Origin of the sequence: Micromonospora thermarum (genome assembly GCF_012034245.1) — a bacterium.
GTDB lineage: Bacteria > Actinomycetota > Actinomycetes > Mycobacteriales > Micromonosporaceae > Micromonospora > Micromonospora thermarum.
The window spans coordinates 55,970-139,078 of sequence record NZ_JAATEO010000017.1 but is presented as its reverse complement, the minus strand read 5'-3'; the positions used below and the strand labels follow the sequence as shown (position 1 = coordinate 139,078).

The window sequence follows — 83,109 nt, the reverse complement described above, 5'->3', positions numbered from 1 at the left end:
GCAGGGCGGACTGCTGCGGCGCCACGACGGGCTCGGAGGGGGCGACCGGGGACGGGCCGCCGGCGGGCAGGGCGGCCGGCTCCCGCAGCGGGTCGCGGGCGAACGCGGCCACGCCCTCGGCGAAGCCGACCCGGGCGGTGTAACCGAGGAGGTCGGCGGCGCGGCGCGGGTCGGCGACGACGTGGCGGACGTCCGCGGCGCGGGCACCGCCGACCACGAGGGGCGCCGGACCGCCCATCGCCGCGGCGAGGGTGGTCGCGAGCTCGCCGACGGTGTGCGGCTCGCCGGAGCAGACGTTCACCGGCACCAGGCCCTCCGGCGCCGGGGCCGCCAACGCCAGCAGGTTGGCCCGCGCCACGTCGGTGACGTGCACGAAGTCGCGGCGCTGGCGGCCGTCCTCCAGCACGCGGGGCGCCCGCCCGGACTGCAGCGCCGAGCGGAAGATCGAGGCCACCCCCGCGTACGGGGTGTCGCGGGGCATCCGGGGACCGTAGACGTTGTGGTACCGCAGCGCCCACACACCACCGCCGGTCTGCCGGGCCCAGGCGGCGGCCAGGTGCTCCTGCGCCAGCTTCGTGGCCGCGTACGTGCTGCGGGGCTCCAGGGGCGCGTCCTCGGGCACCAGGGCCGGGGTGAGGGGGCGGCGGCAGGTGGGGCAGGTCGGGTCGTACCGGCCGGCGGCCAGGTCGGCGGGGCGACGCGGAGCGGGGCGGACGCCGCCGTGGGCGACGCAGCGGTACGCCCCCTCCCCGTAGACGACCATGGAACTGGCCAGCACGAGCCGGGTCACGCCGGCCCGGTGCATGGCGGCCAGCAGCACCGCGGTGCCGTAGTCGTTGTGACTGGCGTACGCCGGGGCGTCGGACGGGTCGAGACCGTGCCCGACCATGGCGGCCTGGTGGCAGACGGCGTCGACCTCGCGCAGCAGCCGGTCCAGCAGCGCCCCGTCCCGGACGTCGCCGACCACCGGCCGGTGCGTCCGCGACCAGACCGGCAGCCCGGCCCCGTGCGCCTGCGGGAGCAGCGCGTCCAGGCCGACCACATCGTGCCCCTCGGCGACCGCCAGGTCGACGACGTGCGACCCGACGAAGCCGGCCGCGCCGGTGACGAGTATGCGCATTCCGGTCACGCTAGGCCGGCCGGGCGGGGAGTCCGGGGCGTTCGGCCGGACCGTCACGGGTTCGTAAGACCAACCCACCGGACGTGGGACCCCGCGCCGGTGCGGTAAGCGGCTCGTAATGCCGCAACCGGGACCGGTCCGCCCGGGACCGGTCTAGCGTCGCGGTGGAGACCCGGCGACAGGAGGAGCCCATGCCCGGGGACGGCACCGGCAAGCCCGCTGGCGAGCGGGAGTACGGCTTTCCCGCGCCGCTGTGGCGTGCGCTCGCCCGGCACCGACCGCCCGGCGCCGGGGCCGCAACGCGGGGCTGGCGCAGCCCGGTGCGCGGGCCGTGGCTGACGGCCGTCCACGGCGCGCTGCTGCTCGTCGCGCTCCCCCTGGTGTTCCTCACCGGGCTGCTCGATCACCTCGCCTACGGGCCGCGGTTCGGGCAGGCCTTCCCGCCCGACGTGGGCTGGCTGCGGCTGCCGCAGGTCGACTGGCCCACCCGGCCGTCCTGGCTGTTCCGGGTCACCCAGGGGCTGCACGTGACCCTCGGGATCATGCTCGTCCCGGTGGTGCTGGCCAAGCTCTGGTCGGTGATCCCGAAGCTGTTCGACTGGCCGCCCGCCCGCTCGGTGGCGCAGGTCCTCGAACGGCTCTCCCTGCTCCTGCTGGTCGGGGGGATCCTGTTCGAGATCGCCACCGGCCTGCTCAACATCCAGTACGCGTACCTGTTCGGCTTCGACTTCTACACCGCGCACTACTTCGGGGCGTGGGTCTTCATCGCGGCCCTGGTGGCGCACGTGTCGCTCAAGCTGCCGAGGATGCTCTCCGCGCTGCGGTCCCGGCGGCCGGCCGACGAGGCGCGGACCGGCACGGCGGCCACCCGGCCGGAGCCACCCGACCCGGACGGCCTGGTGGCCCCGGAGCCCGGGCCGGCGACGGTCAGCCGACGCGGCGCGGTCGCCCTCGTCGGCGGAGGCGCGCTGCTGCTCGGCGCGCTGACCGTGGGGCAGAGCCTGGACGGCCCGCTGCGGCGCACCGCGCTGCTGCTGCCCCGCGGGCAGGACCCGGGGAGCGGCCCGAACGGCTTCCCGGTCAACCGCACCGCCGCGGCGGCCGGGATCTCCGACGCGGACACCGGCGCCGGCTGGCGGCTCACCCTGCGGGGCGGCGGTCGCGAGGTCACCGTCGACCGGGCGGCGCTGCACGCCATGGCGCAGCACACCGCACGCCTGCCGATCGCCTGCGTGGAGGGCTGGTCGACCCGGCAGACCTGGACCGGCGTCCGGCTGCGGGACCTCGCCGCCCTGGTCGGGGTGCCCGACCCCGCCTCGGCGCACGTGCGGTCCCTGGAGCGGGCCGGCCTGTTCAACCAGGCGGTCCTGCAGGCCAACCAGGTCCTCGACGGGGACTCGCTGCTGGCGCTGCGGGTCAACGGCGCGGACCTGTCCGTCGACCACGGGTACCCGGCCCGGGTCATCGTGCCGGCCCTGCCCGGCGTGCACTGCACCAAGTGGGTCGCCGCCATCGACTTCCGGACCGATGGCTGAGCGGCGGGCGCGGCTCCGCGCGGCGTACGGGGCCGGGCCGCGGCACCTGCTGGTGCTGCTGGCCTGCTTCGCGGCCACCGGCTGGGTGGCGCTGCGGCTGGCCGGCGAGGCGGACGCCGTCCGGATGCTGCTCTGGTTCCTCGGCGCGGTGGTGGCCCACGACCTGGTGCTGTTCCCGGTCTACGCCACGGTGGACCGGGCGCTGCGCCGGATCGTCCACCGGCCGGCGCCGCTCAACCACGTCCGCGTCCCGGCGCTCGCCTCGGCGCTGCTGTTCCTGGTGTACCTGCCCGGGATCCTCGGCCTCGGCGGCACGACCTACCGGTCGGCGACCGGCCGGGAACCGACCCCGCTGCTGGGCCGCTGGCTGGCGCTGAGCGCGCTGTTCTTCCTGGCCAGCGCGGTCGCGTACGCCGTCAGCCGGTGGCGCCGGCGGTAGTCCCGGGCCGGGTGACCGTCCCGCTCAGCCGGGAGGCTGGTCCACCGGGCAGGCGTACGCGGTGCGGGCGCCCAGCTCCCACACCCGGACCGCCGCCCCGCACCGGCGGCAGGTGTCCCGCTTGTACACCCAGCGCTCGTCCGGCGCGGCCGGATCGCTCACCACCTGCCCGGCGTCGCGCCCGAGGGCGAGGTGCCGCACCCCGAGCGCCCACAGCTCACCGGCGGTGCGCGGCGGCACGCCCCGCCGATCCGGGTCGAGACCGGCAAGGAACAGCAGCTCCGCCCGCCAGACGTTGCCGATGCCGGCCCAGACCGCCTGGTCCAGCAGGGCCGCGCCCACCGCGCCACGGGCCGCCGCCAGGCGGCGTACCGCCTCGTCGGGGTCGGCGTCGCCGCGCAGCGGGTCCGGGCCGAGTGAGTCCCGCAGGGCCCGCACCCGGTCCGGCGGCAGCGGTTCGCACCGCACGGGCGCGATCAGGTCGTACGCCGCCCGGTCGGCGGCGAGCCGGACCCGGACACCCGGGCGGGGCGGGACGCCCGGGTCGTCGTGGGCCAGGAACAGGCCGCGCATGCCGAGGTGGACGTGCAGGGCGGGCGCGTCGTCGACGTGGTAGAGCAGATGCTTGCCGTACGCCTCGACCGACCGCAGCGTCCGCCCGTCGTACGGCCGGGGGTCGAACCGGCCCTGCGGGCTGGACACGGCGAGCACCTGCCCGGCGAGCGCGGCGTGCTGCTCGCGCGCGTACCGGTGGACGAGGTGTCCCTCGGGCACGTCAGCGGACGGGGGCCGGTGCTGCGGACATGCCGGCGGATACCCGACCCGTCGGGACGGAAACCCCCGGATCGTCTCGGCCGTCGATTGAACGACCCGGGCCCGGCAGCCGTACGTCCGGGTGAAGGGAGATGCCCATGAAGCGGATGACCCCGATGCTCACCCTGGCGACCGGGACCGTGCTCGCGGCCGTGCTGTTCACGATGAGTGCCCAGGCGGCACCACCGGCGCCGGCGGCGGGCGCGGGGCAGGCGGACGCCGCCGCGCCACCGGGCGCCGGTCCCGGGGCGGCTCCGGACGCCGACGGCGCCCCCGGGTCGCCCGCCGACGACACCGCCACGCCGGGCGCCCAGCCGGCTGCCACGTCACCGGCGCCGTCCGCGCCCGCCGTGTCGCCGGCACCGGGTGCCGCCGCGGTGGACGGCACGTGGACCGGCCGCCTCGACAGCGGCGCCACGATCGCCCTGACGGTCCGGCAGGGCCGGGCGGTCGCGTACGTCTGCGACGGCCGCAGCCTGGAGATCTGGCTGCGCGGCACGGCCACCGGCAACGAGCTGGACCTCAGCGGCAAGGACGGTGCGCGGCTGACCGGCACGGTCGAGGGTGACCGGGTCCGCGGCGAGGTACGCGTCGGCGACAAGCGGTGGGCGTTCACCGCCACCGCGACCGGAGGCACGTCCCCGGCGCTGTACCGGGCCACGGCGCAGGTTCGCGACGCCGGGGTCGACGGCGGGTGGATCCTGCTCGCCGACGGCACCCAGGTCGGTGTCGTGACGTGGAACGGGAAGCCGGTCCCCGCGCCGCCGCTGGACCCGGCCTTCGGCACCACGATCGTCAACGGCGTCACGATCACCGCCGTGCCGGTGTTCCCCGAGGCCGGGACGGGTCGGTGATGGCGGACCACCGCCGGGGCACCACGCACGCGCTGCCCGATCTGGACGACGGGCCGACCGTCCAGGTGCTGCCGGATCCGTTCGCGGACCCGCCCGCCGCGCCGCGCGCCTCGGTCGTCGTGCCGCTGCTGGTCGGCGCGGCGGTCGCGGTGGCGCTCGGCGTCTACGGCCGTACGCACACCCCGACCGGGATCGCGGTCAACGTGGCCGGCTTCTCCGGGCCGCAGACGGTGAAGGTGTGGCTCGGGACCGGGGCGGCGTTCTTCGCCGTGGTGCAGCTGCTGTCGGCGCTGGCGATGTGGGGCCGGCTCGGCCGCGTTCCCGCGTCCTGGGCCGGCGGCGCGCACCGCTGGTCGGGGCGGATCGCCTTCCTGCTGGCCGTGCCGGTCGCGGTGCACTGCCTCTACGCGCTCGGCTTCGCCGACCACGACCTGCGGACGCTCGCCCACTCGGTGTTCGGCTGCTTCTTCGTCGGCGCGTTCACCACCAAGATGCTCGCGCTGCCCCGCCGGGGGCTCGCCGGTTGGGTCCTCCCGGTCGTCGGCGGTGTGGTCTTCACCGTGCTGATGCTGGTCTGGCTGACCTCGTCGGTCTGGTACTTCACGACGTTCGGGTTCCAGCGGTGACGCGGACCCCACCCGGAGAGGACACACGCATGACCGAGGACGCGGGCACGGCGTCGCGCCGGGCGGTGCTGGCGGGGACCGGGGCGGCCGGCGTCACCGCCGTGCTGACCGGCTGCCAGACGTACGGCGTCGCCACCCCCGCGCCGGCGGCTCCCGTCGCCCCGGCGGCGACCGGGACGGCCGGACCGACCGCCGCGGCCGGGGACGGCGGGGCCGCGGAGCCGGCCGCCGCTCCGGCGCTGGCCCGCCTGGCCGACATCCCGGTCGGGGGTGGCCGCATCTTCGCCGAGCAGGGGGTGGTGCTGACCCAACCCACGGCCGGCACGGTGAAGGCCTTCTCCGCGAAGTGCACGCACGCCGGCTGTACGGTCACCTCGGTCGCCGACGGCACGATCGTGTGCGCCTGCCACAACAGCCGGTTCGACATCACCGACGGCTCGGTGCGGGGCGGCCCAGCCGGCTCACCCCTGCCGGCCGCCGCGGTAACGGTCGACGGCGATGCCGTCCGCCTGACCTAAACCTGGCCCCCCGCCGCGCCGCTCTCAACCCTGGCGATCTTGCACTTTCGGCCCTTCTTCTGTCCCGGTTTACCCGTTCTGTCGGGGCAGGAAGTGCAAGATCGCGGGGTGGGGTAAGGGCCCGCTCAGGCCGGGTCGGCGCGGCCGATCCGCCAGTAGCCCATGAAGGCCACCGCGCTCCGGGCCAGGCCGCGTTCGGTCACCAGGTGGCGGCGTAATGCACGGATGACGCCGGCCTCACCGGCCAGCCACGCGTACACCGGCACGGGGGCGGCCGGGGCCGGGACCTCCCACAGGATCTCCGCGTCGACGTCCACGTCGGCGACCGGCTCTTCGGCGCCGCCCGTAGCGCCGGCGAGCAGGGCGGCCGCCGCGTCCGACACGGCCGGCACCAGCCGCGCCCCGTGCCTGTCGCCGCGGCGGGCGAGCCAGCTCACCGTGACACCCGGCGGTGCGGTCACCGGCAGCACGTCGTCGGCCTCGGGCACCTCCAGCAGGACCCGCCCCTCGGCGGTCACCGGCAGCCGCTCCAGGATGGCGCAGATCGCCGGTACCGCCGTCTCGTCACCGGCCAGCAGCAGGTGCCCGGCGGCGGGCGGCCGGAACTCGATGCCGCCGTGGTCGCCGTCGAAGCCGGCGTCCGGCCCGAGGATCGCGATCCCGTCGCCGGGCCGTACCCGCCGCGCCCACCGGCTCGCCGGCCCGCCGTCGCCGTGCAGGACGAGGTCGACGTCCACCTCGGACAGCTCCGGCCGGACCGCCCGGACGGTGTAGGTGCGGATGGGGTTGCGCTCATGCTCGGGCAGGGCCCGCCACCGCGCGTACCAGTCCGGACCCTCCGGCAGTCGCGCCCCGCGCTCACCCGGCAGCGGGAACGCCAGCTTGATCCGCTGGTCGTAGCCGTTGTCGGCGAACCGGTCCAGGTCCGGCCCGGTGAAAGTGACCCGCACGAACGACGGGCTGAGCCGGCGTACCGCGCGGGCCTCGACGGTGAACATCCGCCACGGTGCGACGGGCAGGGTCTGGGTCATGGCGCCTCTCTCAGCTCCACCCCACGAAGGCGGGGCGCAGGCCGCGCTCCACGGCACTGCACTCGACATCGGTTAGGTTAGCCTTACCTGATAACGCGGAAGGCGCGGGGGTCCTCACGGTCCGAACGTCCGGGTCCGGCCGACCACCTCGCCACCTCTGCGTGCCGACAGGTGGGGCAGGGGTTCAACCCGTACGCCGACGGCGGTAGCGTGTCGCCACATCGTTGCCCGTGGGGTGGTCTCTCCCCGGCGTGGCGCTCGCGATCGTACGGAGGATGCAGCATGCCCCACGGCGACGAGCCGTTCGCGGTCCGCGACGACAACACGTCGCGGCCCAACTTCGACACCGCGCTGCGTGGCTACGACAAGCGGCAGGTGGACCGGCACCTCGACCAGCTCGACGGCGAGCTGGCGCGGACGGTGGCCGACCGCGACGAGGCGCGCGCCCGGCTCGACGCGCTGACCGCGCAGGTCACGCAGCAGGAGGCGGAGATCGCCGAGCTGCGCGAACGGCCGGCACGGGTCGACCGGGCCGCGTTCCGCGACCTGGGCCCGATGGTCGAGCAGATCCTGGCGCTGGCCGAGCGGCAGGCCGAGGTCATCGGTGAGGCCGCCGGAACCCGGGCGGCCGAGCTGGAGGCCGAGGCGGAGAAGGCGCTCACCGACGCGCGCGAGCACGCGGCGCGGACCCTCCGCGAGTTCGAGGAGGAGCTGGCCGCCCGCCGCGCCACGCAGGAGAAGGTGGACGAGGAGCGGCGCGCCGCCGCCCAGGCCGAGCTGACGGAGATCCGGGCCGCGGCCGAGCAGCTGCGGGAGGCCGGCGAGGCCGCCCACGAGCGGGCCCGGCAGGAGGCGAACCGCATCGAGGAGCAGAGCGCCCAGAGGATCGAGCAGGCCCGGGCCGAGGCCGAGGCGTTCCTGACCTCCGCGCGGACCCAGATCCAGCAGGAGGTGCAGGCCGCGCGCAGCCGGACCCAGGAGGAGCTGGCACGCTGGCAGGCCACCGTGGAGCGCGAGCTGAACGACCGGCGCACCGCCGCCGAACAGGAGCTGGCCGAGCAGCACGCCGCCGCCGAGCGGGAACTGGCCGCCCAGCGCACCTCCGCCGAGCAGGAGATCGCGACGCTCATCGCCGAGGCGCAGCAGTACGCCGCCAAGGTGCGCCAGCGCGCCGACGAGCAGGCCGCCACCCACCAGCAGCAGCTCGCCACGGTGCAGCAGAGCGTCCGGGACCGCCGCGAGACGCTCACCCGGCTCCAGTCCGAGCTGGAGACCACCCAGCAGCAGCTGGAGCAGGTCCGCCAGGAGGGGGACACCACCGAGCGGGAGCTCGTCACGGTGCGCCAGCGCCTCGGCGAGACCCGGCGGGAGCTGGCCGACCAGCTGCACCGGCTGGAGGAGGCCCGGCGCGCGGCGGATTCCGCCGAGACGCACGCCAAGGAGGTGCGGGCGCGGGTCAAGCGGGAGGCGAAGCGGGTCGCCGACCTGGCCGCGGCAGCGGTGATGGCGGCCGCCGGAGGTGGCGAGACGGCCGAGTACCCGCAGGTGGCCGCACGCACCAGCACCAACGCAGGCACCAGCACCGGCACCGGCGTCGATACCGCACCTGCGGTGCGGCCGGAGCCGGAGCCGACGGCCGCCGTCACGAGCGCCCACCGGGCGCCGGACGAGACCCCGGACCAGCCCGGCGTCGAGCCGGCCGGCGCCGAGCGACCGTCCCACGAGGAGCCGGCGACGCCGGACGCGGCCGGCGAGAACGAGACGGTGGTGGCCGCCGGCTGAGGCGGCCGGACCGCGACGACGTGACGCCGCCCGAACGGCCGCGCCGCGACGACACCCCGAAGGGCCGTGCCGCGACGACGTGACGCCCCGAACGGCCGCGCCGGCTCCCGGATCGGCCGTTCGGGGCATCCGGTACGGCGATTGGCGGATCGGCGTACGCCGATCAGCGCCGGCCGCCGTCCGCCGAACGGTCGCGGCGGCGGTCCTTTTCCGACGACGCCGGTCGAGTGGCGAGAATCGCCACCGGCCGGTGTGCAGTTCCGCCTTCCCCGCACCGGCCCGGGGAATTCCCCAGCCTTCCCGCCGACGCCGCGCGGGGGCGGGCACAGCGCGCGCCGGAGGCATTTCTCCGGGCGCGGATCGGCCACGAAAAGCGACCCGCCATTCACGCTCGGGCATCGGCGGCCGCGTCCGCGCCACCGCGCGACACCCCGAGTTGATCTTCTCTGAGATTGCGCGACTGGTGCGGGATCGAACACGCTCCGCTATGGAACTTGCGCATCCGAGTGACGACGGGTGCCGGTGTGGTGGGTCAGCGCCATCCGCCGCAGTGCGGTCAACGCCACGTCCAGCAGGACGAGCCGTGCGGTCAGGCGCATGCACACGTCCGCGTCCGGCGGGTCGGCCGGCACGTCCGTGGCCTCGTACGCAGCCAGCTCGCGCGCCGCCTCGGCGTACGCGTCGAACACCTCGACCCCGTCCGACCAGCCCAGCCGCCGCAGCATGGCCAGCACCTGGGCGAGCGTCCGCCGCTCCGCCGCGTCGTCGTCCACCTGCCAGCCCAGCCGGTCGACGTATCCGTCGACCTCGCGGCGCACGTCGTCCTCGCCGTCCACGGCGGGCATCGCCACCACCGTGGCGTTGATCACCGTACACAGTCCACGTAGTGGACGGCCCCGCGAGTCGATCGCGGCGAGCACCTCGCGCACGTCCGAGATCCCGAGCCGCCCGGGGCCGGTGAGGACCTGGATGAACCGCAGGCGGGCGAGGTGCTCCTCGGCGTACTCCGCCTGGTTGCGACCGGTACGCACGCCGGGCTGGAGTAGCCCCTCACGCAGGTAGAACTTGATTGTCGGGACGGACAGACCGCTCTGCTTGCTGAGCTCCGAAATGCGCATCAAATTCCATTACACTCGCCGCCGACCTCGCACGCCATAGTGTCCCACAGCGGCCGACCGGCAGCGAGAGCGCCGATCGGAGGGCAACTCTACATGCACACATGGCGACCCGGAAGTGCATCGTGGACACCAGTGATTACCACTGTCGACCCACCCTCCGCAGCCCCTGGGATTCTCATTCTTGCCGGTTACGAAGCGTCACCGGCGGCCGGCCGACAGGTCGCGGGGCGTTGCCGCACACAATCGCTTCGGCTAATATCCATTCCGTTCTGACCTGCCTGTCCATGTTCCTGGGGAGTCTATTGAACGGACGCCGACAGCCATTGAATGACTGACTGAACGTCCAGATCCGCAACCAGGCCGGTCCCTCCAGAAACCGCTGGAGAAAGAGCGCGCACCGACATCTTGCGATTCGCCCGACCGGCGAACGGAAATGTCGGCACGATGCGTTCGACGGCACTGGGCAACCATTTTCGACAACCTGGGGGAGACGAAACGTGTCACATTCTGTCGAGAAAGTTGCCGAGCGTGTCATCGAGTTGATGCACAATGATCTGAGCAGGCAACTCACCATTGATGAGATGGCACGCACCGCCATGTTCAGCAAATTCCACTTTTCCCGCATCTTCCAGAAGGCGACCGGGGTCACCCCGGCGCGGTTCCTGTCGGCGCTGCGGCTGCAGCGCGCGAAGCACCTGCTGGTCTCCACGTCCATGACGGTCGCGGACATCAGCATCCAGGTCGGCTACACCAGCGTGGGGACCTTCAGCTCGCGGTTCAGCCGCAGTGTCGGCCTCTCCCCCACCACCTACCGGCGGCTGGGAGGCTTCACGCCACAGGTACCGGTCATGGACCACGCCCTGCCGGAGTCGGCCACCGGGTCGGTGAGCGGCGCCATCCGGGCCTCGTCGTCCCACGAGCCCGCCCTCATCTTCGCGGGGCTTTTCCCGGACCGGATCCCCGAGGGGCGTCCCGTCCGGTGCGCGATCATGCGGGAGCCCGGCCGGCTGCACCTCGACCGGGTACCCGAGGGCGAGTGGTACCTGCTCGCCCACTCGGTCGCCGGCAACGATCCCGAGGACTCGCTGGCCGAGCCGTACCCGGCCTGCGTCGGCAGTGTGGGGCCGTTGACGGTACGGCGTGGCACCGTCACGCGGTCCCGTGACCTCCAGCTCTCGCCGACCCGCTCGGTGGACCCGCCGGTGCTGCTGGCCCTGCTCGACGTCCGCCGGGCCGCGGTGCACGAACAGAGCCGACGGGAACTGGCCGGAGCGGCCGCCTAGCGGCCGCGCGACCCGCCCGCCCACGTGGGGCGCCGGCGGGGTCCACAGCGGACCCCGCCGGCGTCCCGGCGCGCGCTCGACGCGCGGCGCCACGCCACGACGACGTCGCCGAGCGAGCGGGCGCTTGGCGAACCGGCTGACGTCACCGGGCGGCCGGGCGGACGGCGGACGGTCACGGCGGCATCGCCGGGCAACCGGCACGCACGACGGTGGGCGGGTGCCTCCGCACCCGCCCACCGGTCGCGCGTACTCAGACCGCCGGCTGGACCGTCATCGACAGACCGCCCCGCACCCGCAGCGACAGCATCGGCTCGGGGACCACCCGCTGCCCCGCCGGGGCCACGAGTTCGAACTCCCGCGACACCATCGCCACCACGAACACCGCCTCCATGAGCCCCAGGTGGTTGCCGACGCAGAACCGCGGCCCGGCGCCGAACGGCACGTAGGCGTACCGGGGCCGGTCCGCCGTCGCCTCCGGGTCGAACCGCGTCGGGTCGAACCGCTCCGGCTCCGGCCAGAACGCCGGGTGCCGGTGCAGCGTGTACGGGCAGATCAGGACGTCGGCGCCGGCCGGCACCGGATACCCGTCCACGACGTCCGCGCCGCGGGCCCGGCGGGACAGCATCCACACCGGCGGGTAGAGCCGCATCGCCTCGCTGACCACCATCTTCGTGTACGTGAGCCGGGTCAGGTCGGCGTACTCGGGCAGCCGGTCGCCGAGCACCTCGACCGCCTCCTCGCGCAGCCGCCGCCGTACCCACGGGTGCCGGTCGACCAGGTGGAAGGTCCAGCCGAGCGTGCTCGCGGTGGTCTCGTGCCCGGCCAGCAGCAGCGTCACCAGCTCGTCGCGCATCCGCTGGCGGGCGACCCGGGGATCCGGTTCGTCGCGGGTGGAGGCGATCAGCCGGGACAGCGCGTCGTCGGCGCCCGCCACGTCGCCGCGGGCGGTCCGGTCGGCGACCAGCCGGCCGACGATCCGCTCGAGTTCCCGGCGGGCCCGTCGGAAGCGCAGTTGCTGCGGCAGCGGCACCCACATCGGCACCACGCTCATCGAGGCCATCTCGAACATGGCCTGGTTCTGCATCTCCTCGAAGGCCGCCCCGACGGTCGTGAACGCGTCGAGGTCGGCGTCGAGCAGCGTCCGGCCGAGGACGCCGAGGGTCAACCCGGTGAACTCGTCGGTCAGGTTCACCGGGCCCGCGCCCCGGCGGGCCCGCAGCCGGGTGAGGAGCCGGTCGGCCTCCTCCGCGACCGCGCGGGCCTGACCGGCGATGCGCTTGGCCTGGAACACCGGCTGGATCACCCGCCGCTGCTTGCGCCACAGCTCGCCCTCGCTGGTCAGCAGGCCGTCGCCGAGCGCCCGCCGCGCGTGCAGGAGCCCGAGCCCCTTGGTGTAGTTCTGGCTGTTGTCGGCCAGGACGTGCTTGGCGTGGTCGGGATGGTTGAAGAAGTACAGCGACCGGGGTCCGGCGCCGAGCCGGACAGCGTCGCCATAGCGGGCGGCGGAGGTCATCAGTCCCAGCCGGTCCCGGCCGAGCTGCCACAGCGACCGCAGGAGGGCGGGGCCGGTCGGACCGGGATAGGTCCGGCCGGCCGCCACCACCGTCACGTCGCCACCCCGCTCGGTTCGGCCACGACGCGGCGGAAGCGGCCCCGGAGGAACAGCACCGGGTCGTCCTCGCCGCGCCGTTCGGCCGACAGCAGCCGGCCCGTGAAGATGCTGTGGTCGCCGCCGTCGTACACCTGCCAGACGGCGCACTCGAACCGGGCCAGCGCTCCGTCGATGAGCGGTGCCCCGGTCACCCGGCCCGGCGTCCACTCCACCGTCTCGAACTGGGCCGCGCCCAGCGGGCGGCGGCGGTCGGCGAAGTGCCGGGCCACCTTCTCCTGGTCGTCGGCGAGCACGGAGACACCGAAGACCCCGGCGGCGAGGAGCCGGTCGTGCATGACGGCCCGGCGGTCCACGCAGACCAGCACCAGCGGCGGGTCGAGGGAGACCGACGTGAACGAGTTGGCCGTCATGCCGTGCGGCAGCGGGCCGCCGACCGACACCACCGTCACCCCGGTCGCGAAGGTCCCGAACGCCCCGCGCAGCCCGTCGGGGTCGGTGGCCGCGACGGGTGTCACATGGTCGATGCTCATCAGGTCCTCCTGGTTCCGGCCAGCTGCGCCCCGGTCGGGGCGCGGTACGGGCGCAGCGCCCGCACCAGCGCCTCCGGCACCCGGGCCGGCTGGGTCCGGGTGTTCGGTCCCCGCATGCAGGCCACCCGCTGCCGGCCCCGGGCGACGAGCGTGGTGCCGCCACCCGGATCGAGCCGGACGTAGTCGAAGCTGAACTCCAGCTGCGTCTGGGCGAGGTCGACCAGCCGCATCCGGATGGACAGCTCGTCGAAGGCGGTGATCTCGGCGAAGAACTCGCAGTCGACCTTCAGGGTGAACAGCTTCAGGTCGTCGCGGACGTCGGCGAGCACCTCCGGGGCGCGCTCGTGGAGGAACATCTCCCGGCACCGGCCCTGCCAGCGCAGGTAGTTGACGTAGTAGACGTTGCCGACGAGGTTGGTCTCCTCGAACCCGACGGTGTGCCGGTACTCGTAGTAGTCGCCCATCGCGCGTCACCCGTCCTTCCCGGTCAGCACCGCGAAGACCACCGGCGCGGCCTGGTCGCGCAGGGTCGCCGGCGCGGTGGCGATCCGCAGGTCCCCGGAGGCCAGCAGCACCCGCCCGTCGCCGGCGGAGAGCAGCGCCAGCGGCGAGCGCTGCGGCAGCCCCGCCTTCTGGAGGCACTCCGTCGCCGTCCAGACCCGGGTCGCCGCGACGGCGAGGTCCTCGCCGGTCTCCGCGGCGATGAGGTCGGCCAGGCCACGGTTCGGGCCGAGCAGCCCGTCCCACTCGGGCGCCGGGCGGGCCGCCACCGGCTCCACGTCGCAGCCGAGCGGGCCGGGGCCGGCCACGCAGAGCGTGAGCCCCGCGCCGTGCGCCGCGGACACCTGCCGGTCACCGTCGACCTCCGGGCGCCCATCGGGCCGGTACCGCACGTCGACCGCCCGGCCGAGGGCCCGGCCGGCGGCGCGGGCGGTGCGGCCCCGACCGGCGGCGCCGGCACCACCGTCGCCGGGTGCGTCGGGCTCGACGGCCACCGCGATCGGGACGCCCAGCAGGTCGCCGAACTCCCGTTCCAAATACGGGCCGAGCAGCGGCGCGACCCAGCGCAGGTCGGCGCGCTTGCGGACGGCCTGCAACCGCAGCCCGTCCCAGCGCTCCAGGACCCGCCCGTCGGCGTCCCGGACGGCGATGTCGTAGACGTACGTGTCCCCGTCGCGGCTGCGTTCGCGGGCGCAGTAGCGCACCTCCCCCGCGGCCGCCAGGGCCGCCCCGCCGCTGTGGACCCGCTCGATGCCGGCGGGCAGCAGCGTGGCGTGCGGGACGCACACCTGGTTGCCGTGCATCAGCGCGTCCCGCATGCCGGGGTCGCCGAGGATCAGCTCCGCCGGCAGGAAGCCGGCGAACCAGTCCGTGTCGGGGCGCACCGCGAGGTCCGCGTCGACGTCCCGGGCCGCGGCCCGGTGGTAGCGGCGCAACCGCTGGAACCGCTGCCCCTGGAACAGGACGTCGCCGTACAGGTCCCGGTCCGGCGCCAGCGGGACGTCCGGCAGACCGGGCCCGACCTGCTCGGGCGGGCCGTCCGGCGCCGGGTCGTCGGTGAAGCGCAGGCGGGCACGGAAGTGGTCGGCGGCGAAGCCGGTCTCCGCGCTGCGGATGCTCACCTGCACCGTGTCGTCGTCGGTCACGACCGCGGCCACCCGGACGGTGGTGCTGCCGTCCGGCGGCACCACGATCGGCCGGACGAACTCCGCCTCCTCGATCACCGGGACCGACCGGTGGCCGGTCAGCGCGGTCGCGACCTGGGCCATCGCCTCCATGCCGAACACGGCCGGGAAGAGCAGGTTGCCGTCGAGCAGGTGGTCGGGAAGGTAGCGGTCGGTGTCCGGGCTGAGCGTGGTCTCGGAGACCAGCTCGACCCCGGGGTAGTGGACCAGCAGCCGGTCGACGAAGCGCAGCAGCGGCAGGTCGGGCACGTGGTGCCGGACCGTGTCGATGCCCTGCGTACGGCCGCTGACGACCACCACCGGCGGGGCGTCCGCGTCCACCAGCAGCCGGCGCATGATCTCCACGCCCTGGTCGAGCGTGATCGGCGTGACGCCGTCGCGTTCGAGGGCCTCGACCACCGACAGCCGCTCCCCCATCCCGGCCCCGGACCAGACCGACCACTCCAGACAGAGCGTGCGGCACGCCGGGTGGCGGCGGCCGAAGTCGGTGGTGACGTCCGCGAGCCAGTCGTTGGCCATCGCGTAGTGCGCCTCGCCGCGCAGGCCGCTGCGGCCGATGATGCTGCCGAACGTGATGAGTGCCTTCAGCCGATCCGTGTCGACCGCGTCCAGCACCGCCCGCAGGCCGTCGATCTTCGGCGCGAACGTCCGCCGCACCGCCTCCCGGTCGAGGTTGGTGAGCGCGGCCGGCTCGTTGCGGCCGGCGCCGTGCAGCACGCCGGTGACCGGGCCGAGCGCGGCCGTCACCTCGGCCACCGCCGCCCGGACCTGCCCGGCGTCGGTGACGTCGGCGCGGGCGTAGTGGACGGTGATGCCCTGCTCGGTCATCCGTCGCAGGTTCGCCGCCAGCTCCTCGTCGGCGGCCGGGTCGGAGCGGCCCAGAACGGCCAGCCGCGCCCCGGTGTCGCGGGCCACGACGATGGCGCACTCCGCGGTGATGCCCTTGCCGCCGCCGGTGACCAGCAGCACGTCGTCGGCGTCCAGCGGCGGCACGGGCCGCGCCGCCCGTACCGGCATGGCGCGCAGGGTCGGCACGAACCGGCGTCCCTGCGCGTCGTGGTGGACCTCGGCGAACTCCTCGGTGGCGGCGACCTCGGCCAGCACCCGCTCGGCGACCGCCTCCTCGGTCGGGACGTGCACGATGGTCACGCGGAGCTGCGGCGCCTCCAACCGGAGCGTCTTCGCCAGGCCGGCCGCGCCGCGCCCGCGGTCGACGACGACGAAGCGGTCGCCGAGCTGGCCGCTCAGGACGGCCCGGGCGCCCTGGAGGGCGAGGTCCAGGTGCTCCTCCCGGCAGTCGGCGGGCAGGCAGACCAGCACGCCGGAGCCGACCGCGCCGCGTTCGAGGCCGCGCCGCAGCGCCTCGGCCAGCGGGTCGCCGTCCGGCGCGTACACCCGCCAGTGGCCGTTCTCCTCGGCCGGCCCCCGCGCCGGCAGGGGCACCGGGTCCAGGTCCAGCCGGAACGGCCGGGACCACGGCGCGGCGCCGGCGACCACCGGCCCCCGCTCGGCGTCGGCCGGGCGGGCCGTCCGGTGCAGCTCGTCGAATGCCTCCGCCAGTTCCCGCAGGGTGGCGGTGGCGAAGTTGGTCGGCGTCTCGGCGGCACCGATGCCGAGCTGCTGGGCGGCCTGGTTGACCACCTGGCCGACGGTGATCGAGCTGAGGTGCAGGTCGTCGAGGAGCCGGCTGTCGTCGCGCACCATCTCCAGCGGCAGCTCCGCCCGCTCGGCGGCCAGCCGGCGCAGCAGCTCCAGGCCCGACTCGCCACCGCCCTCGGTCGAACTGGCGGGCCCGGCCGCGGCGGGCGCCGCGGCCGGGACGACGCGGACGTCGACGGCGGGGGCGGCCTCGCAGGGGCTGGCGAAGAAGCTGAACCGCTGCCCGAGCTGTACGGGCCGGATCAGCCGGCCGTGGAACAGGCCCGGGTGGACGTCGGCGGCGCCGGTGACGTACGCGGCCGCCACCACCCGCAGCAGGCCGGTCAGCGACTCGTCGTCGGTGTCCAGCGCCACGGCCGGCACGTCGGTCACCGCGGCGGCCAGGCCGCTGAGCACCCGGCCGGGGCCAACCTCGACGAACAGGTCGATGTCCTTCGCGGCCAGGGCGACGGCCTGGGCGAAGAGCACCGGGTCGGTGATCTGCCGGTGCAGCAGCGCCGGGATGTCGGTGTCCGGGCCGAGCACCTCGCCGGTGACGGTGGAGACCACCGGCTCGCGTACCGGTCCGAAGTGTTCCTCGGCCAACCGCTCGCCGAAGGCCGCGGCGGCGGGCTCCACCAGCGGCGAGTGGAACGCGTGCGACACGGACAGCCGGGTGGCGTTGATGCCGGCGTCCTTCGCGGCCCGGCTCACCGCCTCGACGGCGTCGACCGTGCCGGCGACCACCGTCTGCTGTGGACCGTTGTAGCCGGCGACGACCACGTCGTGGCCGGCCAGCAGGCCCGCCACCGCGTCCGGGGAGGCGGCCAGGCTGGCCATGGTGCCGGACGCGCTGTGCTCGGCCATGGTGCGGCCGCGTACGCCGGCGACCCGCAGCAGGGTGTCACCGTCCATCGCGCCCGCCCAGTGCAGGGCGGACAGCTCGCCGAGGCTGTGCCCGACGGCCACGCGCGCCTCGATCCCGAGGTCGGCCAGGACCCGCAGGCCGGCCATGGACCCGGTGACGATGCGGGGCTGGGCGACCGCGGTGGCCACCATGTCGCCGCTGGTCGGCAGGGCGGCCCGCTCGTACACGTCCTCGGCCCGGCCGAACCGCCGGCGCAGGGCGCCGCCGCTGGTGCCGCGGCCGGAGCCCTGGCCGGGGAAGAGGAAGCCGATGCGGCCCTCCTCGACCACGTGCCCGCAGAAGGCCCGCCCATCGGCGGTGAGCAGGCGGGTCTCGCCGGCGTCCAGGGCGTCCCGGACGCGCCGCAGCCGGCGCTCGGCGTCCTCCGGCGAGGAGGCCACGACCGCCGCCCGGTACGGGCGGTCCTGCAACTCCCGGTGCAGGGTGGCGGCCAGGTCACCGAGCTGGGCGTACGCGACCTGGGGGACGAAGTCCAGCAGCTGCTGCACCCGGTCGCGCAGCAGCCGGGCCGAGTCCGCGTCGACGGCGAGCAGTTCGGCGTCCTGCACCGAGCGGCTCAGGTTGCGGGTGCGGCTGTCCATCCTGGTGCGCCGCTTCGGTTCCCGCTTGTCCAGCACCACGTGGGTGTTGATGCCGCCGAAGCCCATCGCGGTGATGCCGGCGCGTACCGGGGTGTCCTCCGGCCACGGCTCGGCCCGGCGCAGCACCCGCAGCGCCGCGTCGTCGGCGGTGAGCAGCTCGTGCGGATCGACGCAGCCGATCGCCGGCGGGACCATCTCGTGGTGCACCGCCATGGCCGCCTTGATCAGGCCGGCGACACCGGCGGCCGCCTTGGTGTGCCCGATCATGCCCTTCACGGAGCTGATCGCGGCCTTGGGCGCGCGCGGGTCGGCCGCCCGGCGGGCCAACGAGAGGGCCTTGAGCTCGGTGGCGTCGCCGACGGCGGTGCCGGTGCCGTGCCCCTCGAACAGGCCGACGGTGTCGATCCCGAACCCGGCCCGCTCGTACGCGCGGCGCAGCGCGAGCTGGTATCCGTTGACCTCGGGGCGGGTGATGCCGCCCTTGCCGTCGGAGGAGATGCCCCAGCCGGCGATGGTGGCGTAGACGCGGTGCCCGGCGTCGAGGGCGTCCCGCTCGCGCATCAGCACGATCATCCCGCAGCCCTCGCCCGGCCAGAAGCCGTTGGACTTGCGGTCGTAGACGCGCATCTCGCTGCGGGCCAGCGCGCCGGTCTTGGCGAAGCCGATGATCTCGAACGGGTCGATCGAGATGTCCACGCCGCCGGCCACCGCCACGTCGACCTCGCCGTCGAGCAGCGTCTTGCAGGCGGTGGCGACGGAGAGCAGGGAGGACGAGCAGGCGCCGTCGACGGTGTACCCGCCGCCCTTGAGGTCGAAGTGGTTGCAGATCCGGCCGGCGATGGTGTTGGACAGGCCACCGGCCAGGGTGTCCTCGTCGATGCCCGGGAACGGCGCCTTGTAGCGGGCCTCGAAGTCGGCGAGGAACGCGGCCAGCTGGTCGTCGTCCCAGTCCTGCTCCTTGAGCGCGGCGGCGACCATCCGTTGCACGTACGGCCACCGCAGTCGTAGCTGGTTGGCGCGGGAGAACTCGCCGGTGAGGCTGTTGCCGACCACGACGCAGGTGCGTTCGCGGGGCAGTCCCTCGGCCATGGGGAAACCGGCGTCGGCCAGGGCCATGGCGGCGACGTCCAGGGCGAGCCAGTGGGTGAGGTCGGTGGACCGGTACGTGCTGCCGGCGATCTTGTAGGCGATCCGGTCGAACTCGTACCCCTCGATGACGGCGGCGTTGCGGGCGTAGAAGCGGTCGGGTGTCGCCGGGTCCGGGTCCCAGTAGTCGTCGAGCCGCATCCGCACGTCCGGGAGGCGGCGGAAGGCGCGACGACCGGCGACGGCGTTCTCCCACAGCTCGCCGGGCGAGGTGGCGTCGGGGTAGCGGTTGGCCATCCCGACGATGGCGATCCTGCTCATGCCGGCACAACCTCCTTGCCGGGGTCGGGGGCGGCGACGACGGGGACGGTCGGCGCCCGGGTGACGGACGAACCCGCCTGGGCCTCGCGACGCTCGCGGGCCTGGTTGACGAAGTGCAGCGCCCAGTGGAAGCCGCCGCGGGCGAGGCAGACCAGGGCGGTGGCGAAGAAGATCCCGTACGCGATGCCGGCGCCGGTGAGGAGGCCGTAGACGACGGCGACGCCGGCGCCGAAGGCGAACTGGGCGGCGGGCGGGGACGGGCTGGTCCCCGGGTCGGTGACCATGTAGTTGGTGAACAGCACGAACGCGGTGCCGGTCATCATGGCGAGGGCACCGGGGATCGAGACGTCCAGCACGATGCCGCGGACGACGGCCTGGAGGACGAAGAAGGACACCCAGCCCGCGATGAGCCACATGCGACCGGTCAGCTTCCCGTTGATCATGGTGCCGCCGAAGATGATAATCGCCGGCACGAACCAGTCCCAGAAGCCGGTGATGTGCTCGGTGAAGTGGTACGGCGGGGCGATGCTGGCCCACGGGAAGAGCAGCAGGATCACGGCGATGCCGAAGTTCGACGGGTTCATGTAGTGCCGCATCCGGCCCTTGAAGGGGGCGCGGAGAACCCACTTGGCGCCGATCGCGACCGCCACGCCGAAGATCAGCACCAGGATCTGGTCGTTGACGTAGATCAGCATGTTCATCGCGAGGCTGGTGATGTGGGCCGGGTAGAGGAACTCGACCAGCCCGCGCAGCCCGTTGCCGAGGAAGCGCGGCCGGCGGCCCTCCGCCCGGGCGCCCACCGCCTCGAGGACGATCTCGATCGAGTAGCCGGTGGCGAGGGCGACGAACGGCCACAGCCAGGGCTGCTCGAAGCCCAGCACGGTGTAGCCGAAGATGTTGAACACCGTGATCGAGATCGCGAAGTTGCGCAGCGCCATGATCACCTTGGGGTCGTGGCGGGGCGCGGCGGTCGGGGTCGCGGTCATGTCGCTCACCTCTCCTGGGCCTGGGAGCCGAGCCGCAGCGTGTGCCAGCCCGGGGTCAACTGAAGTTCCTGCTGCCGGACCTGCCCGGTGCGGTCACGCCACCGCAGGTCCACCCGGACCGGGCCGGTGACGTCCCGGCCCAGGCCGACGTGCGCCTCGTGGCTGCGCTTGCCGGAGTGGCCGCTGCCGCCGTCGACGCGGGTGATGAAGGTCCGCCCGTCGGCGGTGGTCACCCGCACCTGGGCGCCCACCACCGGTGAACCCGGGGCCGGCAGCCCGGCGTCGGCCGGCGCGGCCGGACCGTCGTGGATCAGCCGGAGGCCGAGGAACGCGCCGGGCGACGGGCTCTGGTTGTGGTAGAAGACCGGCTCGTCCCACTGCCGGGCCACGGCGAAGTCCAGCCGGCCGTCGCCGTCGGCGTCACCGGTGGCGATGCCGCGGGTGGGCACCGGGATGTCGAGGCCCAGCTCGCCGGCGAGGTCGACGTAGCGGCCGTCCGGGCCCTTGGCGAAGAAGTGCAGCCGCTGGCTGCCGCCGATGTCGTCGCCGGCGGTGACGTGCGGCCACGACAGCGGGTGCCGCAGCAGCTCGTCGTTCGCGGTGGCCAGTTCCTGGAGCTGGGGCCAGCGGTTCACCTCGCCCTTGACGAAGCCGGTGGTCTGGGCGACGACCAGCTCGCCGCAGTTGTCGAAGTCGGCCAGCTTGGCGTCCCAGCCCCAGCCGGACCAGGCCAGGCCGAGCGGCGCGCTGCGGTCGGTGTACGGGGCGCGGCCCTCGGTGAACTGCCGGCGCAGGTCGGCGTCGTCCTTCGCGGTGTCGATGAAGGCGAAGTGGCTCTCCTCGATGCCGAAGGAGGTCGTGATGTTGCTGACGAACATGTCGTACCGGCCGTCGCGGTCGAGGTCGCCGAAGTCGACACCCATGCCCTTGAACGAGTCCACGCCGATCCGCTTGGACTTGGGCACCACCGCGCGGCCGACCGCGCTCTCCACCAGCGCGAACTTGAGGTTGCCCGGGGTGGAGCGGTTGTGCAGCAGCCGGTCGGGGCCGAAGTCGTGCGCGACGTACAGCTCGGGCAACTGGTCGCCGTCGAGGTCGTTGGCGCCGGCCGCGAGAGCCCAGCCCTTGGACGCCGCGAACGGCAGGACGTTCTCGACCAGCTCGAACGTGGCGGTCGGGGTGGCGCCACCGGTGCCGCCGGTGAAGCGGAGGAAGTAGTCCTCGCCGCCGTTGATGCCGTGCGACATCGAGTCGTTCATCTGCACCCCGCCCTTGACGGTGTCGTCCAGGACCGGGCTGTGCGGGAAGTAATTGCCGACGAAGATGTCCACGTGGCCGTCGCCGTCGAAGTCGTCGATCGCGACGGCGTTGGTGTTCCACAACGGACCCTCGTACCGGGTGGGGTTGCCGGGCACCACCTCGGTCGGCTGGTACGCGGCGGCGGAGAGCCCGGTGACGCCGGCCTTCGCGAGGTAGAGGATCGGCGTGCGGCCCCACATGTAGACCAGCAGGTCCATCCGGCCGTCCTCGTTGAAGTCCCCGGGCGCGCAGCCCATCGGGGCCATCGGCGTGGTCATCGGCAGAGGCTCCGGGCGCAGCGCGAACGGTGCGTACCGGTCGCCGCCCCGGCCGGGCGCCGGGGTGACGCTCACCTGGTCGGTGCGGGGGTCGGTGACGCAGAGGTCGTTGGCGAGGCCGTCACCGTCGAGGTCGTTCATCGCGATGCCGGAGCCGACCGACGAGATCCACGCGTCGATGTGCTTGTAGTCCTTGTTGACCCGGCGGATGGTCTGCTGCGGGAACCCGCCCGGCAGCGAGATCGTCGTCGGCGCGAACCGGTAGCGGTCCGCCAGGTCCCCCCGCTCCTCGGCCGAGGCGTACGGCAGCCGGGAGGCGAAGAACAGGCCCACCATCAGCACGAGGGCCAGCACCCCGGCGAGCTGACGGCGCAGCCATCCCACTGTCATCGACATCTGTCAGTTCCTTCCGATCACGACGAACTCGTTCGCCACCGCCTGCCGCCAGACCTCGTACGCGGGCGGCCCGCCCGGCACCTCGCCGGTCGGCCGGCGCAGGTAGGCCAGGTCGGCGGCCTCGGCCACGCTCATGCCGCACAGCGCCCGCGTGGCCACCTCGTTGTGGGGGACCACGAGCCCCGCCCGGACCCGGGCCGACGCGGCGAAGACACTGCCCTGGGAGACCTGCGTGCGGTGCTCACCGGCGCGCTGCCAGAACGCCCGCAGCTCCTCCTCGTCGGCACCGCCGGCGTACGTGGCCGCCAGGCCGGCGCCGCTGTACAGGTCCGCCCGGCGCTCCGGCGCGAAGCCCTCGATGGTCTCGGTGACCCGCTCGGCGTCGGTGCCGCAGACGAACCACAGCGCCCGGCCGATGCCCTGGTCGATCGCCCGGTCGGCGTAACCCCCGTGGGGCCCCGGCGGCCAGGGGAAGGCCGGCTCCCGGTACTGCCCGTACACGTACCGGTCGGTGGCGAAGTACGCCTGGTGGAAGCCGTAGCCGTCCAGCGCCAGCCAGCGCAGCAGCGGGTCGGGCGCGGTCAGCGTCCGCCACCGGAACCGCGGCAGCCGGGCCATCGCCCAGCCCACCCCGACGTACGCCATGTACACGTGAGGATCGCCGGGGCCGGTGAGGAACCGCGCCACGTGCCGGCTCCGGCCGGGTAACGCGTCGAGCACCGCCAGGGCCATCGCCGCGCCCTCGTACGCGAACCCGCGAAATCGCGTCGGGATCTGGTCGAGCCGCTGCGACAACGGACCGGGCTCGGGCGTCTCGGCGGCGTAGGAATAGCCGGTGAGAAATGTGCGCCCGATCGTTTCGAGCAATTCCCGCGCCGCCGGGTTCTTGGCCTTGAATCCGCGCACGTCGAGGTTCGTGGCGGACATGTCGGGCGTGAGAATGCGACGTCTCAGCGTACGCCAGGCACTGGTCACGGTCTCCCCCAACTGAGGACGCGCTCGTCCTCTGACGACTGTGGATGAAATGCTGCCAGCGATCGGCGCGTCATGTCTTCTTCGACTGTGCGAATTGAAGAAACGATGCTTGTCAATTGCGACGAAAGTGGAAAGTGCCGGTACCCACTAATGCGCGGGCGTCGTCGGGAATGGCGTGGACCGGGCGGCTCAACCGCGCGCCGGCGCCGCGGCGAATCGCGCGCGCACCCGGTTCCGCCAGATCTCGTACGGCGGCACCCGCCCGCCGGCGACGCCGGAGACGGCGACCTCGTCGGCGAACTCCGCGGCCGCCTCCACCGTCATCCCGGTCAACCCCAGCAGGGCCGCGCGGGTGTGCTCCGGGACGCACCCGGACCAGGAGCGGGCCTTCCCGGCGAACACCGCGCCCTGGGCGAGATCCGGTGCGTGCTCGCCGGCGGCACGGTGCAGCGGCCCCGCGTCGCACCCCCCGGCGAAGGTGGCCGCGAGGCCGACACCGCTCCACAGGTCCGGGTGCCGGTCGGCGGCGAACCGGCCGACCGCCGCCGCCACGTCGGGGACCCGTCCACCCTGGATGAACCACAGGGCGCGGCCGATCCCCTGGTCCACCGCCCGGGGGAAGTACCCCGCCGCGCCCTGCCACGGGTACGGCGCGAGCCGCTCCTGCCGGTCGACGACGCGGGCGGTGTCGAAGTAGGCCCGGTCGAAGCCGTACCCGTCGACGGCCAGCCAGCTCATCGTCGGGTGGTACGGGATGCCGGTCAGGTCCGGCAGCACCGTGCGCCAGAGGATCCGCGGGAGCCGGGCCATGGCGAACCCGATGCCGATGTACGCGAGGAACACGTGGGGACGCCCGGGCCCGAGCAGGAGCGCGCGGGTCCGGTCCGACCGGCCCGGCATGACGTCCAGCACGGTGCACGCCATCGTGGCGCCCTCGTACGCGAAACCGCGCAGCTCCTCGTCCACCAGCTCCAGGCGGCGTTCCAGCTCCCACTGGTCGCGGGTGTCGACGCCCCACTCGAAGCCGCAGATCACCGCCCGGGGCACCGCCTCCAGCCGCTCGGTGGTCGCCGACGGTGTGGCCGGGAAGCCCCGCCGCCGGAACGAGACGTCGGCCAGGGCCGGCGCCAGCAGCAGGCGGCGCACGGAACCCACTGCGGTTGCCATGGATCCTCCCCAGGATCGGTGGCGGGCGGCATGCGGGGGCCGCCCGCCGTTGCGGAGCCGGTCAGCGGCGGGCGAGGCGTGTCCGCGGCAGGTGGTGACTGCCCACCCGGCGGGCCGCGACGAAGCTGGCCCACCCGGCGGCCTCCACCAGGCTGCGGTCGTCGGGGTGGTGGGTGCGGAACTCGTCCACCACCTCCTCGTCGACCTGGTAGGAGGCGAGCGCGGTGAGCAGGGCGAGACGGCCGGCGGCCCGGTCGGCGGCGGGCAGGTCGGCGACGAGGTCCTCGCACCACTGCCGGCTGACGCCGGTCTCCTCGCCGCGCCAGTCGTCCAGCCGGCGGAGCAGCAGGTCGCGGACCGCCGGCGTGAGCGCCCGCTCGCCGGCCGCCTCGAAGGCGGCGTAGGAGCGGGCCACGGCGGCGGCCACGGTCGGGTTGCCGGCGGCCCACCGGGCGTCGGCGGGCAGGTCCGCCGGTGGCAGCAGGGGCAGCGAGCGGCCCGGCGGGTACGGCTCGCGCAGCGTCGGCCGGAGCAGCCGGCTGATGCCCTGCTTGAGCCGGCGCCGGGCGGCCGGTCCCAGGCCCGGCGGCAGCAGGAAGTTGGCGAGGAAGACGTTGACCATGCGGGTCAGGTAGTGGAAGGAGACCAGCACGCCGACCAGCTCGGGGCGGTCCGCCTCCTCGAACGGGGCGTCGGCGGCGCCCGGCAGATCGGCGAGGTGCGCCGACCGGGCCCAGCCCGCCACCTGCCGGACCGCGTCGTCGCGCACCTGCTCGACCCGGTCGGCGACGATCGCCTCGGCGTCACCCGCGTCGCTCAGGTCGTACATCCCGGTGCTGTGCATGTCCGCGCAGTACGGGCAGATGTTGGCCACCGAGACGGCGGCGGCCACCGCCTCCTTCGCCAGGCGGCCGGCGCGGCCGGCGGCCAGCAGGGGTTCCCGCATGAGCATCCAGTACGCGGCCAGGACCGGCGGCGCCGGTGAGTGCAGCAGCACCGGAGGACTGACGATGCGCTGCTCCTCGGCGGCCTGCGCGTAGACCGCGCCGACCACCCCCGCTGCTTCCGGCGCCGGCACCGGCCGGACGTACCTGACCTGGCGCTGGACGACCGACGAGACCACCCGTCCGGCAACCATTGCCTGCCTCCCCCTGGAGTGTCGCCGGCGGGCCACGGCACGGTGGCACGACCACACGGCGACGGTGTGTAGCGATGCGCTCACCCAAGGATGCGTGAGTTACCCGCCGGTGTGGATATTCCAGATTGCGCAGCCGCCCGGATCGGCGGCGTCGGGTGTGGAGCGTCACCGGACGCCGCACGTTGCGAGAACATCGGCCACCGTCCGCCCGCCGATAATCGCCGGACGGGCCGCGGACCGGAGGAGGTCGCGATGACGGTGTTGGTGACCGGCGGTACGGGCTTCGTCGGATCGCACTCGGTGGCGGCGCTGCTCGCCGCCGGGCACCGGGTACGCCTGCTGGTCCGGGATCCCGCGCGGGTTCCGGCGGCGTTGCGGCCGCTGGGGATCGATCCGGCGGCGGTCGAGGTGGTCACCGGCGACGTGACCGACCCCGACGCCGTCGCCACCGCCGTCCGCGGCTGCGCCGCGGCGCTGCACGCCGCGTCGGTGTACAGCTTCGACACCCGCGACCATGCCCGGATGCGGACGGTCAACGTCCGCGGCACCGAGCTGGTGCTCGGGGCCGCCGTCGCCGCCGGGCTGGACCCGGTGGTGCACGTCTCCAGCTTCGGGGCCCTGGTGCCGGCCCACCGGACGCCGATCACCCCGGACGCCGAGGTGGGCGCACCCCGGGAGACGTACCTGGACAGCAAGGCGCGTGCCGACCGGGTGGCCCGCCGGCACCAGGCCGAGGGCGCGCCGGTCGTCGTGACGTACCCGCTGGCGGCGCTCGGGCCGCACGACCCGCACCTGGGCGACCAGACCGCCCGGCTGCGCAACGCCCTGCGCGGGCTGATGCCGGTGTGGCCGCGGGGCGGCTTCCCGGTCGGCGACGTGCGGGACCTGGCCCGGCTGCACGCGGCGGTGCTGGAGTCGGGGCGGGGTCCGCGCCGGTACCTGGGCCCGGGTCGCTACGTGGACACACGGGAGTACCTGGACGTGCTCCGCCGGGTCACCGGGCGGGCGCTGCCGGCGGTGCGGCTGCCGGCCGCCGCGATGCTGCCGGTGGGCGCGCTGACCGGGCTGGTGCAGCGCGTCACGCCGGTCCACCTGCCCGCCGAGTACGGCGCCATCTACACGTGCGCGGTGGCCGGACCGGTGGACACCACCGCCACCGACCGGCTGCTGGACGGCGCGGCCGTACCGTTCGAGCGGACCGTCGCCGACACGGTGGCCTGGCTGGTCGCGACCGGCCGGATCAGCCCGCGCCAGGCCGGTCGGCTGGCCGCCGCCGCGCCCCGGCCATCCGGGCACCCAGCCGCCGGGCCGCGGTGAGGCTGGCCCAGGCCGTCACGGCGATCAGGTCCGCGTCACCCGGTGCCCGGCGCCGGTGGTCGTCCACCACGGCGTCGTCGACCTGGTAGGAGGCCATCGCCGTGAGCAGCGCCAGCCGGGCCGTGGGCCGGTATGCCGGCGGCAGCCCGACCACGGCGTCGGCGGCCCAGGCCCGGCTGATGCCCGGAGGGCTGCCGTCCCAGTCGGCGATCCGCTCCCCCACCAGGTCGCGCACGGCGGCCGGGACGGCGGCCTCGGCCAGCTCGTCCACCGCCGCGGACGCCCGCGCGAACGCCGCCGCGACGGTCGGGCGCCCGGCCGCCCAGTCGAGGTCCGGTGGGAGCGGCGCGGGCGGGAGCAGGTCCAGCGCGGCGCCGGGAAGGGGCTCGCGGCGGGCGGCCGGGCCCATCATCGCGCCCAGGAGGCGGCGGGCCCCGCCGCGCAGCCGGCCGGGCACGGCCGCCGGCAACGGAGAGCCGTCCAGGAAGACGTTCACCATCCGGTTCAGGTAGTGGAACGTCACCGCCACGCCGACCAGCTCGGGGGCCTGCTCGGCGGGGAACGGCGGCGGGTGTCCGGTGGCCGGCCCCCGGGCCCAGCGCGCCAGGTCGCGGACGGCGGGATCGGCGACCGCGTCGACGCGGTCGGCGGCGACGGCGGCGGCGTCCGGCCCGCGGACCAGGCCGTGCAGCGTGGAGGTGTGCACGTCGACGCAGTACGGGCAGGCGTTGCCGAGGGAGACCGCCGCGGCGACCGCCTCCCGGGCGGCGCGCGCGTAGTGGCCGCGGGCCAGCAACGTCTCGCGCAGGATCACCCAGGCGGCGGCCAGCGCACGCGGCTGCGGCGCGTGCAGCGCCACCGGCGGCGCCAGCACGCCGAACTCGCGCTCCAGCGGGTCGTACACCCGGCGCACGGCGGGCGGCGCCGACGCCGGGGCCACCGGGCGGACGTACCGCACCCGCCCCAGCGAGCGGCGGACGGCGGCCCGGGCGAACCTGTTGACCACGGTGGCCTCCTCGTTGTGGTCGCCCGCCGGTGGCGGCCCGGCGGGGCACGGTGCCGGGGCGCGGGGCCGGCGGGGTCGGGGACAGCGACCCCGCCGACCCCGCCGGCCTACCGGCCGGCCCGGCCGGCGACCAGGGGCAGCACCGCGTCCCGCGCGGCGGTGGCGCCGTCCGGGGCGGGCGCGCCGTACCGCACCGCGACACCGCGCTGCCGGGCCGCCTCGACGATGGCGGGAACCGCCCGCTCGGCCAGCGCGGCGATGGTCATGGCCGGGTTCACCGTCAGCGCACCGGGCACCGCCGAGCCGTCGGTGACGAAGATGCCGGGGTGGCCACGCAGCTCGTGCCGGTCGTCGAGGGCCGAGGTGGCCGGGTCGTCGCCGATGCGGCACGACGCCAGCGGGTGCACGGTGTACGCGCCGACCACGTCGTTGGTCCACGGCATGACGCGGGCCAGGCCGTCGCGCTCGAGGATGTCCCGCACCTCCGCGTCGGACGCGGCCCACCCGCGCAGCGTGTTCTCGGTGGGCCGGTAGCGCAGCGCCCCCCGGCCCAGCATCTGCTGGGAGACCCGGACGGCGTTGCCGGTGGGCGGCGGCGGGCCGAAGACACCCTCGTTGTCGTCCTCGCTCATCGTGAAGATGGTCAACCAGGACTTCCAGTGGCGGAGCAGTTCCTTCTTCTCCGCGCCGAACCAGGTCGGCCCGGTCGCGTCGGGCACCTGGGCGAGGATCGTGCCGAAGCCGGGCGGGAAGTAGAGCTGCTCCAGCGAGTAGCGGAGGTACTCCGGAAGCGACCCGTCGAGCCGGTCCCACGTGGCCACGCAGGGCCCCTTGCCGATCTGGTACGCCTCGTACGGCACCCCGTCGGAGCGGCTGAGCCCCAGCACCTCGCGCACCCGGTCCTCGTCGATGACCGCCGTGTTCAGCCGCTCCCCGTTGCCGGAGAAGTAGCGGCCGACGGCGGCCGGCATCGGCCCGAGCGTGTCGGCGGAGCGTTGCAGGATCACCGGGGTGGCCCCGGCACCGGCGGCGAGCACCACGACCTTCGCGTCGATCGCGCCGCCGCCCACCTCGACGCGGTAGTCGACGTCGTCGACCACCGTGTAGTGCAGGCGGTAGCCGCCGTCGTCGCTCCGCTCCAGCCGCTGGGCCTCGTGGAGGGGCCGGATCCGGGCGCCGTGCGCGATCGCGGCCGGCAGGTAGTTGAGCAGCAGCGAGCGCTTGGCGTCGAAGCGGCAGCCGGACATCATCCAGTTGCAGTTGACACACCGCTCGTTGTCGATCGCCACCGGCACCGGGTTCGCGGTACGCCCGGCGTGGTGGCAGGCCGCCGCCCACAGGCCGCCCGCGTACGGCACGTCGGACCAGTCCTGCCGGGTGACCGGCAGCGCCTCGGCGACCCGGTCGTACCAGGGTTCGAGCGTGTCGCGGCTGATGGCGGCGGGCCACATTCGCCGGCCGATGCTGCCGTGCCGCTCGAAGACGAAGCGCGGTGCGCGCGGCATCGCGGCGAAGTAGACGACGCTGCCGCCGCCGACGCAGTTGCCGGCCAGCACGCTCATGCCGTCGCCGATGGTGAAGTCGAAGGCCCGGGTCGAGGACGAGCCGAACTTGAAGTCCTGGTCGAAGTCCTGCCCGGTCAGCCACGGCCCGCGCTCCAGCACCACCACGCGGGCGCCGCCAGCGGCCAGGTGGTACGCGGTGATCGCGCCGCCGAACCCGCTGCCGACCACCACGACGTCGGTGCTCTCGATGGCCGTCATGCCGGGCTCCCTGAAGGTGTCGTGTCGGGGTGGGGGCGGGCGAGCTGCCGACCGTAGGAGAACTCCGGGAAGCGCCACAGGCCGTCCGCCTCCGGCGGCTTGAACCCCATCGTGGTCATCCCGGGATGCCCGTCGGCGAGCGCGTCGACGGTGTGCAGGTGCGCCGCGGCGTCGAAGGCGATCGTGCTGAACATCGCCACGCTGACCCAGATGTCCCGCTCGGGATGGGTGGGAGCGGTCAGCCGCGCGACCAGCTCGGTGCGGTCGGCGAAGGAGAGGGCGACGAACGGCGGCACGGCGGGGTCGAGGCTCAGGCCGCGCTCGGCCGCGTACCCGCCGGCGTGCCCGTTGAGCGCCTCGGCGAGGTTGTCCAGCGCGGGAGCCATGCCGCCCTCGTCGGTGCGGAGCACGGCGACGGCCCCGGAGGCGACCGCGCCGCCACCGACGGCCACGCCGGCCACGGTGACGTCACCGGGGAAGCGCTTCTCCCCCGGCAGAATGGTGTCGGCAAATGCTTCGAACGTCATTGTCGTCACGTCGTCCTGGGCGCTGTCGTGCACGGGTCATCCCTCCTTTCACATGCGTCGGGGATCAGACGACGGGAGAACCGGGCCGACTGGCCGGACAGCGTCGGGGCGGAACGTGACTCCGGCCGGGACCAGCACGGCCGATCTCGCGCCCACGGGTGCCGTTCTCCGCCGCTACAGCTTGCGCCCGCCGCCCCTGGGACGCATCTTCGGACGTGCGCAGCGCGGTCGCCCCAGGTCCACCGAAAGGCTCCCGCCCCCATGTGGCGAGGCGGCGGAAATTGCGATGGGAATTGCGCGCGCGATGGTCGCGGAGAACTGCGCAAATTCGAAGAAGAACCGGATCGGAGGCGTCGATAGCCTGGCCGGGAAAGCACTACCCAGGAGGGACATTCCGCATGGTCACCGTCAGCAGCACCCCACGTCGGGACGGTCTCGTCCGCCGGCTCAACGGGCGGCACCACCGGGCGGCGCTCACCGCGTACCTCGCCGTCGTGATCGGACACTGGGCGGAGCACCTGGTGCAGGCGTACCAGATCTGGGTGCTGGGCATGCCCCGGCCGCAGTCCCGCGGCGTGCTCGGGCAGTGGTTCCCGTGGCTGGTGAGCTCGGAGTGGCTGCACTACGGCTACGCGCTGGTCATGCTGGTCGGCCTGTTCCTGCTGCGGCCCGGCTTCACCGGCCGCTCGCGCACCTGGTGGACGGTGGCGTTGGCGCTCCAGTTCTGGCACCACGTCGAGCACCTGCTGCTGTTCGCGCAGGCGCAGACCGGGACGTACCTGTTCGGCCAGGCGGTGCCCACCAGCGTCGTGCAGCTGCTCGTCGGCCGGGTCGAGCTGCACCTGTTCTACAACAGCGTGGTCTTCATCCCGATGGTGATCGCGATGTACCGGCACCTGCGCCCGTCCGACCCGGAGCTGCACGCCGCGTCGTGCAGCTGCCTGGCGGCGCAGAAGCGCACCCTCGGCGTGCCGGCGGCGCCGGCCCCGGCCTGAGATGGGCCGGGTCGCGCGCGTCCTGGCGGTCGTCGCCGTCGCCGCGCTCGCCGTACCGGCGGCACCGGGTGCCGCCCGCGCCGACAGCGGGCTCACCGGCAGCGACCCGGCCGCCGGGGCGGCCCTGGCGGCGGCACCGGCGGCGGTCGAGCTGACCTTCGCCGGCGAGCCGGACCCCGCCGATTCGCACGTCACGGTGCTGGACGCGGGCGCGGCGGCGGTGAGCACCGGGGAGCCGCGGCGGGTGGACCGGCGGACGCTGCGCCAGCCGGTCGCCGCCGGGCTGACCGGAGACCTGACCGTCGCCTGGCATGTCGCCTTCCGCGACGGTGGCCAGAGCCGCGGCACGCTGCGGTTCAGCGTCGGGACCGGTCGCCCGCCCCCACCGGCCGGGCCGGCGCTCGACCGGGCCACCGCCGAGCTCCTGGACACCCACACGCACCGCATCGACCCGCTCAGCGCGGTGCTGCTCCTCGTCAACGCGGTGGTGGTGCTGGGCGCCGTCACCCTCCTGGCGGTCCGCGATCCGCGCCGCCCGCGGGCCTGGCGCCTGCCGGCCGAGTTCGGCGGGCCACCGACCAGCCGCCCAGGGGCGGAGCCGGGCGACCCCGGCCCCGCCCAGCTCGACAGCCGGACAACCGGAAGGGGTACGACGTGACCGATCAGCAGCAGGACGTGATGGCCGCCCTGGTGGCCGAGGGCAGGGAGGTCGACGAGCTGGTGGCCGGGTTGGCCCCTGAGCAGTGGGCGCTGCCGACCCCGGCTCCGGGGTGGACGATCGCGCACCAGATCGCCCACCTGGCGGCCACGTTCCGCCTCGCCGGGATGGCGGCGGCCCAGCCGGACGCCTTCACCGCGGTGGTGTCCCGGCTCAGCGGCGACTTCAACGGCAACGTGGAGGCCGCCCTGTCGGAGTACCTCAGCGACCCGCCGGAGGTGCTGCTGGAGCGGTGGCGGGCCGAGCGGACCACCGCCGAGAAGGCCCTCGCGGCCGTGCCGCCCACCCAGGTGGTGCCGTGGCTGGTCCGGCCACTCCCGCCGGGCGTCCTCGCCGCCGCCGGCATGATGGAGCTGTTCGGGCACGGGCAGGACATCGCCGACGCGCTGAAGGTCCGCCGGACGCCGACCGACCGGGTCGGTCACCTGGTCGGCTTCGCCGTCCGCACCTGGGACTTCGGCTACCTGGCCCGGGGGCTCACGCCGCCGGAGACGGAGCTGCGCTTCGAGCTGACCGCCCCGTCCGGTCGGGTGTGGACCTTCGGCCCGGAGGACGCGACGGAGAAGGTGACCGGCCCGGCGTGGGACTTCTGCCTGCTCGTCTGCCGGCGCCGCCACCGGGACGACCTGGCGCTGCGGGCGACCGGCGCGGTCGCCGACCACTGGCTGGACATCGCCCAGGCCTACCGGGGCCCGGCCGGCCCGGGCCGGGAGCCGGGCCAGTTCGCCGAGCTGGACCGGCACTGACCGGGCTCGCCGGCCCCGGAGGGTGGGGCGGCCCGGCCACGGGCGGGCCGCCCCGCCGGCCCAACCACGGACGGGCTCACCCCCCACGCGCCGCCCGCCCACCCGAGGGCGGCCCGGGCCGGCCGGCGGTGGAACGGGGGCGGGTCCGCGCCGTGGGCCGGCGGGCGCGGGGGATCAGCGGCGGACGGCGGAGGGCCGCTCGACCGGCCCGGCCGACGGCTCCGGCGACCGGCGCAGCGCGCGCAGCAGCAGCGGCACGGGCAGCACCGCCACCACCCCGGTGGCGATCGCCAGCACCGCGAAGCCGCCGGCCGCCAGCACCGCACCCGCCGCCACGCTGGCCACCGCCGAGGCGCTCCAGACCACCGCGTCGACGCCACCCTGCACGCGGGTGCGGTACGCGGGATCGAGCGCCCCGGTGAGCTGGCTGCTCCCGCCGACGAACGTGAAGTTCCAGCCGAGCCCGAGCAGGAACAGCGCGACGGTCAACCGGGCCAGCCCGGGGGCCGGGCCGAGGGACGCGAGCAGCACCGACACGACGAGCACGGCGACGCCGGTCAGCGAGGCCACCAGCCCGCCGAACCGATCGGCCAGGTGCCCGCTCAGCGGGGCGAGCCCGAACATGCCGGCGAGGTGGAAGGTGAGCACCAGCCCGACGGCGCCCAGACCGTGGTGGTGGTCGTGCATGTACAGCGGGGTCATCGTCATGAGCGTCACCATGGCGACCTGGCCGGCCACCATCGCGCTCAGCGCGGTCACCACGGCGGGCTGCCGCCACACGGTGCCGGGTACCCGGCCGGCCGGCCGGCTCCGGGCCGCGACCCGCAGCCGGGGCAGGGCCGCCGAGGCGGCCAGCGCGCCGGCCGCGGCCACCGCGGCGACCAGGAACGGCCCGGTCAGCGCGGGCAGGCCGGCGGCGGCCGCGCCCTCGCTGCTCGGCTGCATCAGGTTCGGGCCGACGACGGCGCCGACCGTGCCGATCCAGACCACCAGCCCGACCACGAACCCCCGGCGGTGCGGCGGGTACAGCTCCGCCGCGCAGTAGCGGGACAGCTGCGCGCCCCCGTTGCCCACACCCAGCAGCACCATGCCGAGGAGGAACGGGACCATCGCGCCGGCGACCACGGCGTACCCGGCGACGGCGGCGCCGAGCAGCGCCACCGCGTACCCGGCGGTGAGGGCGAGGCGGGTGCCGCGCCGGCTCATCAACGCGGCCAGCCCCAGCGTGCCGGCGGCGGTGCCGACCACGCCGGCGGCGTTGGGTACGCCGCTCCAGGCGGCGCTGAGGCGGTCCGCGCCGATCAGCGTGGCGACCGTGCTCGCCCCCACCATGGAGGTGTTGGTGATGGCGACGCCGCCGATCAGCGCCGCCGTCGACCGCCCGCGTGCGGTGATGTCCGTCGATCCGTTCATAACTCCGTACTCTGCACCAGGAGGGCGACCGGCAGCCGCCCCAGGACGTCCGACACGCGCGGATGCGGCGTGTCGTGGCGCTGCCCGGTGAGCACGTCGCTCCATCCGGCGCCGGGCAGCGTGAGGAGGGTGTCGCGCCAGCCGCCGGCCGCCGCGAGGCCCACCGGGAGCCGGGTGGCGACCGCCACCAGGCCGGGCGCGCGGTGGAAGCCGACCACGTGTGCCCGGGCCGGCCCCTCGGCGCTCAGCGGCCGGTAGCCGTGGAACAGCTCGGGCCGGGCGCGGCGCAGCCGCAGCGTCCGGGCGGTGAGCAGCAGCTTGGCCGCGCCCGTCTCGTCCACCGGCGGCGACCAGCCCGCGTCGACCCGGTCGAGCAGCCGCCGCCGCAGCGCGAAGTCGACCGGCCGGCGGTTGTCCGGGTCGACCAGGGAGTGGTCCCACAGTTCGGTGCCCTGGTAGACGTCCGGCACACCGGGGCCGGCGAGTTGGAGCAGCTTCTGGCCCAGGGCGTTCGACCAGCCGGGCGGGGCGATCCGGCCCACGAAGGCGGCCACCTCGGCCAGCAGCTCCCGGTGGGCGGTCACGCGCCGGGGCCAGTCCCGGACCACCCCCTCGTACGCCGGGTCCGGACGCAGCCAGTCGGTGCGCGTCCGCATCTCCCGGACGGCCTTGAGCAGGTGGTCGGCGAGCCGGTCCACGCCGATCGGCCACGCCCCGACCAGGGTCTGCCAGGCCAGCGGCTCGACCGCCGGGTCGCCGACCGGGCAGCGGGCGGACCAGCGCCGGACCCGTTCGGTCCACTCGCCGGGCAGCTCGCTGAGGACGGCCAGCCGGGCCCGCACGTCCTCCGCGCGCTTGGTGTCGTGGGTGGACAGTGTCGTCATCGTCCGGGGTCGGGCCGACTCCCGGAGCGCGTTGGCGGCGTGGAACTCGGCGGGCGGCACACCGAACCGGTCCGGGTCGCCGCCGACCTCGCCCAGCGCCACGAGCACCTGGTGCCGGTAGAAGGCGGTGTCCTCGACGCCCTTGGCGCTCACCGCGCCGGTGCTCTGCTGGAAGCGGACCGCCAGCGTGCCCGCCGGACGGGCCACCATCTCGTCGCGGAGTCGCCGGGCCGGCCCGGCGAGCCCGGGATGCTCCCGGGCGACCGTGGCGACCGCCTCGTCCAGCGTCCAGCGGTGCGCGGGCAGGTACGCGCGGTACGCCGGCATCGCGACCAGCAGCTCGCGGACCACGTCGGTCACCGCCTCGGCGGGCTGCTCCGGCAGCACCGGCCGGGCCGCCGCCACGATCCGGTGGGTCTCCGCCACGAGGAGGGTGTCGACGACGTGGCGGCGGGCCGCCCGCGCGACCGCCGGGAACCGGGTCCGGCCGGCGGGCCCCGCGGCGGCGGCCAGGCCGTCGCGCCCGCCCGGGTCGACGAACACCCCGCAGATCTCCCGCAGCGCCTCGTATCCGGTCGTGCCGTCGACCGGCCAGGTGGCCGGCAGGTCCTCGCCGACCGCGACCACCTTCTCCACCACGATCCAGGTGTGCGGGGCGGCCGCCCGCAGCCGGCGCAGGTACGCGGTCGGGTCGGCCAGCCCGTCCGGGTGGTCGATCCGCAGCCCGGTGACCTCGCCGTCGGCGATCCAGCGCAGCGGCAGCGCGTGCACCGCGTCGAACACCTCGTCCCGCTCGGTACGCAGGCAGGCCAGCGTGTCGATGTTGAAGAACCGGCGGTACGTCAGCTCCGCGACACCCCGGCGCCAGCCGACGAGGCGGTAGTGCTGCCGGGCGTGCACCTCGGCGACCGGGCCGGCTCCGGTGCCGGGGGCGAGCGGGAACCGGTGCTCGTGGTAGGCCAGGGTGTCGTCGACGACCTTCAGGTCCCGCGCGGCGGCCGCTCCCCCGTCGCCGTCGTCGGCGAGGACGGGCAGCAGCAGCGGCCCGGCGGACCAGTCGACGTCGAAGAACCCGGCGTACGGGGAGCCGGCCCCGTGCCGCAGCACGTCCCACCACCACGGGTTCGCGGACGCGTCGGCGACGCCCATGTGGTTGCACACCACGTCCACGACGAGGCCGAGCCCGGCCCGGCGGAGCCGGTCGACGAGCACGCGCCGGCCGGCCTCACCACCGCGGTCGGGGTCCACGCGCGACGGGTCGGTGAGGTCGTAGCCGTGGTCCGAGCCCGGCGTGGCGGCCAGCAGCGGTGACGTGTAGAGGGCGCCGACGCCGAGCCGGTCCAGGTAGTCGACCAGGTCGGCGGCGTCGGTCAGGGTGAACCGGGGCGAGACCTGGAGGCGGTAGGTGCTGGTCGGCGCGGCCATCAGCCGGTGAACCCGCTCGGCCGCCGGCCGGCCGCCCGCCGGTCCCGCCCGTACGTCTCGGTGAGCCGGCGCAGCCGGAACTCCAGTCCGGGGCTGAGCGCCCGGGGCGGCAGCCGCCACGTCCAGTTGCCGTCGGAGCGGCCGGGGACGTTGAGGCGGGCCTCCGAGCCGAGTTCGAGCAGGTCCTGCACCGGCAGCACCGCCAGGTACGCCACCGAGCCGAACACCGCGCGCGCCATCGACCAGCAGATGCCGTCGGGGATGCCGCCGAGGTAGCGCTCCACGCGGGACCGCTCGTCGGCGCTGCGCTCGGCCCACCAGCCCAGCGTGGTGTCGTTGTCGTGGGTGCCCGGGTAGGCGACGCAGTCGACCGGGTGGTGGTGCGGCAGGTGCTGGTTCTCGTCGCCGCCGAACGCGAACTGGACCAGCCGCATGCCGGGGATGCCGGCGTCGACGCGCAGTTGCTGCACCTCGGCCGAGGCGGGCCCGAGGTCCTCGGCCAGCAGGGTCACGTCGCCGAGGTCCTTGCGGAGCCGCTGGAACAGCGCGAGGCCGGGTCCGTCCCGCCAGGAACCGTCGCCGGCGCGGCCGGGCACCGGGACGGCCCAGTAGCGCAGGAAGCCACGGAAGTGGTCGAGCCGCACCATGTCGTACCACTCGGTCATCCGCCGGACCCGCGCCACCCACCAGGCGAAGTCCTCGGCGGCCATCCGGTCCCACCGGTAGAGCGCGTTGCCCCAGACCTGCCCCTCGTGGCTGAACTCGTCGGGCGGGAAGCCGGCCACGGCGGCGGGCCGGCCGTCGGCGTCGAGGTCGAACAGGTCCGGACGGGACCAGGTCTCGACGCTGTCGACGCCCGGGAACATCGCGATGTCGCCGATCAGCTCGACGCCCAGCGCCGCGGCCCGGGCGCGGACGGCCCCGAAGTGCCGCGCGAACAGGTACTGCTCGAACCGGTACCGGTCGAGGTCGCCGGCGGCGCTCTCGTCGAGCCGGGCCAGGGCGGCCGGGTCCCGGCGCGCCAAGGGCGCCGGCCACTCCGTCCACGGGCCGCCGTGGCGGTCCCGCAGCACCATGAACCGGGCGTAGTCGTCGAGCCAGCCGGCCTGGTCCCGGCAGAACGCCCGGTAGTCGGCGTCGGGGGTGAAGGCCGCGTGCGCCCGGGCCAGGAGCCGCCGCTTCACCGCGAGGGCGGCCGGGTAGTCGACCCGCTCCCCCGGCAGCTCCGGCTCGGCGGCCAGGTCCGCGGCGTCGAGCAGGCCGTCGTCGCGCAGCCGGTCCACGCTGACGTAGAGCGGGCTGCCGGCCAGCGTCGCCGGCGACTGGTACGGGCAGCCCTCCGCGCCCACCGGGTTCAGCGGGAGCATCTGCCAGACCGACTGCTCCGCCGCGGCCAGGAACTCCAGCCACTCCTCGGCGGCGGGCCCCAGCTCGCCGACGCCGTACCGCCCGGGCAGGGAGCTGGGGTGCAGAAGGATCCCGCTGCGTCGGGTCACCATCGCGCGTGTCGTCCTCTCCGTCGTCGGGCGGGTGCGGTCAGTCGGCGGGGCGGTAGAGGGCCTCGTACCGCCGCGCCGCGTCGTCCCAGGTGAACCGTGCCCGCATGCCGCGGTCGCGCAGCGCCGCCCAGCCGGCGGTGTCGGCGTGCCGGGTCACCGCCGCGCGGACGGCGGCGACCAGGTCGGCCGCCCGGTCGCCGTCGTACGCGACGCCCAGGCCGGACTCGCCGATCGTCTCGGCCATCCCACCGACCCGGCTCACCACCGGGACCGAGCCGTAGCGCAGGGCGATCAGCGGTGCCAGGCCGCACGGCTCGTAGCGGGACGGCGCGAGGAAGGCGTCCGAGCCGGCGTACGCGAGGCGGGCGGTCGCCTCGCCGCTGTCCGGGTGGAAGGCGACGCCCGGGTGCCAGCGGGCGGCCCGGACGAACGCCCGCTCGTACGCGGCGCCGGTGCCGACCACGACGAGCTGGATGCCGAGCGCGGCGATCTCGTCGATGCCCTCCAGCAGCGCCTCGACGCCCTTCTGCGGCACGAGCCGGCCGACGAACGCGAACAGCGGCACGTCCGGGTCGACCGGCAGGCCGCTGGCCCGCTGCAACGCCGCCCGGTCCACCGCCTTGCCGGCCAGGTCGTCGACGTCGTAGCGGGCCGGGAGGAAGCGGTCCGTCGACGGGTCGAAGTGGTCGTAGTCGACCCCGTTGAGGATGCCGTGGTAGTCGCCGCCCCGGCTGCGCAGCAGGTGGTGCAGGCCCGAGCCGTGCGCCGGGGTGAGCGTCTCGTCGCGGTAGCGCGGGCTGACGGTGGTGACCGCGTCGGCGTACCGGATGCCCTGGGCCAGCAGGTTGCCCGTGCCGTAGCCGGTCAGGCCCAGCTCGGTGGCCTTGTCGTACGGGAAGAGCCCCTGGTAGGCGAGGTTGTGGATGGTCAGCACCGAGCGGGGCGCGGCGGGCCGCCGGCGCAGCTCGGCGGGGACGTGCCCGACGTGCCAGTCGTTGCAGTGCACCGCGTCCGGCCGGTGGCCGGGTTGGGTGGCCAGGTCGGCGACGGCGCGGGAGAAGAGCACGAACGAGGCGAGGTGGCGTTCCACGTACCCCTCGGGCCGTTCCCAGTCCGGGTGGGCGTCGGAGGCCAGCGTGAGGTAGCGGACGCCGTCGTGGTCACCCAGGTCGGTGACCTGGAAGCGGGCCCGGACCCGGCCGGCCGCCACCGGCACCGTCCCGACCGGACGGCCGGCGGGCAGGCCGGCGTACCCGGGCAGAACCAGCTCGACCCGGTGCCCGCGTGCGGCGAGCGCCTTCGGCAGCGCCTGGGCGACGTCGCCGAGCCCGCCCACCTTCACCAGCGGGGCGACCTCCGACGTGGCGAAGAGGACCCGCAGCGGCGCGCTCACCGGCTTACCACGGAAGTGGTCGACGCGGGGTGGGGTCCGCGCCCGGACCCGGACCCCGGCGGGACCGGTACGGCCGGCGCGGCGCGGAGCAGGACGGCGGCCGCCCCCGCCACGTCCAGGCGGACGCCGCCGGGGACCGGCGCGGCGCGCACCGCGGCGACGGCGGGAGCGGTCCACGTGGCGCCCGCGGCCGCCAGGCCCGCCTCCTCGCCGACCGCGACGCTCGCGGCGCCGGCGGCCGTCGCCGCGCGGACGCCCCCGGGCGAGTCCTCGACCACGAGGCAGTCGGCCGGATCCAGGGCCAGCCGTTCGGCGCCGAGCCGGTAGCAGTCCGGGGCGGGCTTGCCCCGGGGCGTCTCCCCCCAGGTCACCGTCGCGGTGAACGCGCCGGCCAGGCCCAGCTCGCGGACCACCCGCCGGGCCCGCCGGTCGGAGGCCCCGGTCACCAGCGCCATCGGTACCCGCGCGTCGCGCAGCGCGCCGACCAGCGCCACCGCACCGGGTACGGCGACGAAGTCCAGCGCCGGCTCGGCCTCGCGCACCTGGCGCAGCACGTCCTGCCGGTCGTCCTCCGGCAGGTCACCGAAGAGCGCCGCGACGGTGTGCTCCGGCGCGCACCCGAGCACGTCACGCCGGATCGCCGCCGGGTCGGGCCAGCGCCCGTACCCGGCGGCGATCCGGCGCCACAGCGCCACGATGGCCCGGCTCGAGTCGATGAGGACTCCGTCCAGGTCCCACAGGACACCGGCGAACTCGCGCATGCTCACCCGGCCCCGCCCGCGACGGCGGGCAGGATGACGAGCACGTCCCCGTCGTTGGTGCGGGTGTCGAGCAGCCCGCTCTCGCGGACGTCGACGTCGTTGACGTACAGGTTGACGAACCGGCGCAGCCGACCGTCGTCGGTGACCAGCCGCGAGTGCAGGCCCGGGTGCCGGGCGGCCAGGTCGGACAGTACGTCGGCGAGCGTCGTCCCGTCGGCGGTGACCTGCTTGTCCCCGCTGGTGTACTGCCGGAAGACCGTCGGGACGGTCACGTGCACGGCCACGGATGCTCCTCTCAGGTGGGGATCTCGTCGCCGGGCATCGCGCCGGCGAGGTACGACAGCCGGCCGGCCGACACGGCGTACCGCATGGCGGCGGCCATGGTCAGCGGCTCCTTCGCCTGGACCAGCGCGGTGTTGACCAGCACCGCCGCCGCGCCCAGCTCCATCGCGAGGGTGACGTGCCGGGCGCTGCCGAGGCCGCCCTCGACCACGACCGGGATGCCGACCTCGTCGATGATCCGGCGGATCGGCGCCGGGTCGGGCACGCCCCGGCCGGAGGCGACCGGCGCCGCCATCACCCGCAGCGCCGAACAGCCGAGCGACTCCAGTGCCCGGGCGGTGTCCAGGTCGGGGAGGATGAACGGTAGCACCTCGTAGCCGGCCTCGCGCAGCCGGCCGGTGGTATCGATGGTCGCCCGGTTGTCCGGCAGGTTGGTGCCGTCACGCACGTCGAGCTTGAACACCTCGATGCCGTACGAGTCGTGCAGGATCTCGACGGTCCGCCAGGCGCTGTCGGCGGACCGGGCGAAGGACGTGGTGCCGACCCAGAGGTAGCGGTCGAGCGTCAGTTCGTCGTCCAGGTCGGACAGCAGGAGGCTGGACCGGCGGTTGTCCGGGTCGACGGTGGTGATGAAGATCTGCGACCCGGTCACCTCCAGCACCTGCCGGACGACGGCGGGCTCGGTGTACTGCTCGATGCCGACGAGGAGCCGGGAGGTCAGTTCGCGGCCGCCCAGCACCAGCCACGGCTTCGCCAGATCCCGCTCCGGCAACGTCTCCACGGACAAGGGGACACCTTTCTGTCGCGGTCACCGGTGGGGTGACCGGTCGGGGGCGGCGGTACGCGGCCGGCGGGCGCCGGCCGCGTCGATCCCGCGCGCTGTCGGGGGAAGTGGTGGGCTCAGCCCTTGACCGGGCTGGACTGGTACGACAGGACCCGCCAGTCACCGTCGGTGCGGACCGAGACGAAGGTGATCCGGCTGGACCGTTCGGGGGCGACCTCGTCCTCGCCGGCGAGCAGGAAGCCGCCCTCGGCCACCATGAAGGCGCAGTCGGCGTGCAGCATCTTGATCTCGACCGGCTCGAAGCGCAGCCGCGAGCCCTTGTACGGTCCGGCGAACGCCTCGGCGAGCCAGGACCGGATCTCCTCCCGGCCCTTCAGCTGCTCGTCACCCATCAGCATGCTGCCGTTGTCGGTGAACATGGCGGCGACGGCGTCGGCGTCGCCCGCGTCCCAGTTGGCGCGGACCCGCAGCGGGGCCGTCAGGGAGTGGCCCTCCTCGCCGTTGCTGTAGGCGCCGTAGTTGGTGGCCCACTGCTTGGCCTGGGTGACCAGCGACGCTGCCTTGGTGGTCATGGTGTGCTCCTCGCGGGTTCACCGGCGCGGGGCGCCGGGCTGGTGGACACGGGGTGGGTCAGCCGGCCGTCAGGGCCGCCTCGACCGGGGCGGGTACACCCCGCACCAGGTCGGCGGCCTTCTCGCCGATGGCGATGGTCGCGGCGTTCGGGTTGCCGCTGACCAGGCGCGGCATCACCGAGGCGTCGGCGACGCGGAGCCCGTCGACGCCGAGCACGCGCAGCTCCGCGTCGACGACCGCGCCCATCGCGCAGGTGCCGGCCGGGTGGTAGATCGAGTGCGCGTACTGCCGGACGTAGTCGCGCAGGTCGGCGTCGGACTCGGAGGCCGGCGGCCGGAACGGCCGCTCGGTGTACGGCTTGAGCGCCGGCTGCCGGGCGATGTCCAGCCCGATGCGCAGCGCCGCCACCGCGTCGTCCAGATCGGACTCCTCGGCGAAGTAGTTGTGGACGATCTTGGGCTTGGCCGTCGGGTCGTCCAGGGCCAGCAGCACGCTGCCCCGGCTGCGGGGGGCGAGCATCGACGGGCCGTACGACAGGGCGTGGTCGGTGGGCGTGCCGAGGCCGTTGTCGGCGAACATGACCGGCGCGGCGAGGAACTCCACGTCCGGCGCGGGCAGTCCGTCGCCGGTGCGGACGAACCCGCCGGCCTCCGGCCCGTTCGAGGTGAGCGGCCCCCGGCCCTCCGTCATGAACTGCTCCAGGTGCTCGGGCGTGCCGGCGGCGAGCAGGCTGACCGGGTGCGAGTGGGCGTAGATGAGCGGCACCAGGACGTGGTCCTGGAGGTTCTGCCCGACCTGCGGCTGGTCCAGCACGACGGGCAGGCCCAGCGCGGTCAGCAGCGCCGCCGGCCCGATGCCGGAGAGCATCAGCAGCTGCGGCGAGTTGTACGCCCCGGCGGAGAGCACCACCTCGCGCTCGGCCCGGATCTCGACGTCCTCGCCGAGCCGCTGGCCGACCACGCCGACCGCGCGGCCGTTCTCGATGAGCACCCGGTGCACCTGGAGGTTCGTCTCCACGGTGAGGTTCGGCCGCCCGGCGGCCGGGTGCAGGAACGCGGTGGCGGTGCTGGCCCGCCGGCCGTCCCGCTGGGTGAGCTGGAACAGGCCGAAGCCGTCCTGCTCGGCGCCGTTGAAGTCGTCGTTGGCGCCGAACCCGGCCTCCTGCGCCGCCGCCACGAAGGCCGCCGACATCGGGTTGCGGGCCCGGCCCTCGGAGACGGCGAGCGGCCCGCCGACCCCGTGGTACGCCGACTCGCCCCGCTCGTTGTCCTCCGAGCGCTTGAAGTACGGCAGCAGCTCGTCGTAGCTCCACCCGGGCTGGTTCCAGCCGTCGAAGTCGGAGCGGTGGCCGCGGATGTAGATCATCGTGTTGATCGAGCTGGTGCCGCCGAGCACCCGGCCCCGGGGCAGGTAGATCCGGCGGCGGTTCAGGTACGGCTCGTCGTGCGTGTCGTAGTCCCAGTCGAGCTGCGTGCGGAACAGCCGGCCGAACGCCACCGGGACGTGCACGTTCTGCGCCGTGTCCGCCGGGCCGGCCTCGATCAGGCAGACCCGGACGTCGGGATCCTCGCTCAGTCGCGCCGCCAGCACGCAGCCCGCCGAACCGGCGCCCACGATCACGTAGTCGTACATCCACCCCTCCTCGTCGCCGGGCCGCCAGGCGTGCCGCCGGCGCAGCGTGCTGCGGGAGCCGGCCGCCGGTGCCGCCGGCGGCCGGCCCGATGTCAGATGTAGAAGCTGTTCGGCTCCAGGCCGCAGAGCACCCGGCCGTAGAGCTCGTAGTTGGTCTGCGGGGTCATCAGGGCGTGCAGGTTGACCGTCTGCACGTCGCGGGCGATCCGCTGGATCGGCACCGAGCTGTAGATCGAGGAGCCGCCGCTGGCCATCGCCAGCACGTCCACCGCGGCCCGGCCGAGCTGGCAGACCGCGCCGACGTCCGCCCGGGAGCGGGCCCGCTCCTCGATCGTCCACGGCTCGCCGGAGCGGCCCTTCTCGTCGACCAGCGAGGTGACCCGGTGGGCGTGGAACTCGGCCTGGTCGGTCTTGAGCGTCGCCTCAGCCACCTGGAGGTGGGTCACCGGCGCCTCGGCCTGGCTCTCGTAGCTCGTGTACGTGATCTTGCGGCCGGGCAGCCGGTCCAGGAACGCCTCGCGGGCGGCCCGGGCCAGGCCGAGCACCGTGCCGACCGACGAGGCGGCGGCGACGCCGAGCAGCGGCGCCCGCCACACCGGCGAGTCGGCGTTGCCCGCCGACGCGTACTGCCCCTGGAGAACCGCCGGCAGCGGCAACACCCGCTCGGCGGGGACGAAGACGTCCCGCGCGACCGTCGTGACGCTGCCCGAGCCGCGCATCCCGGCCGTGTACCAGTCGTCGACGATCTCCAGGTCGGTCATCGGCACGAGCATCATCACCGGCATCGGCGTGCCGTCCGGCGCCGCGCCCATGGCGATGATCTCCTGCCACTGGCTGTGCCAGGCGCCGCTGATGAAACCCCACTGGCCGTTGAGCAGCACACCGCCCGGGCGGGGCTCGGCGCCGCCGGTCGGGCTGAGCGTGCCGCAGACGCGGACGTCGGGCGTCGCGAAGACCTCGTCCTGGACCTCGTCCGGGAACATCCCGACCATCCAGCCGGGGATCCACCACACCGAGGCGGTCCAGGCGGCGGAGCCGTCACCTCGGGCCAGGTGGGCGGCCACGTCGCAGAGGGTACGGGTGTCCGACTCGTACCCCCCGTAGCGGCGGGGCACCCGCATGCGGAACAGGCCCGCGTCGGCCATCGCCTCGACGACCTCGTCGTGCAGGCGGCGGTTCTCCTCGGACCAGCTCGCGTGCTTCTGCAACAGGGGCACCAGCTCGGCCGCGCGGCGCACCAGCTCCGGGCCGGGCACTGTCTGGGTGACGTCCACCCTGACCTCCTCGCAAGTCGTCGTGTTCGGCGGTACCACCCGCCCCGGGGCGCACGGTGCGTGCCGGTCGCGGGGTGTGAAACGGGTCGGCGACCCCGGCGCGGGGCGGCCCGGGCACGGGCGGCGGGACGGACCCGGTCGGCCGGTCCTCACGTGCCCCGGGTGCCCTTGGCATCGTCGGCGGCGCACGCGGAGCCCCGCATCTTTCGAAGTGCGGTGTTGCCGGTGCCAGCCGGCTCCGCGAGGGCGACCGCCGCCCGGTAGCGCAATCACAAAGATGCGTTCAGTGACGGAGCCCGGCCACGATTCCAGGGAGCGATCACCACCGGTACCCGGCGTGGAGTCACCGGCATCCGGCCGGTCCCCGCCGCACCCGAGGGAAGGGAACACCCCATGTCCACGACCACCCAGGCCACCCGGCCCGACCTCGACGCCTACTACGGCCCCTTCACCAGCGAGAAGGAGAAGGAGGTCCTGGGCGTTCCGCTGCGCCTGGTCGCCGCCTGGAGCCGCAACGACGCCGCCGGTGTGGCCGACACCTTCACCGACGACGGCATCCTCATCCTCCCCGGCGACGTGTTCAAGAAGGGTCGCGACGAGATCTACTCCTTCATGGCCGCCGCCTACGCCGGCCCGTTCAAGGGGACCGGCGTGACCGGCAACCCGGTCGACGTGCGCTTCGTCAACGACGACGTCGCCCTGCTGCGCACCCACGGCGGCATCCTCGCCCCGGGCGAGACCGAGATCGCCCCCGAGCTGGCCGTCCGCTCCACCTGGGTCTGCGTCAAGCGGAACGGCGAGTGGAAGCTCGCCGGCTACCAGAACAGCCCCCGCGGCGCCGGCGCCACGCTGCGCTGGTGACTCCCGCCCGACAACCCGCGAGGAGCGCATCATGACCACCACAGCGACGACGCGGTGGGGCGACGCGAAGGAGATCCTCGGCGCCGCCGGCGTCACCGAGGACCCTGCCTACGTCCGCGACTTCCCCGGCCCGGAGGAGCGGGCGATCCTGGCCGTCCCGCAGCTCATCCAGGCGGCCTGGAAGGCCAACGACGCCGACTTCTTCGCCGACATCTTCGCCGAGAACGGCAGCCTGCTGATGGGCGACGAGCAGCTGACCAGCCGCGAGGAGATCCGCGCGTACATGGCCAAGGGGTTCAGCGGCCCCTACCGGGGCGCGTACGTCAAGGGTTACCCGGTCGCCCTGCGGATGCTGCACCCGGACGCCGCGATGGTGGTCACCGGCGGCGGCATCATCCTCGCCGGCGAGAGCGGCATCGCACCCGACCGGCACATCCGCGCCACCTGGATCATCGTCCGCCGCGAGGGCGAGCGCCCGCAGTTGCTGTCCCACCAGAGCAGCCCCGTCACCGGCTGACCGGCGGGGCCGGCCCGTCCCGGGCCGGCCCCGCCCGCCGTCCACCCCACCCACGATCGAGGAGTCTTCCGATGTCGACCGAGTCCGTGGAGCGGCCCTCACCGGCCCGGATGTACGACTACTTCCTGCACGGCACGAACAACTACCCGGTGGACCGGGTGGCGGCGGAGGCGGTGATCGGCCGGGTCGGCCAGACGCTGACCCGGGACGTGGTCTGGGAGAACCGCCGGTTCCTCGGTCGTGTCGTGCGGTACCTGGCGGCCGAGTGCGGGATCCGGCAGTTCATCGACGTGGGCGCCGGGCTGCCGAGCCAGGAGAACACGCACCAGGTGGCGCAGCGGGCGGTGACCGCCCCGCGGGTCATCTACGTGGACAACGACCCGGCGGTGGCCGAACACGGCACGCGGCTGCTCACCGAGCAGGAACGGGCCAACACCGCCATCCTGACCGCCGACCTGCGCGACCCCGCCGCGATCCTCGACCACCCGGACACGAAGGCGTTGATCGACTTCTCGGAGCCGGTCGCCGTGCTGTTCGTCGCGGTCTTCCACTTCGTCCGCGACAGCGAGGACCCGGCGTCGATCCTCCGCGCGTTCCGGGACCGGATGGCGCCCGGCTCGTACCTGGCGCTGTCCCACCTCGCGGTGGAGGGCTCGCCGGCCGAGGAGCGCGCGCTGATGGAGGAGAGCTACCGCAACGCCACCGCGCCGATGGTCTACCGGTCGACCGCGGCGATCCGTTCGCTGTTCGACGGCTTCGTCCTCGTGCCGCCGGGCCTGGTGCCGACCGGCCGGTGGCGGCCCGACGAGGCGGACGCCCCGTCGACCGAGCGGATGTACGCCGGCGTGGGGCGCAAGCCCTGACGCCCCGCAGACCACCCGGCCCCGCACCCCCGAGGAGAGACATGCGCGTCGTCTTCGCCCTGTGGCCGAACCCGGCCCACCTGTACCCGCTGGTCCCGCTCGCCTGGGCGATGCAGAGCGCCGGGCACGAGGTCCGCGTCGCCTCCCATCCGATCCTGGCGGACAGCACGAAGGCCGTCGGGCTGACCCCGGTCGCGGTCGGTGACCCCGAGATCATGCCGATGGGCCCCGGCCGGCCGCAGCCGCGCAGCGTCAAGGAGCGGCTCGACCGGATCACCGCCGCGCTGGAGCTGTCGCCGGCCGACAAGGACGTCTGGGACGTCTTCTACCAGTTCATGCTGCCGTCCATGTGGGACTTCCACCCGGTCGGCTCGACCGCCGCCGACCCGCACCCGGTCCTGGACGACCTGGTCGAGTTCACCCGGGCGTGGCAGCCGGACCTGGTGCTGTGGGACCCGTGCTTCCCGGCCGGGGCGGTGGCGGCGCGGACCGCCGGCGCGGCACACGCCCGGCTGCTGTGGGGCCTGGACTACTTCGCGTTCACGATGGACCGGTTCGCCGAGCGGGCCGCGCGGCCGGGCCCGGGCCCGGAGGCGAACCCGCTGGTCGAGACGATGCGCCCGGGCGCCGAGCGGCACGGCCTGGACGTCGACGACGAGCTGCTGCTGGGCCAGTGGACGGTCGACCCCACGCCGGCCGGCGTACGGCTGCCGACCAGCGTCCGGACGGTGCCGGTGCGGTGGGTGCCCTTCGCGGCGCAGGAGGCGCTGCCGCGCTGGCTGCACCGGCGCCCCGAACGGCCCCGGGTCGCGCTGTCGCTGGGCCTGTCGCAGCGGATGTACTTCAAGGGCGGCTGGGACCACGTGCCCGGGCTGCTGCGGATGGTCGCCGACCTCGACGTCGAGGTGGTCGCGACGCTGAACGCCGACCAGCTGGCCGGGATCCCCGAGCTGCCGGAGAACGTCCGGGCGCTGGACTACCTGCCGCTGACCCAGCTGCTGCCGTCCTGCGCCGCGCTCGTGCACCACGGGGGCATGGGCACGTTCGCCAGCGCGGCCGCGCTGCGGGTGCCGCAGCTGATCACCGACTCGGACGACGACAACGGCATGATCACCATCGAGGCCGACGGCCTGGAGTGGTCGATGGCGACCAAGCACATCGAGTCGTCGGTGACCGCGCGGTGCGTGGCGCAGCGGGGTGCGGGACTGGTCCTGGACATCAAGAACCTGTCCGTGGAGGCGATGCAGAAGCAGCTGGTCCGGGTGCTGGACGAGCCGTCGTTCCGCGAGGGCGCGGACTCGCTGTACGAGGACCTGCTCGCCACGCCGAGCCCGACCGAGATCGTTCCCGTGCTGGAGAAGCTCACCCGGCGGCACCGGGCCTGACCCGCCCTGGCGCTCCCCCGGCGGCGGCCCGCACGTGCGACGCCGCCGGGGGCCCCGTCGCGCCCTCGACCGCCCGCCCGCGCCCGCCCGGGCCCGTGGGCCGATCCGCGCCCGTTCCGCCGCCGGCGGACCAGCCCGCCCCGACCACCGGGAGAACCGATGATCAACGTATTCCAGCCGACGCTGGGCGCGGCCGAGCTCGACGCCGTCCGCGACGTGTTCGACAGCAGCTGGCTGGGGCACGGGCCGCGCACCCGGCAGTTCGAGCGGGAGTTCGCCGAGCACGCCGGCCTCACGCCGGAACGGACCATCTTCATCACCTCGGCCACCGCCGGCCTCTTCCTCGCCGTCGAACTGCTCGGCCTCGGGCCGGGCGACGAGGTGGTGCTGCCGTCGATCAGCTTCGTCGGGGCGGCCAACGCGATCGCGGCGGCCGGCGCCCGGCCGGTCTTCTGCGACGTCGACCCGCGCACCCTCAACCCGACGGTCGCCGACGTGGAACGGGCGCTCACCCCCGCCACGAAGGCGGTGATCGTCCTGCACTACGGCGGCGTGCCGGGCGACGTGGCGGCGATCGCGGAGCTGTGCCGGCGCCGCCGGCTGGCACTGGTGGAGGACGCGGCGTGCGCGGTGGCGTCCACCGTCGACGGCCGCGCCTGCGGCAGCTTCGGCGACATCGCCATGTGGAGCTTCGACGCGATGAAGATCCTCGTCACCGGCGACGGCGGGATGCTGCACGTGCGGGACGACGAGCTGGCCCGGCGGGCGCACCGGCTGGCGTACCACGGCCTCGAGCACGCCAGCGGTTTCTCCGCCGCCGGCAAGGGTGTGCCGCACCGCTGGTGGGAGCTGACGGTCCGGGAGTACGGCCGCCGGGTGGTCGGCAACGACCTGACCGCCGCGATCGGCCTGGTCCAGCTCCGCCGGCTGCCGGGGTTCGTGGCCCGCCGGCGGGAGATCGCCGGGACGTACGACCGGCTGCTGGCCGACGCCGAGGGTGTCCGTCTCCCGCCGCCGGTGCCCGACGGGCAGGTCAGCTCCCACTACTTCCACTGGGTCCAGCTCGACCCGGCGATCCGCGACCAGGTGGCGGCGGACCTGCTGGACCTCGGGATCTACACCACGTTCCGGTACGCGCCGCTGCACCGGGTGCCCGCGTACGGCGGCGGCGGGCACCTGCCCGGCGCCGACGAGGCGGCGCGGACCACTCTCCTCCTACCGATGCACCAGGGGTTGACCGATGCAGACGTTCGAACGGTGGCCGACAGCCTGCGCAAGTCCGTCGACCAGCGACAGGCCGCGGCCGGTGGCTGACCGGACGGCGGGGCGGGCCCGAGGGCGGGCCCGGTGAAGGCCCTGGTGCTCGCCGGCGGCTCCGGCACCCGGCTGCGCCCGCTGACCTACTCGATGCCCAAGCAGCTCGTGCCGGTGGGCAACCGGCCGGTGCTGGAGCACGTCCTGGACGCGGTCCGCGCCGCGGGCGTGACCGACGTGGGGGTCGTGGTGGGCGGCTGGGCCGAGCAGATCGCCGACGCCCTCGGCGACGGCTCCCGCCTGGGCGTACGGCTGACGTATTTGCGCCAGGACCAGCCGCGTGGCCTGGCCGACTGCGTCCGGGTGGCCCGCGGGTTCCTCGGCGACGACGACTTCCTCATGTACCTCGGCGACGTCATGCTGCCCGACGGCGTGGCCCGGTACGCCGACGAGTTCCGCGCTCTCCGGCCGGCCGCGCACGTGCTCGTGCACAAGGTGGCCGACCCGCGCGCCTTCGGCGTCGTCGAGCTGGGCCCGGACGGGGCCGTCCGGCGGCTGGTGGAGAAGCCGCGGGAGCCACGCAGCGACCTCGCCCTCGTCGGGGTGTACTTCTTCACGTCGGCCGTGCACGCCGCGGTCGACGCGATCACGCCGAGCGGCCGGGGCGAGCTGGAGATCACCGACGCCGTGCAGTGGCTGGTCGGCGCCGGCGCGGACGTCCGCGCCAGCGAGTACCACGGCTACTGGCGGGACACCGGCCGGGTGGAGGACCTGCTGGCGTGCAACCGGCACCTGCTCGACGGCCTGGCCCGCGACGTGGCCGGCCAGGTGGACGCCGCCAGCGAACTGACCGGGCCGGTGGTGGTGGCGCCCGGGGCCCGGGTGGTCGCCTCCCGCGTCGAGGGGCCGGTGGTGATCGGCGCGGACACCGTGGTCCAGGGCTGCCGCATCGGGCCGCACACCGCGATCGGCCGCGGCTGCCGGCTCACCGACGCCGACGTGGCGGACTCGATCGTCCTGGAGGGCGCCTCCATCACCGCCGTCCGGGGCCTGCACGGCTCGCTGATCGGCCGGTCCGCCACGGTCCGCCCCGGCCCGACGGCCGGGAGCCGGCTGGTCGTCGGCGACCACACCCGGGTCGAGATCGCCGCATGACCGGCGCCGGCCACCCGGCCGCCCGCTGCCGGGCCGAATCCGCAAGGGAGATGCGATGAGCGACGAACAGAAGGCGTTGCTGCTGGACAGCGTCCGCAAGTACCACCAGGAGATCCAGGAGGACCGGCCCTTCGTCCCCGGCGTGACGGAGATCTGGCCGTCCGGTGCGGTGCTGGGTGTCGAGGAGCGGGTGGCGCTGGTCGAGGCCGCGCTGGACCTGCGGATCGCGGCCGGGCGGAACGCCCGCAAGTTCGAGTCCGCGTTCGCGCGCAAGCTGCGCGTCCGCAAGGCGCACCTGTGCAACTCGGGGTCGTCGGCGAACCTGCTGGCGGTCTCTGCGCTCACGTCAACGCAGCTCGGCGACCGGCGGCTGCGGCGCGGCGACGAGGTGATCACCGTCGCCGCCGGGTTCCCCACCACCGTCAACCCGATCCTCCAGAACGGGCTGGTGCCGGTCTTCGTCGACATCGAGCTGGGCACCTACAACGCCACCGTCGACCGGGTCGCCGCGGCGATCGGCCCGAAGACCCGGGCGATCATCCTCGCCCACGCGGTCGGCAACCCGTTCCCGGTCGCGGAGATGGCCGAGCTGGCCAGGGAGCACGGCCTTTTCCTCGTCGAGGACAACTGCGACGCGGTCGGGTCGTTCTACGACGGCCGGCCGACCGGCAGCTTCGGCGACCTGGCCACGGCGAGCTTCTACCCCGCCCACCACATGACGATGGGTGAGGGCGGCTGCGTGGTGACCTCCAACCTGGTGCTCGCGCGGGTGGTGGAGTCGCTGCGGGACTGGGGACGCGACTGCTGGTGCGCGCCCGGCGAGAGCAACACCTGCATGAAGCGCTTCGAGCACCGGATGGGCTCGCTGCCCGACGGCTACGACCACAAGTACATCTACTCGCACGTCGGGTACAACCTGAAGACCACCGACCTCCAGGCCGCCCTGGGGCTCGCCCAGCTGGCCCGGGTCGACGAGTTCTGTGCCACCCGCCGACACAACTGGCGGCGGCTGCGCGACGGCCTCGACGGCGTGCCGCACCTGCTGCTGCCGGAGGCCACGCCCCGCAGCGACCCGAGCTGGTACGGCTTCGTCATCACCGTCGTCCCCGGGGCGCCCTTCACGGTGCCGGAGCTGGTGGACTTCCTGGAGGAGCGGAAGATCGGCACGCGGCGGCTGTTCGCCGGCAACCTGACCCGGCACCCCGCGTACGCCGACCAGCCCTACCGGGTGGTGGGCGAGCTGACCAACAGCGACATCGTCACCAGCCAGACCTTCCACGTCGGCGTCTACCCCGGCCTCACCGACGAGATGATCGACTACGTCGTCTCGTCGATCCGGGAGTTCGTCAAGACCTACGGCTGACCGGCCGGCCCGGCGAGGCCGGCCGGCGTCCTGATTGGAGCCTGAGATGGGTTTTCTGACCGACCGACGAGACCCGCGGGTGGCGGTCATCGGCCTCGGCTACGTCGGGGCCTGCATCGCGGCGGTGCTGGCCGAGCGGGGCCTCGACGTGGCGGGCGTGGACGTCGACCCGCACCTGGTCGACGAGCTGCGCCGCGGGTACTGCCGCTTCGAGGAACCCGACCTCGCACAGCTACTCCGGGCGGGTGTCGACACGGGCCGGCTGCGGGTCGGCACCGACTACGCGGCGGTCGCGGAGGCCGACGTCATCCTGGTGACCGTCGGCACCCCGGTACGGCTGGACGGGTCGCTCGCCGACGAGCAGCTGCGCGGCGCCTGCGTGGAGCTGAGCCGCCACCTGCGCCGGGGCCAGCTGGTCGTGGTCAAGAGCACCGTCCCGCCCGGCACGACCCGGGACTTCGTGCTGCCGCTGCTGGCCGGCGGCGGGTTGGTCGGCGGCACCGACTTCGGGCTGGCGTTCACCCCGGAGCGGCTCGCCGAGGGTACGGCACTGCGGGAGCTGCGGACCTTCCCGATCGTCGCGGGCGGCCTCGACGCGGGCAGCACGCGGGACGCGGCGACGTTCTGGCGGCGCGCGCTGGGTGTCGACGTGGTCCCGGTGGAGTCGCTGGAGGCCGCGGAGATCGTCAAGCTCGCCGACAACTGGTGGATCGACCTCAACATCGCCCTCGCCAACGAGCTGGCCAAGTTCAGCGCGCTGTACGACGTGGACGTCCTGGAGGTCATCCAGGCCGCGAACGGCATCCCGAAGGGCACCGGCACCATCAACATCCTGCTGCCCAGCGTCGGGGTGGGCGGCTCCTGCCTGACCAAGGACCCGTGGATGGTCTGGCACTCGGCGCAGCAGCGGGGCCTGGAGATCTTCACCGCGCCGGCCGGCCGGCGGGTCAACGCCGGCATGCCCGGGTACACCGCGCGGTTGATCCTCGACGAGCTGGCCGCGCTCGGCCGCCCGGCCCGTGGGGCGCGGGTGGCGGTGCTCGGCCTGGCCTTCAAGAACGACACCGGGGACCTGCGGGCGACGCCGGTGCTGCCGGCGGTCGAGGCCCTGCGGGAGGCCGGGTGCGAGGTGCGCCTGCACGACCCCCTGGTCGACCCGGACGAGGCGGAGAAGCTGTTCGGCCTGCGCCCGGTGCCGGACCTGGACGCCGCCGTACGGGACGTGGACTGCGTCGCGGTGCTGGCGCACCACCGCCCGTTCGCCGGGATCGACTTCGCCGCGCTGCCGGTCACCCGCCCGTGCCTGGTGCTCGACGGGCGGGCGTACTACAGCCGGGAGCGGATCGCCGAGCTGCGCGCGGCCGGCTTCCACTACCGGGGGATCGGCCGGTGAGCGCGCGGGTCGTGGTGACCGGCGGGTACGGCTTCATCGGCACGCACCTGGTGGACCGGCTGGTGGCGCGGGGCGACGAGGTCACCGTCGTCGACGGCGCGCCCCCGGCCACGGGACGTCCGGCGTGGGCCGGGCACGTCCGCTTCGTGGAGGCCGACGTGCGGGACGCCGGGCGGCTCGCCGAGGTGATCGCCCCGGGCGTCGACGTGGTCTACCACCTGGCCGCCGTGGTCGGGGTGGACCGGTACCTCGCCCGGCCGCTGGACGTCATCGACATCAACGTGACCGGTACGCGGGCCGTGCTGGACCTGGCCTGCCGGGCGGGCGCCCGGGTGCTGCTCGCCAGCACGAGCGAGGTGTTCGGCAAGAACCCGGCGGTGCCGTGGCGGGAGGACGACGACCGGGTGCTCGGCGCGACGTCGGCGGACCGCTGGACGTACTCGACGAGCAAGGCGCTCACCGAGCACCTGGCGTACGCGTTCGGCCGGCAGCACGGGCTCGCCGCGACGATCGTGCGCTACTTCAACGTCTACGGTCCCCGGCAGCGGCCGGCGTACCTGGTCAGCCGGTCGGTGCACCGGGCGTTGAACGGGCGGCCGGTGGTCGTCTACGACCGGGGCCGGCAGACGCGCTGCTTCACGTTCGTCGACGATGCGGTCGCCGGCACGCTCGCCGCGGCGGACCGTCCGGAGGCCGTCGGCGAGTCGTTCAACATCGGCAGGACGGTGGAGAACTCCATCGCCGAGGTGGTGCAGCTGATCGGCGTCCTGACCGGCAGCGACGCACGGTCCGAGGTGGACACCCAGGCGGCGCTCGGCACCGCCTACGAGGACCTGGCCCGGCGCATCCCGGACACCACGAAGGCCCGGACCATGCTGGACTGGAAGTGCGAGGTGCCGCTGCACGACGGCCTGGCCCGAACGGTCCGGTGGGCCCGGGAGAACCCGTGGTGGCTGGCCCTCCCCGACACCGGAGCATCCTGACCGACCGACCGGCGCCGCCCGGCCCCTGGGGGGCCGGGCGGCGCCGTCGTGCGCACCCGCCAGCAACGCGTTGATCAAGAGGATTTCGTCATCCGGCGGCGCGATCCAGGACGAGAACTTCTTGATTAACGGCAGCGGAGGGCGCACGGCGGCCGGGGTGCGGGGGGCGACATCCCGGCCACCGTGCGCGGTCGGTGGGGCTACTGCCGGGCGGGCTTTGGGGAGCCGCCGGTGCCGGCCGCCGCTTCCCCGCTGCCCTGCGCCGCGTCGGCCGCCGCCTGCTCCGCCGTCGGGCGGACCCGGCGCAGCAGCAGCGCCGAGAGCACGGCGAGGAGCACCGCCAGCCCGGCGCTCACCACCCCCGCCGTGTTGAAGCCGCTCGTGAACGCGTCCCGAGCCGCCTCCAGCAACGCCGCGCCGGCCTGGTCGGGCAGCTGACCGACGACCCCGCTGGCGCCGGCGAGGGACTCCTCGGCCGCCTCGCTGGCGTCGTCCGGCAGTCCGGCCGGAACGGCGGGGGCCACCTCGCTGCGGTAGACCGCCGTGCCGACGCTGCCCAGCAGCGCGACGCCGAGCGCGACACCCAGTTCGGTGCTGGTCTCCGACATCGACGACGCGGAGCCGGCCCGCTCGGGCGGCGCCGCACCGATGATCAGGTCGGTACCCAGCACGGCCCCCGGGCCGAAGCCGAGGTAGACGATCACCAGACCGGTCACCGCCAGCCCGAGGCCGCCGGCGCTGCCCACCAGGCCGATCAGCGCGTAGCCGACCGCGGCGATCGCCATGCCGCCGGCCACCACGTAGCCCGGTGCGACGCGCTGCGCGACCATCGGCGCCAGCATCGACCCGACCAGCATGGACACCGCGTACGGCAGCATCCACAGACCGGCGCGCAGCGGCGAGAGTCCCTCGACGAGCTGGGCGTACTGCGCGAAGAGCAGCGCGATGCCGCCGATGGTGGCCCCGCCGATCAGCATGATGAGCAGGGCGGCGCTGAAGGTGCGGTTGGCGAAGAGGCGCACGTCCAGCAGTGGATGGGTGAGCCGGCGCTGCCGGTGGACGAAGAGCACACCGATCACGAGGCCGACCACCATGGCCAGCAGCGGCTGGGCGCCGAACCCGTCCTTGGCCAGCTCCTTGAGGCCCCAGACGACCGGCAGGACGGTGGCCAGGCTGAGCCCGACGCTCACCAGGTCGAGACGGCCGGCGTCGGGGTTGCGGTACTCCGGCAGCAGCGCCGGCGCGGCAATCAGCAGCACGACCATCACCGGTACGCCGAGCAGGAACACCGAGCCCCACCAGAACGACTCGAGCAGGGCACCGCCGATCAGCGGACCGACGATCGAGCCGATCATGAAGCAGCTCATCCAGATGCCGATGGCCATGGTGCGCTGCTGCGCGTTGCGGAACATGTTGCTGATCAACGACAGGGTCGACGGCATCAGCGTGGCACCGGCGACGCCCAGCAGCGCCCGCGTCGCGATCAGCATCTCGGCGCTGGTGGAGTACGCGGCGACGACGGAGGCGGCGCCGAAGGCCGCCGCACCGATCATCAGCAGCCGGCGCCGGCCGATCCGGTCACCGAGGGTGCCCATCGTGACCAGGAACCCGGCGATCATGAACCCGTAGATGTCCATGATCCAGAGCAGCTGGGCGGCGTCCGGCGCCAGGTCGGCACTCAGGTGCGGCAGCGCCAGGTAGAGCACGTTGAGGTCGAGCGCCAGCAGCAGCGTGGGCAGGGCGAGCACCGCGAGCCCGACCCACTCCCGCCGGCCGGCGCGGGGCCCGGCCTCGCTCTCGTTGACGTCCATCATGGTCCTTTCCGTCCGGGGTACGCGGAAGCGCCCGGCCTACTTGTCGTAGTCGTCGTGCAGCCGCCACCAGCTGTACGGGGTGGTCTGCGGCCGCCCGTCCGGGGTGTCCTCCCAGGTCTCCTGGCGACCCAGCGGGGTCAGGTCGAGGAACGTCCAGTTGCTGCCGAGGGCCTCGACGCCGCGGGCGGTGGTGAAGTACGTGCGGTACACGTCGTCGCCGTCGCGCAGGAAGACACTGAGGCCGAACGACTCCCCCGCCTCCGACGTCAGCCCGAGGTCGGTGTTGAAGTCGGTGCCGTACGACGAGTACCAGGGCAGCGTCCAGCCCATCCGCTCCTTGAAGGGCGTGAGCTCGGCCAGCGGGGCCCGCGAGATCAGGGCGAGCGTGGTGTCCCGGGCGTTGAGGTGGGCCGGATGCCCGAGGTTGTCGACGAACATGGAGCAGCCCTCGCAGCGGTGCGACGAGCCGGGCGTGAACATGAAGTGGTAGACGACGAGCTGCCGCCGCCCCTCGAACACGTCCGCCAGGCGGGCCTTGCCGGCCGGGCCCTCGAAGACGTACTCCTTCTCGATCCGGGTCATCGGCAGCCGGCGGCGCTCGGCGGCGAGCGCGTCCCGCGCCCGGGTCGCCTCCTTCTCCTTGACCAGCAGCCGCTCGCGCGCGGCCTGCCACTCCTCCGACGACACGACCGGTGGCAGGTTCATGATCTCTCTCCGTCCGTGGTGTGGGACCGTCCTGAGGGGGTGCCGGCGGCCGGACCGCGCGCACGCGCGGGTCACGGCGAGGGGACGTGGCCCGCACGGGGGACCCACGGCCGGCCGTGGTCCGGCACCCTGGTCCACCCTGTCCGGCGCCGCTCTCGGTCCACTCCCGGTCCACTCGCGGTCGCCCCCGGTGACGTCACGGCCCGTCGCCGGTGTGCTGCGTTACGGTGACACCATGCGTTTCGGGCTCCTCGGTCCGCTGGGCGTCTGGGCGACGGACGGCGCGCCGGTCACCGTGCCCGATTTGAAGGTCCGTGTCCTGCTCGCCGCCCTGCTGGTCCACGAGGGCCGTCCCGTGTCGATCGACCGGCTCGTCGAGGACGTCTGGGGGGACCGCCCGCCGGCCAACCCCACCGGGGCGCTCCAGACGAAGGTCTGGCAGCTGCGCCGCGCCCTGAACGCCGCCGAGCCCGGTGCCCGCGACCGGGTGGTCTCCCACCCCCCGGGATACCTGCTGCGCACCGACCCCGACCCGACCGACGCCGAGCGGTTCACGGCGCTGGTGGAGCGGGCCACCGCCACGACCGGGCCGGCTGCGCGGGTGGCGCTCCTCGACGAGGCCCTCGGGCTGTGGCGCGGCCCGGTGCTGGCCGACTTCCCCGAGGCGCCGTTCGCCACGGCGCTGGCCGCCCGGCTGGACGAGCAGCGGCTGGCCGCCACGGAGGACCGCGCGGAGGCGCGGCTCGCGCTGGGCGAGCACCACCTGCTCACCGGGGAACTCGCCGATCTGGTGGCGCGCCACCCGTACCGGGAGCGCCTGCGTGCGCTGCACCTACGGGCGCTGTACCGGGCGGGCCGGCAGGGTGAGGCCCTGGACTGCTACGACCGGTTCCGCCGGCGGCTCGCCGACGAGCTGGGCGTGGACCCGGGCCCTGAACTGGTCGCCCTGCACCGGGCGATCCTGTCGCACGACCCGGCGCTGCTCGCCCCACCGGCGCCGGCCGGCCCGGTCCCGGTCGCGCCGGCCCCGCCGGGCGCCGCGCCCCCGGCGGGGGCACGCGGCAACCTGCCCGTCCCGCTGACCGACCTGGTCGGTCGGGAGGAGGCGATACGGGACATCCACGGCCTGCTCGACGCCGCGCGGCTGGTGACCCTGGTCGGCTCGGGCGGGGTGGGCAAGACCCGCCTGGCGGTCGAGGCGGCCCACCAGCTCGCCGGGGCGTACCCGGACGGGGTGTGGCTGGTCGAGCTGGCCGCCCTGGGCCGTGCCGACCCGGCGGCGCTGGCCGGGTCCGTCCTCGCGGTGCTGGGCGTCCGCGAGACCGTGGACCTCGCCCCCGCCACGCCGGCCGAGCACCTGGTGGAGGCGCTGCGCGGTCGCACGCTCCTGCTGGTGCTCGACAACTGCGAGCACGTCGTCGAGCCCGTCGCCGAGCTGGCGGACCGGGTGCTGCAGCACGCGCCGGGCGTCCGTCTGCTGGCCACCAGCCAGGAGCCGCTGGGCCTCGCCGGGGAGCAGGTCTGCGCCGTACCCCCGCTGGCCCTGCCGGACCCGGCGGTCAGCGACCCGGCGGTGCTCGCCCGGGCGAGCGCGGTCCGGCTCTTCGTCACCCGCGCGGCCGCCGCCGCTCCCGCCTTCGCGCTCGACGAGGCGAACGCCCGGGACGTCGCCGAGCTGTGCCACCGCCTCGACGGCATCCCGCTCGCGCTGGAACTGGCCGCCACCCGGGTCCGGTCCCTGGGGGTCCGCGGCCTGCTGACGCGGCTCGACGACCGGTTCCGGGTGCTGACCAGCGGTCACCGGGGCGCGCCGCCCCGCCAGCAGACCCTCCGCGCGATGATCGACTGGAGCTGGGAGCTGCTCGGCGAGCCCGAGCAGGTGGTGCTGCGGCGGTTGGCGGTGCACGCGGACGGCTGCGCGCTGGAGGCCGCCGAGGCGGTGTGCGCCGACGACGGCCTCCCCGCCGACCAGGTGCTCGACCTGCTGGCCCGACTGGTCGACCGATCGCTGGTGGTCATGGCGGAGGTGCCGGGCGGGCCGCGGTACCGGCTGCTCGAGTCGGTGGCCGCGTACTGCGCCGAGCGGCTGCGCGAGGCCGACGAGGTGGCGACCGTCCGCCGCCGCCACCGGCGGTACTACACGGCGCTGGCGCGCCGGGCCGACGAGGCGCTGCGCGGCCCCGAGCAGCGGGAGTGGCTGGCCCGGCTCGACCAGGAGACCGCCAACCTGCGCCGCGCGGTGGACGGCGCGGTCGCCGACGGGGACGCGGCCGGGGCGCTGGAGCTGACCACCGCGCTGGCCTGGTACGGCTACCTGCGCGGGCGGCTGCGGGAGGCGCGCCGGTTGATCGAGACCGCGCTCGCCGTGCCCGGCCCCGCGCCGGAGACGCTGCGGTCGGCCGCGGCCTGCTGGCGCGCCGGGCTGGCGCTGCTGGAGGGCGGCGGTGACCACGCGCCGCTGGTCGCCCCGGCGCTCGCCGGCTGGCCGGCCGGGGCGGACCCGGCGGCGCGGGCGCGGGCGGTCTGCTTCCTCGGGCTCGCGCTGCTCAACACCGGCGGCGTGGCCGGCAGCGCGGCACTCGTCGACGAGGTGCTGCCGGAGTTCGAGCGGCTCGGCGACCGGTGGGGCGTGGCCACCGCGCTGAGCCTGCGGGCGAACCAGGCGCAGGCCCGCGGTGAGCTGGCCGCGGTCCGCCGGGACGCCGAACGCGCCGTCGCCCTCTTCCGCGAGCTGGGCGACCGGTGGGGCCAGTTGCAGGCGTCCTTCCCGCTCAGCTCCCGCGCCGAGGCGACCGGGGACTACGCGGAGGCGGCCCGGCTGCACCGGGAGAGCCTGCGGATGGCCGAGGAGCTGGGGCTGTGGCTGGAGGCGGCGGACCGCCTCTCCGGCCTGGGCCGCATCGCGCTGCTCGCCGGCGACTACGACGGGGCACGGGAGTTCCACGAGCGGGCGCTACGGCTGGCTGCCGAGCAGAACTGCAAGCCCGCCGAGCTGTACGCGCAGATCGGTCTGGGGCTCGGGGCCCGCCGGGAGGGCCGCCTCGGGGAGGCGGAGGAGCTGCTGCGGGGCGTTCTGGAGTGGACCCGGCAGCCGGGCCTGGACGCCGGGGTGGTGCGGGCGCTGCTCCTGGCGGAGCTGGGGTTCGTCGCCGAGCTGCGGGGGGCCGCGCCCGCCGCGCGCGACCTGCACGCCGAGTCGTTCGCCCTGGCGACCACCATCGGGGATCCGCGGGCGCAGGCGCTGGCGCTGGAGGGGCTCGCCGGGGCGGCGGCCGTCGACGGCCGCCCCGCGGACGCGGCCCGGCTGCTCGGCGCGGCGGCGGTCGCGCGGGCCTCGGTGGGCGCGCCGCTGCCGGACGGGGAGCGCGGGGACGTCGACCGGATCACCGCCGCCGCCCGCGCCGCCCTGGGCGCGGCGGCGTTCGCGGAGGAGTTCGACCGGGGCACGACCCTGCGGCCCGACCAGGCGTACGGGTCGGTGTCGGCCACCGTCGGTCGGCCGGCCTGACCGGCCGGGCGGCCACGCCCGCCGGCCGGCCGCGGTCCCGGCCCTACCCGTCGGTGGTGCCCTTCGAGTTCTGGTACGCGGCGATGTGCCACCGCCCGTCGCGCCGCACCACCGTGGACGTGGCGAGGAAGCCGCGCTCGGGGACGATCCCGCTCTCGCCCTCCAGCAGCACGCTGCCCCGCGTCACCAGCAGGGCGATCTCGGCGGTGAGGAAGCGGACGTCGAGCGGCTCGACGTGCACCCGCGTCCCCGCGTACGGGCCGGCGAACCCGGCGGCCATGTAGGCGCGGATCCCGTCCCGGCCCTTCATGTAGGAGTCACCGATGAGCGTCCCGTCCTCGGTGAAGATCGCCGCGAAGCCGTCGGCGTCGTTGGCCGCCCAGGCGGCCATGATGCGGGTTGCCACGTCCCGCACCGCCGCCTCGTCGTCGGTCAGCACGGCGGTGTCGCCTGCGGACATGTCCTACCTCCTCGTGTCCCACCGGCACGCCGGGCGGCGTGGGTGCGTCTCAACAGGTGATCCGGGCGTCCGGAGAGGTCAGGTAGCCCATCATGTTGGGATCCCAGACGACGGCCCGGTACGTCCAGGTGCCGCTGCCGCGGCAGACGAAGTCGAGCCGGTTGACGGTGCCCGGGTCCATCCAGCGCTCCAGCACGGTCCGCCAGCCGGTGTCGGTCGACTGCCAGCGCATCAGCCAGAAGATGGCGTAGACCGCGCAGCCGTTGGTCGCCACGCTGCGTACGGACACACCGGTCGGGCTCAGGGTCGGGGTGCTCGGGGCGGTCACGCACGTCGCCGGCGCGGTGTCCGCCCGAGCCGGGGCGGGGCCGAGGGTGGCTGCCGCCAGCGCGCAGACGACGACGAGCGCGGCGGACGCGACCCGGGTGACGACGTTCATGGTTCCCTCCTCAACGGTCCTGCACACGGGGCGCGTACCGGTAGGCGTCGACGATGGTCTGCTCCAGCCGGTTGCCGTCGGTGTCCACCAGGACGGCCCGCAGCGACAGCGACGCCGCGTCCGGCGGGGTGGCCACCACCGCCCGGTAGCCGGCGCCGCCCGACGGCACCACGCGCGCCGGCCGCCACGTGCGGCCCGCGTCGCCGGAGACCTCGACGGCGAGTTCCCGGACGGCGCCGACCCGCGCGCCCGGCTGGGACATCACCGTCACCGGCAGCACGGTCACCGGTCCGTGGCGGACCCGGTTGTGGTCGTCGGCCGCCGGCGCGTACCGGACGGCCCAGAGCGGGAACGACTCCCCCTCCTCCCCGGTCGTGTCGGAGCGGAAGGTCCACACCGAGTCCACCCGCGTCGACAGGTCGGAGAAGGACGGCCGGGTCGTCCGCTTCTCCACCCGGAACGTCCCGGGCCCGGGCGGGATCCGCGCCTCGAGGTTCCCGGCGCCGGAGCGGGCCAGCAGCACGTCGTCGCGGTAGAGCAGGGTGGACGCGGTGTCGGTGAGCGAGCCGCCCCGGTGGGAGTCCTGGTCGGAGTACATCGGCACGCCGAACCAGACGGTGTCGCCGCGCCGGCCGGCGTGGCCGGCGAAGTCGAACATCGGCCCGAACACCGCGGCGTTCCACCGGTCGGTGTACCGGTGGCCGGCCCGGTAGCTGCGGTAGCCCTGCCCGAGGGCGGTGACCTCGGTGGGCAGCCCGCCCGGCCCCGGGACGTTCTCACCGAAGGCGCCGCTCCACTGGGTGTCGCCCGCGTCGAGCAGGTGGGTGGTGCGGGCCGGCAGGCGGAACGGCAGCAGGGCGGCCAGCGTGCCGGTCACGCCCGGGGCCGTCGCGAAGTGGGCCTTGGTGGCGGGCCGGCCGGGCACCTGCGCGACCAGTCGGGTGTCCACGGCGCCGAGGTCGCCCTCGTCGACCGTCCGGTCGAAGCCGGTGAAGAAGCCGCCGGGGCGGGTGTCCAGCAGGCCGTACGTGTACGGGGTGTCCGCGAAGTCGCCGCGCGGCCCGGGCACCCCCCAGGTGGAGGAGAGGTATCCGGTCATCCGCGTGGCGTCGACGTCCCCGCCGATCTGCCCGGCGTACAGGCCGTCGAAGCCGTCCGCCGCCAGTGACAGGGCGAACCCGGGTCGGTCGCCGTCGCGCCGCTCGAAGCCGAGATCCACCAGCGCGGTACGGGCGTCGGGCCGGGGCACGGAGGTGCGTACCGGGGCGGACCGCCGCGCGTCCACGTTCACCGTGGCGTCCCGGTCCAGGACCAGCTCGGGCTGGACCAGGCGGTGCCACGTGGAGTCGGTGTCGCCGAAGTCGACCACGTCGGCGACCAGGACGTACGTCCCCCGGGGCAGCTCGGCGGAGGACGCGCCGGCCGCGTCGCTCAGCACCGCCCGGACCTCGCCGGTGAGGTCGAGGACCATCGTCTCGGCGACACCGCTCGCCCGCCCGTCCGGGCCGACGTGGCGCACCGTGAGGGTGTGGGTCTCGGCCGGCGTCGTCCCGGTACCGCCGGTCGTGGCGGTGCTCCCCGGCCCGGACGCGCCGCCAGGCGTGGCGGTGCTGCCCGATCCGGGCGCGGGGCCCGCCGGAGTGTGTAGTTGAATCCGCGCGAGCTGCGACCGCTGGGCCCGGATCGCCGCCCACGCCGCCGGGGCGGACGACTTCGCGACGGTCACGGCGCCGGCGCCCGCGTGCGGCACGCGGGCGGTGGTGCGCAGACCGGGCCCGGTGAGCCCGGTCGCCGGGTCGGCGCCGCGTCGGGTGACGAGCAGGGGCAGCCCGGGGCTCCGCGCGTCGTCGTATCCCGCGCGGACCAGTTCGCTGACGTCGAACAGGCGCCGGTCCAGCAGGCCGGCGGTGACGAGGGGGCGCGCGTCCTCGGGGAGCACGAGACGCCGGCCTGCCGAGCGCAGGGTGGTGAACCGGATCCCCGCCCGCCCGGCGCCCGGCGTGACGGTCACCTGCGCGCCGTCGGCCGAGGCGGTGACGCGGTCGCCGGTGAGCAGCGTGACGGTGTGCCGGGCCGGCACCACGGACGGCGGGCCGGCGGGCGCGGGACGCGGGGCGCTCGATCCTGCGGCGTCCGCCGCCGTCCCTCCGCTGTGCACACCGGGCCGGGCCGCCCCCGGTTCGGACGAGGGGGCCGCGAGAGCCGGTGGGGCGGTCAGCGTCAGGGCGGCGGCCAGCAGCACGGCGCCCAGTGCCCGTACGACCCCGCGGCGTGGTCCACCGTGCGGTGATCGTTCCCCGCCCACGTCACGCACCTCCGCGCTCGGCCGGCCGCCGGGCGGCGCACGCCGGGCGGTGACTGCTGTGTCCCTGATCCGCATCGTTCTCCGGCCGTCCCGCGGCGCGCATCTTCCACCGTGCGCAGTCCCGGGTTTGCGCCACCGGCTGCGCACGGTGGAAGATGCGCCGTACCGGCCCGCGGCCGCACGATCCCACGGTGTGGAGGGCGGATGCGAGGGAGCCTCCGCGACGACCAGGCGGCCGTGACCATCGTCGGTGGGCGCGTCCGCGGTGAGGAGCCGGTGGTGACGGCGGTACGCGAGGACGGAACAGGGAGACGCGCACGGATCTTCTTCCCGGAGCTGGAGGGGTTACGCGGGATCGCCGCCGTGATGGTCATGCTGACCCACGTCGCGCTCACCACCGGCGTGATCGCCTCCGACATGTACGGCGCGCCCGGCAACCCGGTCGCCGGGCCGGTGCTGAACACCATGGACGTCAGCGTGCCGATCTTCTTCGTCCTGTCCGGACTCGTGCTCTACCGGCCGCTCGCCCGGGCCACGCTCACCGACCGGCCGGCGATGCCGGTACGGCCGTACTTCTGGCGGCGGGCGCTGCGGATCCTGCCGGCGTACTGGGTCCTGACGGTCGTCGCACTGGTGGTGCTGAACGCCGACGCCGTGGACGGGCCACGGGACGTCCTGTTCCCCCTGCTGGTGCTCCAGGTCTACGACCCGGCGACGATGCCGACCGGCATGGAGCAGACGTGGAGCCTCGCCACCGAGGTCGCCTTCTACGTCACGCTTCCGCTGGTGGCGTGGGCACTGCGCCGGTACGCGCGCCGGGCCACCGACCCGGCCGCGCGGGTACGGCGGATCGTCCTGCCGCTGGGCGGCGTCGTGCTCGTCGGCGCCGCGTTCGCCGCCTACCACCACCTGCCGTCCATGGGTCCCTTCCCGGTCCAGCACCTGTGGCCCACCGAGTACGCGGGCTACCTGGCCGCCGGCATGGTCCTGGCGACCCTGTCGGCGGCCGCCGAGGTGGCACCCGGGCGACAGCCGGCGGTGTACCGGTTCCTCGGCCGCTTCCCGGGCGTGGCGTGGCTCGGTGCGCTGGCGGCGTACGCGCTGGCCAGCTCGCCGCTGAGCGGCCCGAACGAGATGAACTACCCGCCGCTCGGCGCGGCCATGGTCGACCACGTCCTCTACCTGGTGATCGCCGTGCTGGCGGTGGCGCCGCTCGCCCTGCCGACCGGCCGTCCCCGGTACATGCGCGCCGTGCTGTCGAACCCGGTGGTGGCCTTCCTCGGCCGGATCTCCTACGGGGTCTTCCTCTGGCACGTGTTCCACCTGTGGCTCTACTTCGGCCTCACCGGCACGCCGCTGGGCACGGGCAACTTCTGGCTGGTGATGGCGACGGTCCTCGGCGCCAGCGTGGTGACGGCGACCGCGAGCTGGTACCTCGTCGAGCGGCCCGCCATGCGGCTGCGGCCCTGGCTGGGCCGCGCCCCGGTCGACCCCGGCACGGACGCGCCCCGCACGGTGCCGGAGCAGCCCGCCGTCACCGAGGCGCTGCCGGGCTGGGCCACCAGGGCGACCGCGCCGGTCACGCCGGCGAACTGACCACGCCGGACCGGCGGTACGCGGGCGGACGGTCCGCCCATCGGGAACGGAGGGAGAGGCGATGAGCGGGACCCCGAGGGACAGGGCGGTCGTCCTGGGCGCGAGCATGGCCGGCCTGTTCGCCGCGAAGGTGCTCGCGGAGGCGTACCGGGAGGTGGTCCTCGTGGACCGGGACCGGTTCACCGACGGGGCGGCGCCGCGCCGCGGGGTCCCGCAGGGCCGGCACCTGCACGGGCTGCTCGCCCGGGGGCAGCGGGCCATCGAGGAGCTGTTTCCGGGGTTCACGGCCGAACTGACCGCCTCGGGCATGCGCTCCGGTGACCTGGGCACCCGCATCCGCTGGTACTTCGACGGCCGCCGCCTGGCGCCGGCGGAGACCGGCCTACTGGTGGTCGGGGGCTGGCGGCCGGGGATCGAGGCCCTGGTACGGCGGAAGGTCCTCGGCCTGTCGGGGGTACGGCTGGTCGACGGCACCGACATCGTCGCGCCGATCGTCGGGCCGGACGGCACCCGGGTCACCGGCGTCCGGATCCACCGCCGGGACGCGGACACCCCGGAGGTGCTCGACGCCGACCTGGTGGTGGACGCGACGGGCCGCGGCTCGCGGACCCCGACCTGGCTGGCCGAGCTGGGGTACCCGGCGGTTCCGGAGGAGCGGGTCAAGATCGGTCTGACGTACACGAGCGCCCGGTTCCGGTTCCGCGACGACCCGTTCCACGGCGACGTCTCGATCAACCCCGTCGCCACGCCGGCCCACCCGCGCGGGGCGTTCCTGGCCACCCTCGGCGAGGACCGGGGGCTGCTCTCGCTGACCGGCGTCCTCGGCGACGAGCCGCCGACCGACCGGGAGGGCTTCCTCGCGTACGCGGAGTCGTTGCCCGTGCCGGACGTGATCGACGCGGTGCGGGACGCCGAGTTCCTCGACGAGCCGGTCTCGTTCCGCTTCCCGGCGAGCGTCCGCCGCCGGTACGAGCGGCTGCCCCGCGTACCGGACGGGCTGCTCGTGGTCGGCGACGCGCTCTGCACGTTCAACCCCGTCTACGGCCAGGGCATGACCGTCGCCGCGCTGGAGGCGCTGCTGCTGCGCCGGCACCTGGCCGCCACCGCGGTACCGCGTCCGGGCGGGTTCTTCGCCGACGTCGCCCGGCTCCTGGACGCCCCGTGGGAGGTCGCGGCGGGCGGCGACCTCGCCCATCCCGGGGCGGAGGGCCGGCGCGGCCTCATGGTGCGCGTCGCCAACACGTACCTGGCGCGGGTGCAGGCCGCGGCGACCCGGGACGCGCGGGTCACCGAGGCGTTCCTGCGGGTGGCCGGCCTCATCGACCCGCCACAGGCGATCATGCGGCCGTCGGTGATGTGGCGGGTGCTGCGCCGGGGCGGCCGGCCGGCGGCGCCGGTCCGGGCCGCCGCGACCGCCGCCCGCCCGACGGCCGACGACCGCGGATGAGGCGCGGCCTTCAGCCGGGGCGGGTCAGCTCGGCGTAGTCGGCGGCGGTGAGGGGTGCCAGCGACAGCGACCCGTCGGCGCGGGGCACCCCGAGCGGCTGCCCGTCGCGCAGGAACGACACCGCGTCGACCTCCGCGCGGGCGGTGAGGGTGCAGACGATCTGCCCGAACGCGAGGATCTCGTCGCTGCGGCCGATCTCGTCGCCCGCCTCGGGCACCTCGACCTCGGCCCGGGCACCGGCGAGCCGCGCTCCCACGACGGTGACCCCGCCGGGCAGCGCGGTGGTCAGGCCGCTGTCCCGCTCGGCCTGGTTCGGGCCGGCGAGCAGGTGCTGGAGCTGGCGGTCGAGCGTCGGCGGCGTGTCGATCCGCCGGACCACGGGCACCAGGCGGTCGTCGCGGAGGAAGCACAGCACCTCGTCCACCTGACCGGCCGGGGCGGTGGAGGTGGCCGTACCCGGTGTGGGGAACGGACCGGGCGGCACCTCCACGGCGCGCGGCCCGTCGTCGGTGGGGACGCCGCAGCCGGCGAGGAGCAGGGCGAGCAGGACGGCCGCCGCCGCCCGCGCGGTCATTCGACGCTCCCGGGCAGTTCCACCCGGAAGCGGGAGCCGCCGCCGGGCCGGTCCCCCACCGCCGCGCGCCCCCCGTGCGCGGCGGCGTGCTGCGCGACGATGGCCAGCCCGAGGCCGGTGCCGTCGGTGCCGGCGCGGGCGTGGGCGGCGCGACCGCGTACGAAGCGGTCGAAGATGCCGTCGCGGTCCTCCTCGGGTACGCCCGCGCCCGCGTCGTCCACCTCGACCACGCCGGTGCCGCCGTCGGCCGACAGGCGCACCGCGACCGGGCCGCCGCCGTACCGGTCCGCGTTGTCGAGCAGGTTCACCAGCAGCTGCTCGGTACGCCGCCGGTCGACCCGCCAGCCGGTCGGCGTGTCCGGCTCGACGCGCACCAGGTCCTCCGGGAGCGCCCGGGCGCGGCACACCTCGCGGGCGAGCGCCGCCACGTCGACGTGTTCCCGCTGGGCGGGCTGGTCGGCGCGGGCGAGCTCGATGAGGTCGTTGACGAGTTGCTGGAAGCGGTCGATCTCGTCGGCGACCAGCCCCGCCGCGGTGGCCGTCCGTTCGTCCTGGTGGTCGCGGCGGCGAGTGAGGACGCTCGCGGCGGCGGAGAGCGTCTGCAGCGGCGAGCGCAGCTCGTGGCTGACGTCGGCGGCGAAGCGGCGGTCCCGCTCGATCCGCCGGGCCAGTTGGTCGACCATGTCGTTGAACGAGGTCGACAGGCGGGTCAGGTCGGGGTCGGTGGTCGGGGCCAGGCGGGTGGTGAAGTCACCCGCGGCGATCTTCTCGGCGGCGTCCGCGACCGCCGTCAACGGGCGGAGGCTGTGCCGCGTCGCGTACCAGCCGAGGGCCGCGCCGGACCCGGCCACCATGATCGCCACGGCGGTCAGCGCCAGGGCGAGCACCTGGAACGTCTCCTCCAGCTCCCGCAGCGAGGTCAACTCGTAGTAGGTCGCCCGCTCCGACAGCGGCACACCGACCAGCAGGGTGGGCTGCCCGGCCAGCCGGACCCGCTGCACCGCGGGCTGGCCGGCGCGCACGCGCTGGTGCAGCGCGTCGGGGACGCCGGTGGCGGCGGTCTCGGCGGTCCGCGCGTACCAGGAGCCGTCCAGGTGCAGCAGCGGGCGCCGCGCGCTGCCGGTGTCCAGCGACCGCAGCACCTCGACGACGTCGGGGCGCTCGGTGTCCAGCCCGGTACGCACCACCGCCGCGTCGAAGTACGCCGCCCGCACCGCGGTGCGTTCCCGCTCGTCGAGCAGGGACCGCCGGGTCAGGTCGTACGAGATCAGCGCCATCGACGCGGCCAGCAGCGCGGCGCCGACGGCGAACCCGGCCGTCACCCGCGCGCGCAGACCGAGCCGTCTCATCGCTGCAGCTTGTAGCCGAGCCCGCGCAGGGTGACCAGGTGCCGCGGGTTGCCCGGTTCCGCCTCGATCTTCTGCCGCAGCCGCCCGACGTGCACGTCGACGAGGCGCTCGTCCCCGGTGTCGTACCCCCAGACCCGCTGGAGCAGCTGCTGCCGGGACAGCACCCGGCCGGCGTGCTCGGCCAGCTCGCAGAGCAGCCGGAACTCGGTCCGGGTCAGCGGCACCGGCTGCCCGGCCCGCCGTACCTCCCCCGCGTCGGGGCTGATCTCCAGGTCGCCGATCACCTGCACCGGCACCGGCGCGGTCAGGGCCCGAGCCCGGCGCCGCAGGGCCCGCAGCCGCGCCGACAGCTCCTTGATGGCGACCGGCTTGACCACGTAGTCGTCGGCGCCGGCCTCCAGCGCCGCGACGATGTCGTGGGTGTCGTCCCGGGCGCTGACCACCACGATCGGGACGTCGTCGTCCCGGCGCAGCTGCCGGATGCACTCGAACCCGTTCAGGCCCGGCAGCATGAGGTCGACCAGCACGTAGTCCGCGGGCTCCGAACGCTGGAGGCGCAGCCCCTCCTCGGCGGTCGCCGCGCCCCGCGCGGCGTACCCCTCCTCCTCCAGCGCGAGCAGCAGCGCCAGCCGGATACGGTCGTCGTCCTCGATCACCAGTACGGCTGTCATACCGGAATCATCCCTGCCAGCGGGGCAGGTACCCACCTCCGGTGTCCCGCCCGTGGATTTGTCACAGGACTGTCATACAACCGCGCCGGCCGCTACAAGAGCCCCTTGAAGGGTGAAGGACATGCCCGAAGGGACGCGACGATGACCGGCGACGCACTCGTCCACGCCCTGCTCGTCGGCCTCGCCGTCGGCGCGCTGGGGCGGCTCGTCCTCCCCGGGCGGCCGGTCGCCCCGGTCTGGCTGACCCTGGCGGTGGGCGTCGGCGCCGCGCTGCTCGGCACCATCAGCGCCCGGGTCGCCGGGGTTGACGTCGCCACGCCCAGCCCGCTCCGGCTGGCCATCCAGGCCGGCTTCGCCGGCACGGCGGTCGTGCTCGCCGTCGCCACGGCGGGACGGGCGCCGCGCTCGGCGGGCCGTGCCACGACCCGGTGGCGACCCGCCGCCGACCCGACCACCGTGCCGGCGGACCAGGGAGGGGAGGCCCGATGACCGTCGTGCCGGACGAGCACGTGATGACCCTGATCTGCGACGGCTGCGGCGACACGGCCGCGAGCACCGCCGTCGTCCTGCCCGACGCCGAGGTCGTCTGGACCCTGGTGTCCGAGCACGGATGGACCGGATCCCCGTTCGCGACGGGCCCGCACCGGTGCCCGCGATGCACCCCCCTCCCCACCGCCGGTTCGGCGGCGGCCGGCCCGTACCCCCTCGGGATCGACGACCTCGACGAGATCGCCGGTCCGGTGCCGGCCGCCGCCGAACCGGACACCGACCCGCTGCGCGCGGCACTCGCGGCAGCGGAGGAGCACGACGGCCGGATGACGGTCGACCTCTCCGCTGTCGAGCACATCGACTCCACCGGCCTCGGGCTGCTGGTCCGCGCCCGGCAGGAGGCGCGCCAGCGGGGCATGGTGCTGTGCCTGCGCGCCCCCTCCCGGTTCGTGGTGACGGTGCTGCACACGATGCGCCTGCAGGCCGCGTTCCCGGTGGTTCCGGACCGGTCCGCCACCCCCACCGAGCCCGAGGTGCTCGTCTGAGCGGACGCCCACACCGGCCGACGGCCGGCGCCGGCCGCACCGCGACCCCACCCGAGGATGAGGACACCACATGGTCATGCCCTGGCCCCTGCCCGAGAACGACCCGTTCCACCCAGCGTGGGACCAGCCGCAGCCGGACGACGAGGACACCCGGCTGGCGGCGCTGGCCGCGCAGCGGCTCAGCATCGACTGGACGACCCGCCGTCAGCAGATCACGGTGACGGTGCAGAACCGCGTGGTGATCCTCGCCGGCACGGTCGCCGACCCCGACGCCCGCGCGGCCGCCGGGGAGCTCGCCTGGGACGTCCCCGGCGTCGCCGACGTCTGCAACACCATCCGCGTGGTGGAACGGCGCCGGCGCCCCTGAACCCCGCCGTCCTCCCTCCTGCCCGTCGGCTGCCGCGCCCCGACGTCCACGCCCGACCCGGCGTAGCCGCCGGAACGTCCGATTGCCGACACCTTCCACTGTGGTGGGTCGTTCCTAGAATGGGACATGGCCCGGCCCCGGATCACCAACGCCCTGCTCGACGTGCTCGGTCTCCTGCTGGAGGCGTGGGACCAGCAGACCGAGGTGCACGGCTGGCAGATCATGCGGTCGGTGCGGCGCTCGGGCCCCACGGTCTACGCGGTGCTCGACCAGCTGGAGGACGCCGGCTGGATCACCGGCTCGTGGGAGCGGCGGCCCGCCGACTCTCCGGCCGGACCGCGGCGGCGGTACTACCGCCTCACGCCGAGCGGGGCCGAGGCCGCGCGCCGCGAGGTCCCCGTGCCGGCCCGGGTGCCGCCGCCACGCCCCCGCCCGGCTCCCGGTTTCGGCCGCACCGCGCACCCCAGGCCGGCGGGCTGACGCGGTGGGCACGGTCGAGGTGGTCCTGGCGCTGGTGCTGGGGCTGGTCGTCAACGAGATGACCGACCTGTCGCCGTGGCTCGGCCGCAAGCTGGTCACGTGGTCGGCCCGCCTGCACTACCCGGACGACCACGAGCGGGCGGAGATCCGCGCCGAGGAGCACGCGGCCATCATCAACGAGCGGCCCGGCAAGCTCTTCAAGCTCGGCACCGGGCTGGGCTTCCTCGCCGACGCCCTGCTCAGCCGGCTGCGCCGGCTCACCGGCCGGGAGCCGGCCGGCGAGGTTGCCAACGACCTGCTGGGTGCCCGGCGGGTCCTCCCGCTGGAGGACGAACCCACCGCCGGCGTGGCCCGGTACCTGTTCCCCACCGAGCGGTACCGGGGCGAGTGGCGCCGGCACTGGATCCACCCGCTGAAGAGCGCCGGTGTGATCATGATCTACGCCGTTCTCGGCGTGGTCGCCGCCGATCAGCGCGTCGACCCCCGCTACACGGGCTGGGTCATCGCCGTCGTGCTGGTGGGCGCGGTGCTGCTGATCGCGTACCGCGTTCTCGGGTGGTACCTGGGCCGGTTCGTGATCACGAACAAGCGGCTGATGTCGACCGAGGGGGTGTTCGTCCGCCGGGTGGGCATGATCCCGCTCCTGCGGGTGACCGACATGCGGTACGTCCAGTCCCCGCTCGGCCGCCTGCTCAACTACGGCACGTTCCAGTTGGAGTCGGCGAGCCGCCGCAACGCCCTGCGCCGGGTGGTCGACCTGCCCAACCCCAACGAGCTCTACCTGCGCCTGGTCGAGGAGATGTACGAACCGGACGCGGTGGAGGCCCGGCTGGGCGTCGACGTGACGGACCCGCACCGCGAGGCCGACGATCTGTCCGACCCGGAGCTCGCCCTCGGCCACGGGACCGAGCTGCAGCGGCACGACGACGTCACCCCTCCGGACGCATCCGGGCTCGACGCGGTCGATCCGGCGGCGGTACGACGTGAGGTGGTCCTGCGGGTGGCCGAGCTGTCCACCCAGTTGACGGCGCTGACCGAGGCGATCAGCCGGCTGGACCTCGGCCAGCCCGACCCCGTCGGGTCGGACGGCACGGAAGCGCCGGGCCCGGCCGCCTCCGATCCGGAGGGGCACGAGGTCGAGGGGCACGAGTTCGTACCCGCCGACCCGCCGCCGGTCTGGCCGGTTCTCCGTTCCCGACGGCCCCGCACCGATCCGCTGCCCGGCACCAGCGACTGACCGCCGCCGCCCTGGCCCGCCGCCGCGACGCCCCGGTCCCGTCCCGGTCGCCCGCGTGCCGGCCCGCGCCGCGCCGACGCACCCGAGCGGAGCCGGTGCTGGCCGTACCGCCCAGCGGGACGGTCGCCCGCCGGCCTGGGAACGGGCCGGCGGGCGACCGCGGGGTCCGGCCCGCGTCGGGAGGGTCCGCCTCAGCCGACGCCGACGGTCGCCGCGGCGTCGACCAGGCCCGCGCCGCAACCGCCGGAGCAGGTGCCCGGGATCGGCCGGGAGTTGGCCTTGAGCGCCGGTTCCACCGCCGCGGGGGTGAGCGTCGGGTTCCCACCCAGCAGGAGAGCCGCGATCCCGGCCACGTGCGGCGCCGACCTGCGCGGACCGGTGCGGCGGCCGCTCCTCCGACGGCCCGCGGGCGATGCCGTCAGGACGCGGTGCAGGCCAGGTCGCTCGGCGTCGTGCCCGCGCCGGTGCCGGTGAACCCGAAGGTGGTGCTGGCGCCGGCGGCGAGGGTGCCGTTGTACGGCTCGTTGGTCACGGTGTTCGTGCCGCCGGACGTGGTCAGCCTGCCGTTCCACAGTGCGGAGATGGCGGTGCCGGTGGGGTTGGTCCAGGTGACCCGCCACGTGCTGGTCGGGCCGGTGCCGGTGTTCTTGACGGCGACCTGTCCCTGGAAGCCGCCCTGCCAGGAGTTGGTCACCGTCCACGTCGCCGTGCACCCGGCGCCACCACCGCCGCCGGCCGGGGTGGTGAACGTCCGGCCCGCCGACGGTGCCGACACGTTGCCGGCGGCGTCCCGGGCCCGCACGCTGACCGTGTACGTGGTCTCGGCGGCCAGGTTGGTCGGCCGGTACGAGGTGCCGGAGACGGTGGCGACGACGGTAGCCGGCCCCGACCCGACCGCCCGCAGCACGTCGTACGAGGTGACCCCGACGTTGTCGGTGGCGGCGGTCCAGGTCAGCGTGGCGCCGGTGGCGGTCAGGTCACTGACGGTCGGCTGTCCGGGAGCGGTCGGCGCGACGGTGTCGCTCCCGCCGCCCGCGTACCGCTCGGCCAGGCTGATGCCGGTGGTGGAGGCGGCGCCGCCCAGGCGCACCTGGTGGTCGAGGCTGACGAACCTGCCGTTGTGCTGCCACAGGACCGGCCGCCACACGTCGGTGATGAGGGAGTTCTTGTCGAAGTCCTTCTGGAACCAGGGCTGCTCGAACACCAGGGGCCCGTAGTCGTGCGGGGAGTAGACGAGCTGGTCCTGGTGCGCGCCGAGGTTCACCGGGTGCTGGGCGACGCCGCGCAGGTTTCCGCCCCACCAGTTGTAGTGGTAGTTCGGGCTGAGGTCGGGGTCGGTGTTCGGCGAGTTCCACGTCTCGCCGGCGCGCGGGTAGACCTCGATGCCCTCGCACAGGATCAGCAGGTTCGGGTTGATGGCGAGGATCCGCCGGCCGGCCGTCTCGCAGGCGTACTTGAAGTTGTCCTGGTCGGTGCTGGAGTCCCACTTGGCGCGCGGCGGCTGGTTCGGCGTGCCGTGCGGCTCGTTCTTGATGTCCATCGCGACGATCGTGTCGTTGGCGTTGTAGCGGTCGGTGACCCACTCCCAGCCCTGGTAGAACAGCTCCGGCGTGATCGTGCCCTTCCACCACACCGGGTAGACGTGACCGGAGTTGTCGGCCTCGGCGCTGTGCACGTCGAGCATGACCTTGAGGCCGTACTTCTCGCACAGCTGCAACCAGTGGTCGAAGACCTGGAGGTTGTTCTTGCCGGCCAGCTCCGGGTTGACGTTCGGCACGACCGTCTGGCCGGCCTTCCACTCCGGCAGGAGCTGGGTGGACATCGGCACCCGGACGATGTTGATGCCGCGCTCGGCCATCTGTCGGGTGATGGTCTCGATGTTGGCCGACCAGAGACCGTGGAAGACGCGCTCGGAGGCGTTGAAGCCGAACCAGTTGACCCCGGTCAACCACACCTGGTTGCCGGCCTCGTCGACGATCCGGTTGCCGTCGGTGTGCAGCCAGTCGGCGGTGGGTGCGGCGGCGACGACGGGGGCGGGGGTGTCGGGCGCGGCGACCGCGACCGCCGCCGCGGGGGCGGTCAGGCCGACGGCGGCGCAGGCCGCCACGACGGCGGCCCGCATGCGTGCGCTTACAGGCATGTCCTGTCCTTCGGTGGTGGGGTTGGAAGGCCGGATCGCCCGCCCGGTATGGCGATCCGTGTCGATGGGAGCGCTTCCATCGAGGTCGGGGCCCTTCCCTTCCGTGGCGAAATCCGTCACGCTCACCCCAAGCCATCGAAGTTTTTCGACATTGGAGGTGCTGGATGGGTAAGCGGTGGACCGGCCTGCTCGCCGCAGTGCTGCTGACAATCGGCGTGCTGCTGCCGGCAGCGCCGGCGGCGGCCGCGCCGACGTTCAAGGTGCCCTTCCCGTGCGGCCAGTCCTGGTCCGGGCAGACGCGCACCAACCACAGCCCGCCGTACGCGGTGGACTTCAACCGGACCGACGACCTCGGCGACCCGGTGGTGGCCAGCGCTCCCGGCACCGTCGACCGGGTGACCGACCTCGGCGGCACCAGCTACGGCAAGTACGTCCGGATCAACCACGGCAACGGCTACAGCACCTACTACGCGCACCTCAACGGCTTCAACGTCTCCGTCGGGCAGACCGTCGGCTACGGCCGGATCATCGGCTGGGTCGGCAGCACCGGCGGCTCCACCGGCCCGCACCTGCACTACGAGCAGCGGCTCAATGGCAGCGACATCCAGGTCCGTTTCAACGGCGCCCTGGCCCTCTACTGGGGCACGAAGACGTACACCAGCGACAACGGCTGTGGTGGCAGCACCGCGACCGGAACCGTCAACACCAGCGGCACCCCGCTCACCGTCCGTTCCGGCCCCGGCACCGGGTACGACGCGGTCGGCACCGTCGCCGACGGCACCACCGTCACCATCTACTGCCAGACCAGCGGCACCACCGTCACCGGCACGTACGGCACCAGCTCCATCTGGGACCGGATCGGCACCGGCCGGTACATCGCCGACGCGTACGTCTACACCGGCCACGACGGGTACATCCCGAACGTGCCGCGCTGCTGACCCGGCGTCCGGTCGCCCCCGTGCGGGTCGCGGGGGCGACCGGAGGCCCTCAGGCCAGGTGCGCCCCCACCTTCGTGTAGCCGCGCAGCAGGTCGCGGGCGATGATGAGCCGCTGCATCTCGTCGGTGCCCTCGAAGATGCGGTAGAGACGCACCTGCCGGTACCAGCGTTCGATCGGCAGCTCCCGGGTGTAGCCCATGCCACCATGGATCTGGAGCACCCGGTCCACCACCCGGTTGACCATGCCCGCGCCGTAGAGCTTCGCCATCGAGGAGGCGTGCCGGGGGTCGAGACCGGCGTCGACCGTCCAGGCGGCGCGCAGCACCAGCCAGCGGGCCGCCTCCAGCTCGGTCTCGGAATCGGCGATCATCCACTGGATGGCCTGGTTGGTGCCGATCTTCGCGCCGAACGTCTCCCGGGTGTTGGCGTGGTCGATCGCCATCTGGAGGGCCCGCTCGGCGATGCCGAGCGCGTGCGACGGGATGGTGTACCGGCCCTTGCCGATCCACTCCATGCCGAGCGCGAAGCCCTGCCCGACCTCGCCGAGGATGTTGCGGTGCGGCACGCGGACGCCGTCGAAGATCAGCGACGCCGGTCCGCCCTCACCCATGGTCTGGATGAACTCCGAGCGCCAGCCCATCGCCCGGTCCACGAGGAAGGCGGTGGCGCCGCCGTTGCGTGCGCCCTTGTCGGGGTCGGTCACCGCGACGACGATGGCGAAGTCGGCGTCGTTGCCGTTCGTGATGAAGGTCTTCTCGCCGTCGAGGATCCAGTCGTCGCCGTCGCGCCGCGCGCGCAGCTTGATGTTCGCCGCGTCCGAGCCGGCGCCCGGCTCCGTGATGGCGAAGCAGGAGATGCGCTCCCCCTCGATGGTCGGGACGAGGAACTCCTTCTTCTGCTCCTCGGTGGCGTGGAAGAGGATGTTGTCCGCCTCCCCGCCGAAGCGGAACGGCACGAACGACCGGCCAAGCTCGGTCCAGATCAGCGACTGGGTGACCGCGGGCAGGTCCATCCCGCCGTACTCCTCGGGGGTGGCCAGCCCCCAGAAGCCGAACCGGCGCGCCTTGAGCTGGAGTTCCCGCAGCTCGCTGCGCTCCAGGCCGGGCTGGTGGGCCCGCTCGCGGCGCAGCACCTCCTGTTCCAGCGGCACCACCTCCCGGCGGATGAAGTCGCGGGCGGTGTCGCGGATGGCCCGCTGCTCGTCCGAGAGCGCGAAGTCCATGTCCCCTCCTGGTCCTCTGTGGTGCGGCGTACGGTCGTCGGCCCCGGCTAGAAGGCGTTGACGCCGGTGAGCGCTCGTCCGATGAGCAGTTGCTGGATCTGGCTGGTGCCCTCGTAGAGGGTGGCGACGCGGGCGTCGCGCAGGTACTTGCCGACCGGGTACTCGTCGATGTAGCCGTACCCGCCGAACACCTGGATCGCGTCGTTGGCCGCGCGGACGGCCGCCTCGCTGGCGAACAGCTTGGCCATCGACGCCTCGGTGGCGAACGGCTCGCCCCGGTCGATCAGGTCGGCGACCCGCCACACGAGCAGGCGCGCGGCGGCGGTGTCGACCGCGATACGGCCGAGTCGCCCCGCCCGAGCTCTTCGAGGACCAGGCAGTACGAGAGGTGGTCCCCGCCCGAGCCCCCGTGCTCCTCGGGGATGGTCAGCCCGAGGAAGCCGACCTCGCCGAGCTTGCCGACGATGCCGGGGTCGACCGACTCGCGGCGGTCCCACGCGGCGGCGTACGGCACCACCTCGCGGTCGACGAAGTCGGCGGCGAGCCGGCGGACCGCCGCCTGCTCGGCGGAGAGGTAAAGGTCCATGCGGGGTAAACTAGCGGTGCAAGTTTTCGGCTGTCCAGACCCGGATGTGGCAGAGTTCCCGGCGGACGACCGAGCAGAGGAGGACGGACATGCCCCGGCCGCGACAGGCGCTGCTCAGCCGGCAGCGGATCGTCGAGGCCGCCGCCGCGCTGATCGACGCCGAGGGGCTGGCGGCGTTCTCCACCCGTCGCCTCGCCGCCGAACTCGGGGTACGCGGGCCGTCGCTGTACAACCACTTCGCCACGAAGGACGAGATCCTCGACGCCGTCGCCGACAGCGTCACGGGCCAGGTGGACGTGTCGTTCTTCGGCCACGTCGACTGGCGGGAGGCGCTGCGCCGGTGGGGGCACTCCTACCGCGCGGCGCTGGCGGCCCACCCGCACATCGTGCCGTACCTCGCGCAGGGTCCGGGCCGGCGGCCCGCCGCCCTGGCCATGGCCGACGCCGTGTACGGAGGGCTGGTCGAGGCGGGGTGGCCGCCGGCCCGGGCCACCCACATCGGCGCGCTCATGCGGTACTTCGTGGCCGGCTCGGCGCTCGGCTCGTTCGCCCGGGGCTTCGTCGAGGATCCGTCGCTCTACGCCGACCAGTACCCGCACCTCACCCAGGCCCACCGCCTCGCCGAGCACCAGCAGCAGGTCGACGAGGGCGCCTTCGCCCTCGGCCTGGACGCGCTGATCGACGGGCTGTCCCGCACGTACGAACGAACCGTGGGTCCACTTCCGCCCCTCCCGCCGTCCGCCGAACCGTACTAGAGTCGAAACTTGCACTGCTAGTTTTGGGCGACGCGAGGGGCGCGATGGATCTCGCACGGACCGACATCTACCTCGACGGCCACTGGGTCACGGCGTCCGCCGGGCAGACCCTCGACGTCCACAGCCCGACGACCGAGGAGGTCGTCGGGACCGTACCGGCCGGCACGGCGGCCGATGTGGACCGGGCCGTCGCCGCCGCCCGGGCCGCGTTCGACGGCTGGGCCGCCACCGCGCCGGCCGACCGCGCGGCCCGCCTCGACCGGCTGCACGCCGCGCTGAGCGCCCGCGCGGACGAGATCGCCCGGACCGTCGCGCTGGAGCTGGGCACCCCGCTCAAGGTCGCCACCCGGGTGCAGGCCGGCCTGCCGCTGACCGTGCTGCGCAGCTACGTCGACCTGGCCGGGCACCCGCCGGCGGCGGAGACCGTCGGCAACTCCCTCGTCATCCGCGAACCGGTCGGCGTGGTCGGCGCCATCACCCCGTGGAACTACCCGCTGCACCAGGTCATGGCCAAGCTCGCGCCCGCGCTCGCCGCCGGGTGCACGGTGGTGCTCAAGCCCAGCGAGCTGACGCCGCTGACGGCGTACCTGCTCTTCGACGCGATCGACGAGGCCGGCTTCCCACCCGGCGTGGTCAACCTCGTTCCCGGCACCGGTCCGGTGGTCGGTGAGGCCATCGCCGCCCACCCGGACGTCGACATGGTGTCGTTCACCGGCTCCACCGCCACCGGCCGGCGCGTCGCGCACCTGGCCGCCGACCGGATCGCCCGGGTCGCCCTGGAACTGGGCGGCAAGTCGGCCAACGTCATCCTCGACGACGCCGACCTGGCCACCGCGGTGAAGGTCGGCGTCGGCAACGCGTTCCTCAACTCCGGCCAGACCTGCACCGCCTGGACCCGGATGCTGGTGCACCGCGACCGGTACGACGAGGCGCTCGCCCTGGCGGCGAAGGCCGCCGACGGCTACCGGCTCGGCGATCCCTTCGACCCGGCCACCCGGCTCGGCCCGCTCGTCTCGGCGGCGCAGCGGGACCGGGTCCGCGACCACGTCGCCCGCGGCCTGGCCGACGGGGGCCGGCTGGTGGCCGGCGGACCGGACGCGCCCCTGCCGGAGCGGGGCTGGTTCGTCGCCCCCACGGTAATCGCGGACGTCGACCCGGACAGCGCGCTGGCCCAGGAGGAGGTCTTCGGGCCGGTCCTGGCCGTCATCCCGGTCGACGACGACGAGCACGCCGTCGCGGTCGCGAACAACTCGCGGTACGGCCTGGCCGGCGCCGTCTGGTCCGGCGACGAGGAGCGGGCCCTCGCGGTGGCCCGGCGGATGCGCACCGGCGCGGTCGACGTCAACGGCGCCCCGTTCAACCCCCTCGCCCCGTTCGGCGGCTACAAGCAGTCCGGCCTCGGCCGGGAGCTGGGCACCTACGGGCTCGAGGAGTTCCTCCAGACGAAGGCGATCCAGCGATGAGGGCGCTGGTCGTCCGGGAGGTCGGCGGCACGCCGCGCGTCGAGGAGGTCGAGCCGCCGCCCCTGGGCCCAGGGCGGGTGCGCGTCAACGTCCGCGCCGCCGGCGTCTGCCACTCCGACCTGTCCATGGTGAACGGCACGCTGACGCCGCCGTACCCGCTCGTGCTCGGGCACGAGGCGGCCGGCGTGGTGGCCGAGGTCGGCGACGGCGTACGCCGCGTGGCCCCGGGCGACCACGTCGTGCTGAACTGGGCGCCACCCTGCCGCGAGTGCTGGCACTGCGGGCACGGCGAGCCGTGGCTGTGCGACCGGTCCGGCGGGCCGGCCACGCCCGGCGGCCGGACGTCGTCCGGGGAACCGCTGCACGTCACCCTCGGCCTGGGTGCCCACGCCGAGCAGGTCGTGGTGCCGGAGCCGGCGGTGATCCCGGTGCCGGCCGACCTGCCCTTCGAGGCGGCGGCGCTGCTGGGCTGCGCCGTGCTGACCGGCGTCGGCGCGGTACGCCGCACGACGGGCGTGGCTCCGGGCGACTCGGTGGCCGTGATCGGTCTCGGCGGGGTCGGCCTGTCGGCGGTCTCCGCCGCCCGGGCGGCCGGCGCCGACCCGGTGATCGCGGTGGACGTGTCGCCCGCCAAGGCGGACCTGGCGCGTGCGGCCGGCGCCACCGACTTCCTCCTCGGCGACGAGTCGCTCAGCCGGGCGATCCGCGGCCTGACCGGCGGGCGCGGCGTCGACCACGCGCTGGAGTGCGTCGGGCGCAGCGCGACCATCCGCGCCGCCTGGCGGGCCGCCCGCCGGGGCGGCCAGGTGATCGTGGTGGGCATGGGGTCGAAGGACGACGTCGTCGGCCTCAGCGCCCTGGACATCTTCCACTCGGCACGGACGCTGCGCTCCTCGGTGTACGGCTCCTCCGACCCCGACCGGGACGTCCCCGAGCTGGCCCGGGCGGTGCTCGACGGCACGCTGGACCTCGCTCCCCTGATCTCCGACCGGGTCACCCTGGACGACGCCCCGGCGGCGTTCGACCGGGTGGCCCGCGGCGAGGGCGCCCGTACGGTGGTGTTGTTCGACTAGGCGGCATCACCTTCGGCGGCGGCGATGGCCGCGTCGGTGACCCGGAGCATGCCGAGCAGCAGGGTGAGCGTCAGCGTACCCATGATCGCGAAGACCGCGCGGAGCCCGAACATCTCGGCCAGCAGGCCGCCGGCGGCGGCACCGAGCGGCAAGGTGCCCCAGGCGAGCAGCCGGTAGCCGCTGTTGACCCGCCCGAGAAGACGGTCCGGGGTGATCCGCTGGCGCAGCGATACCGTGATCACGTTCCAGGCGGCGAACAGGATCCCGCCGCCGAAGTAGATCGCGCCGAGCGCGAACGGGTTGGTGACCAGCGCCGGCGCGCCGACGACCACGGCCATCGCGAGCACGGACACACCGAGCACGCGGGCCCGGCCGATCCGGCGCTCGAGCGACCCGGCGACCAGCGACCCCACCACGATTCCGGCGGCGATGGTGGTCAGGAAGATCCCGAAGCCGGGCTCGGTGAGCCCCATCGCCGAGTCCGGGCCAACCGCGTAGAGCACCAGCACACCGAAGATCGCCGACGTGGCGAAGTTGCCGGCCCCGACCATCGTCGCCAGCGTCCGAAGCAACCGGTGCCGCCACAGGAACCGCAGCCCCTCCGCGATGTCGGCCCGCAGGGTGGTGGGCGCGTCCCGCTCGACCCGGAACCGACCGCTCACGAGGAACAGCGCGGCGACGGCGAGGGCCCAGAGCCCCGCCGGGCCGGCCAGGGCGAGGGCCGCCCCACCGGCCACCAGGAAGCCCGCCAGCGGCGGGCCGATGAACTGGTTGGCCGTCAGTTCGGCGGCGTGCAGCCGCCCGTTCGCCCGGGGCAGCAGCTCGCGCGGGACGACCTGCGGCAGGATCGACTGGTCCGAGGTGTCGTAGAGGGTCTCGGCGACGCCGATGCCGAACGCCACCCCGTAGAGCAGCCAGACCGAGCCGGCGTCGGAGGCCACCGCCAGCGCCAGTGCCCCGAGAAGCGCCGCGCGCAGCGTGTTGGCGGCCAGCATCGCCCGGCGCCGGTCCAGCCGGTCGACGAGCGCACCGGCCGGAAGCGCGAAGAGCAGCCACGGCAGGCTGAACGCCGCCGCCACCCCGGCGACCAGCGCCGGTGAGTCGGTGTAGCCGAGGGCGACGAGCGGCAAGGCGATCTTGACGATGCCGTCGGCGAGGTTCGAAACCGCCGACGCCGACCAGAGCCGCCAGTAGTTGACGCCCAGCCGGGCCGGGGCGGGGCCAGGCACCGCCACCGGATCCGTACGCAGTGGCTCCTCGACCCCCGTCATGGGTGCGAGGATGGCAGAACTGCCCCGCCCTGTCTGTCCCGGCCGGTCCGGTCGCACGACGTTCAGCGCAGCCAGCCGAGGAAGCGTCGGTGCAGTACTCCCGCCGGCACCCACGTCAGATCGTTCGAGGCACGCACGAGTTGCGCACCCAGGTAGCGAGCCAGGGAGACCGGAGCGCCGTCGAACTCCGCGCGCAGCTCACGCTGGCGGGTGCGGCAGGGCCAGGGCGCGGCACAGCCACCGCAGCTCCAGATCGGCAGCACCGGGTGGTGGGTGGTCACGCGCGGCCGCCGAGCAGCGCCGCCGTCAGCGACCGCGCCTGCCGGCTGGTCGCCCATTCCACCTGCCAGCACGGGTACGGCGTCAGCCGCGACCACCAGGCACGACAGCCGGCAGACACGCCGTCGAGCGCGACGGCCCAGAGGTACTCGTCGTATGAGTCGCGCCGCATCGTCCTCCCCTCACCGACTGCGAGGGGAGGTGTCCGCCCCTGAGTGAGAGGGACGCGGCGACCAGGCGATCCCGCACCGCCCGCCGCATCCCGTGAGGAGGAACCTACGGAGCGTCGCAGGGCGGAACGGGTAAGGTTCGTACCCCTAGATCACGAGACGAGGCCGACCTTCAGCGCAAGGTCGCGTACGTCGTTGCGCACGTGACGGGGCCCGTCGAGCAGGTCCAGCGTGATCTGACGGGCGTAGCCGTTGAATCGGATCGTCTCCGGCGCCGACTCGTAGGCTTGGCGCAGGGCCGCGACGGTGGCCTCGTTGTCGCCCTTGCCGTAGTGGCCACGCGCCACCTCGATGAGGTGTCGCGCGCGGCGCGGCCTCGACGGGATGGTAGCCGGCTCAAGGCGTCCCGCTTGTCGCACCGCCTCACCGGACTTCTGCAACTCGACGGCCACGGTCACGGCGTGGGCTCCCATGATGACCCGCGAGAACGACGTCTGCGGCTGGTAGAGGCCCTTCGGCAGACGCTGCGCCACCCGGTCGGCGCGATCCCAGTACCGCCAGGCGCGGCCTTCTTCGCCCGCACGGGCAGCGGTGTATGCGGCCTCGAAGTTGAGCGCTCCCCAGAGCGCGAGCAGGTTCGCGTTCGCGTCGGCTGTCCGCGCCTCCAACGCCGAGACCACGTCCAACGTCACCGACATCGCGGTGTCCCAGTCGCCCGCGT

General features: G+C 74.7%; 75 protein-coding genes (1 of these 75 running past the window's edge). 32 read left to right on the top strand and 43 right to left on the bottom strand.

Annotation, left to right across the window (positions count from 1 at the left end; translation table 11 throughout):
* A partial coding sequence (locus HCJ94_RS17140) for an NAD-dependent epimerase/dehydratase family protein (RefSeq protein WP_168002025.1) occupies window positions 1-1,120 on the bottom strand: 1,120 nt, incomplete at its 3' end.
* Window positions 1,121-1,311: 191 nt separating this feature from the next.
* Here HCJ94_RS17140 and HCJ94_RS17135 point away from each other — a divergent pair.
* Window positions 1,312-2,655 carry a molybdopterin-dependent oxidoreductase gene (locus tag HCJ94_RS17135; RefSeq protein ID WP_168002024.1) on the top strand — a complete coding sequence of 448 codons (1,344 nt, stop codon included), beginning with the start codon at window positions 1,312-1,314 and terminating at the stop codon, window positions 2,653-2,655.
* The gene (locus HCJ94_RS17130; protein ID WP_168002023.1) at window positions 2,648-3,094 is read left to right on the top strand and encodes a hypothetical protein; all 447 of its coding nucleotides are present in this window, start codon (window positions 2,648-2,650) and stop codon (window positions 3,092-3,094) included. The genes HCJ94_RS17135 and HCJ94_RS17130 overlap by 8 nt, the downstream gene beginning before the upstream one ends.
* A 24-nt stretch (window positions 3,095-3,118) precedes the next feature.
* Here HCJ94_RS17130 and HCJ94_RS31205 read toward each other — a convergent pair whose 3' ends face one another.
* Window positions 3,119-3,868 (bottom strand): DNA-formamidopyrimidine glycosylase family protein, encoded by a 750-nt coding sequence (locus tag HCJ94_RS31205; RefSeq protein WP_168002022.1) that lies wholly within the window; start codon window positions 3,866-3,868, stop codon window positions 3,119-3,121.
* Window positions 3,869-4,005: 137 nt separating this feature from the next.
* Between HCJ94_RS31205 and HCJ94_RS17120 the strand changes: the two genes are divergently transcribed.
* Genes HCJ94_RS17120 through HCJ94_RS17110 form a run of 3 tightly spaced genes read left to right on the top strand, consistent with a single transcriptional unit; the run spans window position 4,006 to window position 5,905 of the window.
* A complete protein-coding gene (locus HCJ94_RS17120; RefSeq protein ID WP_168002021.1) occupies window positions 4,006-4,761 on the top strand; it encodes a hypothetical protein in 756 nt (251 codons plus the stop codon).
* The gene (locus tag HCJ94_RS17115; protein WP_205801429.1) at window positions 4,761-5,387 is read left to right on the top strand and encodes a DUF6529 family protein; all 627 of its coding nucleotides are present in this window, start codon (window positions 4,761-4,763) and stop codon (window positions 5,385-5,387) included. Before HCJ94_RS17120 ends, HCJ94_RS17115 begins: the two co-directional genes overlap by 1 nt.
* 29 nt (window positions 5,388-5,416) lie before the next feature.
* Window positions 5,417-5,905, top strand: coding sequence for a Rieske (2Fe-2S) protein (locus tag HCJ94_RS17110; protein WP_168002020.1), 489 nt, complete (start codon window positions 5,417-5,419; stop codon window positions 5,903-5,905).
* A 125-nt stretch (window positions 5,906-6,030) separates the two neighbouring features.
* Here HCJ94_RS17110 and HCJ94_RS17105 read toward each other — a convergent pair whose 3' ends face one another.
* Window positions 6,031-6,936 (bottom strand): siderophore-interacting protein, encoded by a 906-nt coding sequence (locus HCJ94_RS17105; RefSeq protein WP_168002019.1) that lies wholly within the window; start codon window positions 6,934-6,936, stop codon window positions 6,031-6,033.
* Window positions 6,937-7,218: 282 nt separating this feature from the next.
* Here HCJ94_RS17105 and HCJ94_RS17100 point away from each other — a divergent pair, with 282 nt between their 5' ends.
* Window positions 7,219-8,718, top strand: coding sequence for a DivIVA domain-containing protein (locus HCJ94_RS17100; RefSeq protein WP_168002018.1), 1,500 nt, complete (start codon window positions 7,219-7,221; stop codon window positions 8,716-8,718).
* 485 nt (window positions 8,719-9,203) lie between these two features.
* Here the strand turns inward: HCJ94_RS17100 and HCJ94_RS17095 are convergent, their stop codons facing one another.
* Window positions 9,204-9,836, bottom strand: coding sequence for a MerR family transcriptional regulator (locus HCJ94_RS17095; RefSeq protein ID WP_168002017.1), 633 nt, complete (start codon window positions 9,834-9,836; stop codon window positions 9,204-9,206).
* 497 nt (window positions 9,837-10,333) lie between these two features.
* On the opposite strand from HCJ94_RS17095, the gene HCJ94_RS17090 reads away from it, so the two are divergent.
* On the top strand, window positions 10,334-11,119 hold the full coding sequence (locus tag HCJ94_RS17090) for a helix-turn-helix domain-containing protein (RefSeq protein WP_168002016.1): 786 nt from the start codon (window positions 10,334-10,336) through the stop codon (window positions 11,117-11,119).
* A 250-nt stretch (window positions 11,120-11,369) separates the two neighbouring features.
* Here HCJ94_RS17090 and HCJ94_RS17085 read toward each other — a convergent pair whose 3' ends face one another.
* The 9 genes from HCJ94_RS17085 to HCJ94_RS17045 all read right to left on the bottom strand — a co-directional run bounded on the left by HCJ94_RS17085 (window position 11,370) and on the right by HCJ94_RS17045 (window position 25,739).
* Window positions 11,370-12,728: a cytochrome P450 gene (locus HCJ94_RS17085; RefSeq protein ID WP_168002015.1), complete on the bottom strand. Its 1,359-nt coding sequence runs from the start codon at window positions 12,726-12,728 to the stop codon at window positions 11,370-11,372.
* Window positions 12,725-13,261 (bottom strand): flavin reductase family protein, encoded by a 537-nt coding sequence (locus tag HCJ94_RS17080; protein ID WP_168002014.1) that lies wholly within the window; start codon window positions 13,259-13,261, stop codon window positions 12,725-12,727. Before HCJ94_RS17080 ends, HCJ94_RS17085 begins: the two co-directional genes overlap by 4 nt.
* On the bottom strand, window positions 13,261-13,725 hold the full coding sequence (locus HCJ94_RS17075) for an acyl-CoA thioesterase (protein ID WP_168002013.1): 465 nt from the start codon (window positions 13,723-13,725) through the stop codon (window positions 13,261-13,263). Before HCJ94_RS17075 ends, HCJ94_RS17080 begins: the two co-directional genes overlap by 1 nt.
* Before the next feature lie 6 nt (window positions 13,726-13,731).
* Window positions 13,732-19,500 (bottom strand): type I polyketide synthase, encoded by a 5,769-nt coding sequence (locus HCJ94_RS17070; RefSeq protein WP_168002012.1) that lies wholly within the window; start codon window positions 19,498-19,500, stop codon window positions 13,732-13,734.
* On the bottom strand, window positions 19,497-20,486 hold the full coding sequence (locus HCJ94_RS17065) for an enediyne biosynthesis protein (RefSeq protein ID WP_168002011.1): 990 nt from the start codon (window positions 20,484-20,486) through the stop codon (window positions 19,497-19,499). Before HCJ94_RS17065 ends, HCJ94_RS17070 begins: the two co-directional genes overlap by 4 nt.
* A 5-nt stretch (window positions 20,487-20,491) precedes the next feature.
* The gene (locus HCJ94_RS17060) at window positions 20,492-22,459 is read right to left on the bottom strand and encodes a CRTAC1 family protein (RefSeq protein WP_168002010.1); all 1,968 of its coding nucleotides are present in this window, start codon (window positions 22,457-22,459) and stop codon (window positions 20,492-20,494) included.
* Window positions 22,460-22,462: 3 nt separating this feature from the next.
* Complete coding sequence (locus tag HCJ94_RS17055; RefSeq protein ID WP_309227323.1) at window positions 22,463-23,434, bottom strand: DUF1702 family protein; 972 nt, start codon at window positions 23,432-23,434, stop codon at window positions 22,463-22,465.
* 189 nt (window positions 23,435-23,623) lie between these two features.
* On the bottom strand, window positions 23,624-24,601 hold the full coding sequence (locus tag HCJ94_RS17050; RefSeq protein WP_168002009.1) for a DUF1702 family protein: 978 nt from the start codon (window positions 24,599-24,601) through the stop codon (window positions 23,624-23,626).
* Between the two features lie 61 nt (window positions 24,602-24,662).
* Window positions 24,663-25,739, bottom strand: a complete 1,077-nt coding sequence (locus HCJ94_RS17045; RefSeq protein WP_168002008.1) for a carboxymuconolactone decarboxylase family protein — start codon at window positions 25,737-25,739, stop codon at window positions 24,663-24,665.
* Window positions 25,740-25,991: 252 nt separating this feature from the next.
* On the opposite strand from HCJ94_RS17045, the gene HCJ94_RS17040 reads away from it, so the two are divergent.
* Window positions 25,992-27,056, top strand: coding sequence for an NAD-dependent epimerase/dehydratase family protein (locus tag HCJ94_RS17040; RefSeq protein ID WP_168002007.1), 1,065 nt, complete (start codon window positions 25,992-25,994; stop codon window positions 27,054-27,056).
* Here the strand turns inward: HCJ94_RS17040 and HCJ94_RS17035 are convergent.
* The 3 genes from HCJ94_RS17035 to HCJ94_RS17025 all read right to left on the bottom strand — a co-directional run bounded on the left by HCJ94_RS17035 (window position 26,980) and on the right by HCJ94_RS17025 (window position 30,352).
* The gene (locus tag HCJ94_RS17035; RefSeq protein ID WP_168002006.1) at window positions 26,980-28,062 is read right to left on the bottom strand and encodes a carboxymuconolactone decarboxylase family protein; all 1,083 of its coding nucleotides are present in this window, start codon (window positions 28,060-28,062) and stop codon (window positions 26,980-26,982) included. The two genes, HCJ94_RS17040 and HCJ94_RS17035, sit on opposite strands and share 77 nt — an antisense overlap.
* Window positions 28,063-28,169: 107 nt before the next feature.
* Complete coding sequence (locus HCJ94_RS17030) at window positions 28,170-29,825, bottom strand: FAD-dependent oxidoreductase (RefSeq protein ID WP_168002005.1); 1,656 nt, start codon at window positions 29,823-29,825, stop codon at window positions 28,170-28,172.
* Window positions 29,822-30,352, bottom strand: a complete 531-nt coding sequence (locus tag HCJ94_RS17025; protein ID WP_205801445.1) for a DUF5987 family protein — start codon at window positions 30,350-30,352, stop codon at window positions 29,822-29,824. Before HCJ94_RS17025 ends, HCJ94_RS17030 begins: the two co-directional genes overlap by 4 nt.
* A gap of 398 nt (window positions 30,353-30,750) precedes the next feature.
* Here HCJ94_RS17025 and HCJ94_RS17020 point away from each other — a divergent pair, with 398 nt between their 5' ends.
* Genes HCJ94_RS17020 through HCJ94_RS17010 form a run of 3 tightly spaced genes read left to right on the top strand, consistent with a single transcriptional unit; the run spans window position 30,751 to window position 32,811 of the window.
* A complete protein-coding gene (locus tag HCJ94_RS17020; RefSeq protein ID WP_168002003.1) occupies window positions 30,751-31,347 on the top strand; it encodes a hypothetical protein in 597 nt (198 codons plus the stop codon).
* A gap of 1 nt (window position 31,348) precedes the next feature.
* Window positions 31,349-32,005 (top strand): copper resistance CopC family protein, encoded by a 657-nt coding sequence (locus tag HCJ94_RS17015; RefSeq protein WP_168002002.1) that lies wholly within the window; start codon window positions 31,349-31,351, stop codon window positions 32,003-32,005.
* 20 nt (window positions 32,006-32,025) lie between these two features.
* On the top strand, window positions 32,026-32,811 hold the full coding sequence (locus tag HCJ94_RS17010) for a TIGR03084 family metal-binding protein (protein ID WP_168002033.1): 786 nt from the start codon (window positions 32,026-32,028) through the stop codon (window positions 32,809-32,811).
* 174 nt (window positions 32,812-32,985) lie between these two features.
* Here HCJ94_RS17010 and HCJ94_RS17005 read toward each other — a convergent pair whose 3' ends face one another.
* The 10 genes from HCJ94_RS17005 to HCJ94_RS16960 all read right to left on the bottom strand — a co-directional run bounded on the left by HCJ94_RS17005 (window position 32,986) and on the right by HCJ94_RS16960 (window position 44,731).
* Complete coding sequence (locus tag HCJ94_RS17005) at window positions 32,986-34,224, bottom strand: MFS transporter (RefSeq protein ID WP_168002001.1); 1,239 nt, start codon at window positions 34,222-34,224, stop codon at window positions 32,986-32,988.
* Window positions 34,221-36,533 carry a malto-oligosyltrehalose synthase gene (gene treY / locus HCJ94_RS17000; RefSeq protein WP_168002000.1) on the bottom strand — a complete coding sequence of 771 codons (2,313 nt, stop codon included), beginning with the start codon at window positions 36,531-36,533 and terminating at the stop codon, window positions 34,221-34,223. The genes HCJ94_RS17005 and treY overlap by 4 nt, the downstream gene beginning before the upstream one ends.
* Window positions 36,533-38,032, bottom strand: a complete 1,500-nt coding sequence (gene malQ / locus HCJ94_RS16995; RefSeq protein WP_168001999.1) for a 4-alpha-glucanotransferase — start codon at window positions 38,030-38,032, stop codon at window positions 36,533-36,535. The genes treY and malQ overlap by 1 nt, the downstream gene beginning before the upstream one ends.
* Before the next feature lie 37 nt (window positions 38,033-38,069).
* Window positions 38,070-39,425, bottom strand: coding sequence for a glycogen synthase (locus tag HCJ94_RS16990; RefSeq protein ID WP_168001998.1), 1,356 nt, complete (start codon window positions 39,423-39,425; stop codon window positions 38,070-38,072).
* A complete protein-coding gene (locus HCJ94_RS16985; RefSeq protein WP_240944295.1) occupies window positions 39,422-40,186 on the bottom strand; it encodes an HAD family hydrolase in 765 nt (254 codons plus the stop codon). Before HCJ94_RS16985 ends, HCJ94_RS16990 begins: the two co-directional genes overlap by 4 nt.
* 2 nt (window positions 40,187-40,188) lie before the next feature.
* Window positions 40,189-40,470 (bottom strand): MoaD/ThiS family protein, encoded by a 282-nt coding sequence (locus tag HCJ94_RS16980; RefSeq protein WP_168001996.1) that lies wholly within the window; start codon window positions 40,468-40,470, stop codon window positions 40,189-40,191.
* Between the two features lie 11 nt (window positions 40,471-40,481).
* Complete coding sequence (locus HCJ94_RS16975; protein WP_309227321.1) at window positions 40,482-41,249, bottom strand: HisA/HisF-related TIM barrel protein; 768 nt, start codon at window positions 41,247-41,249, stop codon at window positions 40,482-40,484.
* A 119-nt stretch (window positions 41,250-41,368) separates the two neighbouring features.
* Entirely contained in the window at window positions 41,369-41,824 is a 456-nt protein-coding gene (locus tag HCJ94_RS16970) for an SgcJ/EcaC family oxidoreductase (RefSeq protein ID WP_168001994.1), read from the bottom strand.
* A 58-nt stretch (window positions 41,825-41,882) separates the two neighbouring features.
* Window positions 41,883-43,457 carry a GMC family oxidoreductase gene (locus tag HCJ94_RS16965; RefSeq protein ID WP_168001993.1) on the bottom strand — a complete coding sequence of 525 codons (1,575 nt, stop codon included), beginning with the start codon at window positions 43,455-43,457 and terminating at the stop codon, window positions 41,883-41,885.
* Between the two features lie 92 nt (window positions 43,458-43,549).
* Window positions 43,550-44,731 (bottom strand): acyl-CoA dehydrogenase family protein, encoded by a 1,182-nt coding sequence (locus HCJ94_RS16960; protein ID WP_168001992.1) that lies wholly within the window; start codon window positions 44,729-44,731, stop codon window positions 43,550-43,552.
* 393 nt (window positions 44,732-45,124) lie between these two features.
* Between HCJ94_RS16960 and HCJ94_RS16955 the strand changes: the two genes are divergently transcribed.
* From HCJ94_RS16955 to HCJ94_RS16915, 9 genes are all read left to right on the top strand, one after another.
* Complete coding sequence (locus tag HCJ94_RS16955) at window positions 45,125-45,592, top strand: SgcJ/EcaC family oxidoreductase (protein WP_168001991.1); 468 nt, start codon at window positions 45,125-45,127, stop codon at window positions 45,590-45,592.
* Window positions 45,593-45,623: 31 nt separating this feature from the next.
* On the top strand, window positions 45,624-46,109 hold the full coding sequence (locus HCJ94_RS16950) for an SgcJ/EcaC family oxidoreductase (protein ID WP_168001990.1): 486 nt from the start codon (window positions 45,624-45,626) through the stop codon (window positions 46,107-46,109).
* 71 nt (window positions 46,110-46,180) lie between these two features.
* A complete protein-coding gene (locus HCJ94_RS16945; protein WP_168001989.1) occupies window positions 46,181-46,972 on the top strand; it encodes an SAM-dependent methyltransferase in 792 nt (263 codons plus the stop codon).
* 41 nt (window positions 46,973-47,013) lie between these two features.
* Complete coding sequence (locus HCJ94_RS16940) at window positions 47,014-48,357, top strand: nucleotide disphospho-sugar-binding domain-containing protein (RefSeq protein WP_168001988.1); 1,344 nt, start codon at window positions 47,014-47,016, stop codon at window positions 48,355-48,357.
* Between the two features lie 159 nt (window positions 48,358-48,516).
* A complete protein-coding gene (locus HCJ94_RS16935) occupies window positions 48,517-49,671 on the top strand; it encodes a DegT/DnrJ/EryC1/StrS family aminotransferase (protein ID WP_168001987.1) in 1,155 nt (384 codons plus the stop codon).
* Between the two features lie 33 nt (window positions 49,672-49,704).
* The gene (locus HCJ94_RS16930; RefSeq protein ID WP_168001986.1) at window positions 49,705-50,766 is read left to right on the top strand and encodes a glucose-1-phosphate thymidylyltransferase; all 1,062 of its coding nucleotides are present in this window, start codon (window positions 49,705-49,707) and stop codon (window positions 50,764-50,766) included.
* Between the two features lie 55 nt (window positions 50,767-50,821).
* The gene (gene rfbH, locus HCJ94_RS16925; protein ID WP_168001985.1) at window positions 50,822-52,129 is read left to right on the top strand and encodes a lipopolysaccharide biosynthesis protein RfbH; all 1,308 of its coding nucleotides are present in this window, start codon (window positions 50,822-50,824) and stop codon (window positions 52,127-52,129) included.
* 46 nt (window positions 52,130-52,175) lie between these two features.
* On the top strand, window positions 52,176-53,522 hold the full coding sequence (locus HCJ94_RS16920; RefSeq protein WP_168001984.1) for a nucleotide sugar dehydrogenase: 1,347 nt from the start codon (window positions 52,176-52,178) through the stop codon (window positions 53,520-53,522).
* Complete coding sequence (locus tag HCJ94_RS16915; RefSeq protein ID WP_168001983.1) at window positions 53,519-54,505, top strand: NAD-dependent epimerase/dehydratase family protein; 987 nt, start codon at window positions 53,519-53,521, stop codon at window positions 54,503-54,505. The genes HCJ94_RS16920 and HCJ94_RS16915 overlap by 4 nt, the downstream gene beginning before the upstream one ends.
* Window positions 54,506-54,705: 200 nt before the next feature.
* Here the strand turns inward: HCJ94_RS16915 and HCJ94_RS16910 are convergent, their stop codons facing one another.
* Together HCJ94_RS16910 and HCJ94_RS16905 are read right to left on the bottom strand one after the other, a co-directional pair.
* A complete protein-coding gene (locus HCJ94_RS16910; protein ID WP_373684326.1) occupies window positions 54,706-56,319 on the bottom strand; it encodes an MFS transporter in 1,614 nt (537 codons plus the stop codon).
* A gap of 36 nt (window positions 56,320-56,355) precedes the next feature.
* Entirely contained in the window at window positions 56,356-57,024 is a 669-nt protein-coding gene (locus HCJ94_RS16905; RefSeq protein ID WP_168001982.1) for a DUF899 domain-containing protein, read from the bottom strand.
* Between the two features lie 235 nt (window positions 57,025-57,259).
* On the opposite strand from HCJ94_RS16905, the gene HCJ94_RS16900 reads away from it, so the two are divergent.
* The gene (locus tag HCJ94_RS16900; RefSeq protein ID WP_168001981.1) at window positions 57,260-60,532 is read left to right on the top strand and encodes an AfsR/SARP family transcriptional regulator; all 3,273 of its coding nucleotides are present in this window, start codon (window positions 57,260-57,262) and stop codon (window positions 60,530-60,532) included.
* 43 nt (window positions 60,533-60,575) lie between these two features.
* On the opposite strand, the gene HCJ94_RS16895 is transcribed toward HCJ94_RS16900, so the two are convergent.
* From HCJ94_RS16895 to HCJ94_RS16885, 3 genes are read right to left on the bottom strand one after another with little or no spacing between them, the layout of a single operon-like run.
* A complete protein-coding gene (locus HCJ94_RS16895) occupies window positions 60,576-60,992 on the bottom strand; it encodes an SgcJ/EcaC family oxidoreductase (protein ID WP_168001980.1) in 417 nt (138 codons plus the stop codon).
* Between the two features lie 49 nt (window positions 60,993-61,041).
* Entirely contained in the window at window positions 61,042-61,431 is a 390-nt protein-coding gene (locus tag HCJ94_RS16890; RefSeq protein ID WP_168001979.1) for a hypothetical protein, read from the bottom strand.
* 10 nt (window positions 61,432-61,441) lie between these two features.
* Window positions 61,442-63,736 (bottom strand): peptidase S8, encoded by a 2,295-nt coding sequence (locus tag HCJ94_RS16885; RefSeq protein WP_168001978.1) that lies wholly within the window; start codon window positions 63,734-63,736, stop codon window positions 61,442-61,444.
* 204 nt (window positions 63,737-63,940) lie between these two features.
* On the opposite strand from HCJ94_RS16885, the gene HCJ94_RS16880 reads away from it, so the two are divergent.
* Window positions 63,941-65,332, top strand: coding sequence for an acyltransferase family protein (locus HCJ94_RS16880; RefSeq protein WP_168001977.1), 1,392 nt, complete (start codon window positions 63,941-63,943; stop codon window positions 65,330-65,332).
* 61 nt (window positions 65,333-65,393) lie between these two features.
* Window positions 65,394-66,779, top strand: coding sequence for an NAD(P)/FAD-dependent oxidoreductase (locus tag HCJ94_RS16875; RefSeq protein WP_168001976.1), 1,386 nt, complete (start codon window positions 65,394-65,396; stop codon window positions 66,777-66,779).
* Between the two features lie 10 nt (window positions 66,780-66,789).
* Here HCJ94_RS16875 and HCJ94_RS16870 read toward each other — a convergent pair whose 3' ends face one another.
* Genes HCJ94_RS16870 through HCJ94_RS16860 form a run of 3 tightly spaced genes read right to left on the bottom strand, consistent with a single transcriptional unit; the run spans window position 66,790 to window position 69,373 of the window.
* Window positions 66,790-67,353 carry a GerMN domain-containing protein gene (locus tag HCJ94_RS16870; protein WP_168001975.1) on the bottom strand — a complete coding sequence of 188 codons (564 nt, stop codon included), beginning with the start codon at window positions 67,351-67,353 and terminating at the stop codon, window positions 66,790-66,792.
* The gene (locus HCJ94_RS16865; protein ID WP_168001974.1) at window positions 67,350-68,702 is read right to left on the bottom strand and encodes a sensor histidine kinase; all 1,353 of its coding nucleotides are present in this window, start codon (window positions 68,700-68,702) and stop codon (window positions 67,350-67,352) included. Before HCJ94_RS16865 ends, HCJ94_RS16870 begins: the two co-directional genes overlap by 4 nt.
* Window positions 68,699-69,373, bottom strand: a complete 675-nt coding sequence (locus HCJ94_RS16860; RefSeq protein ID WP_168001973.1) for a response regulator transcription factor — start codon at window positions 69,371-69,373, stop codon at window positions 68,699-68,701. The genes HCJ94_RS16865 and HCJ94_RS16860 overlap by 4 nt, the downstream gene beginning before the upstream one ends.
* A 141-nt stretch (window positions 69,374-69,514) precedes the next feature.
* Between HCJ94_RS16860 and HCJ94_RS16855 the strand changes: the two genes are divergently transcribed.
* The 5 genes from HCJ94_RS16855 to HCJ94_RS31490 all read left to right on the top strand — a co-directional run bounded on the left by HCJ94_RS16855 (window position 69,515) and on the right by HCJ94_RS31490 (window position 72,491).
* A complete protein-coding gene (locus HCJ94_RS16855; RefSeq protein WP_168001972.1) occupies window positions 69,515-69,862 on the top strand; it encodes an oligoendopeptidase F family protein in 348 nt (115 codons plus the stop codon).
* Window positions 69,859-70,407 carry an STAS domain-containing protein gene (locus HCJ94_RS16850; protein WP_168001971.1) on the top strand — a complete coding sequence of 183 codons (549 nt, stop codon included), beginning with the start codon at window positions 69,859-69,861 and terminating at the stop codon, window positions 70,405-70,407. The genes HCJ94_RS16855 and HCJ94_RS16850 overlap by 4 nt, the downstream gene beginning before the upstream one ends.
* Window positions 70,408-70,477: 70 nt before the next feature.
* Entirely contained in the window at window positions 70,478-70,774 is a 297-nt protein-coding gene (locus HCJ94_RS16845; protein WP_168001970.1) for a BON domain-containing protein, read from the top strand.
* Window positions 70,775-70,900: 126 nt separating this feature from the next.
* Entirely contained in the window at window positions 70,901-71,254 is a 354-nt protein-coding gene (locus HCJ94_RS16840) for a PadR family transcriptional regulator (protein WP_168001969.1), read from the top strand.
* A gap of 4 nt (window positions 71,255-71,258) precedes the next feature.
* A complete protein-coding gene (locus HCJ94_RS31490) occupies window positions 71,259-72,491 on the top strand; it encodes a PH domain-containing protein (protein ID WP_373684325.1) in 1,233 nt (410 codons plus the stop codon).
* Window positions 72,492-72,682: 191 nt separating this feature from the next.
* Here the strand turns inward: HCJ94_RS31490 and HCJ94_RS16830 are convergent, their stop codons facing one another.
* Both HCJ94_RS16830 and HCJ94_RS16825 read right to left on the bottom strand, forming a co-directional pair.
* Window positions 72,683-72,844, bottom strand: a complete 162-nt coding sequence (locus HCJ94_RS16830; protein WP_168001968.1) for a hypothetical protein — start codon at window positions 72,842-72,844, stop codon at window positions 72,683-72,685.
* A 65-nt stretch (window positions 72,845-72,909) separates the two neighbouring features.
* Window positions 72,910-74,631, bottom strand: coding sequence for a cellulase family glycosylhydrolase (locus HCJ94_RS16825; RefSeq protein ID WP_168001967.1), 1,722 nt, complete (start codon window positions 74,629-74,631; stop codon window positions 72,910-72,912).
* 164 nt (window positions 74,632-74,795) lie between these two features.
* Here HCJ94_RS16825 and HCJ94_RS16820 point away from each other — a divergent pair, with 164 nt between their 5' ends.
* Window positions 74,796-75,569 carry a M23 family metallopeptidase gene (locus tag HCJ94_RS16820; protein ID WP_168001966.1) on the top strand — a complete coding sequence of 258 codons (774 nt, stop codon included), beginning with the start codon at window positions 74,796-74,798 and terminating at the stop codon, window positions 75,567-75,569.
* Between the two features lie 49 nt (window positions 75,570-75,618).
* On the opposite strand, the gene HCJ94_RS16815 is transcribed toward HCJ94_RS16820, so the two are convergent.
* From HCJ94_RS16815 to HCJ94_RS30275, 3 genes are read right to left on the bottom strand one after another with little or no spacing between them, the layout of a single operon-like run.
* Complete coding sequence (locus HCJ94_RS16815; RefSeq protein ID WP_168001965.1) at window positions 75,619-76,791, bottom strand: acyl-CoA dehydrogenase family protein; 1,173 nt, start codon at window positions 76,789-76,791, stop codon at window positions 75,619-75,621.
* Window positions 76,792-76,838: 47 nt separating this feature from the next.
* Complete coding sequence (locus tag HCJ94_RS30280; protein ID WP_309227320.1) at window positions 76,839-77,096, bottom strand: acyl-CoA dehydrogenase family protein; 258 nt, start codon at window positions 77,094-77,096, stop codon at window positions 76,839-76,841.
* Window positions 77,075-77,377, bottom strand: a complete 303-nt coding sequence (locus HCJ94_RS30275; protein WP_240944278.1) for an acyl-CoA dehydrogenase family protein — start codon at window positions 77,375-77,377, stop codon at window positions 77,075-77,077. The genes HCJ94_RS30280 and HCJ94_RS30275 overlap by 22 nt, the downstream gene beginning before the upstream one ends.
* Window positions 77,378-77,466: 89 nt before the next feature.
* On the opposite strand from HCJ94_RS30275, the gene HCJ94_RS16805 reads away from it, so the two are divergent.
* Genes HCJ94_RS16805 through HCJ94_RS16795 form a run of 3 tightly spaced genes read left to right on the top strand, consistent with a single transcriptional unit; the run spans window position 77,467 to window position 80,668 of the window.
* Complete coding sequence (locus HCJ94_RS16805; RefSeq protein WP_168001964.1) at window positions 77,467-78,132, top strand: TetR/AcrR family transcriptional regulator; 666 nt, start codon at window positions 77,467-77,469, stop codon at window positions 78,130-78,132.
* 44 nt (window positions 78,133-78,176) lie between these two features.
* Window positions 78,177-79,595, top strand: a complete 1,419-nt coding sequence (locus HCJ94_RS16800) for an aldehyde dehydrogenase family protein (RefSeq protein WP_168001963.1) — start codon at window positions 78,177-78,179, stop codon at window positions 79,593-79,595.
* On the top strand, window positions 79,592-80,668 hold the full coding sequence (locus HCJ94_RS16795; protein ID WP_168001962.1) for an alcohol dehydrogenase catalytic domain-containing protein: 1,077 nt from the start codon (window positions 79,592-79,594) through the stop codon (window positions 80,666-80,668). The genes HCJ94_RS16800 and HCJ94_RS16795 overlap by 4 nt, the downstream gene beginning before the upstream one ends.
* Here HCJ94_RS16795 and HCJ94_RS16790 read toward each other — a convergent pair.
* The 4 genes from HCJ94_RS16790 to HCJ94_RS16775 form a co-directional block, all read right to left on the bottom strand.
* Window positions 80,665-81,939, bottom strand: coding sequence for an MFS transporter (locus tag HCJ94_RS16790; protein ID WP_168001961.1), 1,275 nt, complete (start codon window positions 81,937-81,939; stop codon window positions 80,665-80,667). The genes HCJ94_RS16795 and HCJ94_RS16790 overlap by 4 nt on opposite strands.
* A 62-nt stretch (window positions 81,940-82,001) precedes the next feature.
* A complete protein-coding gene (locus HCJ94_RS16785) occupies window positions 82,002-82,220 on the bottom strand; it encodes a hypothetical protein (protein WP_168001960.1) in 219 nt (72 codons plus the stop codon).
* Entirely contained in the window at window positions 82,217-82,390 is a 174-nt protein-coding gene (locus HCJ94_RS16780; protein ID WP_168001959.1) for a hypothetical protein, read from the bottom strand. The genes HCJ94_RS16785 and HCJ94_RS16780 overlap by 4 nt, the downstream gene beginning before the upstream one ends.
* Before the next feature lie 150 nt (window positions 82,391-82,540).
* Window positions 82,541-83,109, bottom strand: the final stretch of a protein-coding gene (locus HCJ94_RS16775) for a helix-turn-helix domain-containing protein (protein WP_168001958.1). It continues 643 nt past the right edge of the window; 569 of the gene's 1,212 nt are visible here — the last part of the coding sequence; its start codon lies beyond the right edge, outside the window — the gene reads right to left on this strand; the stop codon is at window positions 82,541-82,543.

What these genes read in the sequence shown, in the direction of transcription:
- HCJ94_RS17065 (WP_168002011.1), bottom strand. Translation starts at nt 20,486, where the DNA reads ATGACCGCGACCCCGACCGCCGCGCCCCGCCACGACCCCAAGGTGATC.
- HCJ94_RS16900 (WP_168001981.1), top strand. Translation starts at nt 57,260, where the DNA reads ATGCGTTTCGGGCTCCTCGGTCCGCTGGGCGTCTGGGCGACGGACGGC.
- HCJ94_RS17105 (WP_168002019.1), bottom strand. Translation starts at nt 6,936, where the DNA reads ATGACCCAGACCCTGCCCGTCGCACCGTGGCGGATGTTCACCGTCGAG.
- HCJ94_RS16860 (WP_168001973.1), bottom strand. Translation starts at nt 69,373, where the DNA reads ATGACAGCCGTACTGGTGATCGAGGACGACGACCGTATCCGGCTGGCG.
- HCJ94_RS16870 (WP_168001975.1), bottom strand. Translation starts at nt 67,353, where the DNA reads ATGACCGCGCGGGCGGCGGCGGCCGTCCTGCTCGCCCTGCTCCTCGCC.
- HCJ94_RS17015 (WP_168002002.1), top strand. Translation starts at nt 31,349, where the DNA reads ATGGGCCGGGTCGCGCGCGTCCTGGCGGTCGTCGCCGTCGCCGCGCTC.
- HCJ94_RS17110 (WP_168002020.1), top strand. Translation starts at nt 5,417, where the DNA reads ATGACCGAGGACGCGGGCACGGCGTCGCGCCGGGCGGTGCTGGCGGGG.
- HCJ94_RS16825 (WP_168001967.1), bottom strand. Translation starts at nt 74,631, where the DNA reads ATGCCTGTAAGCGCACGCATGCGGGCCGCCGTCGTGGCGGCCTGCGCC.
- HCJ94_RS16875 (WP_168001976.1), top strand. Translation starts at nt 65,394, where the DNA reads ATGAGCGGGACCCCGAGGGACAGGGCGGTCGTCCTGGGCGCGAGCATG.
- HCJ94_RS16955 (WP_168001991.1), top strand. Translation starts at nt 45,125, where the DNA reads ATGTCCACGACCACCCAGGCCACCCGGCCCGACCTCGACGCCTACTAC.
- HCJ94_RS16800 (WP_168001963.1), top strand. Translation starts at nt 78,177, where the DNA reads ATGGATCTCGCACGGACCGACATCTACCTCGACGGCCACTGGGTCACG.
- HCJ94_RS17040 (WP_168002007.1), top strand. Translation starts at nt 25,992, where the DNA reads ATGACGGTGTTGGTGACCGGCGGTACGGGCTTCGTCGGATCGCACTCG.
- HCJ94_RS16920 (WP_168001984.1), top strand. Translation starts at nt 52,176, where the DNA reads ATGGGTTTTCTGACCGACCGACGAGACCCGCGGGTGGCGGTCATCGGC.
- HCJ94_RS17115 (WP_205801429.1), top strand. Translation starts at nt 4,761, where the DNA reads ATGGCGGACCACCGCCGGGGCACCACGCACGCGCTGCCCGATCTGGAC.
- HCJ94_RS16855 (WP_168001972.1), top strand. Translation starts at nt 69,515, where the DNA reads ATGACCGGCGACGCACTCGTCCACGCCCTGCTCGTCGGCCTCGCCGTC.
- HCJ94_RS17070 (WP_168002012.1), bottom strand. Translation starts at nt 19,500, where the DNA reads ATGAGCAGGATCGCCATCGTCGGGATGGCCAACCGCTACCCCGACGCC.
- HCJ94_RS17060 (WP_168002010.1), bottom strand. Translation starts at nt 22,459, where the DNA reads ATGTCGATGACAGTGGGATGGCTGCGCCGTCAGCTCGCCGGGGTGCTG.
- HCJ94_RS17010 (WP_168002033.1), top strand. Translation starts at nt 32,026, where the DNA reads ATGGCCGCCCTGGTGGCCGAGGGCAGGGAGGTCGACGAGCTGGTGGCC.
- HCJ94_RS17030 (WP_168002005.1), bottom strand. Translation starts at nt 29,825, where the DNA reads ATGACGGCCATCGAGAGCACCGACGTCGTGGTGGTCGGCAGCGGGTTC.
- HCJ94_RS16950 (WP_168001990.1), top strand. Translation starts at nt 45,624, where the DNA reads ATGACCACCACAGCGACGACGCGGTGGGGCGACGCGAAGGAGATCCTC.
- HCJ94_RS17050 (WP_168002009.1), bottom strand. Translation starts at nt 24,601, where the DNA reads ATGGCAACCGCAGTGGGTTCCGTGCGCCGCCTGCTGCTGGCGCCGGCC.
- HCJ94_RS17025 (WP_205801445.1), bottom strand. Translation starts at nt 30,352, where the DNA reads ATGACGTTCGAAGCATTTGCCGACACCATTCTGCCGGGGGAGAAGCGC.
- HCJ94_RS16880 (WP_168001977.1), top strand. Translation starts at nt 63,941, where the DNA reads ATGCGAGGGAGCCTCCGCGACGACCAGGCGGCCGTGACCATCGTCGGT.
- HCJ94_RS16945 (WP_168001989.1), top strand. Translation starts at nt 46,181, where the DNA reads ATGTCGACCGAGTCCGTGGAGCGGCCCTCACCGGCCCGGATGTACGAC.
- HCJ94_RS17135 (WP_168002024.1), top strand. Translation starts at nt 1,312, where the DNA reads ATGCCCGGGGACGGCACCGGCAAGCCCGCTGGCGAGCGGGAGTACGGC.
- HCJ94_RS16840 (WP_168001969.1), top strand. Translation starts at nt 70,901, where the DNA reads ATGGCCCGGCCCCGGATCACCAACGCCCTGCTCGACGTGCTCGGTCTC.
- HCJ94_RS16970 (WP_168001994.1), bottom strand. Translation starts at nt 41,824, where the DNA reads ATGACCACCAAGGCAGCGTCGCTGGTCACCCAGGCCAAGCAGTGGGCC.
- HCJ94_RS16890 (WP_168001979.1), bottom strand. Translation starts at nt 61,431, where the DNA reads ATGAACGTCGTCACCCGGGTCGCGTCCGCCGCGCTCGTCGTCGTCTGC.
- HCJ94_RS17005 (WP_168002001.1), bottom strand. Translation starts at nt 34,224, where the DNA reads ATGAACGGATCGACGGACATCACCGCACGCGGGCGGTCGACGGCGGCG.
- HCJ94_RS17130 (WP_168002023.1), top strand. Translation starts at nt 2,648, where the DNA reads ATGGCTGAGCGGCGGGCGCGGCTCCGCGCGGCGTACGGGGCCGGGCCG.
- HCJ94_RS17100 (WP_168002018.1), top strand. Translation starts at nt 7,219, where the DNA reads ATGCCCCACGGCGACGAGCCGTTCGCGGTCCGCGACGACAACACGTCG.
- HCJ94_RS16865 (WP_168001974.1), bottom strand. Translation starts at nt 68,702, where the DNA reads ATGAGACGGCTCGGTCTGCGCGCGCGGGTGACGGCCGGGTTCGCCGTC.
- malQ (WP_168001999.1), bottom strand. Translation starts at nt 38,032, where the DNA reads ATGGTGACCCGACGCAGCGGGATCCTTCTGCACCCCAGCTCCCTGCCC.
- HCJ94_RS30275 (WP_240944278.1), bottom strand. Translation starts at nt 77,377, where the DNA reads ATGGACCTTTACCTCTCCGCCGAGCAGGCGGCGGTCCGCCGGCTCGCC.
- HCJ94_RS16845 (WP_168001970.1), top strand. Translation starts at nt 70,478, where the DNA reads ATGGTCATGCCCTGGCCCCTGCCCGAGAACGACCCGTTCCACCCAGCG.
- HCJ94_RS17120 (WP_168002021.1), top strand. Translation starts at nt 4,006, where the DNA reads ATGAAGCGGATGACCCCGATGCTCACCCTGGCGACCGGGACCGTGCTC.
- HCJ94_RS16805 (WP_168001964.1), top strand. Translation starts at nt 77,467, where the DNA reads ATGCCCCGGCCGCGACAGGCGCTGCTCAGCCGGCAGCGGATCGTCGAG.
- HCJ94_RS17045 (WP_168002008.1), bottom strand. Translation starts at nt 25,739, where the DNA reads ATGGTTGCCGGACGGGTGGTCTCGTCGGTCGTCCAGCGCCAGGTCAGG.
- HCJ94_RS17080 (WP_168002014.1), bottom strand. Translation starts at nt 13,261, where the DNA reads ATGAGCATCGACCATGTGACACCCGTCGCGGCCACCGACCCCGACGGG.
- HCJ94_RS16790 (WP_168001961.1), bottom strand. Translation starts at nt 81,939, where the DNA reads ATGACGGGGGTCGAGGAGCCACTGCGTACGGATCCGGTGGCGGTGCCT.
- HCJ94_RS17020 (WP_168002003.1), top strand. Translation starts at nt 30,751, where the DNA reads ATGGTCACCGTCAGCAGCACCCCACGTCGGGACGGTCTCGTCCGCCGG.
- HCJ94_RS16940 (WP_168001988.1), top strand. Translation starts at nt 47,014, where the DNA reads ATGCGCGTCGTCTTCGCCCTGTGGCCGAACCCGGCCCACCTGTACCCG.
- HCJ94_RS17095 (WP_168002017.1), bottom strand. Translation starts at nt 9,836, where the DNA reads ATGCGCATTTCGGAGCTCAGCAAGCAGAGCGGTCTGTCCGTCCCGACA.
- HCJ94_RS16910 (WP_373684326.1), bottom strand. Translation starts at nt 56,319, where the DNA reads ATGATGGACGTCAACGAGAGCGAGGCCGGGCCCCGCGCCGGCCGGCGG.
- HCJ94_RS16850 (WP_168001971.1), top strand. Translation starts at nt 69,859, where the DNA reads ATGACCGTCGTGCCGGACGAGCACGTGATGACCCTGATCTGCGACGGC.
- rfbH (WP_168001985.1), top strand. Translation starts at nt 50,822, where the DNA reads ATGAGCGACGAACAGAAGGCGTTGCTGCTGGACAGCGTCCGCAAGTAC.
- HCJ94_RS16815 (WP_168001965.1), bottom strand. Translation starts at nt 76,791, where the DNA reads ATGGACTTCGCGCTCTCGGACGAGCAGCGGGCCATCCGCGACACCGCC.
- HCJ94_RS16895 (WP_168001980.1), bottom strand. Translation starts at nt 60,992, where the DNA reads ATGTCCGCAGGCGACACCGCCGTGCTGACCGACGACGAGGCGGCGGTG.
- HCJ94_RS16780 (WP_168001959.1), bottom strand. Translation starts at nt 82,390, where the DNA reads ATGCGGCGCGACTCATACGACGAGTACCTCTGGGCCGTCGCGCTCGAC.
- HCJ94_RS16935 (WP_168001987.1), top strand. Translation starts at nt 48,517, where the DNA reads ATGATCAACGTATTCCAGCCGACGCTGGGCGCGGCCGAGCTCGACGCC.
- HCJ94_RS17075 (WP_168002013.1), bottom strand. Translation starts at nt 13,725, where the DNA reads ATGGGCGACTACTACGAGTACCGGCACACCGTCGGGTTCGAGGAGACC.
- HCJ94_RS16905 (WP_168001982.1), bottom strand. Translation starts at nt 57,024, where the DNA reads ATGAACCTGCCACCGGTCGTGTCGTCGGAGGAGTGGCAGGCCGCGCGC.
- HCJ94_RS16820 (WP_168001966.1), top strand. Translation starts at nt 74,796, where the DNA reads ATGGGTAAGCGGTGGACCGGCCTGCTCGCCGCAGTGCTGCTGACAATC.
- HCJ94_RS16985 (WP_240944295.1), bottom strand. Translation starts at nt 40,186, where the DNA reads ATGCGCGAGTTCGCCGGTGTCCTGTGGGACCTGGACGGAGTCCTCATC.
- treY (WP_168002000.1), bottom strand. Translation starts at nt 36,533, where the DNA reads ATGGCCGCGCCGACCAGCACCTACCGCCTCCAGGTCTCGCCCCGGTTC.
- HCJ94_RS16965 (WP_168001993.1), bottom strand. Translation starts at nt 43,457, where the DNA reads ATGTACGACTACGTGATCGTGGGCGCCGGTTCGGCGGGCTGCGTGCTG.
- HCJ94_RS16795 (WP_168001962.1), top strand. Translation starts at nt 79,592, where the DNA reads ATGAGGGCGCTGGTCGTCCGGGAGGTCGGCGGCACGCCGCGCGTCGAG.